General features: G+C 42.2%; 102 protein-coding genes and 5 pseudogenes (2 of these 107 running past the window's edge). 43 read left to right on the forward strand and 64 right to left on the reverse strand.

Going from position 1 to position 115,343, the window contains the following annotated elements; genetic code table 11:
- Positions 1-324 carry the 5' portion of a 2-hydroxyacyl-CoA dehydratase gene (locus tag LC20001_RS11870; RefSeq protein ID WP_010012084.1) on the reverse strand. 3,990 nt of this gene lie to the left of the window's left edge, so the window shows 324 of its 4,314 coding nt (coding positions 1-324); the start codon lies at positions 322-324; its stop codon lies off the left edge, out of view.
- Positions 325-1,044: 720 nt separating this feature from the next.
- Between LC20001_RS11870 and LC20001_RS11875 the strand changes: the two genes are divergently transcribed.
- The 6 genes and pseudogenes from LC20001_RS11875 to LC20001_RS11895 all read left to right on the forward strand — a co-directional run bounded on the left by LC20001_RS11875 (position 1,045) and on the right by LC20001_RS11895 (position 6,582).
- Positions 1,045-1,653, forward strand: a complete 609-nt coding sequence (locus LC20001_RS11875) for a TetR/AcrR family transcriptional regulator (RefSeq protein ID WP_003677444.1) — start codon at positions 1,045-1,047, stop codon at positions 1,651-1,653.
- A gap of 278 nt (positions 1,654-1,931) precedes the next feature.
- Positions 1,932-2,738 carry a tyrosine-protein phosphatase gene (locus tag LC20001_RS11880; protein ID WP_003677443.1) on the forward strand — a complete coding sequence of 269 codons (807 nt, stop codon included), beginning with the start codon at positions 1,932-1,934 and terminating at the stop codon, positions 2,736-2,738.
- Positions 2,739-3,379: 641 nt separating this feature from the next.
- Positions 3,380-4,225 (forward strand): annotated as a pseudogene (gene kduI, locus LC20001_RS11885) (5-dehydro-4-deoxy-D-glucuronate isomerase).
- Positions 4,226-4,399: 174 nt separating this feature from the next.
- Entirely contained in the window at positions 4,400-5,134 is a 735-nt protein-coding gene (locus LC20001_RS14700) for a 2-keto-3-deoxygluconate permease (protein WP_010012085.1), read from the forward strand.
- Complete coding sequence (locus tag LC20001_RS14705; protein ID WP_258421029.1) at positions 5,052-5,471, forward strand: 2-keto-3-deoxygluconate permease; 420 nt, start codon at positions 5,052-5,054, stop codon at positions 5,469-5,471. Before LC20001_RS14700 ends, LC20001_RS14705 begins: the two co-directional genes overlap by 83 nt.
- A gap of 148 nt (positions 5,472-5,619) precedes the next feature.
- Positions 5,620-6,582: a sugar kinase gene (locus LC20001_RS11895; RefSeq protein WP_003677441.1), complete on the forward strand. Its 963-nt coding sequence runs from the start codon at positions 5,620-5,622 to the stop codon at positions 6,580-6,582.
- Between the two features lie 49 nt (positions 6,583-6,631).
- Here the strand turns inward: LC20001_RS11895 and LC20001_RS11900 are convergent, their stop codons facing one another.
- The gene (locus tag LC20001_RS11900; protein ID WP_010012088.1) at positions 6,632-7,777 is read right to left on the reverse strand and encodes an ArgE/DapE family deacylase; all 1,146 of its coding nucleotides are present in this window, start codon (positions 7,775-7,777) and stop codon (positions 6,632-6,634) included.
- A gap of 192 nt (positions 7,778-7,969) precedes the next feature.
- Between LC20001_RS11900 and LC20001_RS11905 the strand changes: the two genes are divergently transcribed.
- The 4 genes and pseudogenes from LC20001_RS11905 to LC20001_RS11920 all read left to right on the forward strand — a co-directional run bounded on the left by LC20001_RS11905 (position 7,970) and on the right by LC20001_RS11920 (position 12,051).
- A complete protein-coding gene (locus LC20001_RS11905) occupies positions 7,970-8,893 on the forward strand; it encodes an IS30 family transposase (protein WP_099267109.1) in 924 nt (307 codons plus the stop codon).
- Positions 8,894-9,199: 306 nt separating this feature from the next.
- Positions 9,200-10,057 carry an SDR family oxidoreductase gene (locus LC20001_RS11910; RefSeq protein WP_010012090.1) on the forward strand — a complete coding sequence of 286 codons (858 nt, stop codon included), beginning with the start codon at positions 9,200-9,202 and terminating at the stop codon, positions 10,055-10,057.
- Positions 10,058-10,066: 9 nt separating this feature from the next.
- Complete coding sequence (locus LC20001_RS11915; protein WP_003677437.1) at positions 10,067-10,498, forward strand: Rrf2 family transcriptional regulator; 432 nt, start codon at positions 10,067-10,069, stop codon at positions 10,496-10,498.
- Between the two features lie 204 nt (positions 10,499-10,702).
- Positions 10,703-12,051: pseudogene (locus tag LC20001_RS11920) on the forward strand (IS4 family transposase).
- Positions 12,052-12,182: 131 nt separating this feature from the next.
- On the opposite strand, the gene LC20001_RS11925 reads toward LC20001_RS11920, so the two are convergent.
- Positions 12,183-13,568: a DHA2 family efflux MFS transporter permease subunit gene (locus LC20001_RS11925; protein ID WP_010012091.1), complete on the reverse strand. Its 1,386-nt coding sequence runs from the start codon at positions 13,566-13,568 to the stop codon at positions 12,183-12,185.
- A 185-nt stretch (positions 13,569-13,753) separates the two neighbouring features.
- A complete protein-coding gene (locus LC20001_RS11930) occupies positions 13,754-14,344 on the reverse strand; it encodes a CvpA family protein (protein WP_010012092.1) in 591 nt (196 codons plus the stop codon).
- A 352-nt stretch (positions 14,345-14,696) separates the two neighbouring features.
- On the opposite strand from LC20001_RS11930, the gene LC20001_RS11935 reads away from it, so the two are divergent.
- The 6 genes from LC20001_RS11935 (at position 14,697) to LC20001_RS11960 (ending at position 20,640) form a co-directional block, all read left to right on the forward strand.
- Positions 14,697-16,049 carry a hemolysin family protein gene (locus tag LC20001_RS11935; protein ID WP_176720061.1) on the forward strand — a complete coding sequence of 451 codons (1,353 nt, stop codon included), beginning with the start codon at positions 14,697-14,699 and terminating at the stop codon, positions 16,047-16,049.
- A gap of 169 nt (positions 16,050-16,218) precedes the next feature.
- Entirely contained in the window at positions 16,219-17,367 is a 1,149-nt protein-coding gene (locus LC20001_RS11940) for an LCP family protein (protein WP_010012094.1), read from the forward strand.
- Between the two features lie 99 nt (positions 17,368-17,466).
- Positions 17,467-18,432 carry a Gfo/Idh/MocA family protein gene (locus LC20001_RS11945; RefSeq protein ID WP_010012095.1) on the forward strand — a complete coding sequence of 322 codons (966 nt, stop codon included), beginning with the start codon at positions 17,467-17,469 and terminating at the stop codon, positions 18,430-18,432.
- Between the two features lie 66 nt (positions 18,433-18,498).
- Positions 18,499-18,981, forward strand: a complete 483-nt coding sequence (locus tag LC20001_RS11950) for a Dps family protein (RefSeq protein WP_002822190.1) — start codon at positions 18,499-18,501, stop codon at positions 18,979-18,981.
- 94 nt (positions 18,982-19,075) lie between these two features.
- Positions 19,076-19,750 carry a helix-turn-helix domain-containing protein gene (locus tag LC20001_RS11955; protein ID WP_010012236.1) on the forward strand — a complete coding sequence of 225 codons (675 nt, stop codon included), beginning with the start codon at positions 19,076-19,078 and terminating at the stop codon, positions 19,748-19,750.
- A complete protein-coding gene (locus tag LC20001_RS11960) occupies positions 19,747-20,640 on the forward strand; it encodes an IS3 family transposase (protein WP_099267164.1) in 894 nt (297 codons plus the stop codon). Before LC20001_RS11955 ends, LC20001_RS11960 begins: the two co-directional genes overlap by 4 nt.
- 70 nt (positions 20,641-20,710) lie before the next feature.
- On the opposite strand, the gene LC20001_RS11965 is transcribed toward LC20001_RS11960, so the two are convergent.
- Together LC20001_RS11965 and LC20001_RS11970 are read right to left on the reverse strand one after the other, a co-directional pair.
- Complete coding sequence (locus LC20001_RS11965; protein ID WP_010012100.1) at positions 20,711-21,241, reverse strand: helix-turn-helix domain-containing protein; 531 nt, start codon at positions 21,239-21,241, stop codon at positions 20,711-20,713.
- A 108-nt stretch (positions 21,242-21,349) separates the two neighbouring features.
- Positions 21,350-21,817 carry a YbaK/EbsC family protein gene (locus tag LC20001_RS11970; RefSeq protein WP_010012102.1) on the reverse strand — a complete coding sequence of 156 codons (468 nt, stop codon included), beginning with the start codon at positions 21,815-21,817 and terminating at the stop codon, positions 21,350-21,352.
- 147 nt (positions 21,818-21,964) lie between these two features.
- Between LC20001_RS11970 and deoC the strand changes: the two genes are divergently transcribed.
- Entirely contained in the window at positions 21,965-22,645 is a 681-nt protein-coding gene (deoC, locus tag LC20001_RS11975) for a deoxyribose-phosphate aldolase (protein WP_010012104.1), read from the forward strand.
- A gap of 48 nt (positions 22,646-22,693) precedes the next feature.
- Here the strand turns inward: deoC and LC20001_RS11980 are convergent, their stop codons facing one another.
- From LC20001_RS11980 to LC20001_RS12000, 5 genes are all read right to left on the reverse strand, one after another.
- The gene (locus LC20001_RS11980; protein WP_010012105.1) at positions 22,694-23,422 is read right to left on the reverse strand and encodes a GntR family transcriptional regulator; all 729 of its coding nucleotides are present in this window, start codon (positions 23,420-23,422) and stop codon (positions 22,694-22,696) included.
- Positions 23,423-23,473: 51 nt separating this feature from the next.
- Positions 23,474-24,910, reverse strand: coding sequence for an aryl-sulfate sulfotransferase (locus LC20001_RS11985; RefSeq protein ID WP_010012106.1), 1,437 nt, complete (start codon positions 24,908-24,910; stop codon positions 23,474-23,476).
- Positions 24,911-24,961: 51 nt separating this feature from the next.
- Positions 24,962-25,159 carry a hypothetical protein gene (locus LC20001_RS14630; protein ID WP_035456874.1) on the reverse strand — a complete coding sequence of 66 codons (198 nt, stop codon included), beginning with the start codon at positions 25,157-25,159 and terminating at the stop codon, positions 24,962-24,964.
- Between the two features lie 99 nt (positions 25,160-25,258).
- A complete protein-coding gene (locus LC20001_RS11995; RefSeq protein WP_056943327.1) occupies positions 25,259-26,221 on the reverse strand; it encodes a 2-hydroxyacid dehydrogenase family protein in 963 nt (320 codons plus the stop codon).
- Positions 26,222-26,302: 81 nt separating this feature from the next.
- Positions 26,303-27,334 carry a D-alanine--D-alanine ligase family protein gene (locus tag LC20001_RS12000; protein ID WP_010012112.1) on the reverse strand — a complete coding sequence of 344 codons (1,032 nt, stop codon included), beginning with the start codon at positions 27,332-27,334 and terminating at the stop codon, positions 26,303-26,305.
- Between the two features lie 498 nt (positions 27,335-27,832).
- Here LC20001_RS12000 and LC20001_RS12005 point away from each other — a divergent pair, with 498 nt between their 5' ends.
- Positions 27,833-28,954, forward strand: coding sequence for a CynX/NimT family MFS transporter (locus tag LC20001_RS12005; RefSeq protein ID WP_225358745.1), 1,122 nt, complete (start codon positions 27,833-27,835; stop codon positions 28,952-28,954).
- 14 nt (positions 28,955-28,968) lie between these two features.
- Complete coding sequence (locus LC20001_RS12010) at positions 28,969-29,454, forward strand: nucleoside deaminase (protein ID WP_010012115.1); 486 nt, start codon at positions 28,969-28,971, stop codon at positions 29,452-29,454.
- 36 nt (positions 29,455-29,490) lie between these two features.
- On the opposite strand, the gene LC20001_RS12015 is transcribed toward LC20001_RS12010, so the two are convergent.
- The gene (locus LC20001_RS12015; RefSeq protein WP_010012116.1) at positions 29,491-29,685 is read right to left on the reverse strand and encodes a hypothetical protein; all 195 of its coding nucleotides are present in this window, start codon (positions 29,683-29,685) and stop codon (positions 29,491-29,493) included.
- Positions 29,686-30,127: 442 nt separating this feature from the next.
- On the opposite strand from LC20001_RS12015, the gene LC20001_RS12020 reads away from it, so the two are divergent.
- Both LC20001_RS12020 and LC20001_RS12025 read left to right on the forward strand, forming a co-directional pair.
- Positions 30,128-31,156: an IS30 family transposase gene (locus tag LC20001_RS12020; protein ID WP_169925064.1), complete on the forward strand. Its 1,029-nt coding sequence runs from the start codon at positions 30,128-30,130 to the stop codon at positions 31,154-31,156.
- A gap of 59 nt (positions 31,157-31,215) precedes the next feature.
- Complete coding sequence (locus LC20001_RS12025) at positions 31,216-31,731, forward strand: NAD(P)H-dependent flavin oxidoreductase (protein WP_235804466.1); 516 nt, start codon at positions 31,216-31,218, stop codon at positions 31,729-31,731.
- 194 nt (positions 31,732-31,925) lie between these two features.
- On the opposite strand, the gene LC20001_RS12030 is transcribed toward LC20001_RS12025, so the two are convergent.
- Positions 31,926-35,342: a DEAD/DEAH box helicase gene (locus LC20001_RS12030; RefSeq protein WP_010012118.1), complete on the reverse strand. Its 3,417-nt coding sequence runs from the start codon at positions 35,340-35,342 to the stop codon at positions 31,926-31,928.
- A gap of 138 nt (positions 35,343-35,480) precedes the next feature.
- Between LC20001_RS12030 and LC20001_RS12035 the strand changes: the two genes are divergently transcribed.
- Positions 35,481-36,221 (forward strand): SDR family oxidoreductase, encoded by a 741-nt coding sequence (locus tag LC20001_RS12035; protein ID WP_010012120.1) that lies wholly within the window; start codon positions 35,481-35,483, stop codon positions 36,219-36,221.
- Positions 36,222-36,295: 74 nt separating this feature from the next.
- On the opposite strand, the gene LC20001_RS12040 is transcribed toward LC20001_RS12035, so the two are convergent.
- Genes LC20001_RS12040 through LC20001_RS12055 form a run of 4 tightly spaced genes read right to left on the reverse strand, consistent with a single transcriptional unit; the run spans position 36,296 to position 42,742 of the window.
- Complete coding sequence (locus tag LC20001_RS12040; protein WP_003680290.1) at positions 36,296-37,105, reverse strand: DUF2399 domain-containing protein; 810 nt, start codon at positions 37,103-37,105, stop codon at positions 36,296-36,298.
- Positions 37,098-40,208 carry an SbcC/MukB-like Walker B domain-containing protein gene (locus LC20001_RS14300; protein WP_010012121.1) on the reverse strand — a complete coding sequence of 1,037 codons (3,111 nt, stop codon included), beginning with the start codon at positions 40,206-40,208 and terminating at the stop codon, positions 37,098-37,100. The genes LC20001_RS12040 and LC20001_RS14300 overlap by 8 nt, the downstream gene beginning before the upstream one ends.
- Before the next feature lie 2 nt (positions 40,209-40,210).
- Positions 40,211-41,218, reverse strand: coding sequence for a hypothetical protein (locus tag LC20001_RS12050; RefSeq protein WP_010012123.1), 1,008 nt, complete (start codon positions 41,216-41,218; stop codon positions 40,211-40,213).
- Between the two features lie 15 nt (positions 41,219-41,233).
- On the reverse strand, positions 41,234-42,742 hold the full coding sequence (locus tag LC20001_RS12055) for a hypothetical protein (RefSeq protein WP_010012124.1): 1,509 nt from the start codon (positions 42,740-42,742) through the stop codon (positions 41,234-41,236).
- Positions 42,743-43,313: 571 nt separating this feature from the next.
- On the opposite strand from LC20001_RS12055, the gene LC20001_RS12065 reads away from it, so the two are divergent.
- Positions 43,314-44,744, forward strand: a complete 1,431-nt coding sequence (locus LC20001_RS12065) for a DDE-type integrase/transposase/recombinase (protein WP_169925070.1) — start codon at positions 43,314-43,316, stop codon at positions 44,742-44,744.
- A gap of 236 nt (positions 44,745-44,980) precedes the next feature.
- Here LC20001_RS12065 and LC20001_RS12070 read toward each other — a convergent pair whose 3' ends face one another.
- From LC20001_RS12070 to LC20001_RS12095, 6 genes and pseudogenes are all read right to left on the reverse strand, one after another.
- The gene (locus LC20001_RS12070; RefSeq protein ID WP_050781713.1) at positions 44,981-45,676 is read right to left on the reverse strand and encodes a YczE/YyaS/YitT family protein; all 696 of its coding nucleotides are present in this window, start codon (positions 45,674-45,676) and stop codon (positions 44,981-44,983) included.
- 59 nt (positions 45,677-45,735) lie between these two features.
- On the reverse strand, positions 45,736-46,584 hold the full coding sequence (gene rhaD / locus LC20001_RS12075) for a rhamnulose-1-phosphate aldolase (RefSeq protein ID WP_082602276.1): 849 nt from the start codon (positions 46,582-46,584) through the stop codon (positions 45,736-45,738).
- A 30-nt stretch (positions 46,585-46,614) separates the two neighbouring features.
- Complete coding sequence (locus LC20001_RS12080) at positions 46,615-47,892, reverse strand: L-rhamnose isomerase (protein WP_010012127.1); 1,278 nt, start codon at positions 47,890-47,892, stop codon at positions 46,615-46,617.
- Between the two features lie 74 nt (positions 47,893-47,966).
- Positions 47,967-48,281 (reverse strand): L-rhamnose mutarotase, encoded by a 315-nt coding sequence (gene rhaM, locus LC20001_RS12085; protein ID WP_010012128.1) that lies wholly within the window; start codon positions 48,279-48,281, stop codon positions 47,967-47,969.
- 63 nt (positions 48,282-48,344) lie between these two features.
- A complete protein-coding gene (gene rhaB, locus LC20001_RS12090) occupies positions 48,345-49,799 on the reverse strand; it encodes a rhamnulokinase (RefSeq protein WP_010012129.1) in 1,455 nt (484 codons plus the stop codon).
- A gap of 575 nt (positions 49,800-50,374) precedes the next feature.
- Positions 50,375-51,723, reverse strand: a pseudogene (locus LC20001_RS12095) (IS4 family transposase).
- Positions 51,724-52,114: 391 nt separating this feature from the next.
- On the opposite strand from LC20001_RS12095, the gene LC20001_RS12100 reads away from it, so the two are divergent.
- Positions 52,115-52,870: an AraC family ligand binding domain-containing protein gene (locus LC20001_RS12100; RefSeq protein ID WP_010012131.1), complete on the forward strand. Its 756-nt coding sequence runs from the start codon at positions 52,115-52,117 to the stop codon at positions 52,868-52,870.
- Positions 52,871-52,913: 43 nt separating this feature from the next.
- Here LC20001_RS12100 and istB read toward each other — a convergent pair whose 3' ends face one another.
- Together istB and istA are read right to left on the reverse strand one after the other, a co-directional pair.
- A complete protein-coding gene (gene istB / locus LC20001_RS12105) occupies positions 52,914-53,660 on the reverse strand; it encodes an IS21-like element helper ATPase IstB (protein ID WP_010012133.1) in 747 nt (248 codons plus the stop codon).
- A gap of 1 nt (position 53,661) precedes the next feature.
- The gene (gene istA, locus LC20001_RS12110; RefSeq protein ID WP_003680666.1) at positions 53,662-54,885 is read right to left on the reverse strand and encodes an IS21 family transposase; all 1,224 of its coding nucleotides are present in this window, start codon (positions 54,883-54,885) and stop codon (positions 53,662-53,664) included.
- Between the two features lie 31 nt (positions 54,886-54,916).
- Here istA and LC20001_RS12115 point away from each other — a divergent pair, with 31 nt between their 5' ends.
- The 5 genes from LC20001_RS12115 to LC20001_RS12135 all read left to right on the forward strand — a co-directional run bounded on the left by LC20001_RS12115 (position 54,917) and on the right by LC20001_RS12135 (position 60,888).
- Positions 54,917-55,270 carry a helix-turn-helix transcriptional regulator gene (locus LC20001_RS12115; protein ID WP_010012135.1) on the forward strand — a complete coding sequence of 118 codons (354 nt, stop codon included), beginning with the start codon at positions 54,917-54,919 and terminating at the stop codon, positions 55,268-55,270.
- A 256-nt stretch (positions 55,271-55,526) separates the two neighbouring features.
- Entirely contained in the window at positions 55,527-56,648 is a 1,122-nt protein-coding gene (locus tag LC20001_RS12120) for an NAD(P)-dependent alcohol dehydrogenase (protein WP_010012136.1), read from the forward strand.
- A gap of 383 nt (positions 56,649-57,031) precedes the next feature.
- Entirely contained in the window at positions 57,032-58,342 is a 1,311-nt protein-coding gene (locus LC20001_RS12125; protein WP_099267166.1) for an IS1380 family transposase, read from the forward strand.
- Positions 58,343-59,196: 854 nt separating this feature from the next.
- On the forward strand, positions 59,197-60,318 hold the full coding sequence (locus tag LC20001_RS12130; RefSeq protein ID WP_010012139.1) for an NAD(P)-dependent alcohol dehydrogenase: 1,122 nt from the start codon (positions 59,197-59,199) through the stop codon (positions 60,316-60,318).
- Between the two features lie 261 nt (positions 60,319-60,579).
- Positions 60,580-60,888 (forward strand): winged helix-turn-helix transcriptional regulator, encoded by a 309-nt coding sequence (locus LC20001_RS12135; RefSeq protein ID WP_010012140.1) that lies wholly within the window; start codon positions 60,580-60,582, stop codon positions 60,886-60,888.
- Positions 60,889-61,096: 208 nt separating this feature from the next.
- On the opposite strand, the gene LC20001_RS12140 is transcribed toward LC20001_RS12135, so the two are convergent.
- The 7 genes from LC20001_RS12140 to LC20001_RS12170 form a co-directional block, all read right to left on the reverse strand.
- Positions 61,097-62,407, reverse strand: a complete 1,311-nt coding sequence (locus LC20001_RS12140) for an enolase C-terminal domain-like protein (protein ID WP_040473149.1) — start codon at positions 62,405-62,407, stop codon at positions 61,097-61,099.
- A gap of 121 nt (positions 62,408-62,528) precedes the next feature.
- A complete protein-coding gene (locus LC20001_RS12145; protein ID WP_029508078.1) occupies positions 62,529-64,037 on the reverse strand; it encodes a UxaA family hydrolase in 1,509 nt (502 codons plus the stop codon).
- Positions 64,038-64,048: 11 nt separating this feature from the next.
- On the reverse strand, positions 64,049-65,188 hold the full coding sequence (locus LC20001_RS12150) for a glycerate kinase family protein (protein ID WP_010012143.1): 1,140 nt from the start codon (positions 65,186-65,188) through the stop codon (positions 64,049-64,051).
- A 24-nt stretch (positions 65,189-65,212) separates the two neighbouring features.
- Complete coding sequence (locus tag LC20001_RS12155) at positions 65,213-66,100, reverse strand: dihydrodipicolinate synthase family protein (RefSeq protein WP_010012144.1); 888 nt, start codon at positions 66,098-66,100, stop codon at positions 65,213-65,215.
- Positions 66,101-66,138: 38 nt separating this feature from the next.
- Entirely contained in the window at positions 66,139-67,464 is a 1,326-nt protein-coding gene (locus tag LC20001_RS12160) for an enolase C-terminal domain-like protein (RefSeq protein WP_010012145.1), read from the reverse strand.
- Between the two features lie 74 nt (positions 67,465-67,538).
- Positions 67,539-68,429 (reverse strand): 2-hydroxy-3-oxopropionate reductase, encoded by an 891-nt coding sequence (garR, locus tag LC20001_RS12165; RefSeq protein ID WP_010012147.1) that lies wholly within the window; start codon positions 68,427-68,429, stop codon positions 67,539-67,541.
- A gap of 115 nt (positions 68,430-68,544) precedes the next feature.
- On the reverse strand, positions 68,545-69,876 hold the full coding sequence (locus LC20001_RS12170) for a Na+/H+ antiporter NhaC family protein (RefSeq protein ID WP_010012148.1): 1,332 nt from the start codon (positions 69,874-69,876) through the stop codon (positions 68,545-68,547).
- A gap of 317 nt (positions 69,877-70,193) precedes the next feature.
- Here LC20001_RS12170 and LC20001_RS12175 point away from each other — a divergent pair, with 317 nt between their 5' ends.
- Entirely contained in the window at positions 70,194-71,249 is a 1,056-nt protein-coding gene (locus tag LC20001_RS12175; protein WP_056943316.1) for a CdaR family transcriptional regulator, read from the forward strand.
- Positions 71,250-71,445: 196 nt separating this feature from the next.
- Positions 71,446-72,324: an IS982 family transposase gene (locus tag LC20001_RS12180; RefSeq protein WP_010500113.1), complete on the forward strand. Its 879-nt coding sequence runs from the start codon at positions 71,446-71,448 to the stop codon at positions 72,322-72,324.
- Positions 72,325-72,381: 57 nt separating this feature from the next.
- Here the strand turns inward: LC20001_RS12180 and LC20001_RS12185 are convergent, their stop codons facing one another.
- From LC20001_RS12185 to LC20001_RS12235, 10 genes are all read right to left on the reverse strand, one after another.
- Complete coding sequence (locus LC20001_RS12185) at positions 72,382-73,209, reverse strand: tyrosine-protein phosphatase (RefSeq protein WP_010012149.1); 828 nt, start codon at positions 73,207-73,209, stop codon at positions 72,382-72,384.
- Between the two features lie 72 nt (positions 73,210-73,281).
- Positions 73,282-74,007, reverse strand: coding sequence for an L-ribulose-5-phosphate 4-epimerase (locus LC20001_RS12190; RefSeq protein WP_010012150.1), 726 nt, complete (start codon positions 74,005-74,007; stop codon positions 73,282-73,284).
- Complete coding sequence (locus LC20001_RS12195) at positions 74,000-74,872, reverse strand: L-ribulose-5-phosphate 3-epimerase (protein WP_010012151.1); 873 nt, start codon at positions 74,870-74,872, stop codon at positions 74,000-74,002. Before LC20001_RS12195 ends, LC20001_RS12190 begins: the two co-directional genes overlap by 8 nt.
- Before the next feature lie 54 nt (positions 74,873-74,926).
- On the reverse strand, positions 74,927-75,565 hold the full coding sequence (locus LC20001_RS12200) for a 3-keto-L-gulonate-6-phosphate decarboxylase UlaD (RefSeq protein ID WP_010012152.1): 639 nt from the start codon (positions 75,563-75,565) through the stop codon (positions 74,927-74,929).
- A 56-nt stretch (positions 75,566-75,621) separates the two neighbouring features.
- Complete coding sequence (locus LC20001_RS12205) at positions 75,622-76,692, reverse strand: PTS fructose transporter subunit IIC (RefSeq protein WP_010012153.1); 1,071 nt, start codon at positions 76,690-76,692, stop codon at positions 75,622-75,624.
- A 36-nt stretch (positions 76,693-76,728) separates the two neighbouring features.
- The gene (locus LC20001_RS12210; protein ID WP_010012154.1) at positions 76,729-77,046 is read right to left on the reverse strand and encodes a PTS fructose transporter subunit IIB; all 318 of its coding nucleotides are present in this window, start codon (positions 77,044-77,046) and stop codon (positions 76,729-76,731) included.
- A 1-nt stretch (position 77,047) separates the two neighbouring features.
- Positions 77,048-77,500: a PTS sugar transporter subunit IIA gene (locus tag LC20001_RS12215; protein WP_029508079.1), complete on the reverse strand. Its 453-nt coding sequence runs from the start codon at positions 77,498-77,500 to the stop codon at positions 77,048-77,050.
- 354 nt (positions 77,501-77,854) lie between these two features.
- Positions 77,855-78,745, reverse strand: a complete 891-nt coding sequence (gnd, locus tag LC20001_RS12225; protein ID WP_010012157.1) for a phosphogluconate dehydrogenase (NAD(+)-dependent, decarboxylating) — start codon at positions 78,743-78,745, stop codon at positions 77,855-77,857.
- 69 nt (positions 78,746-78,814) lie between these two features.
- Positions 78,815-80,755 (reverse strand): BglG family transcription antiterminator, encoded by a 1,941-nt coding sequence (locus LC20001_RS12230; RefSeq protein ID WP_010012158.1) that lies wholly within the window; start codon positions 80,753-80,755, stop codon positions 78,815-78,817.
- Positions 80,756-80,922: 167 nt separating this feature from the next.
- The gene (locus tag LC20001_RS12235; RefSeq protein ID WP_169925071.1) at positions 80,923-81,954 is read right to left on the reverse strand and encodes an IS30 family transposase; all 1,032 of its coding nucleotides are present in this window, start codon (positions 81,952-81,954) and stop codon (positions 80,923-80,925) included.
- Between the two features lie 484 nt (positions 81,955-82,438).
- Here LC20001_RS12235 and LC20001_RS12240 point away from each other — a divergent pair.
- Positions 82,439-83,074, forward strand: a pseudogene (locus LC20001_RS12240) (transposase); the annotation flags it as partial.
- A 93-nt stretch (positions 83,075-83,167) separates the two neighbouring features.
- On the opposite strand, the gene tnpC reads toward LC20001_RS12240, so the two are convergent.
- The 7 genes from tnpC to tkt all read right to left on the reverse strand — a co-directional run bounded on the left by tnpC (position 83,168) and on the right by tkt (position 89,421).
- Complete coding sequence (gene tnpC, locus LC20001_RS12245) at positions 83,168-84,637, reverse strand: IS66 family transposase (protein WP_167578815.1); 1,470 nt, start codon at positions 84,635-84,637, stop codon at positions 83,168-83,170.
- 49 nt (positions 84,638-84,686) lie between these two features.
- On the reverse strand, positions 84,687-85,580 hold the full coding sequence (locus LC20001_RS12250; RefSeq protein ID WP_010620863.1) for an IS3 family transposase: 894 nt from the start codon (positions 85,578-85,580) through the stop codon (positions 84,687-84,689).
- Positions 85,577-86,251, reverse strand: coding sequence for a helix-turn-helix domain-containing protein (locus tag LC20001_RS12255; RefSeq protein WP_010012236.1), 675 nt, complete (start codon positions 86,249-86,251; stop codon positions 85,577-85,579). The genes LC20001_RS12250 and LC20001_RS12255 overlap by 4 nt, the downstream gene beginning before the upstream one ends.
- A gap of 30 nt (positions 86,252-86,281) precedes the next feature.
- Complete coding sequence (locus LC20001_RS14710; protein WP_263850963.1) at positions 86,282-86,413, reverse strand: hypothetical protein; 132 nt, start codon at positions 86,411-86,413, stop codon at positions 86,282-86,284.
- 47 nt (positions 86,414-86,460) lie between these two features.
- Positions 86,461-86,820: an IS66 family insertion sequence element accessory protein TnpB gene (tnpB, locus tag LC20001_RS12260; protein WP_010009090.1), complete on the reverse strand. Its 360-nt coding sequence runs from the start codon at positions 86,818-86,820 to the stop codon at positions 86,461-86,463.
- Positions 86,810-86,989: a hypothetical protein gene (locus tag LC20001_RS12265; protein WP_010009091.1), complete on the reverse strand. Its 180-nt coding sequence runs from the start codon at positions 86,987-86,989 to the stop codon at positions 86,810-86,812. The genes tnpB and LC20001_RS12265 overlap by 11 nt, the downstream gene beginning before the upstream one ends.
- Before the next feature lie 449 nt (positions 86,990-87,438).
- Positions 87,439-89,421, reverse strand: a complete 1,983-nt coding sequence (gene tkt, locus LC20001_RS12270; protein ID WP_056943347.1) for a transketolase — start codon at positions 89,419-89,421, stop codon at positions 87,439-87,441.
- A gap of 113 nt (positions 89,422-89,534) precedes the next feature.
- Here tkt and LC20001_RS12275 point away from each other — a divergent pair, with 113 nt between their 5' ends.
- Positions 89,535-90,908, forward strand: coding sequence for an IS701 family transposase (locus LC20001_RS12275; protein ID WP_145955957.1), 1,374 nt, complete (start codon positions 89,535-89,537; stop codon positions 90,906-90,908).
- Between the two features lie 31 nt (positions 90,909-90,939).
- Here the strand turns inward: LC20001_RS12275 and LC20001_RS12280 are convergent, their stop codons facing one another.
- The 3 genes from LC20001_RS12280 to LC20001_RS12290 all read right to left on the reverse strand — a co-directional run bounded on the left by LC20001_RS12280 (position 90,940) and on the right by LC20001_RS12290 (position 94,557).
- On the reverse strand, positions 90,940-92,214 hold the full coding sequence (locus LC20001_RS12280) for a PTS ascorbate transporter subunit IIC (RefSeq protein ID WP_010009608.1): 1,275 nt from the start codon (positions 92,212-92,214) through the stop codon (positions 90,940-90,942).
- 95 nt (positions 92,215-92,309) lie between these two features.
- Positions 92,310-92,603 carry a PTS sugar transporter subunit IIB gene (locus LC20001_RS12285; RefSeq protein WP_040473064.1) on the reverse strand — a complete coding sequence of 98 codons (294 nt, stop codon included), beginning with the start codon at positions 92,601-92,603 and terminating at the stop codon, positions 92,310-92,312.
- Between the two features lies 1 nt (position 92,604).
- Positions 92,605-94,557, reverse strand: a complete 1,953-nt coding sequence (locus LC20001_RS12290) for a BglG family transcription antiterminator (protein WP_010009613.1) — start codon at positions 94,555-94,557, stop codon at positions 92,605-92,607.
- A gap of 245 nt (positions 94,558-94,802) precedes the next feature.
- Between LC20001_RS12290 and LC20001_RS14305 the strand changes: the two genes are divergently transcribed.
- From LC20001_RS14305 to LC20001_RS14800, 3 genes are all read left to right on the forward strand, one after another.
- Positions 94,803-94,925: a transposase gene (locus LC20001_RS14305; protein ID WP_010009614.1), complete on the forward strand. Its 123-nt coding sequence runs from the start codon at positions 94,803-94,805 to the stop codon at positions 94,923-94,925.
- 517 nt (positions 94,926-95,442) lie between these two features.
- Complete coding sequence (locus LC20001_RS14795; protein ID WP_220094094.1) at positions 95,443-95,775, forward strand: DDE-type integrase/transposase/recombinase; 333 nt, start codon at positions 95,443-95,445, stop codon at positions 95,773-95,775.
- The gene (locus LC20001_RS14800; RefSeq protein ID WP_373878841.1) at positions 95,772-95,930 is read left to right on the forward strand and encodes an IS3 family transposase; all 159 of its coding nucleotides are present in this window, start codon (positions 95,772-95,774) and stop codon (positions 95,928-95,930) included. The genes LC20001_RS14795 and LC20001_RS14800 overlap by 4 nt, the downstream gene beginning before the upstream one ends.
- 49 nt (positions 95,931-95,979) lie before the next feature.
- Here LC20001_RS14800 and LC20001_RS14635 read toward each other — a convergent pair whose 3' ends face one another.
- The gene (locus LC20001_RS14635) at positions 95,980-96,336 is read right to left on the reverse strand and encodes an IS110 family transposase (RefSeq protein WP_010009616.1); all 357 of its coding nucleotides are present in this window, start codon (positions 96,334-96,336) and stop codon (positions 95,980-95,982) included.
- A gap of 24 nt (positions 96,337-96,360) precedes the next feature.
- On the reverse strand, positions 96,361-96,522 hold the full coding sequence (locus tag LC20001_RS14640; RefSeq protein ID WP_010009617.1) for a hypothetical protein: 162 nt from the start codon (positions 96,520-96,522) through the stop codon (positions 96,361-96,363).
- Between the two features lie 491 nt (positions 96,523-97,013).
- Here LC20001_RS14640 and LC20001_RS12305 point away from each other — a divergent pair.
- Both LC20001_RS12305 and LC20001_RS12310 read left to right on the forward strand, forming a co-directional pair.
- Positions 97,014-97,891, forward strand: a pseudogene (locus LC20001_RS12305) (IS982 family transposase).
- A gap of 146 nt (positions 97,892-98,037) precedes the next feature.
- Positions 98,038-98,526: a glutathione peroxidase gene (locus LC20001_RS12310; RefSeq protein WP_010009620.1), complete on the forward strand. Its 489-nt coding sequence runs from the start codon at positions 98,038-98,040 to the stop codon at positions 98,524-98,526.
- A 45-nt stretch (positions 98,527-98,571) separates the two neighbouring features.
- Here the strand turns inward: LC20001_RS12310 and LC20001_RS12315 are convergent, their stop codons facing one another.
- The 5 genes from LC20001_RS12315 to LC20001_RS12335 form a co-directional block, all read right to left on the reverse strand.
- A complete protein-coding gene (locus LC20001_RS12315) occupies positions 98,572-98,892 on the reverse strand; it encodes a thioredoxin family protein (protein ID WP_010009621.1) in 321 nt (106 codons plus the stop codon).
- 15 nt (positions 98,893-98,907) lie between these two features.
- Positions 98,908-100,536 (reverse strand): peptide ABC transporter substrate-binding protein, encoded by a 1,629-nt coding sequence (locus tag LC20001_RS12320; RefSeq protein ID WP_010009622.1) that lies wholly within the window; start codon positions 100,534-100,536, stop codon positions 98,908-98,910.
- Positions 100,537-100,568: 32 nt separating this feature from the next.
- Positions 100,569-101,297 (reverse strand): gamma-glutamyl-gamma-aminobutyrate hydrolase family protein, encoded by a 729-nt coding sequence (locus tag LC20001_RS12325; protein WP_010009623.1) that lies wholly within the window; start codon positions 101,295-101,297, stop codon positions 100,569-100,571.
- 31 nt (positions 101,298-101,328) lie between these two features.
- Positions 101,329-102,939: a peptide ABC transporter substrate-binding protein gene (locus tag LC20001_RS12330; RefSeq protein WP_010009624.1), complete on the reverse strand. Its 1,611-nt coding sequence runs from the start codon at positions 102,937-102,939 to the stop codon at positions 101,329-101,331.
- Between the two features lie 657 nt (positions 102,940-103,596).
- Positions 103,597-105,024, reverse strand: a complete 1,428-nt coding sequence (locus tag LC20001_RS12335; protein WP_010009625.1) for a C69 family dipeptidase — start codon at positions 105,022-105,024, stop codon at positions 103,597-103,599.
- A gap of 339 nt (positions 105,025-105,363) precedes the next feature.
- On the opposite strand from LC20001_RS12335, the gene LC20001_RS12345 reads away from it, so the two are divergent.
- Positions 105,364-105,789 carry an Hsp20/alpha crystallin family protein gene (locus LC20001_RS12345; protein ID WP_003678956.1) on the forward strand — a complete coding sequence of 142 codons (426 nt, stop codon included), beginning with the start codon at positions 105,364-105,366 and terminating at the stop codon, positions 105,787-105,789.
- Positions 105,790-105,894: 105 nt separating this feature from the next.
- Here the strand turns inward: LC20001_RS12345 and spx are convergent, their stop codons facing one another.
- Complete coding sequence (spx, locus tag LC20001_RS12350; RefSeq protein WP_003678958.1) at positions 105,895-106,296, reverse strand: transcriptional regulator Spx; 402 nt, start codon at positions 106,294-106,296, stop codon at positions 105,895-105,897.
- A 238-nt stretch (positions 106,297-106,534) separates the two neighbouring features.
- Between spx and LC20001_RS12355 the strand changes: the two genes are divergently transcribed.
- On the forward strand, positions 106,535-107,560 hold the full coding sequence (locus tag LC20001_RS12355) for an IS30 family transposase (RefSeq protein ID WP_056943364.1): 1,026 nt from the start codon (positions 106,535-106,537) through the stop codon (positions 107,558-107,560).
- Positions 107,561-107,862: 302 nt separating this feature from the next.
- The gene (locus LC20001_RS12360) at positions 107,863-108,954 is read left to right on the forward strand and encodes an NADH-dependent flavin oxidoreductase (protein ID WP_056943328.1); all 1,092 of its coding nucleotides are present in this window, start codon (positions 107,863-107,865) and stop codon (positions 108,952-108,954) included.
- Positions 108,955-109,093: 139 nt separating this feature from the next.
- Here the strand turns inward: LC20001_RS12360 and LC20001_RS12365 are convergent, their stop codons facing one another.
- Both LC20001_RS12365 and LC20001_RS12370 read right to left on the reverse strand, forming a co-directional pair.
- Complete coding sequence (locus LC20001_RS12365; RefSeq protein ID WP_010009629.1) at positions 109,094-110,707, reverse strand: FAD-dependent oxidoreductase; 1,614 nt, start codon at positions 110,705-110,707, stop codon at positions 109,094-109,096.
- A gap of 87 nt (positions 110,708-110,794) precedes the next feature.
- On the reverse strand, positions 110,795-111,034 hold the full coding sequence (locus LC20001_RS12370; protein WP_010009630.1) for a hypothetical protein: 240 nt from the start codon (positions 111,032-111,034) through the stop codon (positions 110,795-110,797).
- 337 nt (positions 111,035-111,371) lie between these two features.
- On the opposite strand from LC20001_RS12370, the gene LC20001_RS12375 reads away from it, so the two are divergent.
- Complete coding sequence (locus LC20001_RS12375) at positions 111,372-111,590, forward strand: IS3 family transposase (protein ID WP_010009632.1); 219 nt, start codon at positions 111,372-111,374, stop codon at positions 111,588-111,590.
- A gap of 69 nt (positions 111,591-111,659) precedes the next feature.
- Here the strand turns inward: LC20001_RS12375 and LC20001_RS12380 are convergent, their stop codons facing one another.
- Entirely contained in the window at positions 111,660-112,967 is a 1,308-nt protein-coding gene (locus LC20001_RS12380) for an NCS2 family permease (protein ID WP_010009634.1), read from the reverse strand.
- 271 nt (positions 112,968-113,238) lie between these two features.
- Here LC20001_RS12380 and LC20001_RS12385 point away from each other — a divergent pair, with 271 nt between their 5' ends.
- Positions 113,239-114,435, forward strand: a complete 1,197-nt coding sequence (locus tag LC20001_RS12385; RefSeq protein ID WP_010009636.1) for an NAD-dependent formate dehydrogenase — start codon at positions 113,239-113,241, stop codon at positions 114,433-114,435.
- Between the two features lie 84 nt (positions 114,436-114,519).
- Here the strand turns inward: LC20001_RS12385 and LC20001_RS12390 are convergent, their stop codons facing one another.
- Positions 114,520-115,343, reverse strand: partial view of an aldo/keto reductase gene (locus tag LC20001_RS12390; RefSeq protein WP_010009637.1) — the 3' portion only. Its footprint extends 43 nt past the window's final position; 824 of the gene's 867 nt are visible here — the last part of the coding sequence; its start codon lies off the right edge, out of view; its stop codon occupies positions 114,520-114,522.

Genomic DNA, 115,343 nt, shown 5'->3' on the forward strand with positions numbered 1-115,343 from the left:
ATCCTCACCACCGAGTTCAATACTAACGTCAGTTTGCGGAATCAACGTTTCGACCGTTTTAGTACAAGCAATAACTTCCTGCACAAATTCCAATTGTAACAAGTTGGCTAGCCCCATACCACCAGAGCCAGTGATCGTAAAAGCAATCGGCGTTGTCGGTGCAATTTCCTGAATCGCTTCCTCTAAGATCCGTTTACTCGCCGCTTTTACATCCGAATAATGCCGCTCATAACGGGCAAATATTGTTTGCTGCGCCGCGTCCATAATGACCAACTTAACCGTCGTCGAGCCGACGTCAATGCCACCATAAAGTTTCTCCGTCATCGCGAAATCCCCCTTAAATCAGAGTGTTAAAAAAGACGCTTAGATTATGGAACATAACCTAACTTGACAATAAGATACACGCAGTGATCGTTTGCCAAGCGTAGTTATGTGGAATAATCTGTCTTTTTTAACACGTTTACACTCAGAGTGTTGGGAAAAGCGTTCAGATTTTGAGCACTAGCCTGCTACTCCACGAAAGTAGTGGATTATTAGCAAAGACCACTAATAATCTAGATGCTACGGTCGCTGACCATTCTTGTGGCAAAATTTGTGCCGCAAGAAACATGGCAGTAAGGCAATATGTCGCCACCCAGTGATACGTTTGACTTACATAGCTAGGCGCAGAAATCTGCTTGTTCCAACACGTTTACGCTCAATCAGTCTAAAAAACATCCATCACGACGCCAACACTATTCACCACAGAAAGCGAACACGTGTTGAATATCCAACAGAATGTCTGTTATACTATTTGTGTTTAGTTTACGACTTCACAAAAATATTTCAATCAGCAATTTCCGCTAGTTTGTGCGATAAGCAACGGATCAAACCGAATTGTTGACTAAATTAGTAAAAAATAGACCGATTACAAAATACTGTTAACGATATTTTTCACAATTGAAAATCATTCTCAATTAGATACTGAAGTCGATTATTTGCTATTGTACGAAAAACACGCTCACTGAGCACTGAATAAGCTTCAAGAAATGGAGTAATCAAAAAATGGCTAAAAAAGTGGATCTGCGCATCTTGCGCACCAAAAAAATGATATTTGCCGCCTTCATGCAGCTAGTTGAGGAAGAAGGTTTCGATGCGGTGACGATCCAAGAAATTGCCGATAAAGCCATGATCAATCGGACCACTTTTTATGCCCATTTTAAGGATAAACAAGATCTGTACGATCAGATTTTTACGACGAGCATGGTGCCGTTTCTGAAGATTCTCGATGGTGAGACGATCAGCGGCAATCAAATCAAATTAAAAACCGTTACTAGCTTATTAACGCGTTTATTCACCGAAATCAAAGCTAACCGGCAATTCTATATGCTGGCACTTGATGGTGCTAATGCCATGCGTTTATCCGAATTATTGCACGATTTATTAGCCCAGCACTATGCGGAAATCTTTGATCACCTTTTGATCACCCACAACCAGAAAAAGATTCCCACCGACTTTATCATTTCTTACATGACCTCAATTTTTATTGGCACCGTCAATTGGTGGGTACGCGCTGATAGTGATTTTTCACCTGAGCACATGGCTAAGTTAGTCATCCAACTAGTCGCTAATGGTCACCTGACTGTTCTAGGGATCGAAGTACTGGACGATTAGTGAGTTTTCACGGCAGCTTTCAGCGCTGATTTGTGGTAAGGTAAGTCTTGTTTAGAAATGTTGTTAAGTTAGTGTTTATCAAAAAGTTTAGTGGAAACGTGGTTGAAAAAGCGGATTTATGTACCTAGCTATTACAAGAATGGTCAACACCCGTAGCGCCAAAGATTATTAGTGGTCTTTGCTAATAAATCCACCATTGCTGCGAAGTAGTAAGCTAGTGCTCAAAATCTGGGCGCTTTTTTAATTCACTTTAAAGTTCTTTGAAAGGATTGGAATCGATGACGACAGAAGTAACTGATTTACGGGCACTCCCAATTACAAGCGGCAGTAACTTTCGCGAATTAGGTGGCTATCAAACGATCAATGGTCAGCACATTAAATACCATAAAGTACTGCGTTCCGGCCGCTTGGCGCCACTTAATCAACACGACCTCACCTACCTCGACAACTATGGTGTGCGAATTGATGTTGACTTGCGCTCCGCCGATGAAGTCAAACAAGCTCCAGACAAGGTGCCCACCAATGCCACCTACAAATATTTACCAGTGTTTGACTACGATCAAACACAAAACTCACAAACATTACAGCAACTAGAACTTGAATATCAAGGTAATCCCAATCATGGTCATGAACACATGAAAACTGTTTATCATAATATGATTGCGGATCCTCACGCTAAACAGATCTATCATCAGTTCTTCGAGCTTTTGTTAAGTAATTCTGCTGACGGCGCTGCGACTTTATTCCATTGCACTGCCGGTAAAGATCGGACTGGAATGGCAGCTGTTTTCTTCATGACCGCGCTTGGTGTCGATGCCAAAACGATCAAAACCGACTATCTGCTAACCAATACGATTGCCGCACCGCATATCAACGCACGGTTAAACGAATTAAAAACGCAACACGCGTCTGCCGATACGATTGCTAATATTCGCTCATTACTCAGCGTCCATGCCGATTACTTGGCAACAGCGCTTAAGCAAGTCAAACAAGAGTCTGGCGACCTCAACAACTATTTGCATGAGGGATTACAATTAACCGATCACGATCTGCAAGATCTACGTAAAATCTATTTAACTGATTAAAAAAACGCCGACCAAGTTAATTTCATGAGAAATTAACTTGGTCGGCGTTTTTTTAATCCGCAGCATTTCCTTATCCTCATAGTATGTAGTTGCGCTTCAAAATTAACAATCAACGTTAAAAATTGCCTTGGTAGTCAATCGCTCCAAGTCCTGCAGTTGGTGTAAACACACTTGATAATAGCGACTGGGACTTTCAAATACAAGCACATCCAGTTCACGAATTCGTCACCTAGTGCTAATAAGTATTGCCGTAACCCAATATAACTAAAACTACGCATATAAACAACCTCACTTTCATTAAATGTTATTAGTAGCAAGTCATTAAACGCCTCTAGTTCATAACTTAGTTATTGCGGTTTAAGAAAGCGTTTACTCTAATACCAAAATAAACTACTATCAAAAGTCAAAGCAAGTTTTATGCTTTTCTAAAGTAAATTTTATCCGCTACAGTTAATTAAAATACGGTTTAGCAAGTCTTTTATAAAACAGCAGCGATAAAAGACTATTTTAGAGTTCATTTAATTATATTTAAAATTATCATAATTAAGTATATTCCCTGTGTTTTTATTAATAATCATTTTATGATTACAACATAAACTAGCAACGTCATTTCTTTTTAAGAAATAGAGGAGGTAAGTCAAATGAGCTTTCAAATGACCACTAATCACGCACATAGTCCCCAAGATATTGAGCACTACAGTACTACTGACCTACGTGACCAATTTCTGATGGAAAAGTTATTCAGTCCTGCCGATATTTTATTAACTTATACTTACAACGATCGGATGATCTTTAGCGGTGTCACCCCCACAACGACTGGCTTAGAAATCAAATTAGATCAGCAACTAGGTGTTGATTTCTTCCTGCAACGCCGTTAACTCGGTTTTATTAATATTGGCGGCAGCGGTATGATCACCATTGACGGTCACAAAGATACGGTTGCTACCCACGACGGCTATTATATTGGCATGGGCACCAAACAGATTATTTTTGAATCCACTGATCCGGCAAATCCTGCTAAATTCTACATCGTTTCCACACCAGCCCATAAAAACTATCCGAATAAAAAGCTCCCCTTCGCTGAGGCGATCGCCATGCCTAAGGGTGACCAAGCACACATGAATAAGCGGACGATTCATAAATATATCGATGCTTCACAAATGGATACCTGCCAATTACAAATGGGCTATACCGTGCTGGAACCGGGCAACGCATGGAACACTATGCCAGCCCACACCCACGCGCGCCGGATGGAAACCTATATGTACTGCGAATTTGCCACACCAGATACGCGGGTGATCCATTATTTAGGCGAACCCGGTGCCAGTAAACATATTTTTGTTGAACCAGAACAAGCCGTCGTCAATCCAAGCTGGTCGATCCACTGCGGTGTAGGCACAACTAGTTACGCTTTTATCTGGGCAATGTGCGGCGAAAACCAGACCTACGATGATATGGACGAAGTTGATATGCATGATCTGCGCTAATACTACTCAATTTAGTTTTCATTTCGATACCGTAATTTAGCCTTAGTCCTATTGTGTTTTTTTAATACAACTTGTGATTTTATTAACTTTTAGAAGCATTGAATAATAAAGCCAAAAACTATAATTAAGCATTTATTGTGAAATTAAGAATAACAAGTTCAGGAGGATAGTATAATGCAAATCAAAAAAAGTATTGAAAAAATCCCCGGCGGCATGATGGTCGTTCCCCTATTTCTTGGTACTTTAGTCAACACTCTTTGGCCCGGCGTTGATAAATTTTACGGCGGCTTTACCGGTAGTTACTTAACTGGGTCCTCGGTGATCCTGTTCATCTTTTTCTTCGCGGTAGGTACCACGATCGACTTGAAGCAAACTGGTTACATTGCTAAAAAAGGGCTATCACTATTAGTCACCAAAGTATTGGTCGCCGCATTACTAGGTGTGACGCTGAACGCTTTTCTGCCTAAAGGTGGCGTTACCTCTGGTCTATTCACTGGCTTATCCGTTTTAGCCGTGATCGCCTCATTTAACGAAACTAACGGGGGCCTATATATGGCCTTGATGACTACCTTAGGGCGTAAAGAAGATGCCGCCGGTTTTCCGTTTATCAGTATTGAATCAGGTCCTTTTATGACGATGGTCACCATGGGCGTCGCTGGAATTGCTTCGTTCCCATGGCAAGCTTTGGTTTCAACCTTGATTCCGTTTGTTGTCGGGATTGCTTTAGGGTCATTGGACCATAGTTTCCGCAAATTATTTGGACCGATGGTACCGGCATTAGTCCCATTTCTTCGCCTTTACTTTAGGCTACAGCCTCAACTTTGGTATGATCCTCAAATCCGGCTTCGTCGGTATTTTTATGGGCTTTGCGGTCGTCTTAGTTTCTGGCGCTGCCCTAGCCTTCGTTGATCGTTTCTTCACCAAATCTGATGGTGTCGCAGGCTGGGCCGCTTCCTCCACTGCCGGTGCCGCAGTAGCCGTACCTTACGCAATTGCTTCGACCAACGGTGATTTTGCCGGAACTGCTGCCTCTGCCACCGCCATCGTCGCAACTAGTGTTTTAGTTTCTTCAATCCTAACGCCGATCGTTACCATGTACTTTGAAAAACGTGCGCGGCGTAAAGGTTTGCCAATCGTGCCCGAAAAGTACCGCAAGCGTTTTGAAGAAAATACTTCAGTTGAAGTTGATCTGAAGGCAACACAAGTAGAAAACATTAAACAATCCGCGACCGCTAAAAATAAATAAGCAGGTCATTAGTTTAACCGTAACTTCAATACCACGAACATCCAAAGCTTCTTAGTGTTTTTGCTAAGAAACCACCCTAGAGCCATGTTGCAACTTAGCGCCCTTTGCTAAAAAACCATCCCAAATTGTGAGATAGAGGTAACTTTTAATGAGTGAATTTTTAACGATTGGTGAGCCCTTAGTCGTTTTTGCTGCCCAAGAAGTAGATACTAAACTAGCTGACGCCACGCATTTTCAAAAGTTTCTGGCTGGTGCGGAGTTAAATGTTGCCGTAGGTGTTTCCCGTCTGGGGCATGCCAGCCAATACGTTTCTCAAGTCGGTCAGGATCCATTTGGTGAGTTTATTATTAACGCCATTCAAGCTAATAATATCGCAACGGATAATATTACCACCACACCGGATGCTTGGACTGGCTATCAGCTAAAAGAAAAAGTTTCCAGTGGTGATCCGAATACCTTTTATTTCCGTAAAAACTCAGCTGCCGCGCAATTAACTCCGGCAGCTATCGATAATATCGACTTTACTGGTCTCAAACATATTCATCTATCCGGCATTTTTCCTGCTTTATCCAACAATAGCCGGGCCGCTTTTCAGCGTCTGATCGATAAAGCCCGTGAACAGAACATTACGACTACTTTTGACCCTAATTTACGGCCAGCGCTGTGGGCATCGGAAGCGGAAATGATAGCGACCATTAATGATTTTGCCGGGCAAGCTGACATTGTAATGCCGGGGATCAATGAAGGTCAGATCTTGTTAGGCAGCACTGATCCTAATACGATTGCTGATTTTTATTTAGCTAAAGGTGCTAAATTAGTGATCGTAAAAGTTGGCGCTGAAGGTGCTTTTGCCAAAACAAAAACTCGTAGCTATTTTGTACCTGGTTTCGCCGTCAAACAAGTAGTGGATACCGTTGGCGCTGGGGATGGCTTTGCGGTCGGTTTTATCACTGCCCGACTAGAGGGCTTATCGATCGAGGCCGCCCTACAACGCGGTAACGCGATCGGTGCCCTGGCCGTACAACATCCCGGTGACAATGACGGTTATCCGACTGCAGTTGAACTACAACGCTTTTTAGATCAGAGTACGACCCTAGAGGTAGCCGAATAAAATTACCTCATCAAAAAACGCCTTGCAAAAATTTGCGAGACGTTTTTGTTTATCGTAAAAATTGTAAAATAACTTGTTGATAGATCGTAATGGCTGCTGTATAGTCCTTGATCGCTACATATTCATCGGCTTGATGGCCACTATCATTCCCAGGACCAAAAATAACTACGGGAAATTTTTGTGCTGCCCGAATGAATTCCGAGGCATCCGTGGCGCCACTATCACCAACCACCGCAACTTTATGGCCTAATGTATGCGTCGCTACCTTACGGAACAACTGAACAAATGGGGCCTGCGGATTACCAGGTAACGGACTTTCTGGATAATGATACGTTAATTGTAGCTCATTTTCCGGTTGCTGATTAAGTTCGGCTACTAATGCTTCGATCTCCGCCATCAACGGTTGATTGGGATACAATGGCGTCGTGCGAATATTACCATATAATCGTGCCCGCGCAGGAATTGAATTGATCTGCTCACCGCCAGCGATTTGCGTCACATTATGTAAAAGTGGTCCCAATACTGGATCGACCTTCGTTTTCGGTGTCATCAACGTTGTGATTGCTTCATAAAAACGAAATAGCTGATCAATGGCATTGTTGCCGGCTGCTGGATTAGCGCTGTGCGCTGCTTTCCCTGTAGCCGATACTTCATAATCGATCACACCACGATGCGTATATTCAACTTGCAGATTACTTGGTTCAGCAACGATCAATGCATCCAGCTCATCGGCAAAGCCTTGCCGTGTCAATTGTGCTGCACCGTAATTACCAGTTTCCTCACCAACGGTAGCAAACAAACGTATCGTCCCGGCAAAGCTACGTTTCTCAGCTAATAAATCTAGCAGCACGTAGATCAAGGCCGCGAGCCCACCTTTCATATCACTGGCACCACGTCCGTAAACATTATCCGTATCCATTTCCCCCGCAAATGGTGGATGATGCCAAGCACTGATGTCCCCTGGCGAAACCACATCCAAATGACCAGATAGACCGAGTGTTTTACCCGGTTGATCACCATGGATCGTGATCACTAAATTAGAACGACCTGGCGCGTAATTAACTTCTGTTACTTGTGCTGCTGGATATTGATCGAATAACAATTTAATATAGTCAGCCACTTGGGCTTCATGATTATTCACCGATTTAATTTTTAATAGCTCTTGCAATAAAATCAATGCTTTGCGCTTGTCCATTAACTGGTAACCTCTTTCACCCGATTTTATCCTTAATGATAGCAGAAAATCAGCTGGAATGACGTAAATTAAATAAAAATTGTTAATATTTGGTAGATTGTAAAATTTAAGTTGAACATATTAGTGGACAGAAAAACCCGTAAAGGTCTTTAATGGTGTCACCACAACATTCCACTAGAAAGAAGGACCTTTATGGGCACCACTATTTTATCATTTGAAGACCGCGTTGTCATCGAAACACTTCATCATGAAAAGCACTCACTTCAATATATTGCCGATTATTTAGGCTTTAGTAAAACCACTATCTTTAATGAGGTTCATCGCTTAGCTGGTGAGTATCACGCAGTTAAGGCTCAAACTGACCATGAAGTTAAACTTAGTCATCGTGGTCGTAAAACCATCTTAACGACTAACCTAAAGCGATTGATTGAAGAAAAAATCAAGATCCAAAAATGGTCAATTGAACAAGTGGCTCATGTAGTTAGAATTGCCTACAAAACCATCTATAACTGGATTGATCAGGGACTACTGGATATTAATGTGACTGATTTACCTGACCATGGTATTCGTCGCAAACGATCTAAAGAAACCCGTGGTAGTTTTAGTCATGGACGTTCCATCGAAGATCGTCCAGCTGAAATTTCTGATCGTAATACTTCAGGTCACTTCGAAGCTGATACAGTTTTATCTGGAAAACGTAAAGGTCAAGCAGTAGCTACGTTTGTCGAGCGTAAGAGTCGGCTTACCATCGTTAAACGGCTTAATGGACGAGATAGTACTTCAATGACCAAGGCTATTTTAGAATTGGCTAACCAGTTAGGAGATAATCTCAAGACCCTTACTGTTGACCATGGGAAAGAATTCGCCAACTACAATTTGATTGAAGAACAGGCCGGTGTTCCGCTGTACTTTGCGCACGCTTATTCGCCACATGAACGAGGCAGTAATGAAAATCGCAACCGAGTACTACGCCGCTTCATTCCCAAAGGTCAACCGATTGATGAGATTACCGATGATGAATTGATTCAAATTAACTGGTATTTGAATTCCCGACCACTCAAATGTTTAAATTGGCGAACACCGATTGAGATCTTTTTGCGTAATCTGCGTTACTAAATTTGTTCAAGTTATTTCTTGCAATCTGCCATTTGCTTCAATTCACAGCTTAATATTTTCTTGAACAACGTTATTTTTAACCTTTACAAAGTAGCCTCGCTTCGCCAAATAACCTGCTAGGCCAACAATTATAGCCCAATTTTTGGGTTAAATGAATAACTTTATTTTATACTAATTTTTTAGCAAAAGAGCCACCAGAGCTAAACAATTACCGAAGTAGCAATCTGTTGACTTTAAAACAACATGTGTTAGCATATAGTTGTTAATAATAAAACAACATCTGATTTTGAAAGGAAGTTTTTACTCATGAAATATGCAATTACTGGCGCAACTGGGCACTTTGGACAACTTGCGCTCAAGGAACTTTTAAAACTTACCGCCAGTCAGAATATCATCGCAATCGCACGCAACGTCGCTAAGGCTAAGAAATTATTACCACAAGGTATTGAGATCCGACAAGCCGATTATACCGATGAAACAACTATGGCAAACGCCTTACAGGGCGTCGACCGCTTACTTTTCATTTCCTCACTACCAGGTGAGTCAGTCGCTCGTGCTGTCCAACATCAAAATGTGGTTAACGCTTTAGTCGCAGCGCATGTAAAATTTGTTGCTTACACTAGTTTTCCTAATGCCCAAAATTCAATTAGCGCCTTAGCCAGCGATCATAGAATCACTGAAACTGCTATTAAAAACAGTGGCGTCGCCCATGCATTTTTACGTAATAATTGGTATTTAGAAAACGAAATCGGCTTTTTACAAAGTGGCGCCGCAAATCAAACCGCTGCTTACTGGGCAAGTGGTAAAGCTGGCTGGGCACTAGAACGTGAATTTGCCGCAGCCGCCGCTAAAGTGTTAACATTAAATGAGCCAAAAGAAGTTTACGAATTCGCCGGTCCAGCACGGTCCTATGCTGAACTAGGCGCAGCTCTGCAACAAGCCACTGGTCATCATTTTGCGGTCAAACAAATGACGACAGCTGAATATCAGAATAACTTAGTGGCCACTGGACTAGATGCCAATACGGCTGCGCTTTTTGCTTCATTCCAAGAACCAATCAATGATGGTTCCTTAAACGAAACAACAATTGATCTGCCAGCGGTTCTGGGGCATGAATTAACTAGTCTGCCGGAAGCAATTAATGAAATTATTAAGCGAAATTAGGTGTAAAGCGTGAAGTACTCACACAAGTTAAGTGACGCAATTCATATTCTGGCCTATTTGATCATCTGTAAAGACGGTGATCTTTCTAGTAAGGCGATTGCTGCAAGTATCGAAGCAAATGCCAGTGTTGTCCGTAATTTAATGTCTGATCTAAGAAAAGCTGGTTTGATCAATACCAAACCTGGCAGTGCCACCACTACACTGAGTGTGGCGCCCGATCAAATCACCATTTTAAACGTCTATCAAGCAATCACCATGGATCACAACCTACTGCATATCGATCCTAAAACTAATCCTCAATGTATCGTTGGTGGGAATATTCAAGAAACACTAAACATGTATTATGCTGACATTGAAGCAACAGCCTTTCAGCGGATGAACGAAATTACGCTGCAGAATATTACGGAGGACATTTTAGCTCGTGAGCACATGAAATCGTAATTATGACTAAATAAAACCTATTAAGTTGGCCAATTACCAACCTAGCAGGTTTTATTTTTCATAATATCTAAAGGTTGAAAGTTAATATTTCCACTTAAGCCCTGATCTGTTAGGGCTTTTTTGCTACAAAAATAGACATGAAACCATTCACATCTGTATACTTAAAGCGTCTAAACAAAAACCATACAGAGGAGTTTCATGCCTATGTCTACTATACAATACAATGACACTGATATTCATCATTCTTTTGCTCATTTTTCAAAATTGGTCCATCTCTCCGCTATTTTGCGTCGTGTCAATATCCATAAATCGCGCGGTATTAAAACTGAACGCTTATTTGAATGGTTATTGACCACCATCTTTAATCGCTACTCCATTTTTAGAGCAGAAAAGGCTAACGATTTTTCAAAACGAACTGTTCGCAATTGTCTAAATGATCCACATATTAATTGGCAACGGCTGGTTCAGCTATTAGCGATCCATTTGATCCAATACGTGCAACATTTTACCGATCCAAGACGGCGACAAGCCTTGATCATTGATGATTCATTGTTTAAACGTGAATTTTCACGCAAAACCGAATTATTAGCTCGTGTTTTGACCACGACAAACAGCAGTATTTTAAAGGCTTTAGGACACTAACTTTAGGCTGGAGTGACGGCAATACTTTTTTACCGCTGAACTTTGCCTTGATGTCATCAAGCCACGCCAAAAATCGGTTTGGGCACCTTAAGTCCAGTGATCAACGATCACTGGCCGCGAAACGACGTACACAGGCAACCCGTAAAATGACCGATGTCGCTTTAGAATTAGTAGATGATGCAATCAAATCCGGCATCAAGGCCAAGTACGTCTTATTCGATAGCTGGTATGCATCACCGCGTATGTTTGCGGCATTGCTAAAACGTCATTGTCATGGGATTGGTATGTTGAAAAAAACTAAAAAAGTCTATTTTCGTTATCGTGGCCGAGAAATGGATATTAAGACTTTATACACTAACTTACGGCGCAGTAAATGGCCAATTAAGGATAGCTATCTATACAGTCCAATCGTCACATTTGAAGTTGATGGCGAAAAAATCCCAATGAAGTTAGTCTTCGTAACCAAACGTGGCCAGGCTGATCAATATCTTGTGTTGGCGACCACAATGACTGACCTAAGACCAGAAGCAATCATTCAGATGTACGGTCGGCGTTGGCAGATCGAATGTTATTTTAAAGTCGCTAAACAATACCTGCAATTTGATCAGACTCAAGTCCAAAGCTATGATGGGCTTTGCGGTCACCTAGCAATGGTCATGTTAAGCTATGACGTCCTTGCATTGGTGCAACGTGAAAATACGGACGACAGGACGCTGGGTGACTTATTCTTCGATTATGGACGACCGTTGCCTGATATTAAGTTAGTAAGTGCGTTGAATTGGCTGATACAAACAATTACTGGTCTAGGTGAAAAACTCGACATGGCGGTTGAAACATTAACTATTATTTTTGACGAATTTATAAAAGCATTACCGAATAGCCTGGCCAGGCTACTCGGTAATGCTCAATGAAGTGGAAACTAGTAATATATCGTGCCATAACCGTTTGACATCAATGGTTACGGTCTATTTTGATACTTTCAACCTTTAGATAATATTTAAAGTTTAAAAGCAAAGCTACTTATAGTTGATCAACACCCAATTTAAGCTTTTTGTTTACGCGGTAAAGCAAACGTCAATAGAAAACCTAATACTGCCAAACCAACCGTTAGAGCAAACCCAAACCGCGTGCCACTGGCGACTTTAGCCGCACCAGCTGCAGAACTAGCGGCTTCACCAACCCCTAGCAAACTCGTTGCTAAAGCTGTCGCAATTGCACCACAAATCTGCTGCAAGGTATTCATAATACTACTCCCATCAGCGGATAATTGCTGCGGTAATGCATTTAAGCCATGGGTCTGTGATGGCGACATAGCGAGTGGTGCCCCGATCATTAAAATAACGTGGGCAAACACAACATAGAGATAACTGGAGTCAGCATTCCCAAGGAATAACATCAGCGCACCAATAATCGAAACCAAGAAACCTAACATGGCCGGCATCCGAGCACCAAAGCTATCGTACAAACGACCAGAAATCGATGAAACCACTGCGTTGATAATACCACCAGGTAACATTAACATCCCAGTTAGCGCAACTGGCACCAATAACCCTTTTTGCCAATAGATCGGCAATAAGTACATTGATGTCATAATGATCATAAAGTCGATCATGACCAACCCGGTACCTAAAGAAAAACCGCCATGCGCAAAAGCCTTAACATTGAGAATTGGTTCTGGTAACTTCAATTGCCGGCGGATAAAGAAGAACAACGCCACAATTCCGACAACCAACGCACCAAGAACAATTGGCGAGGTCCAGCCTTTATCACTAGCCAAACTAATTCCGAGAACAACACCACCGAATCCGATCGTGGATAGACAAATTGATAAAGCATCAACATGTGGCCGTGTGATCGGCATCACATTTTTTGTGAAGATAATCGTGGTGATCAAAGCGATCACTAAGAATGGAATCATCGCCCAAAAAATGTACTGCCACGATAAAGCGCCAAGGATCAACCCAGCCACCGTCGGGCCAATTGCTGGTGCAAACATGATCACTAGGCCAATCAAGCCCATTGCTGCACCCCGTTTTTCCAACGGATAAATGGCCAAGGCAACTAAGAAAATCAATGGCAGTAAAATACCTGTCCCAACACCCTGAATCAAACGTCCGATGAATAAGAACGTAAATGATGATGATAAAGCTGCGATCAGTGCCCCAACAATAAAATCACATAACGCAAAAATCAATAATTGCCGTGTTGTGAACCAACGGGTCAATAATCCAGATAATGGCAATAAAATACCGACCATTAATAAATAACCAATAACCAGCCACTGAATCGTCCCAGTGGATACACCCAATTTAGTTGTCAGTGGTGCTAATGCAATATTAAGCGCTGTTTCACTGAACATACCGATGAAGCCACCGATGAGTAGACCAGCCATGATCGGCAAACGTTTAGTCTCTGCGAGATTTTTCATATTGAAAAATCCCCCCTTCCAAAAAGTTATGCCGTAAACCAAATCTGATTTCTGAACACAGAAGATTACTTTAGCAGAAAAATTAAGTTTTCGTAAGTGTAAAATAAGAGATTACCCAAGATGAAGGATAATTTTTAACTAATCAAACAAAAACTCGCCACCATTATCGGTGTCGAGTTTTAGCTCTAAATTGAATTCGCATCTGTTGTAGTTGCTTCATCACTTTGATCAGTGGTCGAGCTACTGTCATCAGTCGTCGTTGAATCTGTGTTATCAGTATCTTCATTATTGAATAAGTACTTTTGTAGCAGTTGGCTAGTTAACACTGGCGTTTTATCGATAATGACTTGCGCAACGCTGGACTGCGAAATTTGATATTGAATCGCCGTATTAGGAATAAAATTCAGCACCGTCAAAACAATGAACAAACCAATATAATTTAACACGAACGCCACTACCGCGCCGGCAACACTATTGACTTGCTTAATGACTGGTAGCCAAGTGATCAATCGTGACCAGCGTGCCAGCAAGCGGACAATAAACCACCCTAATGCGATCATCATTAAAAAGGCGATCGTATTAGTCACACCAAGACTGGCTGCGGCACTGCCTGACCAAGTTGCCAACCAAGCACTAACACTAGGTGCCGCCAGCCGCGCGAAAATATAAACACCAATGTAGCCCAGTGTATAAAGTAATTGGACGATCAAGCCACGCTGCATCCCGCGATAAACAGCCATGATCAAGATTACTGCAATAATAATTGTAACGATCATTATTTGTTCTCCTTAAAATTGGACGTGCTTAATCAGCAAAGTAATACCATGCTGATTTTTATAGCTATGCCATTAATTCATTATTATTAAGGCTAGGCGGCTTTATACCACTTGCCTATTTTTACTTTACCAGACTTTTACCAACTAACCACCGACTTGCGACCGATTTAATATTTGTTTAATTTAGATGACGTCTAAGCTAAAAAGACTGTACATTATTATAATTAGTGCGATAATTAATACCCACTAGTTAATGGAAGTATCAATTACATGGCTAATTTTGGTATCAGGACTTAATTTACTATTTAAACATGGTAGAATAAAGTTATATTGAGTGAAATGAGGAATGATCGTGACTGGTAGTCAAATCGCTGTAAATTCGGTCATCATGTTGATCACCTTTTTATTTGCGGCGTTTTTTGTGGCTTCGGAGTTTGCTTTGGTGCAAACCCGACCAAGCGCACTTGAAGAAGAGTTAGAAAAACGTGGTGGCCACTCTAAAAAAGTTAGTACCGCACTGCATATGGTGCATAATTTAAATGAATATTTATCGACCACTCAAGTTGGGGTCAGTGTCGCCGGCATTATCTTAGGTTGGATCGGCGAAGCCACGGTGGAGACAATTCTAGTTGATTTGTTCAATCTAGGCCATTTAATGAACCCCGCGGCATTACACGCGGTCGGTGCGGTTCTCGGTGTCATCGTGTTAACTTACTTAGAAGTTGTCTTTACCGAAATCGTCCCTAAAAATATCAGTATTGATATGCCATTACCAACGATGATGTTCATTACAACGCCTTTACGTTATTTTCATTTGATTTTCTATCCATTTGTCTGGTTGCTAAATGTTTCAGCCAGCGGTGTCGTTCGTTTAATTGGCTTAAAGCCGGCTGACGAGGAAAATGAGAACTTCTCTCAGGCAGAAATTTTGTCCTTATCCCGTAATGCGGTTAGCGGTGGCCAACTGGAACGGAATGATTATATCTACATGGAACGCGCCTTTGCCATGAATGATAAAATCGCCAAAGATATTATGGTTGATCGAACTTCACTGATTGTTGTGGACGTTACAGCAACGGTAGCTGAAACGATCAAAATGTACATCACTAATGGCTTTAGCCGCTTTCCTGTCGTTGAAAATAATGATAAAGATAAGATCATCGGCTACGTTTACAATTATGATTTGATCAAACAAGCCGAAAACAGCGACCAAATCAAAGTCAGCAAGCTCTTACGTAATATTATCACCGTTCCAGAAACCGCCCCACTACAAAATGTTCTCGCACAAATGGTTCAGAAACGAACCCCGATCGTTGTGGTAGTTGATGAGTACGGTGGTACTAGTGGTATCGTGACCGATAAAGATATCTATGAAGAATTATTTGGTACCGTCAAGGATGAAAACGAAATTCCATCTGATGAATATGTGGAAAAACAAAATGATGGTAGTTACCGGGTTAATGGTAAGATCACCCTTTATGACTTTGAACGTTACTTCAACGTTAAAAGCCGCGAATTTGACGATTCTGACGTAGTCACATTGACCGGCTATATTATGAAAGACCATCCCGCCGTTAAGCCTGATGACGTCTTCAAGATCGATGATTTTACTTTTACCGTTGGTGCAGTTGAGAATGCCTACATCAGTTGGTTTAAGGTTACACGCCAAGTTGACTTGACACCTGATGAAACACCAGAAAAATGATTTTTATTGACGTACCGCTGATTAAGCGGTACTTTTTTTATAACTAAAAACTTTGATTTCATGGTTCTATAGCGCCGCATCTTATAAGCTTATCAAAATATTTAAGCTTGATTTAAGCCACAACTGCTATAATTGCAAAGAATAAGAGGTACATGAAAGGGACTAATTTATGTTGCATAAAAAGAAATCCAGACGATGGCCGAAAATTTTGCTTGCCGTGATTGCAGTTATGTTGCTGGTCGGTGGCGTATTTGCGGCCTATGCCTACTACCAAACTAAACAAACCGCTAATAAGATTTACAAAGCAAGTGACGAGAATGCCTCAGCAGTGGTCAAACAGAAAAAGCCGCTGTCGATCCTATTGTTAGGGATCGATACTGGCGCAGATGGGCGGACAGATAAAGGTCGCTCCGACACTATGATCGTGGCGACGATCAATCCAACCACTAAGAAAACGACTTTTGTCAGTATTCCCCGTGACACCATGGCGGAAATGACGGCCAGCGGTGAAACTAGTATTCAGAAAATCAACTCTGCTTACGAAATTGGTGGCGCCAAAACCGCTAAAAAAACCGTCAGCAAACTATTAAATATTCCAATTAATTATTATTTAACCTTGAATATGGGTGGCTTAGCTAAAATTGTCGATGCCGTTGGTGGCGTCACGGTCACAAGTAACCTGACCTTCACCTTTAATAATATTACGATCAAGAAAGGGACTCACCACCTGAACGGTAAGCAAGCTCTCTCTTTTGCCCGGATGCGTTACGATGATCCTAAGGGTGACTATGGTCGGCAATTGCGGCAACAACAAGTAATCAAGGCTGTCACGAAGAAACTATTGTCATTAAACGGGGTCGCTAATTATCAAAAGATCCTCAGTGTTGTTCAAAACAACCTACAAACAGATCTTAGTTTTTCTGATATGAAGGGCTTGGCGGCTAATTATCGTTCAGCAGCGACTAACATGGTCTCTGATCAACTACAAGGTCAGGATGCCTATATCAACGGTAGTTCCTACCAGATTGCTTCAACTAAAGAAATCAATCGCATCTCGAAGAAATTACGTAAACAATTAAACTTAAGTGCTGAAACTGTCAGCAATAAAGAAACCGAGCTAAATAAGGCAAATCCATACTTTGACGGTGTTACAAATACGACGTACACGATTTATGGTTCCGATAGTACTGTCGATTACGGCACTGGCACCTATAATGATGGCAGCACCTATAGCAGTAGCGACACTACCAACACTTACGATAATACAACTGGCACTGGAACCAATACAGGTCCGGGTATTCCCAATGGCCAGTTTTAATCGAAAAACACGCATAACGCGTGTTTTTTGTTTATCTCACTGTACAAGCGCTTTCTAAACTGCTACGTTAGAATTAAATCATTATTCGAGGTGATCTAAGTGCAACTAATTGACTATGGCATCATGGGCGCCGCACAAATCGCGCCTCGTTTTATCGCGGGCTTACGTGAAGCTGGAGCTGCACAAGTTTTAGCAATCGGCACGCGCAATCTATCTCGTGCGCAAAAATTTGCCCACGCCAATCAAATTCCGCGGGCGTATGGCAGTTATGCCGAATTAGTCGCTGATCCTGATTTGGATGTGATCTACATTCCCCTTTATAATGGCGGTCATTATGCTGGTGCCAAATTAGCCATTAGCCACGGTAAAAGTGTATTACTGGAAAAGCCGTTCACGCTGACCCTTGATCAAGCCCAAAATTTATTTGCTCTAGCTCAACAGCATCAAGTAACCTTAATGGCCGCTCAAAAGGCAGTTTTTCTGCCACTGACCCAGAAAATCAAGCAACTGTTGCAGCAAGGTGCGATCGGTGAAGTTAGTTGGATCGATGCCCAAAGTTATCATCCCGGTGGCACTAAAATTGCTTGGTTCCAAGATATTGCCGCCGGTGGTGGTGCTTTTCATGGTAGCGCCGCCTACCCGCTAGACTATATTCAATACTTATTAGCGCAACGCTTTACTAGTTATCACGGCCTCTGTCAGCGGCAGGCACCCGCAGCTGATCAACAAAGTGATGTGATCCTGCAGACCGAAAAGAATATTTTAGTCCACCTATTCATCACCGCCAAAACACCACTACCTAGCAGAATGATCATCTATGGCAGTCATGGTAAAATCGTGATTCCTAACTATTGGAAGGCTAGCAGCGCCACTTTATATGATAATACTGGCCACGCCACTTCGTTACAGGTCACTCAAAATAGCGAATTTGTTTTTGAGATTCAGCACTTTAATCAACTCTGGTCCCAACATCAACTGACTAGCCCAGTTATGGCGCCGACACTCACCTGCCACACCGTAGCAATTATCGAAGATTTATACCGCCAATGGACCACAAGTATTTGATTTGAAAAACGCTTTCACAAATGTTATAGTATTAGTGTGACCAATAATTATGAAGAGGGGTTCATTATGACAACTTACAATTATGACTTTCCAAAATCAAAAGCACAACTCAATCAACTGATTGCCGATATCAGCCAATTAAAGGTCAACGTTCAACAAACACACTGGTATATGCGCGGTGAAAACTTCTTCCGTCTCCATCCGCTGATGGACGAATATGGCGATCAACTAAGCGAACAGCTCGATCAAATTGCAGAACGCTTGATTGCTTTAAACGGCAGCCCACTGGCAACAACTCACGAATTCATTGAAAATACTGGCCTACCAGATGACAAAGTCGCTTTTGATCAATTAACGATGACTGAATTCATGCAACGGCTAGTTGATCAATTCAAGTACCTACGTGACCAATACCAAAAAGGAATCGAAGTTACTGACGAAGAAAAAGACTTCCCAACTCAAGATATGCTTAATGGCTTCAAGGATGAAACCGATAAAAATATTTGGATGATCAGTGCTTATCTAGGCAAAGCACCATTCGCTGACTAATATAAAAGACCATATGGCTATAAATGCGATAATCCCTTTATGGTTGTCAGATGAAATACAATAATTCATCTAACAACTATGGAGGGATTTTTGTATGCCCAGATCTAAACATACGGTACTCGAAAAATTAGCAATCTTAAAGGAACTTACCCAATCAAAAACTGGACTACGGCCGGTGGCCAATCGTCATGGCATTGATCACAAGACGCTAGAACGTTGGCGAGATCGATACTCCCGTGATGGAATTAATGGTCTAAAGGAGGCTAAGAAAAACAAACACTATTCGAAAGAACTCAAACTTAAAGTAGTCCACGCATATCTTATAGGTGAAGGCACCTTTGATGAACTTGCAAATAAGTTTGGACTTCGTGGATCGCAGCAAGTCGTAGACTGGGTGAACAAGTATAATGGGGATAAACCTTTGACGGCGTCGCCGTCCAGAAAGCAGGTTCCCACTATGAGTCGTAAAACAACCTTGGAAGAACGCATTGAAATTGTCGAGTATGTCACCAAGCTGAAGCATTCATACACAGAGGCCGCTGAACACTTCCAAGTCTCTTATCAACAAGCACGCTCATGGGTGATCAAGGCCGAACACGGCGGCTATGAGGCACTCGTGGACAACCGTGGCCATCACAAAGAACAAGCTGAACTGACTGAACTCGATAAAGCCAATCTTGAAATCAGGCAGCTCAAAGCACAGCTCGCAGACAAAGAGCTTGTGGAGGCATTCGCAAAAAAATTGCTGGAACTCCAGCGCAGGGGGTGAGTAAACAACATCGACTGTCTTACTTCGCAATTAATGAGGTCAGTCAAGGCGAGCGCGGTGCAGTATCTACGCTGTTGGCCGTTGTCGGTGTAAGCCGGCAGGCTTACTACAAAGGGTTAAATCGAGAAGAAACTGCTTGGGAAACCCGTAATCGTCAGCTCAAGGAACGGACACAATACTGGTTTGATTTTCATCATCAAGGTATCGGTGCTGGGAATCTTTTAGTGAATCTTCAACATGATGAACTAATTGACTTCCCCGTTACTTTCAAGATGGTACGTCGTGTGATGCGGGAGCTTGGCTTGACATGTCAAATTCGGGTCAAGAAGCACAGTCGACATAAGGAGAACGAACAGCACATTCAAGACAATGTGCTCAATCAGAACTTCGACGTCGACAGTCCTAATCAGGTCTGGTTATCCGATTCGACGGAACTGACTTACGGCGTAAATAATAAGTATAAGGTGCGCTTGAGTGGCGTCCTTGATCTCTACGGCCGACGTTTGTTGTCCTACAATTTGAGCGCTACTGAAACATCAGCAGCAGAAATCGAGGTTTTCCAACGAGCCTTTGAGGCTTCTGGTGACGTCCACCCATTGGTTCACACTGATCGAGGATCAGCCTACACCTCTGGTGCCTTCAACAACTTTCTTGGTCGTTACAACGTCACACGTAGCATGTCTCGACCAGGAACACCATACGACAATGCACCAATGGAGCGCTGGTGGAACGAATTCAAGTTACGGTGGATGGCTCGCCATCCACTAGCAAAGACTTGCGAAGAGCTTGTGAGACTGGTTGAGGAAGGAATCGAATATTTCAATCACCACAATCGCTCAGCACAAAGAAACGGCCTCACCCCAGATGAATACTGGAGTGAAGCCGCTTAGAAACAGATTCAACTTTATATTATTTCATTTGTCAACTTGACAGGGCCTAGTGCACAATATGGTCTTTTTCTTATGCTGAAAAAATAGCAACCAATAACACGACAATAACTCCTATAAATACTAAGATGTTCAAAACCAACCCCAACGGATTACGCGGATTAATTGCCCAACCCCAGCCAAAACTTTTTGGGATAAAAAGGACTTTACTGGGAAAAGCGGGCAATAAATAGTAACGTAAACTAGCAACCAACATTAATAGTATCGTATCTACTGCCATAATGATTTCTACGATCCGCTGACCAGCATCGAAAAAAATAATGGGAACAAATAAACCAAGTGATAAAATTACCAGCGCATAGTCAGTCCGCTTCAGCCAAATTTGTTTCCGTTGATTAGTTGGTAACGTTCGCTGAATCAATTCTTCTAAAGGCAACGAGTAAACTTGGCTCAATGCCTGCAAATCATGCCAATTCGGTGTACTCGAACCACGCTCCCAATTAGAAATTGTCTGCCGTGACACATGTAATTGTTGTGCAACTGCCTGCTGTGTTAACTTTAATGCTTGACGTCGTTGCCGCAGTTGGTCATTTAAATCTGCCATTGCCCTCACCTCACCCTCATTATAAATAGTTGATGGTAAGAACACACGCAAAAATCCTTTGCACCACTAAAATAAGCACGCTCGAGTAAAAACTCGAGCGCGCTTATTTTAGGCCGTTTTAGCAATATCAATCCAGCCACGAGCGTGGGAATACCGCTCTAATTCCGGCAAAGTTAATTCGATGGCACTGTTAGTGCTACCAGCCGCTGGGAAAACAGTTTGAAAACGGCGCAAAGACTGATCTAAATAAATTGCCACATCATTTTTAACTGCAAACGGACAAACACCGCCGACTGGTTGGCCGATCAAAGGTTCAACTTGATCACATGGCAATAGATGGGCCTTAACTTGAAATTGAGCTTTAAACTTGGCGTTAGCGATGCGCGCATCACCGGCCATTACCACCAACACCGGCTTATCCGCCACAGCAAAAGTTAGCGACTTAGCGATCCGTTCTGGCTGTGTATGTAAGGCCGTAGCTGCCAGTGCGACAGTGGCGCTAGATTCCGGTAATTCAATGATTCGTTGATCTAATCCATACTGAGCAAAATAACGTTGCACATTTTCTAATGACATTTAAAATACCTCCTACTGCATTCCGTTTTTCTCATTATTTTCTAATAATATTAAAACTATCCATTAGTCCTGTCAATAACCAAATTTGACGCTTCAAAGAAAACGGTTTATTATAATATGTAATTACATATAGAAAGAAGCTTATTTATGACCCCACAACAACTTGACTACTATGCCCGGATGATTGATCACACTAATTTACACGCTGATGCTTCTGCAACCGATATGAAAAAGCTTTGCACTGAAGCGAAACAATACCATTTTAAAATGGTGGCGATCAATCAATCACAAACCCAACGTTGCGCAGAATATCTAGCCGGTACCGATATTGATGTTGGCGCGGCGATCAGCTTTCCATTAGGACAGACGACAATTGCTGCCAAAGTTTTCGAAACTGAAGATGCCATCAAAAACGGTGCCACCGAAATCGACTATGTGGTTAATTTAACTGAAGTTAAAAACGGTAATTATGCCTATATTAAGTCGGAAATGACGCAAATGGTTACCTGTTGCCATCAACATCAACTACCTTGCAAAGTGATTTTTGAAAATTGCTACCTTACCAAGGATGAAATTCGCCAATTGGCCTTAATCGCCAAAGAAGTGCAGCCTGACTTTATCAAAACATCAACTGGTTTTGGTACTGGCGGTGCAACAATTGCCGACGTGCAACTGATGAAGCAAACTGTCGGTGCTGCAGTTAAAGTAAAGGCTGCTGGTGGCATTCGTAGCGCCACCGACTTTTTAGCGATGATCGATGCTGGTGCAGAACGAATTGGTACTAGTGCTGGCGTGCAAATCATTGAAAGTTTGAAAAAGCAGGCCTAACAAAAAGGATCGTGTTCGTTTGCATTTAAGCGTGAACACGATCCTTTATTAGTTCATTTTTTGTTCGATTTCCAAGCGGAAATAATTTAAATCACCACGATATTTTGCAATTGAATATTCGATTGGGAGCGCCGCTGCGGTGTAGCCTTGTGTGTGAAAATAAAATAGTGGTGCTCCGATCTCAACATCCAATAAGTCGGCGCTGGTCTCATCAGCAACTAAAACTTCCAATTTACGCCGCACACGAACAACTGCTTGTTGGTGTGCGGCAAAAGTCGCGTATAACGAAGTCTGACTAAAATCTAATTCAGTGAAATTAGGAAAACGCGCTTGCGGAATATAAGTCGTCACTAGTACCACAGGTGTTTGATCCGCGTAGCGTAACCGCACTAATTTATACACAGGTGCGGCCACCGGCAAACCCAATTGTTGGGCTACTTCCACCGTTGCCGGCTCAGCTTTAAAAACTAATACTTTAGTGCGCGGTTTCATCCCAGTCGCATCGATCTCCTGATCATAACTACTGATCACATGGGTAAACGCCTGTCCAATTTTAGCGCGCTTAACCATAGTCCCCCGCCGTTTACGTTTCTCCAAAAAACCTTGATCAACTAAAGCTTGGACTGCTTGACGAATTGTCGGTCGACTAACTTGATAATATTGTGCCAACTCAACTTCCTTAGGGATCAACTGTTTTTTCGGATAAGTGCCGTTCTGAATTTTATGCCGTAGATCGATTTCGATCTGTTGATGTAGTGGCTGCTTTTTTGCTGTCATTGCGCTCACCTCAATTTAATTATGTTAGTACATAATTAAAAAGGCAAGCTTTTATTGGTTAACGTCAAATTGGTAGCTGCTGTCGTAGACTGGTAAACGATAGGCACGATAAACGTACGCTTTAGACGCCGGATTAGTTAATTTTACATTGAAGACTTGTTGCTGACCATCAACTTCAATAATGTTACTGGATTTCCCTTTATTCTGGAAACCAAAATCAATCAAATAGTTAGTATCATTCAGTTTTTGCGTATAACCAATGATCGCCGTAAAGTTAGCTTGCCCTAGTGACTTACCATACGCCCAAGTCTGATCGATCGTCATTTTCTTGGTATCAATATGGTATTGAACACCTTGTGAATATTTACCGGACGTCTTTGCATCACCATTAGTTACATCAATATTATTATCGTATAGCAAAATATTTTCACTACTAGGATTATTATTATCATCGCTTAAGAGGTTCAAACCGTGCTGCCCACCAGTAATCGTCGTTCCTTTTGTTGGTGTCAGCAATAAGCTACGATACTTTTGCGGCCACGTTGATGCCTTTTTACCAGAGTAGATCCACTTGATCTTATCTGTTTGCAGATCGATTTTCATAATCATATCTTGATTACGACCAGAAATCAGCAGGCTTTGATCGTTGTCATCGTAATAAACGGAGTTTTGATGGAACCAATCAACATCGCCATCACTAGCCGCTTTATATTTGGTATACATTGCGGTCGGTAAAAGCTTTTTCAGATCGATCACCTTAGTAATTTTACCAGTCTGCGCTGAGATCACGACCATCGTATCTTCAACATAGTCCGAGCCATCATTGACGGTGGCAACTAAGTCATGGTTCGGTAACTCAATGATATCGTGGTGCAGTACTGTAGTCTCCTTACCACCATCGTTATTACTAGTTTTCGCACGGAACGTATATTCCTTATATACACGACCTAAATAATCGGTTTCCAACAAATCATTATAGACCATTGCTGACTGGGTTTTCTTGCTCAATAGCAATAAGTGCCCATTATGGATCAGCTGCAGCATATGTTGCACGTACAAAGTTGAATACCAACGAATTGCACCGTCAGCGTCGATTGCAAATGATTGCTTCGTCGTTCGAATCATGAAGGTCAACTTATTATCACCAATCGCCATTTGTTGTTTGTTATTCTTTGTGACCTTGATCTTAGTTTGCTGTAAATACTTAGGTAACTCGGTGGTCGTCTTGATTGCCAATGTTTGCTCAGTCGTGGTGCCATCTTGATAAGTCACTTGCAGTTTTACCGTATTAGCACCAGAATATAATCCTACGATTGGGATCTGGTGTTGAGTACTATAATCGCTATTGACCTGATTGGTGATCGACGTATTGGCGGACTTACCAACCACCGTATACTTCACTTTGGCCACTTGATCCGTTTGAAAAATAACTAACGCTGTTAGTGGCGATGTTTGATATGGGTTCACTTTAACGTATGGTTTAGCCAACGTGTAGTCCGCATTTGCCAACGCTGTTTTATAGGTCTGGGTGGCACTTTTTTACTTATCCGCCCGCGTTGTCACCAACTTACTGCCAATATTTTCTTTGATCTGCTTTACCGACAATAATTTGGTAGTATTGGTTTTTGGCGTTGCCTTTTGCTGATTTTGCCCGCAACCGACCAGCCCAACTGTAACCAACAAAACCGCCGCAACACCTAATAATCGCCTAAATTGCTGCTTACTTCTCATTACCATGAAACGATCCTTATCCTAAGATTAATTCCATGATAATTATATTAAATAATTATGAACATTTTTTGAATTTTAGGTAAGTTACTGAAAAAAGAGAAACATTTAGCCGTTGACGATAAATTTAGCGGCTTGTCCCTGCTCAACTAACACAACGTTATTGGCAACGATCGTTCCCATAGCCGCCCGGGCTTCAACCGTCGCATTCCCAATATGCGGCGTCAAAATAACGTTAGTCAATTTTTCCAAACCTGCAGTTACTGCGGGTTCATGTTCATAAACATCTAACGCCGCACCACCGATCTCTTTTTGCTGCAACGCAGTCAATAACGCTGCTTCGTCAACGATCGGACCACGCCCCACATTGATCAAATAAGCGGTTGCCTTCATCTGCTGAAAAATGGCGGCGTCAAATTGATGATGGTTCTCCTTGGTCTGCGGTGCGTTGATACTAATAAAGTCACTATTAGCAACTAAATCAGCAAAGGATGCATAAGTCACCCCGAGACTGCGTTCTTCCGGATCAGACAAGCGATGGGGCTGCCAATATTGCACATTGACGGCTAATGCCCGCGCTTTACGTGCTACTTCCCGACCAATATTGCCAAAGCCAACAATTCCCAACGTTTTCCCAGCGATCTCGTGACCTAAGAAATACAGGGGCGCCCAACCAGGAAAGCCGGTAGTACGCATTTGCTGATCGCCTTCAACCATGCGATGACTGAGTGCCAACATTAACCCGATCGTCACTTCGGCCACTGAATTAGTCGAAACCGCCGGCGTATTCGTTACCTGAATTCCCTTAGTTTTCGCGTAAGCAGCGTCAATATTATTAAAACCGGCACCAAAATTAGCGATCAATTTTAAGTGCGGCGCCGCATCGATCACTTCAGCGTCAACCTGAGTCGATAATGGCGTGATCAAATAATCAACATCGCTGACCTGCCGTAGCAGTTCTGCATGAGAAATTAATCCAGTTCCAGTATAAGTTTGCACCGTAAAATGATGATCAGTCAAAATTTGCGTTGTTGCAGTTGGCAACTTAGCGGATAGAAAAACTTTGCTCATCAAAAAAGCCCCCTTATTTTTAGTAACTACATCCGTAGTATACCACTTCAAAAATAACTAACGGACCATGACCGTAGCTTTTTACGCGTCAAGCTGGCCGGCAATAATCTGCTCACATAGATCCGCATAACTGATACCAACCGCGGCCGCCTCTTGCGGTAATAATGAATGCGGCGTCATCCCCGGCAGCGAGTTACCTTCGATCACATAGATCGTCTGACCATCCCAAAGAAAGTCGATTCGCCCATAATTGGTCAAACCTAACACTTGCATCGTTGCCAAGGCCATCTGCTGCATTTCTTGGTGGACCGTAGCCGGAATGTGCGGCGGCGTTTGGTAAGTGGCGCCATTATCCTGATATTTATGTTCATAATCATACCAGCCATCGGCCACCGTGATCTCGATCGCCGGTAAGGCTTGCCCATTGAGAACACCCACCGAAAATTCGCGACCAGCAATATATTCCTCAACCACCACCTCATTATCGAAGTGCCCCGCTTCAGTTAAAGCCGCTATCAACGCAGGCCGATCCGGCACGATTTCCATGCCAATACTAGAACCACCATGAGTCGGTTTAACCACCATTGGAAAATCAAATGCCAGTTGTGGCACTGATTCACCGGCTTTGATCGTCTGATAGCGGGCCGTATTAATCTGGTTATGTTGCAATAACTGTTTGGCTAAATGTTTATTCATTGTGATCCCCGATGCTGAGAAACCGCTACCAGTATAGGGAATACCAAATAGATCCAAGGTTGCTTGGACCTTGCCATTTTCGCCATCCTCACCGTGTAAGCCGAGAAAAACAATGTCTGCGGCACCGCAAATTTTTAGTACATTCGGCCCGAATAAGCCTTTACTATCTGTGGTGCGTAAAGCATCGATCGCGTCATTCGTCAAAACTTCCTCGCTGATCGCATAATCGGTACTCGGTGCTGGGCGTTGAAACACCGCCGCAATCGTCTCAACGTCACTTAAATCGTCACCTAAAAACAAGTCGATCAACACTGCAGCATGGCCTTTTTCCCGTAATGCATTGGTGATTTTGGCGCCCGATGAAAGCGACACGTTGCGTTCGGGGCTACGTCCGCCAGCAAGTACAACAATCTTCATAAAATAAAGTCTCCTCTACGCCACCCTAAGGGGCAAATTTTTAGACCAAAATTTTTGTGGTTTCGGCCAATGACCATTCGGTTGGTCGCGACCCTACTTGGCAAAAATATGGCTCCCACATAAGAAATAATTGTTTTTAGCACCAGCGGCTAAAAACAGTTGCTATTGATTCAACTCGGTTAAAACAACCAAGTTGAATCACAGCGCCGTTTTGTCTGAACCTAAAGTTTAGCATGAAACGCGGCTGAATTAAAGATGGAAGCGCTATATTTTTAATGAACAAAAATTTTTAGTTTAAATTTTGAATGCGCCAAGGATTATTCCTAACACTATTTTCATGCCCAATAATATAGCATAAATATCTTAGTAAGCGTTTACTTATCTGGGCGAATCAGTTATATTAGGCTTGATATCCCTGTCTCAGGGTTGCAATTCCAGAAAGTGAGCGTGCAACTTATGCAAAAACGTTACCGGTAGCTGTTACTAGGCATTATTTTATTGGGAACCTGCCTGCGAATGCCATTAACGGCGATTCCGCCGATTCTTGATAATATTCAACAAAGTTTTCAACTGCCGGCTAGCCTGTTAGGTAGCTTGACCACGATTCCCTTGCTTTGTTTCGCGGCGTTATCGCCGTTTATTCCCCGTTTGGCCAGTTACTTAGGCAATGAGGTCACTATTTTAAGCGCATTGCTTTTACTGACTGTAGGTAACTTCACCCGCGTACTTAGCGCCAAATGGCTTTTAGCCGGTACGTTATTGCTCGGCATCGCGATCGCTTTTACTAACGTGTTGGTACCCGCGATCATCACCGACCATTTTCCTGATCGAGTTGGACCACTCACCAGTCTATATACGTTTTCAATGACCTTATTCAGCGCAATTGGTGCTGGCGCCAGTGCACCGCTGGCCGCAGCTTTTGGCTGGCAAGGCATTTTACAAAGTTTAGCAATACTGACATTCATCATCACACTGGCCTGGTTACCGAATCTACGCTTAAACCACCACCTACAACCGCCAACTCTAACTGCCGGTAAAACTTCGATCTGGCGTACGCCTGGTGCTTGGTGGATGACGCTGACCATGGGAATTCAGTCTCTATTGTTTTACACGATCCTAACTTGGCTGCCTAAGATCATGCTCAGTCGCGGCGTTGCCCAAACCACCGCTGGTTTAATGCTGGGCCTATTTCAAGTTGCGGCGCTACCGGCGGCTTATTTAGTTCCCCGTTACACCACTAGAGTTGCCCACCAACGACACTTACTCTGGTTGATCGGCTTATTATTTGTTTGTGGTTTAGGCGGTCTATTGATCCCCAGTCACGCGCTTTGGTATCTCGGTTTGATCTGTATCTTACTCGGTGTCGCCAGTACCAGTATGTTTGGCCTGTGTATGACGTTATTTAGCCTTAAAACAACTTCGGCAGCGGAAACGGCGGCCATTTCCGGAATGGCCCAAGCATTAGGTTACCTGTTAGCCGCAGTCGGGCCGGTATCGTTCGGCCTAATTTACGGCTGGTTACATTCGTGGACATTATTGCTATTAGCGCTGATCGGCTTAGCCATTGCAATGATTGCCGCCGCGCTGATCGTTGAACGTAAGGCCACTATTTTTGATTAAGGGGATAATTAGCAATGATCACTCAGGAAACTGATTTAAAATTACTACGCCGCTGCATTGAATTATCCGTAACGGCCCGTACCAGTGGCAATACACCGTTTGCAGCGCTACTGACTGATTCAACCGGACATATTCTATTGGAACAAGAAAACGTTGAAATAACGGAACAGCGCTGCACCGGGCACGCAGAATGTACCTTAGCGGCACGTGCCTCGCATGACTACAGTAAGGAATTTTTATGGAATTGCAGCCTTTACACCACCGCCGAACCCTGCGTCATGTGCGCCGGTGCTATTTATTGGGCCAATATTGGCCGTGTTGTTTACGCCATGGCCGAACGCCGCCTACTTCAACTAACGGGTAATAACGAACAGAATCCAACTTTTGACCTTCCTAGTCGCGAAATTTACCGCCACGGTCAAAAGAAGATCAGCGTGGCCGGCCCTTTCCCCGAATTAGAAGTTGCCGCCGCAGCGGTTCACCACAACTATTGGAATTAAAAACGAACCAGCTCAATGCTGATTCGTTTTGCGGCCTTATTGCCCGCGATTTACTTTTTGACAATCAACGTTGAAAATTGCTTCGGTGGTTAGCCGCTCCAAGTCCTGTGGCTGGTGTAAGCAGACCCGGTAATAGCGACTAGGGCTTTCCAAGACGATCACTTCAACTTCCTTAAATTCGTTTAAGCTAGCCAAGTAATTCTTCAACCCAACGTAACTAAAACTTCGCACTTATGGTACCTCCTATCATAGTACTAAGGAACAATTACTGATTTGCAGGCAAAGGCTGTGCACCCTTTGATTACAATATGATCGTCGTTGTTTATTGAAAGACGTAAGTGAAACCAAATTGATCACTCACCGCAACAGCCAATAAAACCTAATTACCATACGCAAGTCACAGGCTAGTTTGCTAACTAGTGTGTTGGATATCATAACTAGCTACCCCGATCATAGTAGGTAATGTGAATGTCCTCACATATAGATGATACGCGAGTTTTAGTCGAGTGTACAATTTATTAGATAAATTGGCCCTCACTGTTGCATATTCTTCGCGCGTTTTATAATCAAGTTAGCCAATTAGATCCAGCTAATTGAAAAAATAAAAAACACCAAGACAAATCTCTGTTATCATTGATGTTCCAACACAAAAATGAAAGAGGTTATTGTCTTGATGCAAGAACAGAATACCACAGTCCGAGAAAAAGGTCACCACCTAACTTCATTTGAGCGCGGCAGAATCGCCACGCTACACAGCCAAGGATACTCTAACCGCGCAATTGCTAGAGTTATCGGCGTTTGTCATCAAACAATCAGTAATGAACTACGCCGTGGTGAGATCGACCAAGTTAAAAAAGTGAACGGTCAACGGCAATATCACCGCGAATACTCGCCAGAAGCGGCACAGGCCAAATACGAAGCTAACCGAATGTCCTGTCATCGACCTTTGAAACTCGCTGGTGTCGCTGACTTTATCAACTACTTTACGGCCCATTTGCACCAAGACGGTTGGTCGCCTGATGCCGCGGTGGGCCGTGCTAAACTTGAAGGCTTATATCAACCTGAGGAGATGGTTTCGACCAAGACGTTATACCACTATATCGATGCGCAACTACTTGAAGTCCGTAATCTTGATCTGCTCGAAAAAAACCGGCGCCGCACCAAACACCACCATTCACCCAAGCATAAGCGTCTGGCCGGACGAAGTATCGAAGAGCGACCTAAAAGTATTGATCAGCGCCAAGAGTTCGGTCACTTTGAGTTGGATACCGTAGTCGGTAAACGTAACGGCCAAGAAAGTGTCATTCTAACGCTGATCGAGCGCCAATCTCGCTGTCAGATCCTGCGTTTGATTGATGGCCGTGACGCCGATTCAGTCAACTACGAACTGGCTAAGATCTGCCAAGAATACGGGCACATCATGAAGTCCGTTACCGCTGACAACGGGGCAGAATTCGCAGCGGCGGGGACGGTGCTTGACGGGGTTGCCGACCTTTATTATGCCCACCCTTACCGCTCTTCAGAACGAGGCACAAATGAGGCGCATAATCGAATGATCCGTCGTGATGTGCCTAAGGGCCTGTCCATGGATACTTTAGGCCCTAGTGATATCCAAGCAGTGGAAGCCAAGCTAAACAACTTACCACGCCGGCAGTCAGGTTACCAAACCCCAAAAGAGCTTTTCTCCGCTGCCGCTGGCTAAAGATTGAATCTTTAAAATATGAATATCAATGAAAATACTGTCTTGCCGGGATTTATTGCGTGGCTAATTTGTTCTTGCAATTTGGGGAAAAAACAATTGGCTCATTTTCATTAATTCCTATGATTGCCGATGCTATTGATATGCCGCTTGCTTTGGCTGGTGGTGTTGCAGATAGCCGTGGGGTACGTGCGGCGCTTGCTTTGGGTGCAGATGGGGTATATGTTGGTACTCGCTTGATCCCAACCTTCGAAAATCCGGCGCACCCTAAGGTCAAGCAATTGATCGTTGATAGTACAGCTGAAGACTTGAAAATTTTCCGCACTGCACCAGCCTACTACCGTTCTTTACCAACCAAAATCCGTGAACAAATGGTCGCTAATGATAATAATCTCAGCAAGCAAGAGGCTTGGGCAACTAACGCTGCATTGATGCAAGGCGGATCTGGTATGCGCCTTGGGATGCTTGAAGGTGATTTTGATGCCGGTTTCGTTTCAGTCGGCACAGGAATTTCAATGATCCACAAAATTCAATCTGTTGCTGAAGTCGTCGCTGAATTGATGGCTGATTTCAAATAAGCCTAATACACCAGGGATTACAAAACCACCCAGTATGCGTTATTGGGTGGTTTTGTAATCAACACTAAAATTTACGGTGCACACTTGCCAGATAATTAACTAGGCTTGATCAAAATATATGTGGCTATTACCGCTATCAAATATAAAATACTACCGTGACTTAACAGTAATACGTTCTTCAATAGTTACACAAATTACTCGATGCCTAAAATCAACCGCACTTCTTCAGCCGTCAGTGAGCCTTTATTTTCGGTACCACTCAAGACTTGATCGACGAAATTGCGTTTCTCTTCCTGTAGTTTATAAATCTGTTCTTCAATCGTGCCTTTAGTGATCAAGCGATAGACTTCTACCGTTTTCGTTTGGCCGATGCGGTGTGCCCGAGCCGTGGCTTGATCTTCTACCGCCGGATTCCACCACAGATCGACTAAAATAACCGTATCTGCGCCGGTTAGATTCAAGCCCGTGCCGCCAGCTTTTAATGAGATCAAAAAGACGCTCTTTTTGCCGGCATTAAAAGCATCGACCATCGCTAAGCGGTCCTTCGGCTTAGTATTCCCCTGTAACATAAAGCTGTCAAGGCCTTGCTGCTTCAATGCAGCCGCAATAATATTGAGCATGCCGGTAAATTGAGAAAAGATCAGCACTCGATGTTGGTTTTCTTGGGCTTGTTGCAAGATTTCTAGCAATTGCGTTAATTTACCGGATTCGCCCGGGTAGTCATCGACAAATAAAGCCGGCGTATCACAAATTTGGCGCAAGCGAGTCAAGCCAGCTAAGATTGCCACGCTGTTTTTGACCAGCGTTTCCTTGGACATGCCGCGCACTTTGACTTGCATTTGCTTTAATTGCGCGAGGTAGACTTTTTTCTGTTCCTTGGACATTTCATTATATAAATTGGATTCAACCTTAGCTGGTAGATCCTTCAAAACGGCGGCTTTTTCCCGGCGCAAAATAAACGGCTTGACCCGTACCGCGATCTCGTCGGGCATTAACTTGTTAAACGCCTTTTTACTCGGTAATAAACCTGGCAGCACCAAGGCAAACAATGCCCACAATTCTTCCGCACGATTTTCGATCGGCGTCCCCGATAATGCAAAGGTGTTTTGCGGCTTTAATTTGCGTAAATTCTGGTTGGTTTGGGTACTGCTGTTTTTGACGTACTGCGCTTCATCCAAAACTAAGTATTTCAATCGTCGTTTTAGATAGGCGGTAATATCTAACCGCGCGCTGTTATAGCTAGTGATCAAAACGTCAGCGTCACCTTGTGCGATCAAGGCTTGCCGCTGGGCTTTAGTGCCGTCAACCACCGCGACTTTGATGGTCGGCGCGAACTTAGTAAATTCAGCCTGCCAGTTGTAGATCAACGATGCCGGCGCGACGATCAGATCAAAGCGGTCAGCCGCCAAATGATTATTCAAAAAAGTGATCATTTGCAGCGTTTTACCCAAACCCATTTCATCAGCTAAAATTCCGCCAAAATTATAGGAATTCAGCATTTCCAGCCATTTGACCCCGACTTTTTGATAAGGCCGTAATTGCGCTGCCACCGGATTTGTGGCATGCGTTACCACGGGAAAAGCTTCTGGGTGGGCTAAATTTTGCAATAATTGCTGAAATTTCTGATCAAATTGCGCCGTATCGCCTAATGCCGCTTGGACGGCCAATGCCTGCGCTGCCGGGATCTCTACCTTACCGTTTTTAATTTTGCCTTGCGCCCGTACTTTGGCTAACGCGGCGGAAACTTTTTTCAGCTGGTCATCGACGATCACGATCGACCCATCACCGCGGTCAATATAGGGCCGACTGACGTCTAATTGCGCTAAAACTTGATCAACCTCATCCTCTGCGATTCCGGAAATCGAAAAGTTGACCGCTAACAACCCATCTTCTTCAGTGACGTCGATCTGCGGGACGATCTCACTCGCATCATGGAGTAAATCGGTTAGCGCCGGCGTCATGGTCACGACGCCATTTTGTTGCATGTTCGGTAATTCTGCGACAAAGAAGTGATACAATGCCGCAGCATCCGCAAAGTCTTTACGCCAATAACGCCCAACCTTGCGCAGGCCAAGGCTTTGTAAATAATCAAAAGCTTGTTCTTCCATCGGCAAATTACGGGTCACATCAGCAGCCCCGATATCATCGCTAGCGATCAGCTGACCATTATAATCGTACGCCAGTGATAACACTAGCGTTTGTTCCTGCCGATCAAGATCGAAGTGCGGCACCATTTTGCCGACAGCTAGCGCTACTGGAAAGTCGATCACACCGATTTGTTGAAATAATTCGATGAAACGACTTAATTCAGCTTCACTGCCGGCAGAAAAGCGCAATGACTTAGTATTGGACCGTCTTTGCAATATTTCATTATAGTTGTTGATGATTGGTGCAATCACATTAAACTGCGCTCTTGTCACCTGATACATAACGTTACCGCGGACAAAAATCAAATTAGCATTAATAAATTGGTCAAAATCAGAAGTCACCGCTAAGCGATAACCCCTCTGATCAGTGGTGATCGTTGCTTTAAACAATCCCGCTTCTGGCTGTAGATCCACTAATATCGCATTATCATATAATGTCTGCTGTTCAATAGGCTCAAACTTAAATTCTGGTACCGCTGCTAAAATTGCTAATGTCCGTGGAAAATCATATACAGGTAGGGCAAAAAATTTATCACCGCCGCCACCATAGTAACGTTCAACCGATTCACCAGTACTGTTGGCCATCAGAAAATCAAGTAGCACACGCTCAGCCGGTGCAAATGCCGTCGCAGTCATAACAAATTCATGTTTACTATTAGTCAGATAAGTCGCGCCATTTTTATAGGCTTGTAGTAAACGTTCAATATTGTTGACCACATAAAAACGGCCTTTATCTGCAGTGGCGATTCGTAATTTCACACACAAACGCGTAATACTTTCATAGCCCCACTGATCAGTCATTGGTATTGCCACTAGCGTTACCTCTAAGCGTAAGGTATGTTCTTCACTATCTGTAGCTTCCAACGGGGTAAAAAATTGCTGCGCCGGTAAACTAAGTTGCTCTAAAAAATATTGACCACTAGTTTTCTCTGGTCTTGGTTTAGGCTTAGCGACCAAATTATTAGCATATTGCGTGCGTAACTTATTTAATGAAGTCGGCGCCAAATCAGTTTCATCAAAAAGTTTACCCCATGAATCAGGATCAGCGCGCATTTGATCATACAGTTGCTTATCGGTGTAGACAAGCCGCCCGATTTCGGGAAATTCGTCTAATAAAGCTTCAAATTGCGCCGAGATATCTAAGTAGTCAGCCCCCATTTCAGCCGCAAAATTTTGATCATCAGTGGCCCGATGAAATAAATTTTCCAGCGGCCGCCCCTGTGATTTCAGCAATTTAATTACCGCTGCAATATGTTTGCAATAACCATGATCGGGAAAATATGGGCATTCGCAATAATCACGACTTGAATCCTTGGCATTGACACTAACGCCATACGCCTGCGTCCCAAACACAGTCGCTTCAACTTCTTGGGCCACATTATCGATATATTCAATTTCAACTGCGCCGTCTAAGGCGATCTGCTTACCGCGGTTCCAAATTTTTGCCGGCATTGTGCGCGTCATATTATCGCTCCAAATCTCGTTTAATTTCGTTAACCCTATTTTACACTAACTAACAGTGGCGTAAATGTATTTTTTAGTTGACAGCCAGCCTGATCGCGTCTTTAATAAATTTAGATCAGTTGCAAGGAGGAATTCATTATGTCGATTGAAAATAAAGTGGTTATCATTACCGGTGCATCTAGTGGTATCGGTGCCGCCACCGCCAAAGTTTTAGCGAAAAAAGGTGCCAAAGTGGTCCTCGGCGCCCGCCGCGCGGAGCGTCTAAATGAATTAGTCGCAACGATCACCGCTACCGGTGGCCAAGCCATCGCCCAGGTCACTGATGTTACAGATCAAAAACAAGTTCAAGCTTTGGCTGACTTGGCGGTGGCTAAGTTTGGCCGCTTAGACGTGCTGTTTAATAATGCCGGCTTGATGCCGCTATCCGAACTGCATTTGCTGAAAGTCGCGGAATGGGAACGAATGATCGACGTCAATATTAAGGGCGTGCTATACGGCATTGCTACGGCGCTACCGATCATGCACCAACAAGGCGGTGGGCAGATCATTGCCACTGATTCGGTTGCTGGTCACTTCGTACATCCCAATACCGCTGTTTACGCCGGCACCAAGTTTGCCGTGCGCACGATCATGGAAGGTTTACGCCAAGAAGAAGGCAAAAATCACATTCGCGCCATGATCGTTTCACCAGGTGCTGTTGAAACTGAACTATATTCAACCATCACCGATCCAGCGGTACGCGAAAACACTTATCATAACGAACGTTCCTATGGATTAAAAGGCATCGACGTTGCAAATGCAGTCGCCTACGCGATCGACCAACCAGAAAACGTTAGTATCAACGAAATTCTATTGCGGCCGACTGAACAACCGCTATAATTTAAAAGCCGCCAGTCAGTTAAATTATTACACTGACTAGCGGCTTTTGTGTTTACTGCGACTGGCATTACTCATCATTTGGTGGCCAACCATTGCGGGATCAGCCGCTCGTATTCAGCTAGCAACTGTTCCTGTTCCACAAACTTACCGAACACTTGCAGTGAATCCATTTCCGTTTGATAAAGTGGTGTCGTCACTTGTAATTGCCGTGTGCGTTGCGGATCTTTTTTGCCGTATAAGGCCAGCCAACTAGCGACATCCACCGGTTGCTGCAAGGCCGCCACCACTTCGATCGGCGTTTGCTGTAATAATTGATAAAAGTGATCCGCCATTTGAATGCCGCGGCTATCCAAATCGCCGCTGTAGGCAAACTGAACCCCACGCTGTTCTAGGCGTTGGATCAAGCTGACGTAGGTCGGATTAAAATCATTGCCGCCTTGGGCGATCAGCGGCCAGTCGGGATGGCGCTGCAACAATAGCACGAACACACCATTATTTTCGATCACCACCGCCCGCTGATTGACCAACGGATGATCCTGCATCGCCGCCGCTTGCCAAGGATTGAGCGTCAGCGGCTGCGGTAATTCGGTTTTAAATAAATTAGCGCTGGTAAAGGCCATTCCGATCAGGCGCGCCGATAATTCATTTAGCGGTGCCCCGGCAAAATAATGGCGCAATACCCAGTGATAGTAAGCAAATAAAGGTGGATCAGCTTGCGGATCATTTAGCGTGTGGGCGGTTAGGCCAAGCGCCACCGCTTGTTGCGCGCGCGGCGGTAACTTTTGACCGCTGGCGATGGCGGCAAATAGCGGCGTTAACTGTGCAGCATTGGCCGGGGCTGGGTGCCCGGTAGCTTGGGCATAAGCTTGTTGATAATCAGTCATCAGTAGCACCCTCATGCCAGCTCAGCACCGGCAAGACTTGATTTTGATAGAAGCGGCCGTCATCTTGCTGCGGTGGCGCGATCACTTCGTAAGCCACGTTGGCAACACCGTCGGCCAACAGCTTATTCTGCGCGCCACTAGGCATGGTGGCAATAAAATCAAAGCCAAAATTAGCGATCGTTTTGGCGAATGATTTAGCGGTTTCTGGATCCAATTTATCGGCAAATTCATCGAACATGACCAGATACGGCACATCCGGTAAGCCACTGCGTTCCAGCAGCATTTTTGGTACTAGTAGTAGCGGCAGCACCATGGCTTGCGCTTTTTCGGCGCCGGAACCACCAGAGCGGACAAACTTATCATCGACTTCTTCAAAGTCATCGACCCCACTTTGGCGGCGTTTGATCAGCACGTGAAATTCTGACCAGCGCCGGGTATCAAGAAATTCTTGGGCCGCCTGCATGAACGCCGCATCATCATCAGCGATTTCCGCTTTATTGGCTAGCATCTGCAGGCGGTCGCGAACTTCTTTTTCCAATGCCGGTCGCTGGGTGGCAAAGGCATCACAAGCTTCGGTGATCACCGCCGCACTGACTTCAGTCGGGCGCAATTCAATTTTTAATTTGATCCCTTGATCACTGGTCAAGCCAGCAGCCAAAATCCGATTGTAGTCGGCGATCACTTGATACTGATCCGCGATGCGTTCGACCGCCGCCGCCAAATAAGTATCCTGCGCCAATTGATTGCCGGTCTTTAATTCCGCAACTGCCTTAGTCACGCTAGCCAATTCTTCAGCTAGCAAAGTTTCGACGTGGGGCAAATCAAAAGCTAACGTAGTCATGTCATGGGCGACCACGCTACCTTGGCGCATGGCACTGGCGATTTGCTCATAGCCACGCTCGGCCAGTAACGTATCCAGCGCGTTGCGATCCAGCCCATTTTGATCACTGCGGTGGACTTGGCGGCGAATCCGTTCGGCAACTTCATTATAGGCGCCGTTCCGCACTTCACTACCGTGGGCGCGGACAAACGTATTGACTTCATCAACGGTGGTCAACGTGACTGCCGCTGGTAAATAAGGCACTAGCACCGTCAGCATGGTTTCGATCTGCGTGGTCAAAGCCGCCAATTGCGCGGCTTTACTGGCGACCATTTTTTCCGCCGCAGTTTGTTGGCCTTGTTCCTGACCTTTGGCGGTTTCTAAATCTAGCTTTTGTGCACCTAAGTCAGCCACTGCTTGCTTAGTTTCCGCTAATTTAGCCGGCAATTCTGGATCGACCACTAATTGTGCGTGCTGTTGTTGCCAAACCTCGATTTGCTCACGAATTGCGGCTGGGTCAAAATCAACTTCCATCCCCGAGCGGATCAAATCAATATTTTCCTGCAAATTAGCCTGTGCTTGCTGGGTTGCAGCCTGTTGTTGAGTCAAGCTTTGCAATTGAGTTACGATTGCGGCCAGTTGCTTTTGCTGCTGGGCCAAGTCGGCTAATAAGTCACTTTGCGCCAAGCTGACTTTCAGATCCGGATGCGCGGTCAGCAATGCCGCTTGTTCAGTTTTTAATTGCTGAAATTGACTATTCATTTGCGCGGCGCCGGCTTCATGAATTGATTGGTTATCTTGTTGTAAGCCTTCACGCAAGCGATTGCCACCAAAAGGCCCCTGCACCCGGTGATCAATACTGTCCGCCATTTGGTTTTGCATGGTGCCGACGATCGCCACGTCAGTCGAAATAGTTTCGGCTTGTTGCTGCAAATTACGGTACTGCGTCAATTGCCGCCGCAAAGCGCGGACATAATGGGCCATTTGCTGCACCATGGTAGCCAAACTGGTTTCCGCTAGTACCTGGCTTAATTCGTGTAACTCTGCGCTGTGGGCATTCAGCTTGATCTGTAGCGGTGCCAGCGCAGTTTGGCGTACGTTTTTTTCTTGTTCAATAAGCTGGGTCAATTTAGTTTGGCTGACGGCGAGATCTTGTTGCCGCTGGCTTAATTGGGCTTGCGCCTGCTCATATTGAGCTAAGCGATTTTGCGCACCCTTGATCTGATCAGCCAAACTTTGCCGCTGCTGGACGATCACTTGCTGTTGCGCCTGCTTTTGAGTCAACTGCTGTAATTCAGTTTGGAAATCAGTTAGCCGAATCACTAGAAATTCCAGCTGCTGGCTGTACTTAGCCACTTGAGCTTCGGCGCGGGCGGCGTTTTCTTTTTGCTGCTCGAACTCCACATGATTAGCAGCGTAAACACTTAATTTAGTTTCATTTAAATGATTTAGATCAGCCCAAAAGATGGCGCTTTTGATTTTCTGCAACCGGCGCTGTCCGTTGGCGATCCGCTGTAACAAGCCGTTTTTGCGATTGACTTCACGTTGGACGCCGGCTGCAGCTTGGATCACTTCCCGGTCAATACTGGCTTGCGCTTCGCGTAAGGCGGCCTTGATCGGCGAAAATTTAGCGTTGCCGCCAGTCAGAATCGGCGATGCCAACAGCCGATAAACATTAGCTAACTGGCTTAATTCCTTTTCGCTACTAAAGCCATAAACGTGGGTCGCAACGAATTCGCGGTAGGCATCCGCTTTTTTGAAGACGGACAATTGCTGGCCTAAAGCTTGATTGGCGGCCACAAATGCAGCTTCAGTCAAGCTGGCACCCTGCGCATCAGTGGTGATCACCGTCAGCGGCGCCTTGGCTTCACTAATGGCCACAAACCACCACGTCGTCCCGCCGACACCTTGCGTCCGTTGCGCGCCGATCCCGAGAATCACCTGCCGTTGCGGACTGCGTAACTGCAAATAACTGTAGCCAGTCCGCACCTTCATCGCGCCCGGGCCCCAACCCAGCAGCATACTTTCAAACGTCCGCGTGTCCTGCTGACTATTGCGTACCCGCGTCGATTGGGCAACTTTTTCCGTATCGCGGGCAGCGTTAAATGATGGCGTGGCGATCGAGCCATCGATCAGCATCGGAAAAAAGCAATTCGCCAACGTCGTTTTACCCGCGGCATTTTCACCGACTAAGGTGAGATTACCTAATTTCGACGTGGTTAAATCTAAGCGCACATATTTATTAAAATTACGTAAATGGTAGCTAACTGGTGTTAATTGCATGCTCATTTTTCCTCCGTTGTGGCTTGGACACTGAAACGCTGGGCGATAGCGGTCGGCAAAACGTTCTGCCCTGCTTGAAGCGCTAAGCCATTGTCAAATAAAGCCGCGCGCACCTGCCCCACGGCCACTTTTTGCGGTGACCCAAATAGTTGCGCAACGACTTGATGAATGCGCTGATTCAGTTGATCTTCCGGTAGCCCCGCACCCAGTGAGCGCGCCACCGCTAAAGCCACCGTGTACGGTCGGGCTGTGATTTGCTGACGCTGGCGATCCAACAATAACGCATAATCGGCGCCGACTTCCAGTTCAAACCGTTGTAACTGGGCCCACTGCGCAGCGATCACTTGCCGCTTCGCCACCAATATCGGCCATAAAGTCGGCGTGGTTTGCGGGCTTAAAAATGGCTGTAACAACAGCGCTTGATTGACCTGCTGCAATTCAGTCAACGCTGGCTTTTTGACTTGGGCTTGCAAGTAATCAACTAGATTACGGGCGAAGCTGGCAAAATCAGGACTGACACTCCAATATTCGTCAATGATCGCTTCCTGATCGCTGGCCGCTTGCTCCAAGCGTTCGGGCGTCAATAGTTTAAACCGTTCAACGAACAATTGCCGAATCAAACGCAAAATTAATTTCTCATCTAGACTAACCACTTCACTGCGCACTTGGCGTACGATCGTCTGCGTCGCGACCACCCGCTCGTCGGCATTGGCTTGCAAACTGGGTTCGTTAAGCACTGTTTTCAAGGTCGCCAATAAAACGTGCACCTCATCCGCGCTTAATTGGCCGGGACCTGCCAGCCACAACAGATTTTCTTGATAATTATAGGGTGCCACGCCCAGCAGTTCCTTTAAATAACTGGTCACCCGCCGCTGGACCAGCGGCCGCTGAAAAGCCGTCACCGCGGTAGCCACATTTTGCGGCATTTCCGCTGTGATCGTACTGGTAAATAGGCCGCGATCAAGCAATTGGTCGATGATCAGGCGCTCATTTGCATGTAGTTCAACCATTGCGCCACCCCCTTCTTAAGTAAACCACACTTCAAAACCATGCGGCAAAAAAACACTGTATTGTTCGCCGCGGCAATGAATGCGAATCGGTCCTGATTTTGGTAACGCCGCAACCCGCTGGACCGCACGGCCAAACGGGGCAAAGCTGGCATAATGCGTGTAACCAGTCGCGCTAAATAGGCGCACGATCTCGTCCCGCGCCAATAACGTCGTCAATTCCAGATCATGATCGATCACCGCGTGCTGTGGCGCCCGCAAAACTAACTGCTGGAACTCCGCCAACGCCGCCGGACCCTCATTGGTAACAGCTGTCACCGCCGCCATTGCCGGATTATCCGCCGCCGTCAGCACCGGCGTAACTTTTTCCTGAGCCACGTACGTTACCGGACCAATCGTAGTCGCTTCCAGCAGATCAGCCATATTTTCCACGTCGATCCGATCAAATGGCGCATGCCGCGGCACCGCATCCGGCACTTTTAGCGTCGAATAATGCTGCAGCAACTCATCCAATTCACCAGTTAACTCCTTGATATCCAACGTTTGTCGGCGGACGTGCTCAAATTCTTGGCTCAGCAACTTGATCGCATTTAAAATCGTTTGAAATAACAAATAAATCGAATCCAAACTACTATCGATTGCCTGACTACTGGCGGTAAAACTCAACGCCATTTGCTTTAATTGCCGCTGCACGTATGCTTTAGTACGGTTAAACCGTTGCAGCAGCCCAGCTTGATCGCCGACTGCATTGGCCGTATCCAGATCATCACTACCTTGTTGCGACCGCGCCACCTGCGCCGCAAAATCACGCAAGTTAGCTAATCCTTTGATATACGACGCTTGCTGCAACAATTGCCGATAAGCCGGCACCGCCTTTTGCTGGAGCATCTGCTGCAACTGTTCCGCCGCTACACCCCCATGGTTGAAAGCCAGATCATTGGCCAATTCATCCAGATCTTCATCTAACTTGTGCATGCCCTTCATGACGTCCTCGTAAGCCGCCAACATGTTGGCAAAATCATTATACAGTTGCGTCGTGGCCGCGCTGTTTGGTTCCTGCGCTAATTTACGAACTAAAGCGCAAAACTCATTGATCCGCAGCGTATTGGCCGTGACGGTGCTTTCCGCGTCGACCACCTTTTGCATCATCCGTAAATATTCGATGCCACTGCTGGTGATCCGGTAGATCGCCGTTTGCTGGATCAGCGACTTGCCGCTTTCCGTGTGCCGCCGCACCTTGCGCGTATTGGCCTCCACCAGCCCAGCCTGCTCCGTCAGTACATTAAGTACCTTACGCAAAACCTCATCGGAAATCGGCGCCTCATCATTGTCAGTGTCCAAATAATCGTTATTGTATTTACGCGCCAAAAAATCCAGCGTACTGGGCACGCCACTATTCGGGCTGTCGCGATACAAAATCATCAATAAATTCCAACCCGCCAGCGGATGATTACGGTTCAAACCTAATTCCGCCGCGAGTAATAATTTTTTCAACGGTTGCGCTAACGTTAGACTGATGGGACTCACCTACTTTTTGGGGATAAATTACTTTTAGTATACGAGATGCGGGGTGGATTTGCTAGGGTGAGTGCAGTAGTTAAGCTGGATTTTATTAACGAGCAGGATTTAAAAAATGAATAAGCATAAATTCATGCTGATTTCTTCTTAGCTAACTGATTCAAATTTTTACTGATTATATCGATCAATATACCAAGAACTTCACTTTTTTCTGCTATTTTCCATTTAAAAGACTAACCTTCATTACCTTGCTTACCGATTTTATCACAATCTACATTAAAAATTGCTTTGGTCGTCAGACGTTCTAAATCTTATAATTGATGTAAATAAACATGATAACATCGACTGGGAGTCTCCATTACAAATACATCAATTTCTATAAACTCACCCAATGTTGTCAAATATTTTCTTAATCCTTCATAACTAAAGCTATGCATTTTAATTCCTCCTCGTATTATCAGGTACTGTCAAACGTACCTCGTTTTTGTTATTAATTTCCGAATATTAAAAAACACCCGAACGTCTTTTTCTGGTATTCTTGGTGTGCGAACAACAAGAAAATCCAGAAAGAAGGATTCGAGTGCATACACCATTAATAGCCTATTTAGTTCTAATAATCAAGCTCCAAAGACAAATTATTTTGATCCTTTTAGCTCAGTTGGCTGAGATCTTTGATCATTCACGGCTGCCAAGCGCTGATAAACCGGTATTCAAGCGTTTTAACCAATTTCAGGTCGATGAGAAAGTCCCACTACTTCAAGCTGATATCGGTTCTGAAGCCCTCGACTACCAGCAGTTGATCGCTGAGTCGCTTGAAAAGAACGGTAAGCCGATACTGCCAGTCAGGCGGCGTAAACCAATCAGCTTTGCGGCGCAAGACTGTCCGCGGTGCTCGGCACCACAGGACTATCTTTACGCCAATAACGGTGCTGGCGGTCAGCTACGGTGCAAGGTCTGTCAGTTCAAGTTTCAAGATGGTCACGCCGAGAAGAATAAGACGGTCGCTTTACGTTGTCCTTATTGCCAGAATCGCCTGAGTATTCACAACCGTCGGACCAAGTTCGACGTCTGGTGTTGTTACAACGATAAGTGCGCATTTCGCCTTGGTGCGATCGCCGCAATGTCACCGGCTGAAGTCGCTGACTTCAACGTCCATCCAACTGCCCACAAGGTGCGCTACACTTGGCGAACCTACAACTTTGAACTTAAAGGCATTGCGCCAGAATCGCCGATCCAAGCACCGGTAGACCTCGATCGGATTCAAGCCAGCCCTGAAGTGCTGGGCTTGGTGCTGACCTATCACATCAACTATGGTCTGTCAGCGCGGCGAACCGCGGCGATCATGTACGATATTCATGGCGTTAAAATCTCACACCAGACCATCCATAACTACGAAATGGCGGTAGCCGCTGTTGTCCGGCCTTTCTGGGCGAATTATCCTTACGCACTGTCCGATCAGATTGTTGGTGACGAGACTTACGTGCGCGTGAAAGGCAAGTGGCACTATATCTTCTACTTCTACGACGCCAAGTGTAAGCTCATTCTCGCCGACTACGTGACCCCTAATCGCACAACCGAATCAGCGGTCATTGCGATCAACCAAGTCCTCCAAAAGATGCCTCAGATCCCTGAGAAGCTTAACTTCGTCGTTGACGCGAATCCGATCTACCAAGTTGCCCAGATCTATTTTGCACAACAGGGCATCAAGTTTGGCATTCACCAGGTTGTTGGTCTTGAAAACAAAGATGAGATCAGTCGTGAGTACCGCTTCTTAAAGCAAACCATTGAGCGCTTGAATCGTTCCTACAAAGAAAATTATCGTTCCAGTACCGGCTTTGGCTCTGCCACAGGTTCAGCGAGTTACACGGCACTTTATTCAGCGGCCTATAACTTCTTGCGGCCTCATGAAGCACTGCATTACCGCATTCCTGTTGAGTTACCACAACTCAAACCGTTTGAACGAATGCCGGACAAATGGCTGGCGCTAATTGAACTGGCGCAGTCTCAATGACCAACAGCAGCCTAGATATTCTGAAAAATCAGACTAACTAAGGCTTAATTTGTGTACCCTAGAACACATAAAATAGGCAAGATCCAGTGAGAAGCAACACCTGAATTAAGTTCGATTCATCCGTGAACGGTGATTCCATATATTAATCGTCATCCCCCCTTGAACATCCGGTTTTGAACTTGGGTTTCATGGAACTTTAGACGTTACCTATTATCGCTTTTTCTAACAGTGAAATATTATGCGTGCATCACTGGCATTAAGTTACTAATTCCATAATGCCGTAATCCCTTAAACATATGTTGATCAAAAAAGCCAATGAATGTTCCTTGGAAAAACAAACAAATCAAGGTGCCGATATTGACTGCATACAATTGTTTTGCAGTCAAAAAAGTAACTAGCATGATCAACACGGGTGGAATATAATGTACCATCTGGGCGATCGTGGCATTGCCTTTTAAATAGCGAAAACGCAATATCTGCATAAAGTCATCATTAGGGTGTAGTACAATATTAGCCCGCTGATAAATTGAAGTAGCCAATGCAACACATAAAATACCAAAGATATCAATAGCAATACGCACTAACAATGGTAATTGGTTGATGCCCAAATGAATGATAATTTGTGTAAATAATTGGATCAGATAACTAAATGGCGTAATGAAAAGTAAATTACCGCAAAAACGATGCCATGAAAGTTGTCTAGTTAAGATCATATTCGCTATTGCCACTAATACACCGCATATAAATAGTGTTGTACGTAAACTTAATGGCCAAATATGATACAGATTAACTGCTGAAGCGGTCCAAACTGCACTACCTAAATTAGTTGCGATCGTTAATGAATGACCAGTAGCGTTAATCAATAATGATAAACCCAAATAGCCCCAGCGTTTACCTAAGTCGTGTGTTTGAATTCTATTAATAGTGTTCATCTCCTCAATAAATAGCAAAACGAACCACCTTATGAAAGATGATTCGTCTTGAAATCCAACTATTTATTTTCTACTAACGACTTACCGGTTAAGAAGTCTGGGTTAGGAGTTAAACCGAACCGGTTGGCCAAATCAGCTAAGTCATCATCTGTAATTTCTTGTAAACATTGCCCACCTTGAGCACGAATTGTTGTATAAATCAATGCGGCTTTTTCAATAGTTTCGATCAAGCCATAGGTTTCATCCATCGAATCACCAGCACCAAAAACACCGTGATGTGGCCATAATACGGCACGAAAATCCTTCATCTTTTCAGCAGTAGCCTCGCCGATATCATTGGTCCCCGGAGTCATATAAGGAATAACCCCAAGTCCTTCAGGGAAAACAACTACTGATTCAGCTTGCATTTTCCACAAAATACGACTGAATGTTTTTTCATCCAATGGTAGTGTAAAACTCATAGCAATCAAATTAGTTGGGTGGCAATGCATAACTACACGTTGATTACTATCTTTATGCAAACGATTGATATGGGTCATTAAATGTGAAGGAAATTCACTTGTTGGCTGTGCGCCATCATTATACCCCCAGAGAATGTCAGCACTATGTCCATCCGCTGCAATCTGAACTAGACCAGTCTCAGCTTCAGGGTTGTCAATAACGTTTTTAAAGTAGCGCCCTGTACCTGTAACTAAGAAGTACACACCTGCTAGTTCGCTAGCATCAAAATCAATTGGTACGTTCCGTAACACTTTATTCGTATCTGCATATTGGCTAACTTCTTCTTTAGTCAAGCGATAGCTAACATTTCCACCATTACGTTCGTCCCAGCCATGAGTATACAATCCATGTGTAATTTTACACATTTCTTCTACATATGGTGAATCAATAAATTTTTGTTGTGACACGATCGATGATCCCCTTTTCTCTATGTTTAATTAGTTGCGCTTCATTTGTACGTCTTTTTCATATTGCTGAATATTCTTCATCCAGTCTGTACCAACTGGCGTGCCATGATCTTGACAGAATTTATCCCAAACAGCACCAAATGGCATACTCTTAAGCTCTTCTGTTTCAATTAGGCGTGTAGTGAAGTCAGCGTCATATTCTGCTTGTTTCAACTGTTCAATTGGTTCGAGCATTGCTTGCAGTAAGGATTTTTGTGTAGCCCGCGCACCAACGACCCAAGCAGCAACCCGGTTGATAGTTGCATCGAAGAAATCTAGTCCTAAATGTGTCCGTTCCAAATAATTATCCCGTACCAACGAGCGTGTGATGCGGACTAATGCTTCATCCATGATCACTGTATGATCAGAATCCCAACGTACAGGCCGGGAAACGTGCATGAATAAATCTTTCTTAGTGAATGGGAAGTAGGAAGCAAATTTGTCCGAAACATCTTCAGTTGGATGGAAATGTCCGGCATCGATCGTCCATAAATGACCCCGTGAAACGGCATAGTTTTCATAAAACAAATGTGACCCTACAGTGTAAGATTCGATCCCAGGGGCACCGAATAATTTACCTTCAAAGGCATCTTGGGTATTTTTTTCATCATATGGTTTAGCTTCAATTTCATCCAAAGCAGCTAATAAACGTTCACGTGGTGTCCGCTTATCGATCGGGTTATCTTTAAAACCATCTGGGATCCAGAAATTGTTGTAGCAGGTTTGACCTAATTTTTCACCAATATAATTAGAAACTTCACGCGTTAATTTGCCGTGTTCGATCCAGTAATCACGAATTGCTTTATCTGGTGAAGCCACAGTCATATTATCTTTAACTTTCGGATGTGAGAAGAAAGTCCCGTTGTTGTCTAAACCAATGCCTTCCTTCTTCGCCCAATCGATCCAGTAATCAAAATCTTCTGGACGAATATCATTGAAATCTTTTTTCTTACCGTCTTTTGCAACCGCATAGATCATATGCAAAGCGACTCTATGTTTCCCAGGAATCAAACTTAATGCTTCATGCAAATCAGAAGTCAATTCATCTGGTGTCCGTGCAACGCCAGGATAGTTCCCAGTGACTGCGATCCCACCAGTTAATTCAGCTTCTGGATTCAAGAAGCCATGAATATCGTCGCCTTGCCAGCAATGTAACGATAATGGTACTTGTTCTAAGCGTTTCATTGCTGCGTCAGTATCAACACCAAGTTCTGCGTAACGTTCCTTTGCAACTTCATATGCTTTATCGATTGTTTCTGCTTTAACCATATCTAAAACACTCCTCATAATATGTTTTTATTTTAAAATTTATTACCCGATTAAACTCAGTAATGACTGATTGTTCAATCTAAATGAAATACTTCCTCAAGGTCGTCTGCCACCGGACTTTCATCCGGGTTAGTTTTCATAATTGGCTCCATATAATGCCACCATTTTTTACAAATATCGGTTTCAGCAATGGCGTTATACGTCGCAACATCAGGTACTTCAAGATACGCTAAAGTCTGACCATTAGCTCGATTAAGATAGATCGAATAATTAGTGGCTCCATGATCTTTCAATGCTTTTTGCATTTCTGGCCAAATTTCCGCATGGCGCTTAGCGTACTTGTCATAGGAATCTGGGTTGATATACATTACTTGAGCGATCCGTTTCATTGATTGCCATTCCTTTCTTAAGTAAGCCTTCATCAATTTATTTTTTAAAGATTAGAACCAAATTTATTTAACACTAGCTAAGAACGCTTGATATTTAGCTAAAACACCGCTATAGGCATCGTTTTGCGGTGTAAATGTCTTTAGATCAAAAGAATCAGCAATCAAATGACGACCAGCTACTACATCTTTGACCTCGCCGCTAGTAATCATTTGCACAATGATATTACCAATTGCGGTTGCCTCGCTCGGGCCGGCCACGACGGTTACATCAGCTAAATCAGCTGTCAGTTGATTCATTAAGGCAACGTTCGACCCACCACCCACAATATTAAGTGTCGTGATCGGACGACCAATAATTACACTAAGTTTATGCACGGAATCGGCGTAATACAGCGATAAATTATCGTAGATTGCCCGCGCCAATTCGCCCGGTGTTTTAGGGACAAACTGATTGGTTTCTGCTGCATAAGTCTGTAATTCTTGGATCATATTATCCGGATTTTGGAAACGTAAGTCATTGACATCGATAAAGAGCTTAAACGAAGTCTCTTTTTCGGCAAGCGCTGCCAATTCAGCAAATGAGTATTGATCATTTAATTCTTCCTTGACCTTTTGGATGATCCATAATCCCATAATATTTTTCAGGAAACGGTAAGTGCCATAAGCACCCCATTCATTGGTGTAATTCTCCCGAAAAGCAGCTAAACCGTTTTCTGGTGTATTTAACTCAGCACCAAGTAAGGACCACGTTCCAGAACTTAGAAAGGCCCAATTATCACCAAAACCAGGTGTTCCTACGACCGCACTAGCAGTATCATGAGTAGCCGTTGTGATCACATCTGTTTCAGGAATATCATATCGTTTCCGCCATTTACGCCGCACACTACCTAATAACGTTCCCGCTTCAACCAGATGTGGGAATTGATCGGCCTCTACACTAACCTCGCTCATCAAGTCTTTATCAAATAAGCCTTGGCGTAAATTCAACATTTGGGTAGTCGATGCATTGGTTACTTCGGTTACCGCATTACCAGTCAAAATATAGCCTAAATAATCTGGAATCATCATAATTTTATCAGTTTCTTCCAGCTTCTCTTTATCTTCAGTGTACAGTTGATATAGCGTATTAAAGTTTTGAAACTGAATACCAGTTTTTTCGTAAATATATTCTTTTGGTAATGCTGAAGTAAGATTAGTGATTGCAGAATTAGTTCGTGCATCGCGATAGGCGATCGGGTTATGCAATTTATGTCCTTCTTCATCAACTAATACATAATCAACAGCCCATGTGTCAATACCTAAATTAACCCGATTAATTCCACGAGCTTTGATTTTTTCTAAACCAGTTAAAATCTCCTGTACAAGATGATCAATCTGCCAGCAATCATGGCCATCTTCGGTGGTAAATCCATTTTTAAACCGATGTACTTCTTCTAGTTTTAGTTTACCTTCATTTACAGTTCCAAGAATCAAACGTCCACTCGAAGCACCGATATCAACTGCTACATACGTATTCATGCTTTAACACCTCAAACTCTTTTTTTATTCAGTGTATCGCGTTACTCCTGAATCACTAACTATTCACTATGCCATGCTAAGGTCCCATCAAAAACTTTTGGATACAGAACTCTGACCAACCGGAATCATTATTCGTATATCACTAAAAAGCAGATTGACGAGTAATATATAAATTCACTAATTCATATATTCACTATATATGATCATTTCTAATGTGAATTAAATATAAAAATCATATTTTATATTTAATTTACAACACGTTTTAGTCTTTTAAGATATTGAACTACACTTATGATCACACTTATATTTAACCGCTTACATTAAGCCGTAACAAGACCAAAACTTTAGAAAGATTGGAACAGAAACGCATAATACCCTGAAGAATTGATTTCTATACTTAAATGAATTTATGATAAAAGATTAAATTCATTGCAAGTTTAAATCCTTCTGAAAATACCACAGTATAACAACATAAATACTACTTTTTTTATAATAACTAAAGGTTGAAAGTATCAAAATAGACCGTAACCATTGATGTCAAAAGGTTATGGCACGATATATTACTAGTTTCCACTTCATTGAGCATTACCGAGTAGCCTGGCCAGGCTATTCGGTAATGCTTTTATAAATTCGTCAAAAATAATAGTTAATGTTTCAACCGCCATGTCGAGTTTTTCACCTAGACCAGTAATTGTTTGTATCAGCCAATTCAACGCACTTACTAACTTAATATCAGGCAACGGTCGTCCATAATCGAAGAATAAGTCACCCAGCGTCCTGTCGTCCGTATTTTCACGTTGCACCAATGCAAGGACGTCATAGCTTAACATGACCATTGCTAGGTGACCGCAAAGCCCATCATAGCTTTGGACTTGAGTCTGATCAAATTGCAGGTATTGTTTAGCGACTTTAAAATAACATTCGATCTGCCAACGCCGACCGTACATCTGAATGATTGCTTCTGGTCTTAGGTCAGTCATTGTGGTCGCCAACACAAGATATTGATCAGCCTGGCCACGTTTGGTTACGAAGACTAACTTCATTGGGATTTTTTCGCCATCAACTTCAAATGTGACGATTGGACTGTATAGATAGCTATCCTTAATTGGCCATTTACTGCGCCGTAAGTTAGTGTATAAAGTCTTAATATCCATTTCTCGGCCACGATAACGAAAATAGACTTTTTTAGTTTTTTTCAACATACCAATCCCATGACAATGACGTTTTAGCAATGCCGCAAACATACGCGGTGATGCATACCAGCTATCGAATAAGACGTACTTGGCCTTGATGCCGGATTTGATTGCATCATCTACTAATTCTAAAGCGACATCGGTCATTTTACGGGTTGCCTGTGTACGTCGTTTCGCGGCCAGTGATCGTTGATCACTGGACTTAAGGTGCCCAAACCGATTTTTGGCGTGGCTTGATGACATCAAGGCAAAGTTCAGCGGTAAAAAAGTATTGCCGTCACTCCAGCCTAAAGTTAGTGTCCTAAAGCCTTTAAAATACTGCTGTTTGTCGTGGTCAAAACACGAGCTAATAATTCGGTTTTGCGTGAAAATTCACGTTTAAACAATGAATCATCAATGATCAAGGCTTGTCGCCGTCTTGGATCGGTAAAATGTTGCACGTATTGGATCAAATGGATCGCTAATAGCTGAACCAGCCGTTGCCAATTAATATGTGGATCATTTAGACAATTGCGAACAGTTCGTTTTGAAAAATCGTTAGCCTTTTCTGCTCTAAAAATGGAGTAGCGATTAAAGATGGTGGTCAATAACCATTCAAATAAGCGTTCAGTTTTAATACCGCGCGATTTATGGATATTGACACGACGCAAAATAGCGGAGAGATGGACCAATTTTGAAAAATGAGCAAAAGAATGATGAATATCAGTGTCATTGTATTGTATAGTAGACATAGGCATGAAACTCCTCTGTATGGTTTTTGTTTAGACGCTTTAAGTATACAGATGTGAATGGTTTCATGTCTATTTTTGTAGCAAAAAAGTCCTAACAGATCAGGGCTTAAGTGGAAATATTAACTTTCAACCTTTAGATAATAAATAGTACTAAAATTACTTAGAAATTAGCTCTGTGCGACTGACTTATACTCTATAAAATAACAATCACTTAATTATTGCAGTTGAACAGCAACTTAATTCAGTTATAATAATTTATGTATGCGGATTCTTTTGATCAAAAAGAAGAACGGACAGAGAACAAACCTATTGGTGAAATTAGCATTAATATTTATGCTCGTTCTAATACATAAATATAAAAATTTCACTTAAAACTTATTGGGAGGGCGCTATGGACATAAAAATCTTTAAATCATTACAAGCATTGTCAGCCGTTGAACTTGAGCAGCAGCAAAATCACTATGTCAGCGACGATATTCCACCAGCTGCAATCGATTTAAAGGCAAGTCATGAATATAAGGTTCCGGTCATCAATAATGATTATTTTTTCAGAAATTGCAGTGTTGCTATTCGTAAACATAATCGCTTTGCACCTTATCCAGTACACACGCATCAATTTTTTGAGATCAACTATATGCTTCGCGGACATGCAACAGAGTATGTTAATGATCATAAAGTTGTATTGAACGAAGGGGATGTTTTGTTATTAGATATTGGTAGCCAACATCGAATTGATGCACTTGGCACAAACGATTTACTGATAAATGTGCTCTTTCGTGATCGCAATATCTCTTTAGATCTAATTTCTCAGATTCAAGCAGCTAAAAGTGTTCTCTATGACTTTCTAATTAACAATATGGCTACCAACCCTAAGAAGGGACAATATATTCTTTTTAAAAATTTTGGTAGCGGCAACAATGAGATTCAAGCCACATTTGATGCCTTGATTACCGAGTATTATCATCAACGTGATTTTGCCGATACGATTATCAAATCACAGTTAACAATTTTAATTGCTCAACTCGTACGTAATAATCGTATCCCAGTAACTACTACATCTCCTACTCAGAAGCTTGCAATAGACCTATTAGATGAAATTAGACAACATTATCAGGAAATTAGTTTAGAGGTGTCAAGGGCGGCGTAAAAATGTAGGTTTATGGCGGTTAAAAAATGTAGGTTTGTGGCGGTCAATCGGCTCCCTTAATTCGATAAGATTTACCGGTGATTTTAATTACGTAGGCATGATGAACCAACCGATCTAGAATAGCGGCAGTAACAGTCGGATTTTGAAAAGTTTCGACCCAGTTTGAGAGGTCGCTATTACTTGTAATAATGGTTGAATGCCGCTCATACCGTGCATTGATCAATTGAAACAAAAGATTGGCTTCATCATGATTGATCGGTAAATAACCGATCTCATCAATGATCAATAGCTCGTAGCGGGCATAACGACTAATGTTACGGTCTAACGTCCCTTTAGCATCAGCTGCCCGTAAATGCGCCAATAGTTCATGACAGTTGATAAAAAAAGCTCGTTTACCCTGATGACAAGCCTCAATACCGATACCAATCGCTAGATGCGTTTTCCCCACACCAGGACTACCAATGAAAATCAGATTCTTGTGTTGTTCGAGAAAGGCTAAGTCTTGAAAGCCTAAGATTTCTTGCTTATTAATACTGGGTTGAAAATTAAAATCAAAGGCGCTCAGGGCCTTCGCCTGAGGAAAACGGGCCCGTTTGATGATTCGTGCTATTTGTTGGCTTTGTGTCCAGGCCAATTCAGTGTTCGTCAGCTCAAGCATGGCATCGGTAAATGAAAGCTGTTGCCCGTTGATCTGATCAATATATTCCGGCAAATAGGCGTGCATCTTACTTAATCCTAGAACATCGAGATTATTGAGTAACGCTTGGAATTTAGTTGTTGTTTGTCGCATGTTACACCTCGTCATAGGCACTCATATGGGCCGCAATATAAGCTTTGATGTCCGTCTCACTACGTCCCTTAAGTAGATCTGAACCAAGAATATTGATCTGGTCATCCTCGTTGTAATTAAATTGCTGGGTTGTAATATCGTGCGCGCGAATCAATTCTCCGTTATAATAAATTTGGATGTGATGTTCATCATTAGACAGTTCAATATTGACTGTCCGTCCGATATACCGTGGATCCACGGAGTATTTGCATTTGCGAAAGATAACCATTGATTCCTTCGACACGACACGGGTAATGTCTTCTTCGAAGAAGGGTTTAAGTAGGTCATCTGGTAGCTGGTGCAGGTACTCTTTTTCTTCGGCCAGCCACTTATCTTGTGGGATTTCGTTGGTAGCCTGTGAGACCTCATGATTAAGTTCATCGCAGAGATTGTCAACTAAGTTAATCAACTCAACCCCATCACAGAACTCATAATTGTAGGGGCGTAGACGTTCAACGGTGCGAGCTAATGCTTCAACTGAGCCTTTAGTTTGTGGTCTAAAAGCGCGACAAGCGATGGGTTTATAGCCTGCGTCCTGACTAAACTGACGAAAACGTTCATTGAAAACGGGGTGACCAAAGTTTGATTTTGAATGGTCAACGACTTGCTTCATGTTATCGAACCAGATCTCAGTTGGTACGCCGCCGGTGTGCCAAAAAGCGTCATCAAGGCAATTAAATAAAGTATCTTGGCTGCGTTCGAAAATCAAAGTCAAATATTTTAATTTTGAGTAAGGTAAGACATATAGAAAAATATTAAAATGATAGGGCTTATTTTCCTTGTTGTAAAGCGTCATCTCCTCTTTCCAATCAACTTGGGCTGAAAGACCAGCAGTGTGTTCAACTCGGATCGTTGCTTTGTGCGTTCGCGCTTTACGAATAGAGGCACAATAGGTTTTAACGATCGTATATTGACCCTGAAAACCTTTCTTCTGAATGAACTTAAAAATCGCCATGGCTGAACAGTTCAGTTCAAGTTTGGCCTTGATAACATCACGATAGGGATCAAGCAGGCTAGGGCGTTGCTTTTTCTGTTTCTGTGGCTTGGCGTCACCTTCCTTTACTTCTTGATAAGCTTTCTTGGCAGTGCGATAGTCAACGTCATATTGTCTGCTTAAAGCGGCATAATTGGGTTCGATATCATTATCCACGTAACGTTTCACTCCTTCTCTAATGTCGTGTCTCACATCATTAACCTCCCCGATTAAGATGTGATTAATGGTATCAAAAAATGTAGGAAAACCGACAATTTCTCACCGCCCTTTTCCTACATTTTATAACCGCCGTTTACAAGAGGCGCTTTCTAATAAATATTCATACAATAAGAACTACCTTAGTAATCTATTCCATAAAGTAGTTGGTAAAACCTTTAGCGAGGCACTAACAGAAGAACGACTGATTCATGCTCGAGAATCAATTCAGCACACAGCACGTCCAATCACAGTAATATGCCATGAAGTAGGCTTTTCAAACAAAAGTTTCTTTTATCATAAATACGCTGAAAAATTTGGGTGCACGCCTAAAGAAGACCGTCAACTAGGTAAACAGCAATTTTTAACCGCTAGTTTATAATTGAAATCTGTAAATATGCCTCTTTTAAAAATAATAAAGCCACTAATTCCCGCTGGCACTAGCTAGTTACTAGGTATTTCGTGTAATAGAATACTAAAAAAGTAGGAACAAATATTTACCACTTATTGAAAGCGCTTGATAAGGTTAAAATATGTGAAATAATAAACATTGTAAAAGCATTGTTTAAAGTCATTTTGATCAGTAAATTTTGATTTCAAAACTTTCCACTATCGTGGAGTAATAGGAGTGTTCATTTATGAAAATTAAAGCAGCAGTTGTTGCCGAACAAGGCGCAGACTTTAAATTAAAAGATGATATTGAACTAGCAGAAATGCAAGCTGATGATATCCAAGTCCACATGGTAGCCAGCGGTGTCTGTCATTCCGACGAAGCTTTGCGCAAAGGTGACGCCACGATCGCTTATCCCATTGTGCTAGGCCATGAAGGCGCTGGGATCGTGGAAAAAGTTGGATCGCACGTTCAAAACTTCAAACCTGGCGATCACGTTGTTTTATCTTTCTATGCTTGTGGTAATTGTGAAAACTGCCTCAAAGGGGTACCAACACAATGCTTGCATTACGCAGATAACAACTTATCTGGCGTTCGTCCAGATGGTACCGCTCACTTTACTGAAAATGGTGAACAGGTCGCTGATATGTTCGATCAATCATCATTCACCACAACAACCGTCGTGCGTGAACGTAACGCCGTCAAAGTTCCTGACGACTTAGACTTACGTAAATTAGGACCTTTAGGTTGTGGTTACGTCACTGGTAGTGGTACTGTCTTGAACACCTTACAACCACGTCCTGGTGACACAATTGCCGTCTTCGGGACCGGCGCTGTCGGTTTAGCTGCCATGATGGCGGGTAAGATCTCTGGCTGTATCAAAGTTATCGCCGTTGATATCGTGGACGAACGTTTAGCTTTAGCCAAAGAATTAGGTGCAACTGACACGATCAATAGTAAAAATGAAGATCCCGTAGCTGCGATCAAAGCCTTAACTAACGGCCGTGGTGTTAACTTTGCCGTTGATACTACTGGCGTTACCCAAGTTATGGAATCCTCGATCAAAGCTCTAGCGCAAGGTGGCGTTTCCGCTTGTATCGCCGTCACGGCTCACCACATTGATCTTGATACCTGGAATGACCTTTGTGTTGACGACAAATCAGTGATCGGCGTTAACATGGGTGATTCAATTCCACAAATTGATATTCCTCGCTTGATTGAATTCTACCGTCAAGGGATGTTTGATTTTGACAAGACTGAGAAATTTTATAGTTTTGATCAGATCAATGAAGCTAACGCTGACTCGATCAGTGGTAAGACGATCAAACCCGTATTGGTGATCGATCCTGAATACCAACCTGGGAAATAAACTTTTTAATATAAAAATGCTCAAGTTACCAATGGTATGTAACTTGAGCATTTTTATATTGACGCGCTTATTGATAGAATCCTTTAATCTTCGTTATCAAAGAGAGGATTTGAAGAAAAACAATATAGCAACAGCGTAAATAATAACGATTACTCAATTATCGTTCACATCAGTACTCTCATCTAATTTCATAGCAATCTTTAACCTCTTAACATAAGCCTGAATTATTCACCATAAGTTCTCCAAGTACAGTGTCACCCCGTTATCATGGGCGGTACTGTGTTTTTTATTTTTCACCTTTTTAGTGCAGAAAAAGAACCTCCGATTTGGTATAGTTGATTCACCACAAGTCAGCTATCCACCAAAAGAAAGAGGTCCTTCTCATGGCAACTTTACCGGAAAAACGAGTTAATTTCAATCCTAAATTACATATTTCGCACACTGGTGGTGAACTTTCCACTGATGCTGGGCTAGTGTTGGTCAAAGAATTAATGGCGCAACTCAATTTCACGACCTTAGCGTATCAATTAGTCCATTTTGATGACCAGCGCCATTACGCTCGTTACAGCAACGTTAGTCTACTAGAACAGGTCGTGCTGCAGTTGATCGCCGGTTACCCGGCCGATCTAGCTGCCACCAGTTTGCGCAATGACCCCACATTTAAATTACTATTGGCACAACCGCAATTGGCCTCACAACCGTCATTATCCCGTTTTTGGCAACGCTGTGACGAGCAGACCATCACCTCATTACAAACGTTGAATCAAGCATTGCTTGACCAAGCGTGGACTGGCGCCAAGCAACAACAGCTGATCCTCGATATTGACTCGACTCACGCCGATACTCATGGTCATCAGGAAAAAACGGCCTTTAATGCGCATTACGGTACCACGGGTTACCATCCGCTGGTCGCTTTTGACGGGCAAACGGGCCACTGTTTAAAGGCTCAATTGCGCCCAGGTAATGTTTATACCAGTACGGATATTGCCCCCTTTATCACACCACTACTACAGCACTATCATCAAGTCAAACCGAACGCTGATATCTTGGTCCGCGGGGATAGTGGCTTTGCGACTCCAGAATTATACGAAACTTGTGAAGCCAACGACACTTTTTACTTGATCCGCCTGAAAGCCAATCGGCGGCTGAACCAACTGGCTGAACGTTTTGTTCAGATCAGTGATGAGCAGAATTGGACTGAGACCGAGGTCCATTATTATCGCGCGTCTTATCAAGCCCGATCATGGCCTAAGCCGCGCCAGATCTATATTAAATCAACTCGACCAGCTGGTGAATTGTTATTTCAACATGAATACCTTGTGTCCAATTTAACGAGTTTTGTCGCCGAAGATGCGTTTCAAGCCTATCATCAACGGGGCCAAATGGAAAATTATATCAAGGAAGCCAAGGCTGGCTTTTACCTGGATAAAATGACTAGCTCGCAATTTATACCAAATTATGCCCGCATGATGCTCAGTGTCCTCGCTTATAATTTAGTCAGCTTGATGCGCCAATTGTTGCCTGTACAACATCAGCGATTACAGGTTACAACCTTGCGCTTATGGCTGTTTAAAGTAGCGGGTAAGCTGGTGACCAGCGGCCGGCAACTTTATCTAAAATTAAGCCGCCACCACGTCTATCAGGATTTGTTTTATCAACTGTTAGCTCGAATCCAAGCGCTACAGTGGGGCTAAACTGGTGCAATAAATCAAAAAAAGTCGGTTCGGCCAAGGGGCAAGTATGCTCAAAATTGAGGATCAAAAATTTATCCAGCCCCATAATTTGGTAGCCTTTAGCAAAAACAGTACATCTTGGTTTGACTACACCATAGCAGCACGAGAATTGGTCCAAAATTGTGCGGTATGCCGATATTAAACCTCGTATGAATAATTCGGGATTTATATAAACAATGAGTAAAAGCCGCTTCTCATTCTGTTAGCCCTCAATAACAGCTATGAGAGTCATATAAAACTCACCTAAACTCGCTTAAAAGATATTCCAAATTAGAAATTTTTTTCTAGCCAAGACCTATAAAAACTCTAAATCACCTCTTTTCAGACACAAAAAGAACCTCCATTCTGCTATAGTTAAATCTTTAAACGTAACTATCAAGTTCACAGAAAGGAGGTTCTCTCTACGGCAACCTTATCGGAAATAAGATTGAATTTCAACTTAAATGCCGGTATCTTCACAAAGGTAAATCTTAACGTTGCATTTTTTGAATATAGCTTAACATCCCTGGATTAAGCAACTTACAGATTAAACTTATTAGATGTTCCAGAGAATAGCTGATAGAACATGGAAAATCATTTGTTGCTACACCATGTTTTCATACAAATAGACTCATTGATCATTCAACATGTAAATATGATACTAAATAATTATTGTAGTTTGCAATTATTTCATGAAGCTTTATACATAATAACGTTTATAGACGATCATATTCTCATCAATTATTTTTATTTGCATTTAAGCAATTGCAAAAGAAAAAAATATGTGAAATAATTACCAATGAAAGCGATTCACGAATATTAAGGAGTGATTTAGATTGAAAATTAAAGCAGCAGTTGTTGATAAACAAGGCGCCGAATTTAAACTGAGAGACGATATTGAACTTGCCGAAATGCAAGACGACGATATCCAAGTCCACATGGTTGCCACTGGTGTCTGCCATTCTGACGAAGCTTTACGTAAAGGTGATGCCACGATTGCTTACCCAATTGTTTTAGGCCACGAAGGCTCTGGTATCGTGGAAAAAGTTGGTTCCCACGTTCAAAACTTCAAACCAGGCGATCACGTTGTCCTGTCATTCTATGCTTGTGGCAACTGTGAAAACTGTCTCAAAGGGGTGCCAACACAGTGTTTACACTACGGCGCCAACAACCTTTCCGGCGTTCGTCCCGATGGTACCGCCCACTTCACTGAAAATGGCGAAAAAGTAGCCGATATGTTTGACCAATCATCATTCACCACAACTACTGTTGTCCGTGAACGCAATGCCGTCAAAGTTCCTGATGATTTAGACCTACGTAAATTAGGTCCTTTGGGCTGTGGCTACGTCACTGGTAGCGGCACCGTTTTGAATACTTTACAACCACGCCCTGGTGACACCATCGCCGTCTTCGGTACTGGCGCCGTTGGCCTAGCCGCCATGATGGCTGGTAAGATCTCTGGTTGTACCAAAGTCATCGCCGTTGATATCGTTGATGATCGTTTAGCTTTGGCCAAAGAACTAGGCGCTACCGATACGATCAATAGTAAAACTGAAGATCCTGTCGCAGCTATCAAAGCCTTGACTAACGGCCATGGCGTCAACTTCGCCGTTGACACTACTGGTGTGACTCAAGTGATGGAATCTTCGATCAAGGCTTTAGCACAAGGTGGCGTCTCCGCATGTATCGCCGTTACCGCCCATCACATTGACGTTGACACTTGGAATGATCTTTGTGTTGATGACAAATCCGTCATCGGTGTTAACATGGGCGATTCAATTCCACAAATCGATATTCCCCGCTTGATCGAATTTTACCGTCAAGGCATGTTTGATTTTGACAAGACCGAGAAGTTCTACAAGTTTGATCAAATCAACGAAGCAAACGCCGACTCGATCAGTGGTAAGACGATCAAGCCTGTACTGGTGATTGATCCTGAATATCAACCAGGAAAATAGTTATTAAAGTTACAGCAAAATAGGGCCCTGAGTACAAGAAAATCTAACTCAGGAACCCTATTTTTTCAGCAATAATTGTTGTAACAACTCCCCATTCGGCTAATTGTAAGCATGTTTTCTGAAAATAAATGCCACTTATTAAGCAAATCATTTAATATAGATGCTTCTTTATGGTAAACTATATTTCGTTAATCTTTTATGAAATAATCAATGAAAACCGTATAAGAACACATTTAATATTAAAGAGAGGATCTTAATTCAATGGATAACTATACATTAGGAAACAGTGTCAGCTTGAAGCTACTAAACGATAAGTGGGCAGGTATCATTATTGCTAATTTAGACGAAACACCAAGTGACTTTATGAATTTACGTGAAAAAGTCCATGGCTTATCAACACTTAATCTGTTTAATGAAGTGAGCAAATTAAATCAGTTTAACCTCCTGGACTTAACCGAGGATCGGCGTATTGCTTTAACCAATAGCGGCAGTTCATTTAAAAATATCTTAAGTGAATTGAATCGTTGGGGTAATCAACATGCTAATCTAAAATTAGTTGCAGAATACTAATTTTCAGATAGAAATGCGCACGTAACAGCAGGTATGTACAGTTACTTTTCCACAACCAGGAAAAAGTACTAATCATCGTTGCTGTTATGTAAGAATTGTCTTAATGAGGCGCAACCTTTTAACTATAATATCCAGAAGAGCAAGAACGGAGCCGCAACAGCAAATTATGTTGCGGCTCCGTTTCAATTTATCTGGTCATACTTGCCTATTACCGGACCAAAGTTGGACGATTAGGATCAAATTTCCAACCGGGAATTAAATATTGTATTGCTAATGCATCGTCACGATCATGGTGCTTTAAGGTTGCATACAAGGCATGCGCAGCTTCCAATTTCTCTAAGTTAATATTTATTCCTAATCCAGGGCGTTTAGGAATTTTAATATAACCATCCCGAATTTGCAGCGCATCGTCACACAATTGTTGATCGTCTTGCCAAATAAAATGAGTATCAATTGCCGTAATATTCCCTGGAGCAGCGGCAGCGACTTGAGCGTATAAAGCAAGTGTGATATCAAAATGATTATTGGAATGTGACCCCCAAGTTAGTCCCCAATCATTCAAAACACTAGCCATCCTCAAGCTACCGTTGATTCCCCAAAAATGGGGATCAGCGAGCACAATATCAACTGATTTCATCATTAAGGATGGATAAAATTGTTTCCAGTCTGTTGCAATCATATTTGTTGCAACCGGCATATTGGTTGCGTTCTTGTAAAAACTCATGATCTCGCGACCAGAAAAACCACTTTCGGGTCCACAAGGATCTTCTAAATAAGTTAACGCATGCCCATGCTTTTTGGTTAAATCAATTGCTTCTTGCAACGACCACGCGCCATTCGGATCAAGATTGATCCGTGCAGTCGGGAATCTTTCATGCAACGCTTCAACTGCCTGCATTTCTTCTTCACCGCTAAGCACGCCACCCTTTAATTTAAAGCTTTTAAATCCATAACGCGCTTGGGCAGCTTCGGCCTGCTTGACAATACCATCAATTGTTAAAGTCTCTTTACGTCTAACTTTACCCCAGACATCATCATCGTCATCGTGAATATAAGGTAAATCTGTTTTGCGATAATCAGCAATATAAAATAAATAGCCCAGCATTTCTACGGCATTCCGTTGACGACCATCACCGATAATATCACATAACGGCAGATTAAGAAACTTACCGTATAGATCTAATAGCGCACATTCAATCGCTGCTTCAGCATGAACGACATATTTTAAATTAGCTAAGTTTAATTGCTGCAACCCTTGGCCGCTATCATTTTTATCACGCCAGCCTTTTTGACGAATGTCATTCAAAATACGCCGATACTCAGAAATTTTCTGACCAATGATCAGCGGTCGATAACTCTCTAATGACTTGGTGATTGAGTCACCACCATGAATCTCGCCAATTCCCATTTGACCAGAGTCATCCGTTAACACAACGATATTACGTGTGAAATACGGATAATGAGCACCGCTTAAAGTTAACAGCATACTATCACGACCAGCGACGGGGTAAACCTTCATCTCTGTAATTTTTGGAATTATATTTGTCAATTAAATTTCCTCCTTTATCGTTTAATTAAAAGCGATGACAAAATTCAGTTTGTCATCGCTTTTTCATCCATATCAACACTAAAATTTAATTCTAGGTAATAGGTGCCGGGTTAAAAATACAAATATCATTAAATAGGCCCAGTTGTTCAGCCACTGGTTGAGCTCCACTAGCAACATCAATGATAAAGTTAAATAATTCAGTTCCAACTTCCTCGACGGTTTTATCGCCAGTCGCAATTGTTCCTGCGTTAATATCGATCAAATCTTGCCAAAATTCTTTCAGGTCAGTCCGTGAACAAACTTTAATTACTGGTGCCGCTTCTAGATTATAAGGTGTACCGCGGCCAGTCATAAAGACTTCCATTCCCATACCTGAAGCTAGCTGCATCGTACCGCAGACAAAGTCACTAGCTGGTGTTGCGTTAAAAACCAAACCGTGCTTAGTTGGGATTTCACCTGCACTAACAACTTGCGTAATTGGTGCTGCACCTGATTTAGCAATAGACCCCATTGATTTTTCAACGATCGTTGATAAGCCACCTGCTTTATTACCAGGAGTCGGATTAGCTGAACGATCAACGCCACCTTCGGCCAAATAGTTGTCGTACCAACTCATTTCTTTAGCTAATTTATCGCAATTAGGCTTGTCCGGAATACGTTGTGCAATAAACTCAACCCCATCACGAACTTCAGTAACTTCGGAAAACATAACAGTCGCACCACCACTGACCAATAGATCAGAAGCGTAGCCGGCCGCTGGGTTAGCCGTTACACCGGAAAAGGCATCACTACCACCACATTGCATGCCTACTGATAATTTTGATAATGGTAATTCCACTCGCTGACGTTGGTTAAGAATCTTTAACTTTTTTTCAGCCATAGCGTACAAGGATTTGAGAATATTTTGAAAACCATGTTCATTTTGCAATAAAATAAAATTATCATCAGTGATATCGGCCTCATCCATAACTCGATCAGGCGTTAGTTTTTCACAACCTAAACCAACTACCATTAATTGCCCACCGAAATTAGGATTTTTCATAATATTCCGTACAGCCCGAATTGGAATTTTTGCTTCAGGTGCGTCAATGGCAACGCCACAGCCGTAAGCATGACTAATGACGACAATATCATCTACGTTGGGGTATTTCGGTAATAAGTCTTGCTTCATTTTTTTGACCGCAACCTTCAGGATACCAACCACACATTGGACAGTCGTCTGAATACCAAGGATGTTGCGCGTCCCAGCATAATCGCTACCATCGTTGTCGTAGCCCATGAAGGTTGTCCGCGGTGGTTCAGGTAAATCGGCATCAATGTTAGTATTATAGGGCATATTGTGCAGCTCAGGTGACTTGGGCAAAACCAAACTGTCCTCGTTGATCCAGTCGCCAGCCTTAATATCTTCCTTTGCGTAACCAAGTACAACACCATAACGGCGTACAACACCCGCCTTGGGGATATCGATCAAAGCAACCTTATGTGCTTGCGGAATATCCTCATTGACTTGAATCGTATCAGTTGCATAATCACCTTTTTTTAAATCGTGAATCGCAATAGCAACGTTATCATTACTACGCATCATAACTGTATTTCTCATTTTTAGGCCTTCTAACTTTCTTGTCTAAAAGATCCAAATGCCTTAAAAGCGGTAAAGCCAGCATTTGCCACCAATGTTGCAATATCTTCTTTTGCCTGTTGAAACGTCATTGGACGATTAGTTGACGATAAGACTAAATCAAAACCAGCTCGATAAATCTCTTTGAGATCAGGACCAACACTGCCGACAATTGCAATCACCGGTAAATGATGTTGTTTAGCTAAGCGTGCCACACCAACCGGTAACTTACCGTGCAATGATTGCCCATCAATTTGGCCTTCACCGGTTATCACTAGATCTACATTTTCCATACGTTGGCCTAATTGCAGGATATTGATAATCTCATTAATGCCCGGCTTGATTTCCGCCTGACAAAAAGCCATCAGACCAAAACCAGTACCGCCAGCTGCGCCAGCCCCAGGTTTAATTGCATAATCTGTGTGCAATGTGCGTTCAACTAACTGTGCCAAACACCGCAAATTATTATCCAATGTCTTAACCTGTTCCACCGTTGCCCCTTTTTGCGGCCCATAGATTGCACTCGCGCCGTTTTCACCAGTCAGTGGATTATTCACATCAGATAAGCCAATAATTTGAGTTGTCTTTAATCGTGGATCAATGGTTGTCAAATCAATCGTTGTTAAATCACACAATGAATCAGCACCTTGTGCTAGCTCATTGCCTTTTTGATCATAAAAATGTGCACCCAATGCCTGCGCCATACCAACGCCACCATCATTTGTTGCACTACCACCGAGACCAACATAAATTGTGGCTACTTGTTGATCTAGTGCCGCCTTGATCAGTTGTCCAACGCCATAAGTGGTCGTTTTACACGCATCAAGTTGATCTTGAATCAACGTAATTCCGGATGACTCGGCTACCTCGATCACTGCAGTTTTTGCGTCTAATAATCCCCATGTTGCCTGTACTGGTGTTCCTAAGGGTCCAGTCACCTCTGTTTTCAACAATCGTCCACCAGTGGCAGCTACCATACTGCAAACAGTACCTTCACCGCCATCAGCAATCGAAATTGCATCAACTTTTGCGGTTGAATCAGCACATAAAATTCCTGCTGTAATATATTTAGCAATTTCTATCGAGGTAGCACTTCCCTTAAAGGAATCAGACGCTATAAGTACTCTATTCATAGCAATCCCTCGATTATAATTAATTTAGTTTAATTTATCCAATTCACGCTTAATATCTGCGTAAACTTTACCAGTGGAAGGTGTGCTTGGTAGAATCGGCTTGCCAACATTCAATCCCAGAATATTAGCCATATCCTTAGTTGCTACTGGGAAACTAGCTTCATTTTGAACCAAGCGTGCTGGATTCAACTTAAACTGGGCAGCACGTGAACCTTTGTAATCGCCTTGTTGAAATTTATCATAAATCGAGACAATCAATGGTGCTAACGCATTAGCTGTTGAGCAAACGCTACCATAAGTGCCTAAGCACAAACCTAGGTAAATCAATGTATCCTTACCAGTGAAAGTTCTAAATTCAATATCTTCTGTTAGGCGAATAATTTCACTTAATAAGGTCAAGTTGCCGCTTGAATCTTTCATTCCAACAATATTCGGTACCTGATGCGCTAAATCACTAATTAACTTAGCGGAGAGACCATAACCAACCCGTGGATTGTTATAAACTAGAACCGGCGTATCCGGAATTGAATCAGCAATTGTCTTATAATGCTGGAATAATTCTTCATCAGTTGGTGCTAAAAACATTGGTTGTAAAATTGAAACAGCATCAGCCCCAAGTTCAACAGCTTTTTTGGCTAATTTAAGACCACGACGAGTCCGAATTGGCCCCATTCCAAAATAGACTGGCACTCTGTTTGCCGCCTGTTCTTTGATTACTTTGAAACCATGTGCTAATTCATCATCATCAAACATATAGAATTCTGAATTACTACCAAAGGCGAGAATTCCTTGAACACCGCCTTCAATCACATGGTCAACGATCATCCGTAGTTTAGCGTCATCGATATTTTCTTGTTCATCAACTGGCGTTACGAGTGGAACGATGATTCCTTTGATTCTTGATGTATCCATTATTATTGCACACCTTTCTTACCTAGTTAACTATAGATTTAACGTACTAACGCAGGTTTTTTCGGATCAAATGACCAACCCGGAACCAGATATTGCATAGTCTTAGCATCATCCCGTGCCCCTAAGTTATTATCAAGATACAACTGGTGGGCTGCTTTGACCGCAGCTAAATCTATCTCCACACCCAAGCCTTCGTTAGTCTTAGGTACAGTTAATTGTCCATCCTTGATTTGATAAGGATTCTTAGTCAAGCTCTGCCCGTCTTGCCAGATCCAATGCGTATCGATCGCATAAATATCGCCTGGTGCCGCCGCAGCCGTATTAGCCACGATAGCTAGAGAAATATCAAAATGATTGTTTGAGTGGATCCCCCAATTCAAGCCAAAGTCATGGCATAATTGCGCCACACGAACGGAACCTTCCATTGTCCAAAAATGGGGATCGGCTAATGGAATAGAAACACTATTTAACGCAACTGCATGTTGCATTTGGCGCCAATCGGTATCGACCATATTAGTTGCCGTTGGTAAATTGGTTGCCTTACGAAACTCAGCCAAAATCTCACGTCCAGAGAAACCATCCTCTGCACCACAAGGATCCTCGGCATAAGTTAAAATTCCCTTTAACTCTTTAGCGTACTCAATTGATTCCGCTAACGACCAAGCACCATTGGGGTCAAGGTCTAACTTTGCATCAGGGAAAGCTTGGTGCAAGGCTTTAATTGCTGCGACTTCATCTTCGCCTGAAAAAACGCCACCCTTAAGTTTGAACGTTTTAAACCCATAACGCTTATAGGCTGCCTGGGCTTGACGTACAATTCCTTCCGGTGTTAATGCTGGCTGCCGGCGGACTGTTCCCCAATCATCACTGTCATCATCATCATGAATATAAGGTAAATCAGTCTTTGTCCAATCACCAACATAAAATAGATAACCTAAAACATCGATTTTTTCTCGTTGTTGACCATCACCTAATAAGGCAGCTACAGGAACGTGTAAATATTTACCTAATAAATCTAGAAAAGCCGTTTCAATTGCAGTGACCGCATGGATCATAATGCGTTGATCAAAAGTTTGTTGTCCACGACCACCAGCATCTAAGTAAGCAAATTGCTTTTGCATCGTTAATAAAATACTTTTGAATTGACTAATCGGTTGACCAATTACCAAGTCTTTGGCTTTCTCTAATAGCTCGGTTATTTTTTGACCACCCGGAACTTCACTAACCCCAATCTCATCTTTATCGGTGGTTAAAATCACAATATTACGGGTGAAGAATGGGCCGTGAGCACCACTCAAATTAAGTAGCATACTATCGTAACCAGCGACTGGGTAAACATCCATTTTAACAATCTTAGGTACCATCTTGATCATTCCTTCACTTTTATATTGAGAGAAAAAGGTGAAGTGCGTTTTACTTCACCTTCACTCAAATTATGCTATTTCTTTTGAATGGTGATATCGTTGATCTTTTCGTAATATTTAGCAATTGCAGAATGATCGTCTGAGCCATTACCATCATTTTTAACCACTTGTAAGATTTCCATAACTTCAGAAGTTAATGGTAAGGAAACGTTTAAGGAATGTGATGTATCTAAAGCATTTTGCAGATCTTTAATATGCAAATCAACTCGGAAACCAGGTGCAAAATCACGATTAACGATCTTCGGTACTTTAGCATCCATAACCGTGCTTCCAGCTAACCCAGTACGAATGGCACTGAAAACTAATTCAGGATCTAAGCCAGCTTTTTCAGCTAGAGAGAAACCTTCACTAACTGCCGCAATATTCAAAGCAACAATGACTTGATTGGCTAATTTAGTTGTATTACCTGCACCGACATCCCCAACATAAGTGACTGTGCCACCCATAATACCGAGAAGGTCTTTGAATTTGTCGAACGAAGCTTTCTTACCACCGACCATGATTGCAATTGAACCATCAATCGCCTTAGGTTCACCACCGGAAACAGGTGCATCTAGAAAATCGACATTTAATTTAGCTAACCGTTTTGCAAACCCTTGGCTAGCCAAAGGATTGATCGAACTCATATCAATGACTGTGTTACCAGCCACTAAACCTTCAGCAATGCCGCCCTCATCAAATAATGCGGCTTCAACATTTGGTGAATTTGGTACCATTGTAAAGATAACATCGGCATTTTGTGCAGCTTCTTTACCACTTTTGGCCGCTTTAGCACCGACATTAACTAATTCATCGATCGAGGCTTGCTTGAAGTCATAAACGGTTACATCTTCGCCAGCTTTAACTAAGTTTTTTGCCATTGGTTTACCCATGATTCCTAAACCAACAAATCCAATTTTTGTCATATATATGATCTCCTTTGATATTAATCTTTAATTTACATATTTATACTAATTCTTTGTACATTGATTAACAATGTTCATTGGTATAACATTTTGGTAGCGCTTTTGTGCAGATGCATTATCTGAATGTTCCCATCAATAAACCGATACCAATCCAGACAATGTTTAAAAGCCAAATTGGGATAAACGCAAACTTCATGTACTGTGGTAAATCAACTTCACCATTTGTCAAGTCAGTCCCAATATATAATTGCGGCTGGGCAATTGGTGTTAACATAGCACCCATGTTCATGAACAACGTTACGATAACGACATCCGCCGGAACACCATACGCTCGCATCAGGCCGATAACGATTGGCATTAAGACGTAATACCATGTATCGTTTGTAAAAACAAACATTAGTGGTGTACCAACAAGTCCAATAATAATGTAGATCCAAGGTCCCATTCCAGCAGGGATAATGCCTACTAAGAACTTGACCATTGATTGCATCATACCACTAAACTCCATGACCCCAACAACAACCCCAGATAACAGGATAGCCGGCATAACGGGGAACAATGAACTGGCATATTTTTTAAGTAATTTTACTTGTAGCTTCTGATCGTGAAAATTAATTTCTAAGGCAATGACTAACCCTAAAGCAAATGTGTAATAAGAAGGTACATCAGGAAAAGCACAGAGACAAACAATCACAACCAAAGTTAAAGCAACATTGATCCAGAATTTTTTTGGTTGAACTAATTCAGCATCTTCTTCAAAAACATCATCGTCATCCCCGCCAGCCTTAGCAGCCGCAGCAGCATCAATGCCTAATTTCTTTAAACGTCTTGTTTCCTTGAGACCAAGAAAAACGGCAATACCAAAAATTACGACGGTCAAAACAATTTGTGGTGGGAACAATTTAGCAAATAAATAATTAGTGCCGTTATCAATCTTAGGAATTAAAGAAGCACTCCGTAACATTCTGGCACTCCACGGAACATCGAAGGTGTTAATGATACCTAACGAAGTTAAGAAAACTAAAATAACAGGTTGCATTTTCATTTTCTTGTAAAACGGCAAAAGTAACGGTACTGTAATCAAATAAACAGAAGTAATACTAACATCAAGCCCAGTGATCATTGCAACAATAACCGTTAAAATCGCAAGCACAACAGGATTCATACGAACGCGACTCACAATACGCTTGACGATTCCACTAAATAATCCAGTGTCCGCCATCAACATGAAATAAGGCAACGAGAATAACATGATCAAGGCGACTGACGTAGTCATTGCTAGCCCCTTAGTCAGGTAGGTACCAATTTGTTTAACCGATGATCCAATAATAATAGCTGCTACTAGAGGAATTACCGTAAAAGAAAAAATTGTGCTAACTTTTTTCTTCATTAATAAGACCGTTATTAAAATCATCATTATAAAGCCAACGATTGCTTTATAATCCATGAAACTCACCCACTTTCAATATCTGTTAACTGTTTTTTGTGACATGATGAACATTAAATATCACGTTTAACCTGACTCGTCTTAATAAGAATACCAATTAGTGTATCCGCATACAATGTTCATTTGAACAACTTTTTGTAATTTTTTTGTTTAAATATTTAAATTTTGCTGCTAAAATGAACACATAAGTTCGTTTATATTGTGCATAACTAATCAATCATTATTAAACAAATTAAATTTAATTCTATTGTTTTAAATTGCTGGATAAGCATTCTTTCAATAAACTAATTAATTTTTTCAGCAGGAGATGGCAAAATATGAAATTAGAATCAGAACTTGCTCAGTCAATTGTCAATAAAATGATGAGCAAAATACCCTATAATATTAATATGATGGACGAAAATGGTTACATTATTGCTAGCGGTAGTTCCGAACGCTTAAATACATTACATGTTGGTGCACTTGACGCAATTCGGCAAAAAAAAACATTGATCATGGAGCGCTCTCACGGGGAAAATGGTCAACCAGGTGTCAATATGCCTGTGCATTTTAACAAAAACATTATTGGCGTTATCGGTATCACTGGTGAACCAAAAGAAGTAGTTCCCCTAGCTTCACTACTCAGTACAGCCACTGAATTATTACTTAATCAAAGCTACGCTAATCAACAAAAATTAATTAGTGAGACTTATTTTAATCGTTTTTTATATCAATGGGTGCAAGTTAAAAATGCCTTAGAAAAAAATCAATCATTATTGATTGACGCACAAAAACTAAAAATTGATATTTTTCGTAATCGCTATGCAATCGTAATCAAAGGTCGCCATCTATCTAATTTTCCTGTTGATACTTCTGATTTTAAGCTTCTGATTGCTTCCAATAATTTGATCATTCTGACTGAATACGTTGGTAATATTGAAAAATACAAGCATAGTTGTCAAAAACATAAATTAGACATTGGCGTTGGTCAAAACACGACCAGAATTGGCATATCGGTTGCCGAAGCACAAAAAGTTATTGAACTTAGGCATATCCTACACAACAGCGAATTCAAGTATTATAAACAGGTTCGTTTGATTGATAAATTATTATCCAGTAATCTGCCACTTGATCCATTGATTAAACGCTTTGCCAGCATTAATCAAACCACAGCTGGCCAAGAGTTATTACAAACATTAAATGCATTTATCGAAAACAATGGCAATATATCAGAAACTTCAGCTTTTTTACACATTCACCGTAATACGCTGAATTATCGGCTTAAAAAGATCAAAGATGACTTACAACTAGATCCGCATAATTATCACGATTTATTTCATCTGTATATTGGATCACTCTATTTTGCCAAGTTTGTATATGAACAAGGGAAATGATTTATTTAATGGGTGTAAGCACCTAATAATTAACCGTTTTTAAACGCAAATCGACCCTATCCCACCATTTTCTTGGGCTAGGGCAATTTTATTTCTTGTATTACGCGTGGTGCTAGTTTGTAACATTTAGAAATTTAACAAAAAAGTCCAACCCAGTTAGACTCATAAGTGACAAAACTTAAAAGGAGTAATAACTGTGTTGAACCACCTCAAGTTTAAGCAAAATCGTCACGAATTACAAGTTAGTTTCCATTACTTTTACCAGTTATGTTCATTGCTTTATCAGCGTTATTGTCCGCGTAGCGTCATTGAGCGGCGCAACGTTGAACATACTAAAATTACTGATATTAAACTTTTAGCTTTACTGTGCTTACAAGTCACACTGGGAATTCAATCGCAACGCCGCTTCTATTATCTGATGGCAGCGTTTATGCCGCGGCAAATGGTGGTATCACGTTCACGTTTCAACCGCCGCGCGCAACAATTACTGGCAGTAGTCAATGCCATTCGCTCAGGTATCACTAAGGATTATGCTCATTCGGGCGACCTAGCGATTATCGACAGTTTACCCAACCCACTATGTGCCAAAGTTCGTAATTTCAGAGTTAGAATTTTTGCTGGGAAGGCCAACATTGGCTATAATGCCACCAAGAAAATGCCATTTTATGGGTTTAAAACCCACATGGTCGTCACGGCTAATGGCTATATTCTGAATTATGTGATCACGGCAGCCTCAGTTCATGATGCTAAGGTAGCGCCTGAGCTAATTAGCGGTTGTCCTTGTCCCAATATTTTGGCCGATGTTGGTTATGTTGGGAAAAAACTCAAGACCAGTTTTAGGGCCCTAGGCTATAACTTATGGACGCCTTATCGTTCTAATATGAAAGGTGCTAAACAGCATAATAAGCGTCAACTCAAGGCGTTACGGCGGACAATAGAGTCACGCTTTTCAATTTTAGCCCAGCAATTTGGGATTGAAACCAATCTCACCCGTAGTCTATTTGGTTTTCAATTAAAGATTGAATTGACGATATTGGTATACAATTTAGGCTTTTTTGATTTTATGACGAACTAGCACCACGCATTATAAATATATATAGAAATTTTGTAATTCCGTTTTATTTATAGAAGATTAGCTAAGGTATATCTTTCGCAAACTTGCAATATTCTTATCAGACACTTTCAAGTACTCGCGCAGATAATAATTAATTCCTCCCCATTGAGAATTGATATAATTGATAGCGCTTTGTAAATAAGCTACATGCACGGTAAGTCGATCTCGAACATTCTTAATAACATTTTCATTTGCCTGAGCTTCATAAAATTTATTAATTCGGCTGTTCACTCGTTTTAAAATGAATTGATTAGTCAATAAATAATCATTAATAATTGTTTTATGAGATACACCCAAGGCTGATAATATTAAATAAGTAGCAAAACCTGTTCTATCTTTTCCAGCACTACAGTGGAAAAGTAATGCTTGGTTGTCTAGATCATTCGCCAATAATAATTTAAAAAACTGCTGATAAGCTCGTTGAGCAGAAGAAGATATCACTAATTTTTTATAAACACTTAGCATTCGACTGTATCCAACATTATCTGGCTTGTTTTTAAAATACATAATGACTTTACTTACTGAATCCTCATAAGCATCCTTAACAATATTAGTATCGTTTGATTCCGGCATTTCATCAAAAACCGGAATTCTATAAGTTATCGCATCATTAGGAATTATATCTGGCTTAGTACTTATTTCACTGTTAGTCCGGAAATCAAGAATATATCGTACACCGTATTCCTGTAGAAAGTTGAGTTCGTCTTCAGCTAATTTATCTAGTGCCCCTGCACGGATTAACTTGTGTTTTTTTACTTTCTTACCATCCATAGTAAAATAACCGCCTAATTCCCTAAAATTATAGCCGTTACGAATTTGTAAACTTTGATTTTCCTTTTCAAACATAACTAAAATTCCCCCCTTAAAAAAAGCCACTCTTAGTTGATAAAAGAGTGACTTAATATTTATATACGTTTGTTACTTTTTAGCAAACTGTATACGTCGTTGTTTATTTTGCCCATAATAAGCATTTTTCCCATGTTTACGATTATAGTGTTTATCTAGTAAATACTGCGGAACCTCAATATTTGCATGAGTGAGTGTTAATGCATGATAATCCATCTCTGCTACAACTTCTAATACTTTAGCATTGTAGACTGCCTTATCTGGTGTAGATCCCCATGTGAAGGGACCGTGTTGTGATACCAAAACACCCGGAACGGCCTCAGGATCAATATTATGATCCTGAAATGTTTTTACAATAACTTTTCCAGTATCTTCTTCATAAGCATCTTGAATTTCCGTTTCTGTTAAGGGTTCTGACACAGGAATATCACCGTAAAAGGTATCTGCGGCTGTTGTATTAAGCGCCGGTATGTCCATGTTGGCCGAGGCAAACGCAACTGCCCAGGGTGAATGTGTATGCACAATCCCACCAATCTTAGGAAACTTATTATAAAGTACTGTATGGGTAGGGGTATCACTTGAGGGATTCATTTTTCCTTCAACAACCTCTCCTTTTAAATTGACAACAACCATATCTTCAGGCTCTAGATTCTCATAAGCGACACCGGATGGTTTGATTACAAACAATCCCTGCCTACGATCAATACCACTAACATTTCCCCATGTAAATGTAACTAAATTCAGTTTGGGCAACTGCATATTAGCCTCATAAACTTGTTTTTTTAATGACTCAAGCATGAATTTCCTCCTGTTCTATTCCAATATCTGCAAAAATACCATCGAAAAATGCCTTGGCCTTTTTAACGGCTGTAATTGGATCATTGGTCTTCTCCGTCCACATTTCAATAGTGAAAGCTCCATTATAATTCAATCGTTTTAACGTTCGTAAACATCCAACAAAATCAACAGTTCCTTCTCCAAAAGGAACATCCCGGAATTGCCCTTTGCTAATTTTTGTTACCGGCTTCGTATCCTTTAAATGCACCGAAACAATACTATCAACGCCACGTTCTAATTCTTGACCAACATCATTTTCTGGCCAGGCCGTTAGATTGCCAAGATCCGGATAAGTCTGTAGCCACGGGCTATGAATTTGTGTTTTAATATAATTTACTTTACTTAAGGAATTCAGAAAGGAGTCATCCATTGTCTCTATATCAAGCATAACCTCTTTACTAGCAGCATATGCTACACCTTTCATTAGGTTTTCAATAAAATATTCGCGTGATTCAATAGATTTTGCCTCATAGTAAACATCATATCCTGCCAATTGAATATTACGAATGCCAATATTACTGGCCAAATCAATAGCCTGATAAAGCATTGTTAATGACCTTTTACGTATAGTGGGGTCAGTTGAGCCTAATGGATAACGCCTATGACCACTCAACATCAAAGTATGAACTCGAACACCCGTTTGCCAAATAGCATCACGTAGATCTGCTTGTTGTTTTTTAGTCCAATTAAGTCGTGCCAAACGCTCATCACTTTCATCTATCGAAAATTCTAAGAAGTTAAAACCTAATTTTTTAACTAATTGTAAACAATCAACCCATGATTTTGTTTTTGGTAATGCTTTTTCATAAATACCAAGTGAATTCATTCTGGCTACCTTCTATTCTCTAAATCTCTTCAATCACAAACAGATTACCTCTCATTAATTCCAATACTTCTTGATCTCGTCTTTCAACTTTTTTGCCGCAATATAAGGATCATCGGCCCCAGTAATTGCACGTCCAGCAATAAAAGTAAATACAGGAACACCTTTAAATAACTTGATTGTGTCCACGTTTAAGCCGCCAGTAACGGAAACCTTAAAACCTAGATCAATTAGCTGTTTAACAACTTTAAGATCTTTAGGCCCCCATACTTCGCCAGCAAGTAAAGCATCACGGCTTTGATGATATACGGCCTGATCAATACCAGCCTTACGCCACGCTTTCGCCTGTTCCCAAGTCCAATCACCATAAAGTTCAACTTGTAAATCAGACAATTCTTTTTTAGCGGATTTCATGGTTGGAATCGTTGCAGCACAAATCACTGTCATCCAATCTGCGCCAGCCTCACGACTATTTCTAGCAACTGTCCCACCCGCATCTGCACATTTAGTATCTGATACAACAATTTTATCAGGAAACATTTTACGCAAACACTTAATTGCAACATTACCTACTTGTAATTGTAAAATGGTACCCGCCTCAACAACATCTACAGCCGGCCCTGCCTGCTTCACAATTCCCAGTGCATCTTCTAAAGTATTTTGATCTAAAGCAATTTGTAAATTTGGTACATTCATATAAATGATCTCCAGTCTTTTAATTTATAGAATCCGGCAACTATAAGTGTACAATACTAACCAAAATCAATATTAATATCTAAATCATGAACTTTTTCCTGCTTTTGGTCTTCTTTAATTTTTGGTTTAATAATTGATAAAATAATCCCAGTAATACTTGCACCAATTAATAGTGCTGCCAAATAAAGTAATGGGTTGCTAGCAACTGGTATTGTAAAAATACCCCCTGATAATAGTGGAACTGTGACTCCCCAAGTCAGAATAAGTCCATGAGCAGTTCCCGATCCAAGTACAACCGCAGGAACTACTCTGACTGGGTCCTCGAAAGCAAATGGTAGTGCCCCTTCAGTCACCTGACACATTGACATAATAATAGCAGCCTTAGCATTTTCACGATCTGCTTTTGTGTATTTTTTAGGCGAGAACAATAGTACAGAAAGTGCAATACCTAATGGAGGAGCCATTGCAGCAACATTTTTACCTGCTGCTGGTCCCCACACACCAGAAGTCGCAAAAGCGGTTACAATTGCAAACGCAACTTTATTAACAGGACCACCCATATCAAAACCAGTCATACTACCGAGCATAAAACCAAGTAAAAACTTTGATCCATGATTCATTCCAAGAAAGAAAGTAACCGCAACCTTCGTCAGGGCCGCTAGTGGTGGACCGATAACATACATTACTATTAAAGTTTCTAATATACCCCCGACTAATGGAATAATAACCAACGGAATCATCGTCTTTATAGTTTTAGGAACATTTAGATTATTAAAAAATACAACAACTATACCTGCTAAAAGACCACAAAGAATACCACCAATAAAACTAGCATTAACAACTGTTGATAAATATCCACCTAATAATCCAGGTGCAATTGCAGACTTTCCTGCAATTGAATAACCAATACCAGCCGCCAATACTGCAATCATCATCGCTGAACCAGCACTACCTGCTTGTAATAAATAGTATCCGACCGTTCCTTTGACATCAGTATTTCCAATAATACGCCCGATAGCAGTACAAAATCCCATCATGATAATTACAGGAATCATAAACGACAGGCCGCTTAGAAAGTGACGTTTTAAAGCTTGACCGGTGAAGATTTCCTTATATTGTTTTAACATCGGATTCACTCCTACTTTTGATAAATCAAGATAATATTATTTAGCGGCTGCTAATTTTTTTTCAATAGTTTTCAACAAACTTTCAGGCGTTTGAATTGCGGTATTAGTTGGAACTTTAACTACAGGTTTACCCTCAAAACGTTCCATTCCTGTAACTGCAACATCAGCTGCCACAATAACAACATCCGCATTCTTAATATCCTCATCTGTCAATTTATTTTCAATACCTGCACTTCCTTGAGTTTCTACGTGTCCCACAATTCCTAAATTTTTGGCAGTACTTAATAATTTTTCCCGTGCCATATAGGTGTGTGCAATACCAACTGTGCATGCTGTAATTCCAATAAAATTCATGTTACATACCTCCTGCATTTTGTAGAATCTTTTTAAAAGAGACTATATCATTTTCACAAAGTAATTTATCCTGAACTTCTTTATGAGTTAACGCCGCTGAAAGTCGTGATAAAATTTTAAGATGTTCAATATTTCTATCTATAGTAGGAACAACTAAAAGGAAAATCAACTTAATAGGCTGATTATCTAAACTTTCCCACACTAATCCATCATTAGTCTTTAAAACCGCAATTGCGGCCCGATTTACTACGTCAGACTCTCCATGTGGAATTGCAATACCATTTTCCATTCCTGTTGGTCCAATTGCTTCACGTTCTTGGACTGCTTGATAGAACAGAATCTTGTCACTTACTACATTATTTTTTTCAAGTTCTTTGCAGAGCTCCTTTAGCGCCTCTTCTTTGGTTCTAGCCTGTGAATGAAGATTAATATTATTTTGAATTAAGTCGCTCACTTTATCACCAACTTTCAATTATTTGTTATATGCTGTTCCATGTTGACCGCACGCTTAGAACCGTCATATCTAACTAGGATGGTCAATGGGTGTGTAAGTGAATAACGATTACCTGAAATCTTCTTCACTTGTTTTTTTCTATTAATCATAAGTAAAATATCATGATTTACATATAAATACGTAAAATACAATATAAAGTAACCAATCAAGACAATTACACCCATAATTAATTGATTACTTATACATAAAACTAGACCACCAATAATCAGTAAAATTCGTAAATAACTAATTAACGGATTCCATATATAAGCAGTACATCTCTGGTATTGCTCACGTCTATACCAATAAAAGATTTTATGCTTTCGGTTTATAGCCACCCACTTCCTTTCTAAGAGAGTTAATGATACGCGCACTGAAAGTATCACTAGTCTGTGTTCTTTGCCGCATAACCAAAGATATTCCAATCGTTGGCACTGGAATATTGTACTCAATTGCAGCTTTAACTGCATCAGCACAAGCAGAACTGGAATGGATAATCGTGTCTACGTCATCCAAACTTGCATTTTTAGTCAAAGCATCATACATAAGGTCCATCAACCATCCCCGTATAACCGCTGATTTACTCCAGTTATGTGCAACATCTTTGAGATCATAATCAAATGGACTTGAATGCAATAGGTCAAAGCCTTCTCCTAAAACTTGCATTTCAGAATGTAGAATTGCATTATGAATAATCTTTAAATAATGCCCGCTTCCAGATTTGCCAGTATATAATAGCCCATTTGATGCAGCAATGTCCTCCAGCAGTGGTTCAATAGCCTTATAGGCTGTATAGTCACCGCCGACCATGAAACTAGCACCATGCCTAGCACCATAAGTACCGCCTGAAGTCCCAACATCCATAAAGAGTACATCTTTTCCCTTGAATTCTTTTGCTTGTTTAACTGAATCCGTATATTTTGAATTTCCACCATCAATAACAATATCTCGTGGAGAGAGTAAAGATTTTAATTGTTCTAAAACTGAATTAGTAATCTTACCAGCAGGTAACATTACCCAAATAATTTTACGCGCATGTTCAGATTTTAAATCATCTAAATTAACTAATGTTTTGATTCCATCCTTTTTTGCACGTGATAATATTTCCTGATTTGTATCAAACCCCACTACTTCATGCTTATGATCCTTCATATTTAACGCTAAATTGTATCCCATTTTTCCAAGACCAACTAAGTAAATTTTCATAAACTTTATTCCATCCTTTCATATTTTGCTTATATAAATTAATATTTGATATCTCTACTGAGACTCAAGCTATTCAAAAAACTTGGTCATAATTCGAATAATTTCATTTGAATTATTTGAATCAATAATTTTGTTCATTATTGAAACTGAAGAAATTAATTGATTAAATTCGTGATAGACTGTATCCAACGATATTTTTTTAACATCAAGCTTACTAAAACCCATAAAGAAAACTAGCCTAACAGTTCCTTCACCCCAAGATATCCCCGTCGGATTAATCAACATTGTGATTCCAGAATGCTGAATAAATTGACTTTCCGCATGAGGAATGGCGGTAAAATGATTTTGTAAGAGCGTTGATGCTATTTTCTCCCGATCAAGTGCAGATTTAATAACCCCTTTTGTTGCATAGTTGCTTTCAATAAGTAGATTTCCGATTTGTTGAATTGCATCCTTTTCATTTCTTACTTGATTGCTAATCAGTATGAAATCCCTGTTAATAAAGTTCAGCAACCGACTGTGCGTTAGTTTCTTTTGAAGACGAATTTGCTCAATTTCTCTACTGAGTAGTAACCTTTCTTTTTCATCAAAAAATGGACGCATTATAATAACTCGCTTAGTGTCTAATTCCAGTGGAATCGTACTGATAATTAAGTCTTCATCAGGAGTTTGCTCGAAAATATCGGCAACTGATAACACTCTTGTGATATTTACGTCACCAGCAAAATAACTATTAATTCTCTGCGTTAATAATCTTGCTGTACCAATACCAGTGCTACAAACGATTACAATAGAAACCTCCAACCCCTTTGCTTGCTGCTCACGTTGTCTCTCTAGATAAGCTTGAAAGTGAAGAGCTAAGTAAGCGATCTCATTTTTATCTATAGAAACTTGAAAACTTATCTTTATTCTCTGTGCTAACTCAAAAGCCAGTTCAAAAGCTTGCGGATAAAGCTTAATAATCTCAGAAGTATACGGATTTGTTGCTTGTAACCCAACCTGAAAACGATGAAGGGCCGGTTCTAAATGAACGATTAAATCACTAATAAGCCGTGCATCGTAATTAGTTATATTCTGCTTTAAAAAACTATTTAAATCAGATAGTTCGTTGCTTGCTGATGTTGCACCATGAAAATTTTCAGGCTTAACAACCCCTTGCTTTGCAGCAACAATGTGAATATTTAAATATTCACACTCAGTCTGAGGAATGCGTATTTTGAATTCCTTTTCCAACATTCTAGTAAGAATTAAAGTTTCATGATAAATATTTCGCCTATTACTATCACCAATTTTTAAAAACTCATTATTTTTAATACGAATAGTTGAAATACAAATATGAATTAGCAATGACTGATACTGATACTCAGTAAATGTAATTTGAGTCTCAGCCTGTAATCGATTCAAAATCTTCTGAACCTGTTTCAACGTGTTCATATCAATAAAATCATTAAATCCAGAAGGAAGCGTTACAATACGAGAATCTGCCTTAACTGATTCCATCCAATAATGCGAAATGATTTTACTAGCAGCATCCCGCTTTTTTCGTTCGTTCCCCCTGATTGCAACACCATTTCTACCGTTTTGCATGATTAAATCAATTTTATTTAAACTAGCTTTTATATTTTTAATATCACGATCCATAGTGCTTCGACTAACATAAAATTGCATACATAAGTTATCTAAAGTTATCTCTTTTTCATTCATCAAAAGAGATAACATGATGAGATTTCTCCGTCCTTCCGTATCAAGGCTCAGATACTGTGTATCACCTGACAATAATGTATTAAGCGCGGAAAGATCTCCTTCAAAATAAATACCAACATTACGTTTACGGATTAATTTAACACGTCCTTTTGGAAGAAGTTCAGATACTGTATCTAAATCAGCAACAATACGTTTTCTAGATACATTTAAGAAGGACATTAACTCTGGATAATGAACAAGTCCATGGACATAAATATAAGCTATTGTGCGCTGAACATCCTTACTAAACTTATCCTTCTTGGGCATTGTAATCGTCCTCCCTTGACCACATTCTTAGTATAAAATATTTCAGTATCAATAAATACACCATTAAGGGGACTTATATAAATCCCAAATTGCAAGAACAAATTAGCCACACGATAAATCCTATTAAATCAGTATTTTCATTAATATTCATATTTTATGGACTTAACTTAACCGGCGGAAGCAGCGGAGAAAAGCTCTTTGGGTGTTTGATAGCCAGTTTGCTGGCGCGGTAAATTGTTTAGCTTTGACTCAACTGCTTGGATATCATGAGGACCCAAAATATCCATGGATAGACCCTTGGGTACGTCGCGGCGGATCATTCGATTATGCGCTTCGTTAGTCCCACGCTCAGAGGAACGATATGGATGGGCATAATAAAGGTCAGCGACACCGGTAAGTACAGCGCCAACTTCCGAGAACTCAGCGCCATTATCGGCAGTAACTGACTTCATGATTGATCCGTATTCTTGACAGATCTTGGCCAGCTCATAGTTGACTGAATCGGCATCACGACCATCGATCAAACGTAGAATTTGGCAGCGGGATTGACGCTCGATCAGCGTTAAGATCACACTCTCTTGACCGTTGCGCTTGCCCACCACGGTGTCCAATTCGAAATGGCCGAACTCTTGGCGCTGGTCGATACTTTTAGGCCGTTCATCAATACTCCGTCCGGCCAGACGCTTGTGCTTGATCGAGTGATGATGTTTAGCACGGTGGCGCGTTTTTTCGAGTAGATCAAGATTACGGACTTCAAGTAACTGGGCATCAATATAGTGGTATAGCGTCTTGGTCGAGACCATCTCCTCAGGTTGATATAAGCCTTCAAGTTTGGCCCGTCCTACTGCTGCATCAGGCGACCAACCATCTTGACGCAAATGAGTCGTAAAATAGTCGATAAAATCAGCGACACCGACGAGTTTCAAAGGTCGATGACAGTGGGCTCGATTAGCTTCGTACTTAGCTTGTGCTGTTTCTGGTGAGTATACAGCGTAATATTGGCGTTGACCATTCACTTTTTTTACTTGGTCGATCTCGCCGCGGCACAATTCATTATTAATTGTTTGATGACAAACATTAAGCGCTCTGGCAATTGCACGATTGGAATAGCCTTGGCTGTGCAGCGTAGCAATTCTGCCTCGTTCAAACGAAGTTAGGTGCTGACCTTTTTTTCTGACTGTGGTATTCTGTTCTTGCATCAAGACAATAACCTCTTTCATTGTTTGTGTAGGAACATCAATGATAACAGAGATTTGTCTTGGTGTTTTTTATTTTATCAATTAGCTAAAAGTATTTGGCTAACTTGATTATAAAACGCGCGGACTTATATAAATACCATAAATCCAATCATAATTAGTTTTTTGAACCTTATTAGCATTACGCATGAATTATAATATATTACTTATTTGTAAACGGCGGTTATTTTTACACCGCCCTTGACACTTATTCACTAAAAACCATTTTATTAATACAATTAAAGGGTCCATTCAATATAAACCCAAATTTACATAATATTAGCCTGAATTATTCACCATAAGTTCTCCAAGTACAGTGTCACCCCGGTATCATGGGCGGTACTGTGTTTTTTATTTTTCACCTTTTTAGTGCAGAAAAAGAACCTCCGATTTGGTATAGTTGATTCACCACAAGTCAGCTATCCACCCAAAGAAAGAGGTCCTTCTCATGGCAACTTTACCGGAAAAACGAGTTAATTTCAATCCTAAATTACATATTTCGCACACTGGTGGTGAACTTTCCACTGATGCTGGGCTAGTGTTGGTCAAAGAATTAATGGCGCAACTCAATTTCACGACCTTAGCGTATCAATTAGTCCATTTTGATGACCAGCGCCATTACGCTCGTTACAGCAACGTTAGTCTACTAGAGCAGGTCGTGCTGCAGTTGATCGCCGGTTACCCGGCCGATCTAGCTGCCACCAGTTTGCGCAATGACCCCACATTTAAATTACTATTGGCACAACCGCAATTGGCCTCACAACCGCCGTTATCCCGTTTTTGGCAACGCTGTGACGAGCAGACCATCACCTCATTACAAACGTTGAATCAAGCATTGCTTGACCAAGCGTGGACTGGCGCCAAGCAACAACAGCTGATCCTCGATATTGACTCGACTCACGCCGATACTCATGGTCATCAGGAAAAAACGGCCTTTAATGCGCATTACGGTACCACGGGTTACCATCCGCTGGTCGCTTTTGACGGGCAAACGGGCCACTGTTTAAAGGCTCAATTGCGCCCAGGTAATGTTTATACCAGTACGGATATTGCCCCCTTTATCACACCACTACTACGTAAGCACCCAATAAACGACCGTAATCAAAAGCAGCGCTACTGATCCGAAACTTTTTGGTTCGAATCAGTAGCGCTGTTTAGTTTTAAATTAGCCAATGGGCTACGCTTGTTGATCACGCCAAACCTTTTTGTCCGGCACTTGTCGCCATGGCAAACAAGCTACCAGTTCTTCCTCAGTTGGAAAAACTGGTAGTTGCCCTAATTGATCAAGCAGGTATTCGAGATACTGCCGGGGATCCAAACCATTAGCTTTCGCGGTTTCAATCAAGGTCATCCAAATCGCGTTAGCCTGTGCCCCTGCAGGACTGGTGGCGAAAAGCCAATTCTTGCGCCCAATCACGAAAGACTTCACATTTCGTTCAGTGGCGTTATTGCTTAGATCAATTTCACCGTAATCGAGCACACGATCAAGTGCAGACCGTTGGTTTTGGGCATAGGTCAAAGCACGACCTAAACGTGATTTCGAGGTAGCCACCGCTTGATCACACCACTGCCAAAATTGCTTGATCACTGGCTTTAATTGTTCCTGGCGCAGTTCTTTGCGCTTGGTCGGCGTTAGATCACGCCAGCCCCGTTCTAGGTGAAACATTTGATCAAGCAATTTTAAGGGTGCCGTTATCGTCGGTTGTCCCTTGATCTTGCAGGCATCATCGAAGAATTTTCGCCGCACATGCGCCCAACAACCGACCCGCGTCACCGTCGCGCCCAGTAGATTGTAACCAGAATAACCGTCATATTGTAGGACACCCGTAAAATCACCATAAAGTTGTTGGGCAGTTTTGCCGGCACGATTGTCGCTATAGGTATAATAGACAACTTGATGCGCAGCTAAGCGAATACTACGAGCCACCCAGATATAAGACTTACTTTGTGCAGTTTTACCCACTTCACGCAAGACTTGAAATGGCGTCTCATCACCTTGCAGGTAAGGTTGCGTTAATAATTGTTCGTGCAGTAACGTATACAGCGGTTGAACAATCGTCGCTGCTTTGATCACCCAATTCGTCATGGTCGTTTCACTTAAAATCAAACCAGCCCGCCGCCAGGCTTTCATTTGACGATAAAGCGGTGTCCCTAAGGCATATTTTTGGTACAACAACTCAGCGACTAACGATGAGGTCGCTAAACTATGGGGGATCAGCGCCTGCGGCGCAATCCCCTGATATAAATGTGATACACCATCATCGGTTTCACAAACGGCACATTTATACGTTTGTTCAAAGATCTGTTCGCAATAGAGGCGACCAGGAATTTGATGCACGACTTCACGCACAAAGTGCTTGCCCATTGGTATCAGTTGATGACCATGATCGCAATTCAAATTTTCCCGGCGAATCACGGTAGTCTCAATTGGTAGATTGGGATCAACTGATTCGCAACGCCTACGCTTTGGCTTACGGACAACGGTCGTTACTGTCGTTTCGCTTTGGTTCCCAGTTTGCTCTGGGTCGGTAAAAACCCCACTGTCATCTGCCAACAGGGATAACTGGTTAGGATCAGTTATTTTTTCCGAACGCTTGCCAAAAAGTTGACGCTGAAAAAAAGCGAGTTCTTCCGTCAAAGTTTGCACTAGGCCCTGTCAAGTTGACAAATGAAATAATATAAAGTTGAATCTGTTTCTAAGCGGCTTCACTCCAGTATTCATCTGGGGTGAGGCCGTTTCTTTGTGCTGAGCGATTGTGGTGATTGAAATATTCGATTCCTTCCTCAACCAGTCTCACAAGCTCTTCGCAAGTCTTTGCTAGTGGATGGCGAGCCATCCACCGTAACTTGAATTCGTTCCACCAGCGCTCCATTGGTGCATTGTCGTATGGTGTTCCTGGTCGAGACATGCTACGTGTGACGTTGTAACGACCAAGAAAGTTGTTGAAGGCACCAGAGGTGTAGGCTGATCCTCGATCAGTGTGAACCAATGGGTGGACGTCACCAGAAGCCTCAAAGGCTCGTTGGAAAACCTCGATTTCTGCTGCTGATGTTTCAGTAGCGCTCAAATTGTAGGACAACAAACGTCGGCCGTAGAGATCAAGGACGCCACTCAAGCGCACCTTATACTTATTATTTACGCCGTAAGTCAGTTCCGTCGAATCGGATAACCAGACCTGATTAGGACTGTCGACGTCGAAGTTCTGATTGAGCACATTGTCTTGAATGTGCTGTTCGTTCTCCTTATGTCGACTGTGCTTCTTGACCCGAATTTGACATGTCAAGCCAAGCTCCCGCATCACACGACGTACCATCTTGAAAGTAACGGGGAAGTCAATTAGTTCATCATGTTGAAGATTCACTAAAAGATTCCCAGCACCGATACCTTGATGATGAAAATCAAACCAGTATTGTGTCCGTTCCTTGAGCTGACGATTACGGGTTTCCCAAGCAGTTTCTTCTCGATTTAACCCTTTGTAGTAAGCCTGCCGGCTTACACCGACAACGGCCAACAGCGTAGATACTGCACCGCGCTTGCCTTGACTGACCTCATTAATTGCGAAGTAAGACAGTCGATGTTGTTTACTCACCCCCTGCGCTGGAGTTCCAGCAATTTTTTTGCGAATGCCTCCACAAGCTCTTTGTCTGCGAGCTGTGCTTTGAGCTGCCTGATTTCAAGATTGGCTTTATCGAGTTCAGTCAGTTCAGCTTGTTCTTTGTGATGGCCACGGTTGTCCACGAGTGCCTCATAGCCGCCGTGTTCGGCCTTGATCACCCATGAACGTGCTTGTTGATAAGAGACTTGGAAGTGTTCAGCGGCCTCTGTGTATGAATGCTTCAGCTTGGTGACATACTCGACAATTTCAATGCGTTCTTCCAAGGTTGTTTTACGACTCATAGTGGGAACCTGCTTTCTGGACGGCGACGCCGTCAAAGGTTTATCCCCATTATACTTGTTCACCCAGTCTACGACTTGCTGCGATCCACGAAGTCCAAACTTATTTGCAAGTTCATCAAAGGTGCCTTCACCTATAAGATATGCATGGACTACTTTAAGTTTGAGTTCTTTCGAATAGTGTTTGTTTTTCTTAGCCTCCTTTAGACCATTAATTCCATCACGGGAGTATCGATCTCGCCAACGTTCTAGCGTCTTGTGATCAATGCCATGACGATTGGCCACCGGCCGTAGTCCAGTTTTTGATTGGGTAAGTTCCTTTAAGATTGCTAATTTTTCGAGTACCGTATGTTTAGATCTGGGCATACAAAAATCCCTCCATAGTTGTTAGATGAATTATTGTATTTCATCTGACAACCATAAAGGGATTATCGCAGTTTGAACGGTTGTCGTCAAGGTCTTTATTTCTTTGAGTAACTCACGATTCTGCGCTTGGGCTTGCTTGAGTTGTTCGACGGTCGTTGCCATGGAATCGCCTTCATTCACTAGGATTGTCCTGAGTGTACCATGATTAGTCAGCTAGGCCTAGCTTTTTTTGGTGGGTTGGTCTGATGCACGGTTGCTTCAAGCCCCCAGCCAGATAATAAACGGTGTAATTGTTTGGCGTGTAGTCGTTTCACCTCATTTTGATTGGTTGGCCACTGCAGGCGGCCATTTTCGATTCGTTTATAAAGTAAGAGAAAGCCATCACCGGCCCAATATAGGGCCTTAAAACGATCTTTACGGGTACCGCAAAAAAGAAATAACGCCCGGCTGTAGGGGTCAAGTTCATATTGATCAGTGATCGTAGCGGCTAAACCATCGATTCCACGCCGCAAGTCAGTTTTGCCACAAATCAAATAAATACCCTTGAGTTGGCGTAAATCAATGAGCATCAGTGAACACCGCCTTGACTAAGGCGTCTAAAATATACCCATTGATATGATTGTAAACAATAATTGTTTCGTGTTCATTACGTTTGATTTGAAAGGCCTTTGACATTGGATTTGGCTGTCGCTGGCCGTCATCCAGCTTAACTTGAACGATTTCTGGTTTATTGAGCATAGAAAACACCTCACCATTTCTTATGATGAGGCTATCATACCGCGGCTGATACGCTATTTATAGTCGGTCTGTTATTGGGTGCTTACGATGTTACGCATTATATATGTGATGATTCAAACTGGCGCAACTTACCGGGAATATCAAAAAAGTCAACGTACTGAAGATACGTTGACTCCCACTGCATAAATTACTAGCGCTAGTATACACACAGTATAACAGTTTTTTTTGGCATTTGCGCACCAAGGGGATTAGTGTGCGCTAAATCAAGTTAGGTTTCATATAAAATACTCCTTCCTCAGTAGACAAGCTTTAATTATTTGCTTGTCTACCTTGGTAGGAGTATACGCGTTTCAAGACATTCCCTAATATTGATGTCGACTTTACTACGTCCATTTCTGCAATATAGTCGACACTGGCATTGTCAGTATGCTTTGTACCGATACAAAAGATTATTTGGAAAATGCATCAAGATACATTTTGGTTGCGCGCTTTGCAGTAAAGTCAATCAGCTTCAAAATATCAGTGGCTGGTGCAGACTCGCCAAACTTGTCATAACCCATGCGTACACCCGAACGTCCAACATATTGTTGCCAACCCATCGTTGCACCAAGTTCAATCGACATGCGAGTTGTGACCGCATCTGGCAACACTGCTTGTTGATATTCTGCGGATTGTACTTCAAATAATTCCCATGACGGCATGGACACAACACGCACATTGATTCCTTGCTGTGCTAAACGGTTTTGAGTTTCGATCGCAACTTGAACTTCTGACCCGCTAGCAATGAGTAATCCATCCAAAGTACCATCAGCTTCTTTTGAAACGACGTAGGCACCACGTTCAGCTTTGTGCATATCGGTTCCAACAAGTTCTGGGACGGACTGGCGATTCAAAATGATTGCAATCGGTGTCTTCGTTGATTTAATGGCAACGTCCCAAGCAGCTTTAACTTCAGTTTCATCGGCAGCACGGAAGGTTATGATATTTGGCATCGCGCGCAAGGACATCAAGTGTTCAACCGGTTGGTGAGTTGGCCCATCTTGACCAACATACAGACTATCATGTGTGAAGACGAAAATTGTCGGGGTTTCCATGATTGCCGCATGGCGAATGGCACTACGCATATAATCAGAGAAAACTAAGAAGGTTCCAGTGTAGCCTCGTAATCCAACATGCAAGGTGACCCCATTAGCAATGGTCGCCATAGCGAATTCTCGAATGCCAAAGTAAATATTGGGGCCAGCATAGCGATGCTTAGACATAAACCACTGTCCCTGAATCGTCGTCTTGTTAGAGGTGCCGAGATCCCCACTACCGCCGACTAAAACAGGATATTTAGGATAAATCGCATTGAGCACTTTCCCAGAAGCCGCACGAGTTGCCATATCACCAGCAATCTTTACCTGTTCAATATCCGGAAGTGGCAAAGTGCCTTCAATCAATTGATCTAATAAAGTCGCTTTTTCTGGATAAGCCCTTGCATATTGTTTCATCAATGACTTCCAGTTATCCTCGGTTAATTGGGCATTTTGAATCCAGTCAGCAAAGCCGTCTTTAGCTGCTTGCGGCACATAAAACAGTTCTTGATCGTCAAAGCCGTAAACATGCTTCATATGAGTTGCTTCTTCATCAGAAACGGGATCACTGTGAATTGCACTAGTTCCTTGCAAAGTTGAACCAAAACCAATATTTGTATTTACCTTGATCAAGGTTGGCTTGTCAGAGCTACGTTGAGCAGCTTCAATTGCTAAACGAATTTCATCAACATTATTACCGTCTTTAACTTCTAATATATTCCAGTTCATTGCCTTAAATTTCAGCAATTCATCTTCAGTATTTGAAGCGGTAAGCAATGCATCTGAAGTAACATGATTGGCATCCCACAATACGATTAACTTATGCAGTCCCAAGTTACCCGCAATCGAGGCAGTTTCCTGACAAATACCTTCTTCAAAATCGCCATCGCCTGAGATTACATAAGTATAGTGATCGACAACTGGGTAATCCGGTTCATTAAACCGATCTGCCAAGTGTGCTTCGGCGATTGCTAAACCAACACCCATCGCAAAGCCTTGGCCCAATGGCCCTGTAGCCACATCAACTCCAACTGTTTTATGCAATTCAGGATGACCAGGGGTGAGACTATGCAACTGACGAAATTGCTTGATATCATCAATACCCAGCGTAAATCCTGAAAGATGCATCAATGAATATAACAGCATTGATCCATGTCCCGCACTAAGTACGAACCGATCGCGATTAAACCACTTAGTGTCTTTGGGATTGACTTTTAAGTAATAACGCCAGAGTGCATAGCCCATTGGCGCTGTCCCTAATGGCATTCCCAAATGTCCATGATGCGCGGTTTGAACGGCATCCACAGTCAAGCTTCTGATGGTATCAATTGTTAATTGATCGATTTTTTTACTCATGATAATCCTCCAGCACTTTACAGCTTTTTAAAAAAATTTGGATATAAAAAGGCACGAATGCCTATTCTTTGCTAAAATGAGTTCGACAAAAAACCATTTAGAAAGAAGGATTCGTGTTGAACTCATTTTATCAAAAATCATCACTTTTAACCACCCTCCACGCCTATTTTTCTGATTTAAAAGCGGCTGGCTTGTCTAAGCCAATGGGCCTTAACTATTTTTGGTTGTGTCTAGCGTTGTTAGTGATCGGTGACCGCCACTCGATCCGCCACTTATTTGAACAATTTCTGGGCCGGGTGACGAAGCATTCTTTGAACACGTTTTATCGGGCTTTGGCAGTGATCGGTAACCACTTGCCACAGTTAGAAGTGCGCAACTTGACGTATTTACTGACCTTGATTCCCACTACTTGTCAGGACTTGCCCTTATTATTGGTTCTGGATGACACGGTCCAACCCAAGTTCGGCCACAAATTTACCGGCGTCAAATATCTATTCGATCACGCCGCACATACGGGTAAGCGGCTCGTCAATGCCCATGATTTCGTTACTTTAGGTCTGATGATCCCAACACAGCGGGACCAAGATGACCAGCCAGTTTATACGTTCTTGCCGTTAGCCACGCACCTTTATCAGGCGGAACAGGCGACCAAATACCAGCAAGCGGCGCAAATGATCAAGACGACTTTGAAATCGATCGCCAGCGACCAACAAGTGTTCCTACTGTGTGACAGTTGGTATCCCAAAGCTGAGATCAACCAACTGGTCATGACGCAACCTAATCTAGCTATGATCGCCAATGTGCGTAAAGATACCGCCATGTTTGGCTTACCCAAACGCACCGGTAAGCGCGGTCGGCCGCGGAAATATGGTGACCAGATCCATTTGGGAAATATTGCATTAAATCTTTGTTCGGCCGGAGATCAGATCGGTATAGTGCGGTGTCTGACACGCTTGATGCCCCAGCCAGTTTACATGATCCGCGTACAACGCAAGACGACTTGTCGTCTGTTCATGGCGACGTGCGCGCCCGAAGAATTAGCGGCGATCACAACCGAAACCCTAGCCGTTGATCCGACCCAGCTCACCTATCGGACGCCGGAGACCAGCGCCCCTGCGCCAGCGCTACGAGCGTTGGCCTACTATCAAAAACGTTGGGCGATCGAGACCTATTTTTATGAAATGAAAACATTCTGGCACTTCGGTGATTACGCCGTGCGTTCAGTAGCCAAGATTGAAGCCGATCATCATTTATTGAATACGGCGTATACCTTGATGATCGTATTGCCATTGACCCAACCTAGTTTAGCTTTTTTGGTAACCAAAAGTTTGCGTGAACGCAAACTCTGGTTAAGTCGGCAAATTCAAGCGGCGCTGTTTTTGGCTAGTTTAGCGCGGCAAGTGCAAAGGCGGTTAAAAACAACACCGGCCAAAGTGGTGATTCAGTGGTTGGCTTCTTGTTGGTCGGGGGTCAGTGAAAAGCTGTAAAGTGCTGTAATCCTCCTCAAACAAACTTAATTTAGAAAATGGATTGAACGAACTGTCCAATATACTTGATCACCAATGCCACAACGTTAAAGTCGATTTCTGGGAAAGCAGTACCCTTCAACCCAACACTAGCCAGTACAGGGTAAACAATCGACGGACCAACGGCGATTAAGATTCCAATAACGAAAGAGCCAATCACACAACCTTTCCAACCACCGGTCGCATTGCCGAACACCCCAGCAGTCGCACCAATAAAGAAGTATGGTACCGCGACTGGAATAATAACGGGCATGTGTAATGCCGCAAAAACAAACATCATCAACAAACCCGCGACATATGCTGAAATGAACCCAATTACAGTTGCAGTTGGTGCATATGGGAATACGACTGGAACATCCAACGCAGGTTTTGCATTTGGGATTAGCTTTTCAGAAATACCGACAAATGCGTTTACAATTTCACCCAGAAGTAAACGCACACCTGTGATAATGACATACAACGCGGCAGAGAATTGTAACCCTTGCAACAATGGATATACCAACCAACTCACGCCACCAGATAGTTTTTCAACCTGGGCAGGCCCAGCCGCAAACGCTGCAATGTAGTAGAAGATAACCATTGTGATTGAAACACCAATCACATAGTCTTTGAAAATGCTAAGCCAGCCTGGCAATTTCAATTTTTCGGTACTATCGTCGGGATCGCCGACCTTACCACCAAGCCAACTTGATAATGCATAACCTATTGAAACGTAGTGACCTAGCGCAATATCATCACCGCCAGTAATTTTACGCATACCTGGTTGCGCAATAGCAGGCATCGCAGCGGACATAAAGCCAACAATGACACCACCTAGTCCAATAATCCAAGTATTGCTCAGACCAACTGATTTCAGCATGATTGTACATAAAGCGGCCAAATATAAATTATGTTGACCAGTTAAGAAAATATATTTCATTGGGGTAAAGCGAGCAAACAATAAGTTGAAAACAAATCCGAGACTCATGACCAGCGCAACCACAGTTCCAAAACGCTGTTGAGCCAAAGCAGTAACGGCTTCGGCTAATGGCAACACTCCTTGTAAGTGTAATCCTTTGGCAAATAACTCTTGAAAGCTGTTCAACGCAGTGGTTGCGGCAGCACTACCAACACCAAAAACCAAAAATCCAACAATCGTCTTAATAGTGCCGTTAATAACTTTTGTGGGGGTTTCTTTTTGAACAACTAAGCCAATGAATGAGATCAAGCCGACCATGATGGCGGCGGAGCTTAATAAATCAACAACTAAATCAAGAATGCCGTTCATTCTTATCACCTCATCAAATTGCTATGTTCGGCGGAACTATCCAAGATGGTGTTCAAGCATTCACTAACCATCCCGATGTTTACACCGCACCTGCGTTAATTACTGTCTTGCTTGCTTAAAAACGATTGGAGTTTCTCTTTAATCTCTTTCTTGTCTGTCAAGTCACGGATCCCAATGATATCACGCACATCATCTTTAACATCCGGAACCAAGTCCTCCATCGTGATTAACAGATCTGGGTCCAGTCCCTTAGCCGCATCGATCACATCATGGGAAACGTCGAATGGCAGTTTGTTTTCCCGAACGACTTGGCCAACTTTGATCTTCAACATCATCGAGGAACCCATCCCCGTGCGACAAGCAACTAATGCAGAATAAATTTTGCTCATATTAATAGATCCTTTCTTCGTAATCCTTAATCAAGGCATACACGTCTTCAGGCCGTTTGGCTTTTGACAAACTATCGAGAAATGCCTGATCCCCAACAAAATCTACCAGCTCTGAAAGTGCCTTTAAATGCGACTTGTTATCGATTGCACATAAGGCAAAGACAAAGCGAACCGGATCATTGTCCTTATTACCAAAATTAACCGGATCAGCCAAGGTGGCAATTGCAACACCAATTTTTTTTACGCCCAACTCTGGACGGGCATGAGGCAACGCAATTCCTTTGCTGATTACAATATACGGTCCAGATTCTTCGGCAGTGGTAATCATGCCTTCAACATAACTAGATGTCGCAACACCTTCGTTAATAAACGGCGTTGCACTTTTACGAACAGCATCACGCCAATCTGTAACTTGAAGTCCAACTTGAATCAACTGGGGATTGGTGATATCGCTTAGCATCTTTTCACTTCCTCTCATCCGGGAAATCACAGAACGGATTCGTTCCTTATCCAGTCTTGTCAACATAGCACTGACAATGACTACGGGTATTGTTTTGACTTTATTTAGAAGCACCGTTGAAATCACCAAGTTAGCATGAATACTTTCAACAGTTTTATCGGTTACATCCTTACTAGCACCCGTCCCGATGACGACTACCTCAGGAAAAGCCATCCCAACTTTTGTCTCAATTAACTTTGATGTTGCTAATCCTGTCGTACATACCACCAGCGCTTGAAGATTCTGCCTGCTTTGCTCAAAGTACTTAGCAAAGTACAACGAGATAAACCCATTCTCATCAATCGAAATCTCTGGTAAGTCAAATTCTGTAGCTACTCTTGAGGACACCTTGCTAACAGCCTTTAAAATCCCGGGATACTCTTGTTGAATATCTTCAAGCAACACATTACGGATGCCAATATGATGTTCAAGCCGATTGATCATCGGTCGAATATGCTTGGCAAGGTCCCCAAGTAAAATACCAGCATCAGTTTGAAGGTCCAGCAGTGCACCAACCTCTTGAATATAGAAACTGGTAACATCACGGACTTTTTTATCTTGCGAGACAACCATCGAAACCTGATCATGTAGGGACAAACGCGATGAAAGTAAGTACTGTAAAAGATTATAAATTTCACTTTCGGGTATCGCTGTATTCAAGAAACCTTCAACGTTGACGATCACATCTTGTGCAACTTGATATAACGTTTGATTATCCACAATCACTTGAAGTGCTTCAGGTCCTAGATGAACACTACGGCGCGGTTCTGTTCCGCCGCTTTGATATCGTGTGACGAGAATATACAAATGCGATAAGATGTTGATGTTGTATGGATAAGAAATGTTTGTTTCTAACTCTCGCTCAATCAATTGGAGTTGTGTTCGGCAAAGGTCCATACTATAAGTATTGATTTCGCCATGTTTATCAAGGGATAAGTCAATATCAATAATGTTGCGATCAAAAAATATATCCTGTAATGCCCGTCTCACATCATGTTCAGTCCCAACAACATTCAAACGATGTGCCTTATTCTGAAGCTTGATATCATATGCACGAAGAACATCACGAATGGCTTTGATATCTTGATTAATCACTGACTCACTGACGTAATAGTCGCCGAATAGGTCCTGGTTTTTTAACGCTCTCGGTGATGCCTTGAGTAATTGCTCGAGGCTGTTTCGTTGACGTTCAACTGCCGAAATCTGAGTCTCTGAAATTCTGATTTGACCACCAATCACCTCACTTAAATAATTTGAATAATTTAGCTTATATCCCTGACCTTTTACGCCAGCAATAAGCTTTCCCGAGGACGTTCCCGCATTGATTTTATGAATCAAGCGGCCAATCGTTTTTGTCGATATTAGTAGTTGACTGGCAATTTCCGTGCTGGTCAGATAATGATCCGTCCCTCTTAGCAAGTTAATAACATCAGTTGCACGCTTGCTGAGTTTCATTGATTTTTCCTCCCTCAATAACAATATAACTGATAATTAAGTAAACGCTTTCTATAAAAATGTCTGTTGCTTCGGACAAACCTCTTTAAAACATGAAGTATGTAATGTCTCTTGCTATGAAACTTTGGTCTTTTTGGTTGGCAACAGACAAAAAGCTGATGATTGCATAATGGATGTAGTATAGAAGTTGAGACAACCTTTACGAGCGTGTAAAATTACTCAGAAAAAAAAGGTCGTCAAAAATTATGACTAAACGTTACCCCGAAGAATTCAAACAAAATATTATTGAACTTTACCAAGCAAAAGTTAAAACTGCCCCAGAGTTGGCGCAAGAGTATGGTGTGGGTCGCTCCACTATTTTAAAATGAATCGCCACTACAAAAAGTCCTGCAACTACCGCTAGAACCAGCGAGGAAAGTCGACTTCAGGATAAACGTATCAAGCAATTGGAGGAGGAAAACTTAATCTTAAAAAAAGCGCTGGGGCTGTTGGCAAGAAACTGATCTATGCTTTGATCAAACGTGAAAGTCAGAAAAAAATCATACGATTTCATTGATGTGTATCGTATTGAAAGTCAATCGCCCCTCGTACTATCGTTGGTTACATCGTTGTCCTACCGCAAGAGAAACAGAAAATAATGATTTGAAGCAGCGAATTAAACAGATCTGGTTAAAAAGCGAACACCGCTACGGTGCAATAAAAATCACCAGGAGCTAAATAAAGAACTGGTATTGTTAGGCCGACAGTGCAGCGTTAAACGCGTACAACGATTGATGAAAAAATAGCTATTTGCTCAAATATTCGTAAAAAATGGCAACCAACATCAACTAAACGGGAGGCTAATGTAGTACGCCCCAACCTGTTAGAACAGGATTTTTCGACCACATCAATCAAAAGTGGTGTGCCGATATCACCTATATTGAAACTATCGAAAATGGGTGGTGCTATCTATCCACCATTTTAGATATGCATTCAAAAATGATTATTGGCTTCTCCTTTGGCAAAACAATGGATACAAGTTTAGTTACCAGAACCCTAGCCGAAGCCGTCGCAAATCACCAACCAGCAACAGGCCTAATTTTGCATACTGATCAAGGCGCTCAGTACACCAGCAGTGTTTTTCAGGCCCAGCTAAACAAATTAGACATCAGCCATTCGTACAGCCGAAAAGGCTGTCCTTACGACAACGCAGAAATTGAATCTTTTCACGCCACATAAAAAAAGAATTAGTTTATCAATGTCCGGTCTATCAAACTTTTAAACGCGCAAAGCATAGTTTATTTGATTATGTTTTTAGGTTTTATAATCGCCAAAGGATCCATTCATCAATAAATTACCTCACGCCATTTGAAATGGAGAGTCAAGCTTTATAGTCAGCAGCATAAAAAATTGACTAACTTAAGAAGTCTCATAAAATGTGTCTCACTTATTGACTTCGGTCCAACCAGAGCCGGAGAAGATATCGGAGACGTAAGTGGTCAGCTTTATATTGGAACGCTGAAGAATGTTGTGAACCTGATTCTTTAGTCGCGTCATCTGCTGATTAATGCGCTTACGAAGGCGAGTAGATTCACGTAATTCCTGAATCTTACGTGGTGGTACATAGCTGGCACTAACGAGACCATACCGTGCGAGTTCTGATAACCACTCCGAGTCTTTCTGATCGGTTTTCTTTCCGGGTATATTCTTGATAATTCTGGGATTACACAGCACCATCTTAAATCCGTAAGGTTCGAGGATTTGCCAGATTGGTCGCCAATATTGACCGGTACTTTCCATGAGTACCAATTCTACATCTTGATTCTATAGCCACTCAGCACATTCTCTAAGCCGATAGGTGACTGTCTCAAAACGGGTATGAACTTTCTTCGGCTTAGCCGATTTTGCCGAACCGATTAACACGGTTACCGTGATCTGTTTTTGATGAACATCGATCCCAGCAACGCTTTCTGCGACAACTTCCATCAGGTAGTACCTCCTAATATTGATAGGCGGCAGCTTCAGCTACCGAGGGGTTGAAATTTTATATACGTGCTCAAGGCAACAATTGAATAATCTCAGAGCTGAAGACCATCGGTTTTTTATACGGGGTCTGAAGAACCGCCAATAAAGCCACGATGAACAAATAAAGCCGCCTTCGCCTCGATTATATCAGGTATGAAGGCGGTTTCACATCGTGAATACGAGGGCAAAGCGTAGCGGCGCCCCCTGAGAGTTTTTTATAAGTGGAAATTGCTGGAATACAGTTTTTAACATCGTTGTGTAGGCACACTTACCACTACGTTTATAAACTAGGTCAGCGATACTTTTTCTAGCAATGGGTGTATTTATTGTCTGATCTGATAAGGAACTTTTTAGCAGTACGCGTGGTGCTAGTTCGTAACATCTAAAAACTTAACAAAAAAGTCCAACCCAGTTAGACTCATAAGTGACAAAACTTAAAAGGAGTAATAACTGTGTTGAACCACCTCAAGTTTAAGCAAAATCGTCACGAATTACAAGTTAGTTTTCATTACTTTTACCAGTTATGTTCATTGCTTTATCAACGTTATTGTCCACGTAGCATCATTGAGCGGCACAGCGTGGAACATACCAAAGTGACTGATATTCAGCTTTTAGCCTTACTGTGCCTACAAGTCACGCTGAGAATTCAATCGCAACGCCGTTTCTATTATTTAATGGCGGCGTTTATGCCGCGGCAAATGGTGGTATCCCGTTCACGTTTCAACCGCCGCGCGCAGCAATTATTGCCAGTGGTGAATGCCATTCGCTTAGGTATCACTAAGAATTATGCCCATTCAGGCGATCTAGCGATCATCGATAGTTTACCCAACCCACTACGCCAAAGTTCGTAATTTTAGGGCTAGAATTTTTGCTGGTAAGGCTAATATTGGCTACAATGCCACCAAGAAAATGCCATTCTACGGATTTAAAATCCACCTAGTCGTCACGGCTAAATGGTTATATTCTGAATTATGTGATCACGGCAGCCTCAGTTCATGATGCTAAGGTAGCGCCTGAGCTAATTAGCGGTTGTCCTTGTCCCAATATTTTGGCCGCTGTTAGTTATGTTGGGAAAAAACGCAAAGCTAAGTTTAAAGCTCTTGGTTATAACTTGTGGACGCCTTATCGTGCTAACATGAAAGGTGCTAGGCAGCATAATAAGCGTCAGCTCAAGGCGTTACGGCGGACAATAGAGTCACGCTTTTCAATTTTAGCCCAGCAATTTGGCATTGAAACTAATCTCACCCGTAGTCTGTTTGGTTTTCAATTAAAGATTGAATTGACGATATTGGTATATAATTTAGGCTTTTTTGATTTTATGACGAACTAGCACCACGCGTATATTCTGAAGTATTCTTCTATAATCATGGAAATTCTATTTCCCTATCCACTCTTTTTCCAATCGCACACGCCTAATTATCTACAATTACCCCGAATCTCTGCTATACTTATCCCAACACTAAGGGAGGTAATAATTTGACGTCAATTTATGATTTTTCACTTACAAGCATGGAAGGCGAAAACTTTACGCTTGATCGTTATCGTGGTAAAGTGCTTTTGATCGTGAACACCGCTAGTAAATGTGGCTTGGCACCACAATTAAAAGGCTTGGAAGAATTACACAAAAAGTATCAGGATAAGGGCTTAGTTGTGATTGGCCTACCGTCAAATCAATTTCGTCAAGAATTGGCCTCCGACGAAGAAGCCAGTGAATATTGTCAGGTCCACTACGGGGTCACCTTTTTGATGACAAAGCGTGTGGCCGTCAATGGTGACGCTACTGAACCGCTATTTAGTTATCTTAAAGAAGAATCTGGTCATGGCCGGATCAAGTGGAACTATACTAAGTTTTTAGTTGGTCGTGATGGTCAATTGATCCATCGTTATGCACCAACCACGACACCGGAATCTTTCGAGGACGCAGTTGTAAAAGCATTAGACACTCAAGCCGTTCCCGAAGCATAAAAAAATCGTCGTCAGTTTTTAATTAAAAGCTGACGATGATTTTTATTACGCTAATCCGTGGATCCACGTCTCGACTTCGGTTTGCGTTTTGAGATCGCCATTAACGAAGCGACCGACTTCTTGGCCATCGTGGTAGCCGAGAAAACTAGGTAAACCGCGAACGTTCAAGACTATACATAAATCGGTATTCTCATCACGATCGATTTTTAGAAATTGATAATCATCAAAGTTCTTTTCGATAGCTGGCATATGCGGCTTAATTGCTTGGCATTCAGGGCACCAGTCAGCGCCAAAATAAAGTATGAATCGGCCTGATTGAATTTTGTTTTGCAACTCGTTTAAGGTCATTTTAGGTAATCTTTCCAAAATTTCACTCCTCCATCACTTCAAATATGCACGGGTATAATCGTGTTCACCGGCCTGATGATATAATACACCATGTAATTTAGGGTTGACCAAGTGACTTTCACGAACATAATAAAGCGGAATAATTGCGCTAGTCTGTTGAATTCTTGCTTCTGCTTGACGTAAAGTCTGCCAATAAACTTGCTGATTATTAGCAGCGGCACTATTGGCTTTATCCATTAATTGGTCAAATTGGGTATCTGAATAATGACCGCTATTTAATGAATTATTGGTCGCCAACACCCCTAAATAATTGATTGGGTCAGAAAAATCGGCTAACCAATACCATTGACTTAAAGCAAATTTGTTATCCGCTTTTAAAGAATGCAACGCTTCGTCAGGAACATTCTTAATTGATACCTTAACGTTTGGCAGCTTTTGTTCGATTTGTTGCTGCAGATATTGACTAACATTTTTGGTCACATCTTGATCGTCACCAATAATACTTAATTGCACGGTTTGATTACTTTGATTTGATTCGGCTAAGCCAGCTTGCCAAAGTTGCTTGGCCTTTTTTGTATTTGTGCCTAGCGTTGTGCTGGTTTCCCGACTAAAATCCTTACCGGTAGTTGGATCAGTTGCTGTCCCTGGACTAACAAAGCTAGTAGCTGGTTGCGAACCGTCTGCTAGCACATTTTTAGTCAAAGTTTTACGATCGATCACTAGTGAAATGGCTTGGCGTAATTTTTGATTAGCTAACGGTGCGCCATTTTTCTGATTAACTTGTAAATAATAGGTCCACGCTTTAGCAACGTGTTTAAGATCTGCATTATTTTGTAATTCCTTAGCAGTGACACCAGTAATCGTGGCATCGTCCAGTTTATTGGAAGCAAACAAGTTATGCGCAGTATTAGAATCCTTAACGGTCAGATAGTTGATCTGCTTTAAGTGAATTGTTTTTTTATCCCAATAATAGTTGTTGCGCACTAGACGATAAGAATCATTAGTCCCGTTCCAATGACTGACCTTAAAGGCACCATTAGAAACAGTTGTCTTGGCACTACTACCATATTTTTTAACGCCGACTTGTTTAACAAAACTTTCATTTTGCGGTAAAAATACCGGTACAGTCACCAATTTATTAAAATATGGCATTGGATGATCCAAAGTAATTTGCAACGTTCGTTTGTTCAAGGCTTTGATTCCTAGGGTTTGATATGATTTTTTGCCAGCATTAATGGCATCGGCGTTCTTTATACCGCTGAAAATATACGTATAAACTGGGTTATTAGCTGGATTCATGGCCCGTTTCCACGCGTACTCAAAGTCACTGGCAGTTACTGGATCTCCATTACTCCATTTAGCATTGCGCCGGATTTTAAATAGATATTGTGTCCCATTGGCAGTTGGCTTAACTATTTTGGTCGCCATGGCTGGAATGGGTTGATCATTTTTGTTTAAACGATAAAGGCCTTCGGTGGTATTGGTTAAGGTATTAAATTCCGGCAAGGTTGCCTGATTAGTACTATCCAACGAAGTCAATTCGGTGGTCTGCATCAATGTGATTTTTTGCTTTTGTGCAGTTTGTTTTTGCTGACCACAACCGGCCAATAAACCGCCTAATAAAATGGTCAAGCCACTTAAAATAATAATCGAACGTTTCATTTTGTCGCTCCTTGAATTAATAACCTGAAATTTTAAACTCGTTCCGCCTTCTTCACCAAATCTTGAAAGACGATCAACTGCCGTGCATCGTATTCTAGCAACATTTCTGGGTGCCATTGTACGCCGGTAAACTGATGATTGGCGGCCGAACTTTGTACTGCTTCAATCACCTGATCAGAGCTACGCGCGATCACTTCCAATTCTGGTGCCACCTGCTTGATTGCTTGTTTATGCAAAGAATTGACTAAGGCTGAGTCGCCAAAAGTTTGCGCCAGAACCGTGTCCGGCGTTAAAGCAATATGGTGCGTCGGCTGCGTATCTGCTGTTGGTATTTGCATATGTTTTAAACTCGGCTTTTCTCGATAAGCTAAATCCTGATATAATGTTCCACCTAAGGCAACATTAAGCACTTGTAGGCCACGACACACGCCTAGTAATGGCTTATGTGTCTGTGCAACTGCCTTGACCAACGCAATTTCAAACAGATCACGTTGTAAAAAGGTAGTGCCTAACTTAGGTAATGGTTCCTCACCATATAAAAACGATGAAACGCCTTGACCACCAGTCAGTAAAAAACCGTCATATAAGGAAACATAACGTGAAATAGCACTACGATCGACCAGCGGTAAAATCACTGGTACACCTCCAGCTGCATTGATCGCTGTCAAGAAAAATTGTGGAACATAGCTCGCCGGATGGTGATGAAATACTTCTTCGGCATATTCATATTGATTAGCTACAATTGCAATTAATGGTTTCAAAATGTTTCACCTCTACTCCACGATAGCCGTTCTACTTGACAGTCACGTATTTATAGTTAACGATCGAACCGAATGGTGATAGCTGCAAGCCTTTGACATCTGAGCGTTGTAAATAACTAACACCAGCTTGATAAACTGGCGCCAAGGCAGCATCTTGCTTGATCAATTGCGTTTCAGCAGCTTGCATTTTCTGCCACCGAGCAGTTGGTTTAGTCGCTAAGTCATCTGTGATCGCAGTTAATTTTTGATCATAGCTGGTACTCGTATATTTTGAAAAGTTCAAATCACTATTTGATTGATATAGGGCTAAGAAATCAATCGGATCTGCATAATCTGGTGCCCAAGTACCAAAGGCTAGATCATATTTGCCATCTTTTTCCGCTTGAATTCGTTGTGCTACTGGAATTGATTTGATTGTGATCGTCACACCAGGTAAATTCTTTTCCACTTGGCCCTGCAAAAATTCACCAACATTTTTGGCCTGTGGTGTATCGGCAACTAATAATTCTAGTGTGACTTTCTTTTTATTTAATTCTTTTTGAGCTAATTTCCAGTTAACCTGAGCTTTTTTAGGTGAATACGCTAATAATTGTCCCGTGGATTGCCGGTAATCTTTGCCAGTCGGTGAGTCTGCAAAATTAGTTGGGATCAGACCATTTAATGGCACCGAGCCGTCTTTTAAAACGTTTTTAGTCAATGATTTTTTATTAAAGGCCTGTGCTAAAGCTAAACGTAAATGCCGATTTTTAGTCAGTGTACGTTTATTATTGATACTGACATAACTAATCGTTGGCGTGGTTTCTTGGTGCAACACTTTTTTACCGGTATAACGTTGTAAATTATTATCACCTAATACGGCATAATCGATCTGCTTGCTATCAAATAAATTAGCCGCAGTAGCTGATTCTTTAACCACTTGTACCGTGGCTTTATCCAATTTCACGTCTTTGGCATCCCAGTATTGTGGATTACGAACATATTTCCATTTATCATTAGTGCCCGTCCAACCCTTGACGATAAATGGACCATTAGCCAAAACGTGTTTGGCAGAAGTACCATACTTACTTCCCTGCGCTTCAGCATATTTCCGATTGATTGGTACAAAGGAAGCTCCCGTCAAATACTGTTTCAAAAACGGAATTGGTTGTGTCAATGTCACTTGTAATTTATGTGAACTCAAGGCTTTAACACCTAAATCACTAATTGGCTTCTTCCCTGAACGCACCTCGGCGCCATTTTTAATAATATCAATTTGATAAGCGTTACTAGAAGCTGTTTTCGGATCAGCCAGACGCTGCCAAGCATAAACAAAATCATCAGCAGTCACGGCCGTACCGTTAGACCATTTCGCATCACGTAATGTGAATGTGTAAACCGTTTTAGTTTTATCAACGGTAGGTGCTCCTTCTGCTATCCCTGCAGTAACTTTGTTGTTTTGATCATAAGTATAAAGCCCTTCTGCATAGGCTTTTATTGCCTCGGTACTAACCGCTAATGAATATTTGGTACTATCCAAACTTTCAATCGTTGCGTTGCTTGTACTATGGAACACCTGACTTTTTGCCGATACTGAACTAATTGGTGCGGCAGCAGTCAACAAAATAGTCAATGCGCCAATAATGAATCCCCGCCGATAATGCATATAAAATCCCCCCAAAAAATAATAGTCTATTAGCCATTTGCATGACGTTCTGCACTTAAAAATTATGTATACGCGAAAAATTTGTCCATAAAAAAAGTAAATACTCATTCCAAACGTATACGCGTCAGGACGAGTATTTACCCGTGTTACCACCATCATTTACCGCTACTTCACAGTAACGACCTCAATCAGTTCACCGCCAACAACTCAATGTCAGCCAGTAAACCGTGCCACGCCAACAGGTGGCTACCGATCTATTTTTAGCTCAATAGGTTTACTCCAAGTTCATCTTCAGCAGTCAATTCTAGTACCCTTTCACCAACCGGTACTCGCTTAATAGATCATCATGCTTACTCTTCTCTTCATCGTAATATTATTCATTTTTAATAATTGTGCCAACTTTAAGCCTTTTGCTAAAAATTGTCAAGCCCAGATTGAATAATACAGTTTTATGCTGCACCGCATTAATTAAGCCAAATCCGTACGTGATCATGACAAATAAATTTTATTTATTTTAATTACCAAACGTAAAACATCCCGTACTGATTTTTCACAGTGCGGGATGTTTCATTTGCTCATTCAATTTCTTTTATCCGACTAAGCTACAATAAATCCAGTTACTCTGTTTTTAATCAGTGCATTCGACTAACTAATATATCACAAATTAGGATCCATCTTAAATGTCAGCTTCGACAACTCCGCCCCTTGTATCGTTAACTCGGCCAATAACTTCTTCGTCGCTTGATTATAATGGGTTGCGATCTCATGGTTCTGCTTGGTCAAGTAGTTTGTTAAGTCAGCGCCAGCTAGATTTTGAGCTTGTTGATCGACTTCACGAATTTTGGTTCGCGCCCATTGTGATAACTCTTTTTGATAATCCAAATCAGCTTGGATGAATTCAGCATAATGTGCTTCAACTACCATTGCCAAGGCTTCATATAGCCAGTAAGCACTATCTAATGACATCGTCGCTGGTAATTCCCGATAAGAAGCATCAGTATCAGTTGCGTTGGTAAAGAATGGGACGTGCGGGCAAAAGCTAGGTACACCAAAGCCGATCCACTGCACGCCAGCGGCACCATTAGCCCGGCTGTTCCGCATTTGGAGAATGTGCGAATTAGCAGTTCGTGAAAGTGAGATTGCGCGATAAGTTTTTTTGTCGTGTTCACTACCATGGCCTAAAGGATCATACTTGGTCTCGTTGTAGTGTGACTTCAAAATATACTGAATATCTTCCACTGAAATTTTACGACTAGCTTTGCGGATAAACGGTAACTCTGGTGATTCAGGATCTTGTTCAATTTCTGGATTCAGATAACGCTGCGCAAACCAAACCCGCGGTGTGTTGTAGTGATGATCCTTTTCCGTATCAGTACCGAAAATATGACGAAAATTCCACCGGTCAGCATCTGGATTTAATTGATTGTTAGCGACAAACTCTTGAATGCCATCAGCCCACATATAATTATCCGGGTCATTAAAATCAATCTCTTCGATCGCAATTTGGTTGGCCGCTACGGCGTAGCAATCATCTGGTATCCGTACTGCGACCCATTGATGTCCGGTAACGATCTCCATATACCAAACTTCATCGGCATCGTTAAACTGGACGCCGTTGCCTTCAGCGGAACCGTACTTTTTAACTAGTTCACCCAGATAGCGCACCCCGTCGCGAGCCGAATCGATAAATGGTAAAACTAGAGTCGTCATTGAATCTTCGGCTAAGCCACTTTTGATAAAAGGATCGTAAGCCAGTACACGTTCATTGGCGTAGACACTTTCAGTCGCACTTTCGCCTACATTCTTTTCATTGAAGCCATCCTCTTCGTTTGGACCATCACTTTCATCCCCATTTGGCGTTGAGGTGTAGCGATATCCTTTTTCGGGTAATGGTACGGTTAAGCCGTTATACGGTGACGTGTAGACTTCTTTGCGCCCAGTTACGGCTGGTTGCACGAGGAAACGTTTCGGATGGATTGCCACCAAGCGATCTTCGTTACGGGAAATATAAGTTGCACCATCCAATGAAGCTTTTTTACCAACCAAGATCGAGGTACAGGCTGATAATTCAATTCGATCTGTCATTTAAATATCCTCATTTCTATTTCACAATTAAGGTTTGCTAATGATTACTGCTGTTATAGACGTGCGACCAGGACTTGCTTGCATTTTGGTACTAGTCCAAGCGACAGCGGCAAGCGCTATATCCGAATCCTTACCCGAATGAACAACAATCACCGCAAAAGCTCTCATCTTCACTAACATTATACCGCGACTATTTTGAAAATAATAATCGATCGTGGCCGTAAATAAATCTCCTTTTTTAAGTTGTGCATATGATTTAACACACAAAAAACACCGCGTTATAATAAAAGTGGACGTAGGAAAGCGTACTAATTCAATTATGAAAGGGAGTCTTCTTTTATGGCTAATGAAATCACGAATGAAACAAATGACCGTCGTTTGGATCCATTTGATCGTTTGGCACGGCAAGTTTTTGGCAATTACCCATCAACTTTTAGTGACAAAGTCTTACGGACTGATATCAAAGAGCGTGAGCATGATTATGTGGTTGCCATTGATGTTCCCGGTATTGAAAAAAAAGACATCCATTTGAATTATGACAATGATACTTTGAGTATTAGCGTTCGTAAAGATAGTTTTGGCGATCACGAAGACAAAGATGGTAACCTACTGATGTCAGAGCGCCACTATGGCCGCATGAACAGAAGTTATCGGCTACCAAACGTTGATTCCAGCGGTATCACTGCTAAAAACGATAACGGGATTTTAACTATTACCTTACCAAAACGGGCAGACAGTGCAGCTAGCCATATTGAAATTGAATAGCCAAATACAGGAAGGGCCGTTAACGTAAAAATTGCGTTAACGGCCTTTTAATAATCATTAAAAAAAGCTACCAACCGTAACGATCACGGTCAGTAGCCTCCACGTTTAGATAGCTAAACGTGCACGAACTTTTTCCATTTCTAATTGACGTGTCTTGCGTGGTAAGAAACGCCGAATTTCTTCTTCATTGTAACCAATCTGTAGTCGTTTATCATCAAACATGATCGGCCGCTTGAGTAAGTCTGGGTGTTGCGCAATTAATTTGATTAATTCACTAGTTGAGATGGTGTCCAAATTGATATGCAATTTGCCGAAAATCTTTGCCCGTGTAGAAACAATATCCTCGGTACCATTCTCAGTCAGACGCAACAGGCGTTTAACTTCATCCTGACTTAGTGGTTGTGCCATGATGTTACGTTCCATAAATGGAATCTCATGGTCACGGAACCAAGCGCGGGCCTTACGGCTGGATGCATTACTTGATGACGTATAAAGTTGTACGGTCATTTAAAAACGCCCCTTTGTCAAAAATTTTGTACGACGATACAAATAACTTTATAACTTATTATTTGTAAGTAAAGTATACCAATTATTATCACTTATTACAATAGGTTTCGCAAAATTTTTTAAACTTTTATTCTACGCCGGATTTACAATGTAAGTGCAACACCAAAATAACTAGACCAAAAAGGCCATGAAGCCTTAAACTTATAAGTGACAAAACCAATAAGTTAGGACGGACTTCATGACCCAATCTAAAGATACCATCAAAAAATCTTATAAGCAACTATCAAGTGAGGAGCGTGGCCAAATCCAGAGTCTTTATGAAGATCATTATTCGATCAGGGCGATTGCTAAAAGATTAGCCCGCGATCCCAGCACGATCAGCCGTGAAATCAAGCGCGGCACCGTGACGCAAATGTCCAGTTATGGCGTTTATACCCAGCGTTATTTTGCCGATAGCGGTCAAATTCAATACGAACAACGCCGTTTAAATTGCCATCGCAAAAGTCTACTCGAACATAATCCGGAATTCTTTAACCAATTGACCACTGCGCTTAAAGCTAAGTTCCGGGTGCACAGTGTAGATAGCTTTGTCGGTGCTTATAAACGTCACCATCCAGCTGAATATTGCCCCGCAACACCCACTGTTTATCGTTACATTGATCGTGGGTTACTAGCTGTCGCCAATATCGATTTACCACAACAGGTCAAACGTCACCAAAAGCACCGTACGGGTCGTGTACGCCAAAATAAAAAGATCTTGGGGACTTCAATTGAACAGCGACCAGTAGCGGCTAATGATCGTTCTGAATTTGGTCATTGGGAAGGTGATTTAGTCAAAGGCAAGCGAACCAGCGATCAACCGGCACTGCTCACCCTAACTGAACGAATGACGCGCTACGAAGTCGTGATCAGAATCCCCAACTATCAGGCTGAAACCTGTAAGGCTGCAGTTCAACAGTTTGTGAATAAACTTGATGCTGAGGTGGTTAAGTCACTCACTTTTGATAATGGTGCAGAATTTTCTGCGCTGAGTGAGGTCACTGGGACCAACCTATATTTTGCTCATCCTTATACGCCGTCAGAACGGGGCAGTAACGAACAGCTTAATGGGCTACTAAGAGAATTTATCCCTAAAGGTCAATCAATTACCCATTTCAGTGATGATCATATTAAGCAAGCGACCGCGGCACTTAACCAACGGCCACGTAAACTATTTGGTTATAAATCAGCCAATGAATTCATGGCTGAGCAGCTACTCGCATGACCACCACCTAGACCACTTATAAGTGAAGTTTAGCAAGTGTTGCACTTGATTTGACAATTCGGGACTTTTATTCTACCACACCTGGTAAAAAACACGGTTTAATATGATCAGTCTAGTTAGTTTAACAGTAATAGCTTAACTCTAACTTAAATAATAAATTGATACCGCAATCGATGAATTCCCGTTATGTACGAATTAAAATCAATGTACACACTCGGTTTGACATTAATTTTTGATCGGCGTATCTTAAGCTTATCGGCTTACTTTTCGTAAGCTAATTTAATTTGTATGGAGGCCGTTTTATGAGTTCTTTTGATCAAGCTTTAACTTTACCTTCTGGGGTCACGCTAAAAAATCGGTTAATGATGTCACCGATGACGACGCGCCAGAGTTTCTTTAATGGAACGATTACGCAAAATGAGATCAACTATTATGCTGAACGTGCTGCCGGCTTAGGTGCTGTAATCACCGGTGCGGCTAACATTGAAGCTGGCGGCAAGGGTTGGCCTGGTGAGTTAAGTATTGCTGACGATAAAAAATTGCCTGAATTAGCGCAATTGGCTAGCGCGATTCAAGCCAAAGGTGCTAAAGCTATCATACAAATTTTTCATGGTGGCCGGATGACGAACGCAGCGACTTTATCTGGTGTTCAACCAGTTTCGGCAAGTGCAATTGCTGCAGAACGGCCAGATGCAGAAACACCACGGGCAATGACAACAGCTGAGATTCACGCGACGATCACTGTTTTCGGTGAGGCCACGCGGCGGGCGATTCAAGCGGGTTTCAATGGCGTTGAATTACACGGTGCGAATACTTATTTGATTCAACAGTTCTTCTCTCCACATTCTAACCGTCGGACTGACAAATATGGTGGTGATCGTGAACAGCGCTATACATTTATCGCCGAACTTTTAGATTCTGTTTTTAATGCAGTCAAGAAGTATGCAACCAAACCATTTATTGTTGGTTATCGTTTCTCACCTGAAGAATTCGAAACGCCAGGGATTCGTTTTGCTGACATATTGTGGCTATTGACGAAATTACGGGAAACTAAATTAGATTACCTACATTTGTCATTGAATAGCTACGACCGCGTAGCGCGTGGTAACGATTATCAAGACAAATCGCTATTAGCTTACGTTCATGAAGCAATTCAAGGTAAAATCCCATTAGTTGGCGTCGGTGGTGTCCGCACCCGCGCTGATGTTGCTAGTGTGTTAAATGACGCTGAATTAGTCGCTGTGGGGCAACAATTATTGTTTGATCCAACGTGGCCATTGAAGTTAGCTTCAAATAACGACGACGCCATGTTCAGTGGAAATTTTGCTGACGCAATGGCTTACACCCCATTTGAAACACCACTTTATGAATTTTTAGCTGAACGTTATCATTAAACAACCAATGTTTAAATTAAAAAGCAGCCATTAGCGTGATCAAACGTTAATGGCTGCTTTTCCAGTTATATTAAAAGAATCAAGACCATTAAATTGATCTTGATTCTAAAGCAGTGGCAAAATAAACCACCGTGCCGATTTATTCCTCAATCAAAATTGCCTTAATCCCATTTCCCGCCAAAATCCGTGCCGCATTATACGGGTTGAGGCCTTTGCGGAAGGTGATATAAACTGGTCGATCAGTCGGAATTTCATCTAGCCGATCACGCAATTGGCTTAACGGAATATTTTTAGTGGCGCTGATCGTGCCGACCGACGGCTTGTCAGCCTCACGAATATCTAAGAAAAATGCTGTCGCCAATTCAGTAGCCGATATTGCTGCAGCTTTGATGGTCAGAGCTTTACGTTCCAATTGATTGATCGCCACATAACCCGCTGTATTGATGGGATCGCGGGTCGTTGAATATGGCGGTGAGTACGGTAACTCGAGATCCGGCAGATCGTACACTGATAATTTACCGGTGATCGCCGTTGATAGCTCGCCGATCCGCTGAGCGACGCCGCGTTCACCGACGGCTTGTGCGCCTAAAATTTTGCCTGTTTTAGCTGCAAATATCAACTTTAAATTCAGTCGTTTAGCACCTGGATAAAAGTGAGCATGATCAAACGGCGTGATCAAAATCGTTTTATAATCCGTGATACCAGCCGCTTTAAGCATATGCTCGGTGTAACCGACAAAACTAGCCGTCAGATCAAAGATTTTAGCGATCCCAGTCCCAATAAAGCCACGATAAGTCCAATCTGCCCCATTGATGATATCGGCAAGCAAATGGCCTTGGCGATTGGCTGCACTGGATAACATGCTTGGTGTTGACAGTCCGGTAATATAACTAGTTGTTTCGATCACATCACCGATTGCGTAAATATCGGGGAGATTGGTTGCTAAGCGTTCATCCACCACGATATGCTGATCCGCCGCCAGGTCAATACCAGCAGCGGCTGCTAGTTCACTATTAGGCTGCACCCCGGTGGCAAAGATCAGCATGTCGGTTGCCAACTTTGTCCCGTCCGCTAAATGCAGTGTTTTACCACCAGCACTTATTTCAGCAATCGTTTGCTGCAAAATTAATTTGATTCCCTTTTGTGTAAGCTGTGTTGCGATCAATTCAGCTAATTCAGGATCATAGGGAAAGGCTACCTGCGGCAGTTGATCGATCACCGTGACCGTTATCCCCCGCTGGCACAGGTTTTCCGCAATTTCCAAGCCTGCTGGACCAGCACCGACAACGGTAGCCGTTTGTGGCTGTTGCTGTTCAATAAATGACTTGATTGTGAGCGCATCAGTCACATTGCGCAAAACGCAACCATTAGCCACCGTTTCGATGCCTTTGATCGGCGGTAAACTTGCCCGACTGCCGATTGCAAGTACCAATACATCATAACTTTCCTGAAAAGTTACGCCGGTCGTCAAATTTTTGACCGTAACGGTTTTGCTAGCGGGAGTAATTTTAGTGACTTCATGTCGTACCAATACATCAATGTTGTTTTTTTGCTTCAAGATCTCCGGCGTTCGCTCGATCAACGAATCCATATCCGTGATCACATCGCCTAAATAATAGGGTAATGCACAGCTCGCATAAGAAATATAGTCGCCACGTTCGATCAAAAGAATTTCAGTCTGTTCATTCAGCCGGCGCAAGCGGGTCGCAAATGAAGGCCCACCTGCTACGCCACCGATCACAATTACTTTCATCCAATTACCCCCTTAAAGGACTTTTTACGTAGCCCCAGTTTAGCATGAATCAAGCAGCTTTGGAAAGCGGTAACATTTATTAGTAATTCATACTTCGCCGTTATCACGAAAATGATTGGCGAGCAAATTGATCCCCGTCACAATCGCAGCAACGACTAATCCGCTACCTAGCGCAATCAACCAATACCGTCTCCCTAGTACGAAAATAAAAAACAGCGCTGCAAATACGAAGATCAGTAAACCAATTACCAGTAATTTACTTGGTTTGACCTTAGCCTTATCTGCCATCGGCGCACTGACTGGACTGACAAAATAAGCGTTGTCCAACAACCAACCACCAACGCCAAAAACAGCATATTATTGTAGGCAAACACACGCAAAAACGGTGTGCCTTTGAAAAGTTGCACCATTAATACAAGTAAGATAAAGCTATTTTCCACCAGAAAAGCAACCCGGAGATTTTTTAAACTACGCACGATCAGCCGTTCATCAGTTATTTTTTTCATCCCGTTCATCTCCTTGATTTTGCGGTTAAACCGCTAAAAGAGGCGCTGGCACGAATACCTACGCTCGGTTACCGAACGACGATTCACACAGATCAAGGTTTCAATATCAGAACCGAGTATGGCAAAAGGTGCTAAAGAAACACAGAGTGGATCAAAGTATGTCTCGTAAGGCAACTTACCTTGATAGTGCAGCCATGGAATCATTCTTCCATATCATGAAAGCTGAAGTTATGGACGAAGATTTTGATACTAAAGAATCTTTGATTCAAGCAATGACAGAGTGGATTAATTTTTACAATCATCGTCGCATTAAGATAAAATTAAACGGCCAGTCTCCAGTAAAATACCGAAAACTAGCCGTTCAACAAGCAGTTTAAAAAATGTCCAACTTTAAGGGTTCACTTCATGGTCACACCTACTTAGTTGGAACTAATCAAATTAAGCCACTATTCCATATTCAAGATCCACATGAACCCTAAGAAAACAAAAAACAGCACGTACATCAGCGGATGCACTTCTTTACCGTGCTTAGCAGCGATCATTGTGATCGGATACGTGATGAAGCCAAGCGCAATCCCGTCAGAGATGCTATAAGTCAACGGCATGCCGATCACGATCAAAAACGACGGAATGGCAATTTCCATTTTATCCCAGGAAATGTACTTCAACGATTGCGCCATCAGCACACCTACAATAATCAAAGCTGGAGCGGTAACTTGGTTAGTGACGACCGCCAACAATGGCGAGAAGAACATGCCTAAAATGAAGAATACACCGGTAACGACTGCCGTCAAACCTGAGCGACCGCCAACGGCGATCCCAGCTGAAGATTCGACATAAGCGCCAACTGGGGAAGTCCCAAAGATTGAACCAGCTAACATAGCAGTTGAATCAGACATCAAAGCCTTGCCGACCCGCGGCATTTTGTTATCCTTCATAAAGCCAGCTTGTTGGGCTAACCCAACTAACGTGCCCGCAGTATCAAAGAAAGTCACCAACAGGAAGGTTAGGACAACGACCCATAACTGAATAGTATTGATATCACCAATATGCATGACACCAACACCAAAAGTTGGTGCCAAGCTAGGTGCACTGGCGATCCAGTGACTAGGCATTGGAATCAAACCAGTGAGCAAGCCTAAGATCACTGATAAAACCATCCCAATAAAGATACCGCCGGGTACCTTTTTGACCATTAAGATCGCAGTTACTAGCAAGCCAAAAACGGTCAACCAAGTGGTGCCGGTAAATGAGCCTAAGCCAATCAGCGTCGATTTGTTAGCGACGATCAAGCCGCCGTTGGTTAGGCCCAGAAACGCGATAAATAGGCCGATCCCACTAGAAATCGCATATTTCAAATCACTAGGAATCGCATCAATGATCAACTCACGCAGTTTGAAGATCGTGATCACCATGAAAATCAACGAAGCCACGAACACACCGGCTAAAGCCGTTTGCCACGGTACTTTCATTCCAATAACCACTGAATAAGCGAAAAAGGCATTGATCCCTAACGCTGGTGCCGTGGCAATTGGGTATTTAGCTAATATGCCCATCAGCAAGCAGCCTAGTGCACTGGCTAAAGCCGTCGCCGTAAATACTGCCCCTTTATTCATCCCTGAAGCGCCAAGCACGCTAGGATTAACAAATAATATATAGGCCATTGAAATGAATGTGGTAAAACCGGCTAAAATTTCCCGCCGGACTGTTGTATTTAACTCATCTAACTGAAAATACTTTTTAATCGCTGTCACTAAGCCATCCCATCTCTCTTATTATAATCACAACAAGCTAAATCATATAATAGCATTTTCTGAAAGTAAATAGCTAGCTGCCTGAAAAATGATTTTCTCCGCATCATTACCAGTATGAACCGCTAAATTTGCAAGACTTAAAATCAATTAAGGCAACTGCACAACCAATATTAGGCCAACTAACGAATCAGACATTCTTACATCAAAATATAAAGCGCTTTCTAAAAACTGCAGTATAATGAGTTTAGTTTTAAGGGAAGAAGGATGGCAAATGGCCAAAATTTTATGTGTTTTATATCCAGATCCAGTTGATGGCTACCCAACCGAGTATGCACGCGATTCAGTACCTAAAATCACGCACTATCCCGATGGCAGCACCGTTCCTACTCCAAGTGCAATCGACTTTACACCAGGACAGCTATTAGGTAGTGTTTCTGGCGAACTGGGATTACGCAAATTTCTTGAAGCGCAAGGTCATGAATTGATCGTAACTTCGGATAAGGAAGGTCCCGATTCTGTTTTCGAACGTGAACTACCTGATGCCGATGTTGTGATTTCCCAACCGTTCTGGCCAGCTTATCTAACTGCCGAACGAATCGCTAAAGCTAAGAAATTAAAGTTAGCGATCACTGCCGGCATTGGTTCTGATCATGTAGATCTTAACGCTGCTAACGAACACAATATTACGGTTGCTGAAGTCACCTATAGCAATAGCATCAGTGTAGCTGAACACGACGTAATGCAGGTTCTAGCGTTAGTCCGCAACTTTGTACCTGCTCATGATGTAATTCGTTCTGGCGGCTGGAACATCGCTGATATTGTTGAACATGCTTATGACCTAGAAGGAATGACCGTTGGTGTCGTTGGTGCTGGTCGAATTGGCCAAGCAGTGCTTAAGCGGCTCAAACCGTTTGATGTTAAACTGTTCTACACTAAGCGCCATCAATTATCTGCTGAACTAGAACAAGAATTAGGTGCAACTTACATTAAAGATGTGCACGAATTAGCTCAAAAGATGGACGTCGTGGTCCTATGTCCACCATTGCATAGTGAAACCTATCATATGTTCGACACTGATATGATCAGCTCAATGAAGCGTGGCGCTTATATTGTCAATGATAGTCGCGGTGAATTAGTCGATCGTGACGCAATTGTCGCAGCATTGAAATCTGGTCAATTAGCTGGTTATGCGGGCGATGTCTGGTACCCACAACCGGCGCCAGCAGATCATCCTTGGCGCACAATGCCATATGAGGCAATGACACCCCATATGTCAGGCACCACACTTTCAGCTCAGGCGCGTTATGCCGCTGGAACACGTGAAATTCTGGAAGACTTTCTAGCGAATAAACCCATTCGCCCAGAATATTTGATTGCGGAAGGCGGTCATTTGGCTGGCACCGGTGCAAAGGCCTATACAGTCAAAAAAGGCCAAGACACTCCCGGTAGCGGCCATCGGGAAGCTTGACCTAAAAAAATACAACTAAAAAATACCCTATAATCGTTAGACCAACCAGCCTAATGATCGTAGAGTATTTTTTATACCGACTAACTACAATTTACCACCAAAAACTGGGAAACTGCTGGCAGCGCCGTAGTCTAATGGCTTAACTTGATGTAAAACTGCCATATCAGCTTCAGTGATCGTAAAGTTCAGCTCAGCATTAGCCTGCATATGTGCCGGATTCGTTGTCTTCGGCAAAACAACCGTTCCTAATTGCCAAGCATAGCGAATCGAAAGCTGCGCCATACTGACCTGATATTTGGCCGCCATCTGCTTGATCGTCTCATTTTGCAAAGCTAACCCATGGGCGATTGGTGAAAAAGCTTCAACGATGATGCCATTATCACGAGAATAATCGATCAATGTTTGCGGTGTCGCACCGATGTGAACCAAAATCTGATTGACCATTGGTTTAGTGGTACCATTGACAATCAAATTATCGAGGTCAGGCTTTTGAAAACTAGAAACGCCGATTGCCCGTAATTTACCAGCCTGCATAGCCGCTTCCAACGCACGCCAAGTTTCTAAATTACCGGTAAAATGGCGCTCGTCTGATTGGTTAACTTCTGCCCAAGGTTGCGGATTGTGAATGATCATCATATCTAAATAATCCAAGCCCATTTTGCTTAAAGTCACATCGATCGACTTTTTGGCCGTGGCATAATCTTTAATTTCAGCGGCAATCTTCGAATTAACGAAAATTTGTTCACGTTTAATACCAGATGTCCGGATACCTTCACCAACACCACGTTCATTACCATAAGCTTGTGCGGTATCAATATGTCGATAACCGATTTCAAGCGCCTGGCGAACTGCAGTACCAACTTGATCATCCGCAATTTCCCAAGTTCCAAGCGCCAAGCGCGGTATTT

It is taken from the genome of Loigolactobacillus coryniformis subsp. coryniformis KCTC 3167 = DSM 20001, from assembly GCF_002706425.1.
GTDB classification, from domain to species: domain Bacteria; phylum Bacillota; class Bacilli; order Lactobacillales; family Lactobacillaceae; genus Loigolactobacillus; species Loigolactobacillus coryniformis.

What these genes read in the sequence shown, in the direction of transcription:
- LC20001_RS11875 (WP_003677444.1), top strand. Translation starts at nt 1,045, where the DNA reads ATGGCTAAAAAAGTGGATCTGCGCATCTTGCGCACCAAAAAAATGATA.
- LC20001_RS11880 (WP_003677443.1), top strand. Translation starts at nt 1,932, where the DNA reads ATGACGACAGAAGTAACTGATTTACGGGCACTCCCAATTACAAGCGGC.
- LC20001_RS14700 (WP_010012085.1), top strand. Translation starts at nt 4,400, where the DNA reads ATGCAAATCAAAAAAAGTATTGAAAAAATCCCCGGCGGCATGATGGTC.
- LC20001_RS14705 (WP_258421029.1), top strand. Translation starts at nt 5,052, where the DNA reads ATGATCCTCAAATCCGGCTTCGTCGGTATTTTTATGGGCTTTGCGGTC.
- LC20001_RS11895 (WP_003677441.1), top strand. Translation starts at nt 5,620, where the DNA reads ATGAGTGAATTTTTAACGATTGGTGAGCCCTTAGTCGTTTTTGCTGCC.
- LC20001_RS11900 (WP_010012088.1), bottom strand. Translation starts at nt 7,777, where the DNA reads ATGGACAAGCGCAAAGCATTGATTTTATTGCAAGAGCTATTAAAAATT.
- LC20001_RS11905 (WP_099267109.1), top strand. Translation starts at nt 7,970, where the DNA reads ATGGGCACCACTATTTTATCATTTGAAGACCGCGTTGTCATCGAAACA.
- LC20001_RS11910 (WP_010012090.1), top strand. Translation starts at nt 9,200, where the DNA reads ATGAAATATGCAATTACTGGCGCAACTGGGCACTTTGGACAACTTGCG.
- LC20001_RS11925 (WP_010012091.1), bottom strand. Translation starts at nt 13,568, where the DNA reads ATGAAAAATCTCGCAGAGACTAAACGTTTGCCGATCATGGCTGGTCTA.
- LC20001_RS11930 (WP_010012092.1), bottom strand. Translation starts at nt 14,344, where the DNA reads ATGATCGTTACAATTATTATTGCAGTAATCTTGATCATGGCTGTTTAT.
- LC20001_RS11940 (WP_010012094.1), top strand. Translation starts at nt 16,219, where the DNA reads ATGTTGCATAAAAAGAAATCCAGACGATGGCCGAAAATTTTGCTTGCC.
- LC20001_RS11950 (WP_002822190.1), top strand. Translation starts at nt 18,499, where the DNA reads ATGACAACTTACAATTATGACTTTCCAAAATCAAAAGCACAACTCAAT.
- LC20001_RS11955 (WP_010012236.1), top strand. Translation starts at nt 19,076, where the DNA reads ATGCCCAGATCTAAACATACGGTACTCGAAAAATTAGCAATCTTAAAG.
- LC20001_RS11965 (WP_010012100.1), bottom strand. Translation starts at nt 21,241, where the DNA reads ATGGCAGATTTAAATGACCAACTGCGGCAACGACGTCAAGCATTAAAG.
- LC20001_RS11970 (WP_010012102.1), bottom strand. Translation starts at nt 21,817, where the DNA reads ATGTCATTAGAAAATGTGCAACGTTATTTTGCTCAGTATGGATTAGAT.
- deoC (WP_010012104.1), top strand. Translation starts at nt 21,965, where the DNA reads ATGACCCCACAACAACTTGACTACTATGCCCGGATGATTGATCACACT.
- LC20001_RS11980 (WP_010012105.1), bottom strand. Translation starts at nt 23,422, where the DNA reads ATGACAGCAAAAAAGCAGCCACTACATCAACAGATCGAAATCGATCTA.
- LC20001_RS14630 (WP_035456874.1), bottom strand. Translation starts at nt 25,159, where the DNA reads ATGGTAATGAGAAGTAAGCAGCAATTTAGGCGATTATTAGGTGTTGCG.
- LC20001_RS11995 (WP_056943327.1), bottom strand. Translation starts at nt 26,221, where the DNA reads ATGAGCAAAGTTTTTCTATCCGCTAAGTTGCCAACTGCAACAACGCAA.
- LC20001_RS12000 (WP_010012112.1), bottom strand. Translation starts at nt 27,334, where the DNA reads ATGAAGATTGTTGTACTTGCTGGCGGACGTAGCCCCGAACGCAACGTG.
- LC20001_RS12010 (WP_010012115.1), top strand. Translation starts at nt 28,969, where the DNA reads ATGATCACTCAGGAAACTGATTTAAAATTACTACGCCGCTGCATTGAA.
- LC20001_RS12020 (WP_169925064.1), top strand. Translation starts at nt 30,128, where the DNA reads ATGCAAGAACAGAATACCACAGTCCGAGAAAAAGGTCACCACCTAACT.
- LC20001_RS12030 (WP_010012118.1), bottom strand. Translation starts at nt 35,342, where the DNA reads ATGACGCGCACAATGCCGGCAAAAATTTGGAACCGCGGTAAGCAGATC.
- LC20001_RS12035 (WP_010012120.1), top strand. Translation starts at nt 35,481, where the DNA reads ATGTCGATTGAAAATAAAGTGGTTATCATTACCGGTGCATCTAGTGGT.
- LC20001_RS12040 (WP_003680290.1), bottom strand. Translation starts at nt 37,105, where the DNA reads ATGACTGATTATCAACAAGCTTATGCCCAAGCTACCGGGCACCCAGCC.
- LC20001_RS14300 (WP_010012121.1), bottom strand. Translation starts at nt 40,208, where the DNA reads ATGCAATTAACACCAGTTAGCTACCATTTACGTAATTTTAATAAATAT.
- LC20001_RS12050 (WP_010012123.1), bottom strand. Translation starts at nt 41,218, where the DNA reads ATGGTTGAACTACATGCAAATGAGCGCCTGATCATCGACCAATTGCTT.
- LC20001_RS12070 (WP_050781713.1), bottom strand. Translation starts at nt 45,676, where the DNA reads ATGAACACTATTAATAGAATTCAAACACACGACTTAGGTAAACGCTGG.
- LC20001_RS12080 (WP_010012127.1), bottom strand. Translation starts at nt 47,892, where the DNA reads ATGGTTAAAGCAGAAACAATCGATAAAGCATATGAAGTTGCAAAGGAA.
- rhaM (WP_010012128.1), bottom strand. Translation starts at nt 48,281, where the DNA reads ATGAAACGGATCGCTCAAGTAATGTATATCAACCCAGATTCCTATGAC.
- rhaB (WP_010012129.1), bottom strand. Translation starts at nt 49,799, where the DNA reads ATGAATACGTATGTAGCAGTTGATATCGGTGCTTCGAGTGGACGTTTG.
- LC20001_RS12100 (WP_010012131.1), top strand. Translation starts at nt 52,115, where the DNA reads ATGGACATAAAAATCTTTAAATCATTACAAGCATTGTCAGCCGTTGAA.
- istB (WP_010012133.1), bottom strand. Translation starts at nt 53,660, where the DNA reads ATGCGACAAACAACAACTAAATTCCAAGCGTTACTCAATAATCTCGAT.
- LC20001_RS12115 (WP_010012135.1), top strand. Translation starts at nt 54,917, where the DNA reads ATGGTATCAAAAAATGTAGGAAAACCGACAATTTCTCACCGCCCTTTT.
- LC20001_RS12120 (WP_010012136.1), top strand. Translation starts at nt 55,527, where the DNA reads ATGAAAATTAAAGCAGCAGTTGTTGCCGAACAAGGCGCAGACTTTAAA.
- LC20001_RS12125 (WP_099267166.1), top strand. Translation starts at nt 57,032, where the DNA reads ATGGCAACTTTACCGGAAAAACGAGTTAATTTCAATCCTAAATTACAT.
- LC20001_RS12135 (WP_010012140.1), top strand. Translation starts at nt 60,580, where the DNA reads ATGGATAACTATACATTAGGAAACAGTGTCAGCTTGAAGCTACTAAAC.
- LC20001_RS12140 (WP_040473149.1), bottom strand. Translation starts at nt 62,407, where the DNA reads ATGAAGGTTTACCCCGTCGCTGGTCGTGATAGTATGCTGTTAACTTTA.
- LC20001_RS12145 (WP_029508078.1), bottom strand. Translation starts at nt 64,037, where the DNA reads ATGAGAAATACAGTTATGATGCGTAGTAATGATAACGTTGCTATTGCG.
- LC20001_RS12150 (WP_010012143.1), bottom strand. Translation starts at nt 65,188, where the DNA reads ATGAATAGAGTACTTATAGCGTCTGATTCCTTTAAGGGAAGTGCTACC.
- LC20001_RS12155 (WP_010012144.1), bottom strand. Translation starts at nt 66,100, where the DNA reads ATGGATACATCAAGAATCAAAGGAATCATCGTTCCACTCGTAACGCCA.
- LC20001_RS12160 (WP_010012145.1), bottom strand. Translation starts at nt 67,464, where the DNA reads ATGGTACCTAAGATTGTTAAAATGGATGTTTACCCAGTCGCTGGTTAC.
- garR (WP_010012147.1), bottom strand. Translation starts at nt 68,429, where the DNA reads ATGACAAAAATTGGATTTGTTGGTTTAGGAATCATGGGTAAACCAATG.
- LC20001_RS12170 (WP_010012148.1), bottom strand. Translation starts at nt 69,876, where the DNA reads ATGGATTATAAAGCAATCGTTGGCTTTATAATGATGATTTTAATAACG.
- LC20001_RS12175 (WP_056943316.1), top strand. Translation starts at nt 70,194, where the DNA reads ATGAAATTAGAATCAGAACTTGCTCAGTCAATTGTCAATAAAATGATG.
- LC20001_RS12185 (WP_010012149.1), bottom strand. Translation starts at nt 73,209, where the DNA reads ATGTTTGAAAAGGAAAATCAAAGTTTACAAATTCGTAACGGCTATAAT.
- LC20001_RS12190 (WP_010012150.1), bottom strand. Translation starts at nt 74,007, where the DNA reads ATGCTTGAGTCATTAAAAAAACAAGTTTATGAGGCTAATATGCAGTTG.
- LC20001_RS12195 (WP_010012151.1), bottom strand. Translation starts at nt 74,872, where the DNA reads ATGAATTCACTTGGTATTTATGAAAAAGCATTACCAAAAACAAAATCA.
- LC20001_RS12200 (WP_010012152.1), bottom strand. Translation starts at nt 75,565, where the DNA reads ATGAATGTACCAAATTTACAAATTGCTTTAGATCAAAATACTTTAGAA.
- LC20001_RS12205 (WP_010012153.1), bottom strand. Translation starts at nt 76,692, where the DNA reads ATGTTAAAACAATATAAGGAAATCTTCACCGGTCAAGCTTTAAAACGT.
- LC20001_RS12210 (WP_010012154.1), bottom strand. Translation starts at nt 77,046, where the DNA reads ATGAATTTTATTGGAATTACAGCATGCACAGTTGGTATTGCACACACC.
- gnd (WP_010012157.1), bottom strand. Translation starts at nt 78,745, where the DNA reads ATGAAAATTTACTTAGTTGGTCTTGGAAAAATGGGATACAATTTAGCG.
- LC20001_RS12230 (WP_010012158.1), bottom strand. Translation starts at nt 80,755, where the DNA reads ATGCCCAAGAAGGATAAGTTTAGTAAGGATGTTCAGCGCACAATAGCT.
- LC20001_RS12235 (WP_169925071.1), bottom strand. Translation starts at nt 81,954, where the DNA reads ATGCAAGAACAGAATACCACAGTCAGAAAAAAAGGTCAGCACCTAACT.
- LC20001_RS12255 (WP_010012236.1), bottom strand. Translation starts at nt 86,251, where the DNA reads ATGCCCAGATCTAAACATACGGTACTCGAAAAATTAGCAATCTTAAAG.
- LC20001_RS14710 (WP_263850963.1), bottom strand. Translation starts at nt 86,413, where the DNA reads ATGGCAACGACCGTCGAACAACTCAAGCAAGCCCAAGCGCAGAATCGT.
- tnpB (WP_010009090.1), bottom strand. Translation starts at nt 86,820, where the DNA reads ATGCTCATTGATTTACGCCAACTCAAGGGTATTTATTTGATTTGTGGC.
- LC20001_RS12265 (WP_010009091.1), bottom strand. Translation starts at nt 86,989, where the DNA reads ATGCTCAATAAACCAGAAATCGTTCAAGTTAAGCTGGATGACGGCCAG.
- tkt (WP_056943347.1), bottom strand. Translation starts at nt 89,421, where the DNA reads ATGAGTAAAAAAATCGATCAATTAACAATTGATACCATCAGAAGCTTG.
- LC20001_RS12280 (WP_010009608.1), bottom strand. Translation starts at nt 92,214, where the DNA reads ATGAACGGCATTCTTGATTTAGTTGTTGATTTATTAAGCTCCGCCGCC.
- LC20001_RS12285 (WP_040473064.1), bottom strand. Translation starts at nt 92,603, where the DNA reads ATGAGCAAAATTTATTCTGCATTAGTTGCTTGTCGCACGGGGATGGGT.
- LC20001_RS12290 (WP_010009613.1), bottom strand. Translation starts at nt 94,557, where the DNA reads ATGAAACTCAGCAAGCGTGCAACTGATGTTATTAACTTGCTAAGAGGG.
- LC20001_RS14305 (WP_010009614.1), top strand. Translation starts at nt 94,803, where the DNA reads ATGACTAAACGTTACCCCGAAGAATTCAAACAAAATATTATTGAACTT.
- LC20001_RS14635 (WP_010009616.1), bottom strand. Translation starts at nt 96,336, where the DNA reads ATGGAAAGTACCGGTCAATATTGGCGACCAATCTGGCAAATCCTCGAA.
- LC20001_RS14640 (WP_010009617.1), bottom strand. Translation starts at nt 96,522, where the DNA reads ATGGAAGTTGTCGCAGAAAGCGTTGCTGGGATCGATGTTCATCAAAAA.
- LC20001_RS12320 (WP_010009622.1), bottom strand. Translation starts at nt 100,536, where the DNA reads ATGAAACGTTCGATTATTATTTTAAGTGGCTTGACCATTTTATTAGGC.
- LC20001_RS12330 (WP_010009624.1), bottom strand. Translation starts at nt 102,939, where the DNA reads ATGCATTATCGGCGGGGATTCATTATTGGCGCATTGACTATTTTGTTG.
- LC20001_RS12335 (WP_010009625.1), bottom strand. Translation starts at nt 105,024, where the DNA reads ATGACAGATCGAATTGAATTATCAGCCTGTACCTCGATCTTGGTTGGT.
- LC20001_RS12345 (WP_003678956.1), top strand. Translation starts at nt 105,364, where the DNA reads ATGGCTAATGAAATCACGAATGAAACAAATGACCGTCGTTTGGATCCA.
- spx (WP_003678958.1), bottom strand. Translation starts at nt 106,296, where the DNA reads ATGACCGTACAACTTTATACGTCATCAAGTAATGCATCCAGCCGTAAG.
- LC20001_RS12355 (WP_056943364.1), top strand. Translation starts at nt 106,535, where the DNA reads ATGACCCAATCTAAAGATACCATCAAAAAATCTTATAAGCAACTATCA.
- LC20001_RS12360 (WP_056943328.1), top strand. Translation starts at nt 107,863, where the DNA reads ATGAGTTCTTTTGATCAAGCTTTAACTTTACCTTCTGGGGTCACGCTA.
- LC20001_RS12365 (WP_010009629.1), bottom strand. Translation starts at nt 110,707, where the DNA reads ATGAAAGTAATTGTGATCGGTGGCGTAGCAGGTGGGCCTTCATTTGCG.
- LC20001_RS12375 (WP_010009632.1), top strand. Translation starts at nt 111,372, where the DNA reads ATGTCTCGTAAGGCAACTTACCTTGATAGTGCAGCCATGGAATCATTC.
- LC20001_RS12385 (WP_010009636.1), top strand. Translation starts at nt 113,239, where the DNA reads ATGGCCAAAATTTTATGTGTTTTATATCCAGATCCAGTTGATGGCTAC.